The 115,343-nt window shown below is 44.1% G+C and carries 84 protein-coding genes and 1 tRNA gene (2 of these 85 running past the window's edge); 38 read left to right on the forward strand and 47 right to left on the reverse strand.

Annotation, left to right across the window (positions count from 1 at the left end; all coding sequences use genetic code 11):
* Both floA and OKW21_RS23250 read left to right on the forward strand, forming a co-directional pair.
* On the forward strand, nt 1–778 hold the 3' portion of the coding sequence (floA, locus tag OKW21_RS23245; protein ID WP_277484064.1) for a flotillin-like protein FloA. Its footprint begins 212 nt before the window's first position; the window shows 778 of its 990 coding nt (coding positions 213–990); its start codon lies off the left edge, out of view; its stop codon occupies nt 776–778.
* Between the two features lie 96 nt (nt 779–874).
* The gene (locus tag OKW21_RS23250; RefSeq protein ID WP_277484066.1) at nt 875–2,305 is read left to right on the forward strand and encodes a rubredoxin domain-containing protein; all 1,431 of its coding nucleotides are present in this window, start codon (nt 875–877) and stop codon (nt 2,303–2,305) included.
* A 6-nt stretch (nt 2,306–2,311) separates the two neighbouring features.
* On the opposite strand, the gene pdxA is transcribed toward OKW21_RS23250, so the two are convergent.
* Together pdxA and OKW21_RS23260 are read right to left on the reverse strand one after the other, a co-directional pair.
* Nucleotides 2,312–3,379 carry a 4-hydroxythreonine-4-phosphate dehydrogenase PdxA gene (pdxA, locus tag OKW21_RS23255; protein WP_277484070.1) on the reverse strand — a complete coding sequence of 356 codons (1,068 nt, stop codon included), beginning with the start codon at nt 3,377–3,379 and terminating at the stop codon, nt 2,312–2,314.
* A 5-nt stretch (nt 3,380–3,384) separates the two neighbouring features.
* Nucleotides 3,385–4,821, reverse strand: a complete 1,437-nt coding sequence (locus tag OKW21_RS23260; protein ID WP_277484073.1) for a leucyl aminopeptidase family protein — start codon at nt 4,819–4,821, stop codon at nt 3,385–3,387.
* 112 nt (nt 4,822–4,933) lie between these two features.
* On the opposite strand from OKW21_RS23260, the gene rsmA reads away from it, so the two are divergent.
* From rsmA to OKW21_RS23285, 5 genes are all read left to right on the forward strand, one after another.
* A complete protein-coding gene (gene rsmA / locus OKW21_RS23265; protein ID WP_277484075.1) occupies nt 4,934–5,719 on the forward strand; it encodes a 16S rRNA (adenine(1518)-N(6)/adenine(1519)-N(6))-dimethyltransferase RsmA in 786 nt (261 codons plus the stop codon).
* Nucleotides 5,719–7,074, forward strand: coding sequence for a magnesium transporter (mgtE, locus tag OKW21_RS23270; RefSeq protein WP_277484077.1), 1,356 nt, complete (start codon nt 5,719–5,721; stop codon nt 7,072–7,074). Before rsmA ends, mgtE begins: the two co-directional genes overlap by 1 nt.
* Before the next feature lie 153 nt (nt 7,075–7,227).
* Nucleotides 7,228–8,157, forward strand: a complete 930-nt coding sequence (locus tag OKW21_RS23275) for a 2-hydroxyacid dehydrogenase (protein WP_277484079.1) — start codon at nt 7,228–7,230, stop codon at nt 8,155–8,157.
* A gap of 102 nt (nt 8,158–8,259) precedes the next feature.
* A complete protein-coding gene (locus OKW21_RS23280; RefSeq protein ID WP_277484087.1) occupies nt 8,260–9,102 on the forward strand; it encodes a pentapeptide repeat-containing protein in 843 nt (280 codons plus the stop codon).
* 161 nt (nt 9,103–9,263) lie between these two features.
* Nucleotides 9,264–12,566 (forward strand): VPS10 domain-containing protein, encoded by a 3,303-nt coding sequence (locus tag OKW21_RS23285; RefSeq protein WP_277484088.1) that lies wholly within the window; start codon nt 9,264–9,266, stop codon nt 12,564–12,566.
* 89 nt (nt 12,567–12,655) lie between these two features.
* On the opposite strand, the gene OKW21_RS23290 is transcribed toward OKW21_RS23285, so the two are convergent.
* Both OKW21_RS23290 and OKW21_RS23295 read right to left on the reverse strand, forming a co-directional pair.
* Nucleotides 12,656–15,688 (reverse strand): DUF5107 domain-containing protein, encoded by a 3,033-nt coding sequence (locus OKW21_RS23290; protein ID WP_277484089.1) that lies wholly within the window; start codon nt 15,686–15,688, stop codon nt 12,656–12,658.
* 189 nt (nt 15,689–15,877) lie between these two features.
* A complete protein-coding gene (locus OKW21_RS23295; RefSeq protein WP_277484090.1) occupies nt 15,878–16,315 on the reverse strand; it encodes a Dabb family protein in 438 nt (145 codons plus the stop codon).
* 457 nt (nt 16,316–16,772) lie between these two features.
* Between OKW21_RS23295 and OKW21_RS23300 the strand changes: the two genes are divergently transcribed.
* Nucleotides 16,773–16,961 (forward strand): hypothetical protein, encoded by a 189-nt coding sequence (locus OKW21_RS23300; RefSeq protein ID WP_277484091.1) that lies wholly within the window; start codon nt 16,773–16,775, stop codon nt 16,959–16,961.
* Here OKW21_RS23300 and OKW21_RS23305 read toward each other — a convergent pair.
* Nucleotides 16,958–18,232 (reverse strand): AGE family epimerase/isomerase, encoded by a 1,275-nt coding sequence (locus OKW21_RS23305; RefSeq protein ID WP_277484092.1) that lies wholly within the window; start codon nt 18,230–18,232, stop codon nt 16,958–16,960. The genes OKW21_RS23300 and OKW21_RS23305 overlap by 4 nt on opposite strands.
* 135 nt (nt 18,233–18,367) lie before the next feature.
* Here OKW21_RS23305 and OKW21_RS23310 point away from each other — a divergent pair, with 135 nt between their 5' ends.
* The 5 genes from OKW21_RS23310 to OKW21_RS23330 all read left to right on the forward strand — a co-directional run bounded on the left by OKW21_RS23310 (nt 18,368) and on the right by OKW21_RS23330 (nt 29,447).
* Nucleotides 18,368–19,396: a DUF3500 domain-containing protein gene (locus OKW21_RS23310; protein ID WP_277484095.1), complete on the forward strand. Its 1,029-nt coding sequence runs from the start codon at nt 18,368–18,370 to the stop codon at nt 19,394–19,396.
* Nucleotides 19,397–19,509: 113 nt separating this feature from the next.
* On the forward strand, nt 19,510–21,756 hold the full coding sequence (locus OKW21_RS23315) for a hypothetical protein (RefSeq protein WP_277484097.1): 2,247 nt from the start codon (nt 19,510–19,512) through the stop codon (nt 21,754–21,756).
* Between the two features lie 7 nt (nt 21,757–21,763).
* Nucleotides 21,764–24,361 carry a Kelch repeat-containing protein gene (locus OKW21_RS23320; RefSeq protein ID WP_277484099.1) on the forward strand — a complete coding sequence of 866 codons (2,598 nt, stop codon included), beginning with the start codon at nt 21,764–21,766 and terminating at the stop codon, nt 24,359–24,361.
* 197 nt (nt 24,362–24,558) lie between these two features.
* Nucleotides 24,559–26,601 carry a Kelch repeat-containing protein gene (locus OKW21_RS23325; protein ID WP_277484101.1) on the forward strand — a complete coding sequence of 681 codons (2,043 nt, stop codon included), beginning with the start codon at nt 24,559–24,561 and terminating at the stop codon, nt 26,599–26,601.
* A 257-nt stretch (nt 26,602–26,858) separates the two neighbouring features.
* Complete coding sequence (locus tag OKW21_RS23330; RefSeq protein ID WP_277484103.1) at nt 26,859–29,447, forward strand: Kelch repeat-containing protein; 2,589 nt, start codon at nt 26,859–26,861, stop codon at nt 29,445–29,447.
* Between the two features lie 11 nt (nt 29,448–29,458).
* Here OKW21_RS23330 and der read toward each other — a convergent pair whose 3' ends face one another.
* Both der and era read right to left on the reverse strand, forming a co-directional pair.
* The gene (der, locus tag OKW21_RS23335; RefSeq protein WP_277484105.1) at nt 29,459–30,766 is read right to left on the reverse strand and encodes a ribosome biogenesis GTPase Der; all 1,308 of its coding nucleotides are present in this window, start codon (nt 30,764–30,766) and stop codon (nt 29,459–29,461) included.
* Between the two features lie 150 nt (nt 30,767–30,916).
* Complete coding sequence (gene era, locus OKW21_RS23340; protein WP_277484107.1) at nt 30,917–31,813, reverse strand: GTPase Era; 897 nt, start codon at nt 31,811–31,813, stop codon at nt 30,917–30,919.
* Nucleotides 31,814–31,905: 92 nt separating this feature from the next.
* Between era and OKW21_RS23345 the strand changes: the two genes are divergently transcribed.
* The 3 genes from OKW21_RS23345 (at nt 31,906) to OKW21_RS23355 (ending at nt 34,305) form a co-directional block, all read left to right on the forward strand.
* Nucleotides 31,906–31,978, forward strand: a tRNA-Met gene (locus tag OKW21_RS23345).
* A gap of 168 nt (nt 31,979–32,146) precedes the next feature.
* A complete protein-coding gene (locus OKW21_RS23350; RefSeq protein ID WP_277484109.1) occupies nt 32,147–33,520 on the forward strand; it encodes a deoxyguanosinetriphosphate triphosphohydrolase in 1,374 nt (457 codons plus the stop codon).
* A 116-nt stretch (nt 33,521–33,636) separates the two neighbouring features.
* Nucleotides 33,637–34,305, forward strand: coding sequence for an endonuclease III domain-containing protein (locus OKW21_RS23355; protein WP_277484114.1), 669 nt, complete (start codon nt 33,637–33,639; stop codon nt 34,303–34,305).
* A 61-nt stretch (nt 34,306–34,366) separates the two neighbouring features.
* Here the strand turns inward: OKW21_RS23355 and OKW21_RS23360 are convergent, their stop codons facing one another.
* Nucleotides 34,367–34,741: a hypothetical protein gene (locus OKW21_RS23360; protein ID WP_277484115.1), complete on the reverse strand. Its 375-nt coding sequence runs from the start codon at nt 34,739–34,741 to the stop codon at nt 34,367–34,369.
* Between the two features lie 155 nt (nt 34,742–34,896).
* Nucleotides 34,897–35,454, reverse strand: coding sequence for a hypothetical protein (locus OKW21_RS23365; RefSeq protein ID WP_277484118.1), 558 nt, complete (start codon nt 35,452–35,454; stop codon nt 34,897–34,899).
* Nucleotides 35,455–35,561: 107 nt separating this feature from the next.
* Here OKW21_RS23365 and OKW21_RS23370 point away from each other — a divergent pair, with 107 nt between their 5' ends.
* The 4 genes from OKW21_RS23370 to OKW21_RS23385 all read left to right on the forward strand — a co-directional run bounded on the left by OKW21_RS23370 (nt 35,562) and on the right by OKW21_RS23385 (nt 38,782).
* Entirely contained in the window at nt 35,562–36,047 is a 486-nt protein-coding gene (locus OKW21_RS23370) for a four helix bundle protein (RefSeq protein ID WP_277484121.1), read from the forward strand.
* A 96-nt stretch (nt 36,048–36,143) separates the two neighbouring features.
* On the forward strand, nt 36,144–37,343 hold the full coding sequence (mnmA, locus tag OKW21_RS23375) for a tRNA 2-thiouridine(34) synthase MnmA (protein ID WP_277484124.1): 1,200 nt from the start codon (nt 36,144–36,146) through the stop codon (nt 37,341–37,343).
* Between the two features lie 212 nt (nt 37,344–37,555).
* Nucleotides 37,556–38,308 (forward strand): hypothetical protein, encoded by a 753-nt coding sequence (locus OKW21_RS23380; RefSeq protein WP_277484129.1) that lies wholly within the window; start codon nt 37,556–37,558, stop codon nt 38,306–38,308.
* Nucleotides 38,309–38,407: 99 nt separating this feature from the next.
* A complete protein-coding gene (locus OKW21_RS23385) occupies nt 38,408–38,782 on the forward strand; it encodes a DUF1622 domain-containing protein (RefSeq protein WP_277484131.1) in 375 nt (124 codons plus the stop codon).
* 124 nt (nt 38,783–38,906) lie between these two features.
* Here the strand turns inward: OKW21_RS23385 and OKW21_RS23390 are convergent, their stop codons facing one another.
* The 4 genes from OKW21_RS23390 to OKW21_RS23400 all read right to left on the reverse strand — a co-directional run bounded on the left by OKW21_RS23390 (nt 38,907) and on the right by OKW21_RS23400 (nt 42,066).
* Nucleotides 38,907–39,110, reverse strand: coding sequence for a hypothetical protein (locus OKW21_RS23390; protein WP_277484133.1), 204 nt, complete (start codon nt 39,108–39,110; stop codon nt 38,907–38,909).
* Between the two features lie 47 nt (nt 39,111–39,157).
* On the reverse strand, nt 39,158–40,690 hold the full coding sequence (gene menD, locus OKW21_RS23395) for a 2-succinyl-5-enolpyruvyl-6-hydroxy-3-cyclohexene-1-carboxylic-acid synthase (protein WP_338130082.1): 1,533 nt from the start codon (nt 40,688–40,690) through the stop codon (nt 39,158–39,160).
* Nucleotides 40,659–40,898: a thiamine pyrophosphate-binding protein gene (locus OKW21_RS32625; RefSeq protein WP_338130083.1), complete on the reverse strand. Its 240-nt coding sequence runs from the start codon at nt 40,896–40,898 to the stop codon at nt 40,659–40,661. The genes menD and OKW21_RS32625 overlap by 32 nt, the downstream gene beginning before the upstream one ends.
* A 193-nt stretch (nt 40,899–41,091) precedes the next feature.
* Entirely contained in the window at nt 41,092–42,066 is a 975-nt protein-coding gene (locus tag OKW21_RS23400) for a M23 family metallopeptidase (RefSeq protein WP_277484138.1), read from the reverse strand.
* Between the two features lie 164 nt (nt 42,067–42,230).
* Here OKW21_RS23400 and alaS point away from each other — a divergent pair, with 164 nt between their 5' ends.
* Nucleotides 42,231–44,867, forward strand: coding sequence for an alanine--tRNA ligase (gene alaS / locus OKW21_RS23405; RefSeq protein WP_277484140.1), 2,637 nt, complete (start codon nt 42,231–42,233; stop codon nt 44,865–44,867).
* A 112-nt stretch (nt 44,868–44,979) separates the two neighbouring features.
* Here the strand turns inward: alaS and OKW21_RS23410 are convergent, their stop codons facing one another.
* On the reverse strand, nt 44,980–45,387 hold the full coding sequence (locus tag OKW21_RS23410; RefSeq protein ID WP_277484142.1) for a DUF4783 domain-containing protein: 408 nt from the start codon (nt 45,385–45,387) through the stop codon (nt 44,980–44,982).
* A gap of 401 nt (nt 45,388–45,788) precedes the next feature.
* On the opposite strand from OKW21_RS23410, the gene OKW21_RS23415 reads away from it, so the two are divergent.
* The 3 genes from OKW21_RS23415 (at nt 45,789) to OKW21_RS23425 (ending at nt 49,686) form a co-directional block, all read left to right on the forward strand.
* Nucleotides 45,789–46,829 carry a potassium channel family protein gene (locus tag OKW21_RS23415; protein ID WP_277484146.1) on the forward strand — a complete coding sequence of 347 codons (1,041 nt, stop codon included), beginning with the start codon at nt 45,789–45,791 and terminating at the stop codon, nt 46,827–46,829.
* A 295-nt stretch (nt 46,830–47,124) separates the two neighbouring features.
* Entirely contained in the window at nt 47,125–49,146 is a 2,022-nt protein-coding gene (ligA, locus tag OKW21_RS23420; RefSeq protein ID WP_277484148.1) for an NAD-dependent DNA ligase LigA, read from the forward strand.
* A 6-nt stretch (nt 49,147–49,152) separates the two neighbouring features.
* A complete protein-coding gene (locus OKW21_RS23425) occupies nt 49,153–49,686 on the forward strand; it encodes a DUF6913 domain-containing protein (RefSeq protein WP_277484150.1) in 534 nt (177 codons plus the stop codon).
* A 153-nt stretch (nt 49,687–49,839) separates the two neighbouring features.
* Here OKW21_RS23425 and OKW21_RS23430 read toward each other — a convergent pair whose 3' ends face one another.
* Both OKW21_RS23430 and OKW21_RS23435 read right to left on the reverse strand, forming a co-directional pair.
* Nucleotides 49,840–50,016, reverse strand: coding sequence for a histone H1 (locus OKW21_RS23430; protein WP_277484152.1), 177 nt, complete (start codon nt 50,014–50,016; stop codon nt 49,840–49,842).
* Between the two features lie 92 nt (nt 50,017–50,108).
* Nucleotides 50,109–51,356, reverse strand: coding sequence for an aminotransferase class I/II-fold pyridoxal phosphate-dependent enzyme (locus OKW21_RS23435; RefSeq protein WP_277484155.1), 1,248 nt, complete (start codon nt 51,354–51,356; stop codon nt 50,109–50,111).
* 175 nt (nt 51,357–51,531) lie between these two features.
* On the opposite strand from OKW21_RS23435, the gene accC reads away from it, so the two are divergent.
* From accC to OKW21_RS23450, 3 genes are read left to right on the forward strand one after another with little or no spacing between them, the layout of a single operon-like run.
* On the forward strand, nt 51,532–53,034 hold the full coding sequence (gene accC, locus OKW21_RS23440; protein ID WP_277484157.1) for an acetyl-CoA carboxylase biotin carboxylase subunit: 1,503 nt from the start codon (nt 51,532–51,534) through the stop codon (nt 53,032–53,034).
* A gap of 32 nt (nt 53,035–53,066) precedes the next feature.
* Nucleotides 53,067–54,347 (forward strand): DUF1015 domain-containing protein, encoded by a 1,281-nt coding sequence (locus OKW21_RS23445; RefSeq protein WP_277484159.1) that lies wholly within the window; start codon nt 53,067–53,069, stop codon nt 54,345–54,347.
* Nucleotides 54,331–54,903: a Maf family nucleotide pyrophosphatase gene (locus tag OKW21_RS23450; RefSeq protein WP_277484161.1), complete on the forward strand. Its 573-nt coding sequence runs from the start codon at nt 54,331–54,333 to the stop codon at nt 54,901–54,903. The genes OKW21_RS23445 and OKW21_RS23450 overlap by 17 nt, the downstream gene beginning before the upstream one ends.
* An 8-nt stretch (nt 54,904–54,911) precedes the next feature.
* Here OKW21_RS23450 and OKW21_RS23455 read toward each other — a convergent pair whose 3' ends face one another.
* The 3 genes from OKW21_RS23455 to OKW21_RS23465 all read right to left on the reverse strand — a co-directional run bounded on the left by OKW21_RS23455 (nt 54,912) and on the right by OKW21_RS23465 (nt 56,377).
* Nucleotides 54,912–55,064, reverse strand: a complete 153-nt coding sequence (locus OKW21_RS23455; protein WP_277484164.1) for a hypothetical protein — start codon at nt 55,062–55,064, stop codon at nt 54,912–54,914.
* Nucleotides 55,065–55,403: 339 nt separating this feature from the next.
* On the reverse strand, nt 55,404–55,820 hold the full coding sequence (locus OKW21_RS23460) for a hypothetical protein (RefSeq protein ID WP_277484167.1): 417 nt from the start codon (nt 55,818–55,820) through the stop codon (nt 55,404–55,406).
* Nucleotides 55,817–56,377 (reverse strand): RNA polymerase sigma factor, encoded by a 561-nt coding sequence (locus tag OKW21_RS23465; protein WP_277484170.1) that lies wholly within the window; start codon nt 56,375–56,377, stop codon nt 55,817–55,819. The genes OKW21_RS23460 and OKW21_RS23465 overlap by 4 nt, the downstream gene beginning before the upstream one ends.
* 114 nt (nt 56,378–56,491) lie before the next feature.
* Between OKW21_RS23465 and OKW21_RS23470 the strand changes: the two genes are divergently transcribed.
* Both OKW21_RS23470 and OKW21_RS23475 read left to right on the forward strand, forming a co-directional pair.
* Nucleotides 56,492–56,827: a DUF6249 domain-containing protein gene (locus OKW21_RS23470; RefSeq protein WP_277484172.1), complete on the forward strand. Its 336-nt coding sequence runs from the start codon at nt 56,492–56,494 to the stop codon at nt 56,825–56,827.
* Between the two features lie 217 nt (nt 56,828–57,044).
* Nucleotides 57,045–57,653: a hypothetical protein gene (locus tag OKW21_RS23475; RefSeq protein ID WP_277484174.1), complete on the forward strand. Its 609-nt coding sequence runs from the start codon at nt 57,045–57,047 to the stop codon at nt 57,651–57,653.
* Nucleotides 57,654–57,918: 265 nt separating this feature from the next.
* Here OKW21_RS23475 and OKW21_RS23480 read toward each other — a convergent pair whose 3' ends face one another.
* Nucleotides 57,919–58,305 (reverse strand): response regulator, encoded by a 387-nt coding sequence (locus OKW21_RS23480; RefSeq protein ID WP_277484177.1) that lies wholly within the window; start codon nt 58,303–58,305, stop codon nt 57,919–57,921.
* A 344-nt stretch (nt 58,306–58,649) separates the two neighbouring features.
* Between OKW21_RS23480 and OKW21_RS23485 the strand changes: the two genes are divergently transcribed.
* Both OKW21_RS23485 and OKW21_RS23490 read left to right on the forward strand, forming a co-directional pair.
* A complete protein-coding gene (locus OKW21_RS23485; protein ID WP_277484179.1) occupies nt 58,650–59,600 on the forward strand; it encodes an SMP-30/gluconolactonase/LRE family protein in 951 nt (316 codons plus the stop codon).
* Between the two features lie 12 nt (nt 59,601–59,612).
* Complete coding sequence (locus tag OKW21_RS23490) at nt 59,613–60,155, forward strand: DinB family protein (protein WP_277484181.1); 543 nt, start codon at nt 59,613–59,615, stop codon at nt 60,153–60,155.
* 149 nt (nt 60,156–60,304) lie between these two features.
* Here the strand turns inward: OKW21_RS23490 and pbpC are convergent, their stop codons facing one another.
* Nucleotides 60,305–62,680 (reverse strand): penicillin-binding protein 1C, encoded by a 2,376-nt coding sequence (gene pbpC / locus OKW21_RS23495; protein WP_277484184.1) that lies wholly within the window; start codon nt 62,678–62,680, stop codon nt 60,305–60,307.
* A 114-nt stretch (nt 62,681–62,794) separates the two neighbouring features.
* Here pbpC and OKW21_RS23500 point away from each other — a divergent pair, with 114 nt between their 5' ends.
* Both OKW21_RS23500 and OKW21_RS23505 read left to right on the forward strand, forming a co-directional pair.
* Nucleotides 62,795–63,925: a hypothetical protein gene (locus OKW21_RS23500; RefSeq protein ID WP_277484186.1), complete on the forward strand. Its 1,131-nt coding sequence runs from the start codon at nt 62,795–62,797 to the stop codon at nt 63,923–63,925.
* 86 nt (nt 63,926–64,011) lie between these two features.
* The gene (locus OKW21_RS23505) at nt 64,012–65,601 is read left to right on the forward strand and encodes an N-acyl-D-amino-acid deacylase family protein (protein WP_277484188.1); all 1,590 of its coding nucleotides are present in this window, start codon (nt 64,012–64,014) and stop codon (nt 65,599–65,601) included.
* Nucleotides 65,602–66,223: 622 nt separating this feature from the next.
* On the opposite strand, the gene OKW21_RS23510 is transcribed toward OKW21_RS23505, so the two are convergent.
* Both OKW21_RS23510 and OKW21_RS23515 read right to left on the reverse strand, forming a co-directional pair.
* A complete protein-coding gene (locus tag OKW21_RS23510; RefSeq protein ID WP_277484191.1) occupies nt 66,224–67,627 on the reverse strand; it encodes a M20/M25/M40 family metallo-hydrolase in 1,404 nt (467 codons plus the stop codon).
* Nucleotides 67,628–67,835: 208 nt separating this feature from the next.
* Entirely contained in the window at nt 67,836–68,279 is a 444-nt protein-coding gene (locus tag OKW21_RS23515) for a hypothetical protein (RefSeq protein ID WP_277484194.1), read from the reverse strand.
* A gap of 110 nt (nt 68,280–68,389) precedes the next feature.
* On the opposite strand from OKW21_RS23515, the gene OKW21_RS23520 reads away from it, so the two are divergent.
* Nucleotides 68,390–69,181 carry a glycoside hydrolase family 16 protein gene (locus OKW21_RS23520; RefSeq protein ID WP_277484197.1) on the forward strand — a complete coding sequence of 264 codons (792 nt, stop codon included), beginning with the start codon at nt 68,390–68,392 and terminating at the stop codon, nt 69,179–69,181.
* Nucleotides 69,182–69,196: 15 nt separating this feature from the next.
* On the opposite strand, the gene OKW21_RS23525 is transcribed toward OKW21_RS23520, so the two are convergent.
* The 3 genes from OKW21_RS23525 to OKW21_RS23535 all read right to left on the reverse strand — a co-directional run bounded on the left by OKW21_RS23525 (nt 69,197) and on the right by OKW21_RS23535 (nt 73,233).
* Entirely contained in the window at nt 69,197–69,694 is a 498-nt protein-coding gene (locus OKW21_RS23525; RefSeq protein ID WP_277484199.1) for a VOC family protein, read from the reverse strand.
* Between the two features lie 372 nt (nt 69,695–70,066).
* Nucleotides 70,067–72,673, reverse strand: coding sequence for a DUF5686 and carboxypeptidase regulatory-like domain-containing protein (locus OKW21_RS23530; protein WP_277484201.1), 2,607 nt, complete (start codon nt 72,671–72,673; stop codon nt 70,067–70,069).
* A 35-nt stretch (nt 72,674–72,708) separates the two neighbouring features.
* Nucleotides 72,709–73,233, reverse strand: coding sequence for a hypothetical protein (locus OKW21_RS23535; protein ID WP_277484203.1), 525 nt, complete (start codon nt 73,231–73,233; stop codon nt 72,709–72,711).
* A 235-nt stretch (nt 73,234–73,468) separates the two neighbouring features.
* On the opposite strand from OKW21_RS23535, the gene OKW21_RS23540 reads away from it, so the two are divergent.
* The 3 genes from OKW21_RS23540 to OKW21_RS23550 all read left to right on the forward strand — a co-directional run bounded on the left by OKW21_RS23540 (nt 73,469) and on the right by OKW21_RS23550 (nt 77,665).
* Nucleotides 73,469–73,882: a hypothetical protein gene (locus OKW21_RS23540; protein WP_277484205.1), complete on the forward strand. Its 414-nt coding sequence runs from the start codon at nt 73,469–73,471 to the stop codon at nt 73,880–73,882.
* Between the two features lie 137 nt (nt 73,883–74,019).
* A complete protein-coding gene (locus OKW21_RS23545; RefSeq protein WP_277484207.1) occupies nt 74,020–74,274 on the forward strand; it encodes a DUF7218 family protein in 255 nt (84 codons plus the stop codon).
* A gap of 235 nt (nt 74,275–74,509) precedes the next feature.
* Nucleotides 74,510–77,665, forward strand: a complete 3,156-nt coding sequence (locus tag OKW21_RS23550) for a hypothetical protein (RefSeq protein WP_277484208.1) — start codon at nt 74,510–74,512, stop codon at nt 77,663–77,665.
* 44 nt (nt 77,666–77,709) lie between these two features.
* On the opposite strand, the gene OKW21_RS23555 is transcribed toward OKW21_RS23550, so the two are convergent.
* From OKW21_RS23555 to OKW21_RS23655, 21 genes are all read right to left on the reverse strand, one after another.
* Entirely contained in the window at nt 77,710–79,146 is a 1,437-nt protein-coding gene (locus OKW21_RS23555) for a DUF1501 domain-containing protein (RefSeq protein ID WP_277484210.1), read from the reverse strand.
* A gap of 11 nt (nt 79,147–79,157) precedes the next feature.
* Nucleotides 79,158–82,022 (reverse strand): DUF1549 domain-containing protein, encoded by a 2,865-nt coding sequence (locus tag OKW21_RS23560; RefSeq protein ID WP_277484212.1) that lies wholly within the window; start codon nt 82,020–82,022, stop codon nt 79,158–79,160.
* Between the two features lie 239 nt (nt 82,023–82,261).
* Nucleotides 82,262–83,767 carry a RagB/SusD family nutrient uptake outer membrane protein gene (locus tag OKW21_RS23565; protein WP_277484213.1) on the reverse strand — a complete coding sequence of 502 codons (1,506 nt, stop codon included), beginning with the start codon at nt 83,765–83,767 and terminating at the stop codon, nt 82,262–82,264.
* Nucleotides 83,768–83,771: 4 nt separating this feature from the next.
* A complete protein-coding gene (locus tag OKW21_RS23570; RefSeq protein ID WP_277484216.1) occupies nt 83,772–87,155 on the reverse strand; it encodes a SusC/RagA family TonB-linked outer membrane protein in 3,384 nt (1,127 codons plus the stop codon).
* 66 nt (nt 87,156–87,221) lie between these two features.
* Complete coding sequence (locus tag OKW21_RS23575; RefSeq protein WP_277484218.1) at nt 87,222–88,268, reverse strand: FecR family protein; 1,047 nt, start codon at nt 88,266–88,268, stop codon at nt 87,222–87,224.
* A 306-nt stretch (nt 88,269–88,574) separates the two neighbouring features.
* Nucleotides 88,575–89,270 carry an RNA polymerase sigma factor gene (locus OKW21_RS23580; RefSeq protein WP_277484223.1) on the reverse strand — a complete coding sequence of 232 codons (696 nt, stop codon included), beginning with the start codon at nt 89,268–89,270 and terminating at the stop codon, nt 88,575–88,577.
* 52 nt (nt 89,271–89,322) lie between these two features.
* The gene (locus OKW21_RS23585; protein ID WP_277484225.1) at nt 89,323–89,976 is read right to left on the reverse strand and encodes an RNA polymerase sigma factor; all 654 of its coding nucleotides are present in this window, start codon (nt 89,974–89,976) and stop codon (nt 89,323–89,325) included.
* Nucleotides 89,977–90,279: 303 nt separating this feature from the next.
* Entirely contained in the window at nt 90,280–91,545 is a 1,266-nt protein-coding gene (locus OKW21_RS23590) for a mandelate racemase/muconate lactonizing enzyme family protein (protein ID WP_277484230.1), read from the reverse strand.
* Nucleotides 91,546–91,731: 186 nt separating this feature from the next.
* Entirely contained in the window at nt 91,732–94,818 is a 3,087-nt protein-coding gene (locus tag OKW21_RS23595; protein WP_277484234.1) for an efflux RND transporter permease subunit, read from the reverse strand.
* A gap of 18 nt (nt 94,819–94,836) precedes the next feature.
* A complete protein-coding gene (locus OKW21_RS23600; RefSeq protein WP_277484237.1) occupies nt 94,837–95,889 on the reverse strand; it encodes an efflux RND transporter periplasmic adaptor subunit in 1,053 nt (350 codons plus the stop codon).
* A 50-nt stretch (nt 95,890–95,939) separates the two neighbouring features.
* On the reverse strand, nt 95,940–97,313 hold the full coding sequence (locus OKW21_RS23605; RefSeq protein WP_277484239.1) for a TolC family protein: 1,374 nt from the start codon (nt 97,311–97,313) through the stop codon (nt 95,940–95,942).
* A 49-nt stretch (nt 97,314–97,362) separates the two neighbouring features.
* Nucleotides 97,363–97,977, reverse strand: coding sequence for a TetR/AcrR family transcriptional regulator (locus OKW21_RS23610; protein WP_277484241.1), 615 nt, complete (start codon nt 97,975–97,977; stop codon nt 97,363–97,365).
* 111 nt (nt 97,978–98,088) lie between these two features.
* Nucleotides 98,089–99,522: a sulfatase-like hydrolase/transferase gene (locus tag OKW21_RS23615; protein ID WP_277484243.1), complete on the reverse strand. Its 1,434-nt coding sequence runs from the start codon at nt 99,520–99,522 to the stop codon at nt 98,089–98,091.
* Between the two features lie 229 nt (nt 99,523–99,751).
* Nucleotides 99,752–101,116, reverse strand: coding sequence for a sulfatase family protein (locus OKW21_RS23620; RefSeq protein WP_277484245.1), 1,365 nt, complete (start codon nt 101,114–101,116; stop codon nt 99,752–99,754).
* Between the two features lie 28 nt (nt 101,117–101,144).
* Nucleotides 101,145–102,485 carry a sulfatase-like hydrolase/transferase gene (locus tag OKW21_RS23625; protein WP_277484248.1) on the reverse strand — a complete coding sequence of 447 codons (1,341 nt, stop codon included), beginning with the start codon at nt 102,483–102,485 and terminating at the stop codon, nt 101,145–101,147.
* 169 nt (nt 102,486–102,654) lie between these two features.
* On the reverse strand, nt 102,655–104,217 hold the full coding sequence (locus OKW21_RS23630; protein ID WP_277484250.1) for a RagB/SusD family nutrient uptake outer membrane protein: 1,563 nt from the start codon (nt 104,215–104,217) through the stop codon (nt 102,655–102,657).
* A 4-nt stretch (nt 104,218–104,221) separates the two neighbouring features.
* Nucleotides 104,222–107,605 carry a TonB-dependent receptor gene (locus OKW21_RS23635; protein ID WP_277484253.1) on the reverse strand — a complete coding sequence of 1,128 codons (3,384 nt, stop codon included), beginning with the start codon at nt 107,603–107,605 and terminating at the stop codon, nt 104,222–104,224.
* Between the two features lie 209 nt (nt 107,606–107,814).
* Nucleotides 107,815–108,804, reverse strand: coding sequence for a FecR family protein (locus OKW21_RS23640; protein WP_277484255.1), 990 nt, complete (start codon nt 108,802–108,804; stop codon nt 107,815–107,817).
* 192 nt (nt 108,805–108,996) lie between these two features.
* The gene (locus OKW21_RS23645) at nt 108,997–109,590 is read right to left on the reverse strand and encodes an RNA polymerase sigma factor (RefSeq protein ID WP_277484256.1); all 594 of its coding nucleotides are present in this window, start codon (nt 109,588–109,590) and stop codon (nt 108,997–108,999) included.
* Between the two features lie 235 nt (nt 109,591–109,825).
* Complete coding sequence (locus OKW21_RS23650) at nt 109,826–110,800, reverse strand: ribose-phosphate diphosphokinase (RefSeq protein WP_277484259.1); 975 nt, start codon at nt 110,798–110,800, stop codon at nt 109,826–109,828.
* A gap of 4 nt (nt 110,801–110,804) precedes the next feature.
* Nucleotides 110,805–112,520, reverse strand: coding sequence for an ABC-ATPase domain-containing protein (locus tag OKW21_RS23655; RefSeq protein ID WP_277484261.1), 1,716 nt, complete (start codon nt 112,518–112,520; stop codon nt 110,805–110,807).
* A gap of 1,014 nt (nt 112,521–113,534) precedes the next feature.
* Here OKW21_RS23655 and OKW21_RS23660 point away from each other — a divergent pair.
* On the forward strand, nt 113,535–115,343 hold the beginning of the coding sequence (locus OKW21_RS23660) for a PAS domain S-box protein (RefSeq protein WP_277484262.1). It continues 3,855 nt past the right edge of the window; only the first 1,809 of its 5,664 coding nucleotides appear in the window; the start codon lies at nt 113,535–113,537; its stop codon lies beyond the right edge, outside the window.

Genomic DNA, 115,343 nt, shown 5'->3' on the forward strand with positions numbered 1-115,343 from the left:
TACCTCTTCTGACCTGGAAACGCACTACCTTGCCGGAGGTAATGTGCCTTCAGTGATCAAAGCACTGATTTCAGCTGACAAAGCGAATATCAGGCTTACTTTTAAGCAAGCTACTGCCATTGACCTGGCTGGCCGGGATGTATTTGAAGCGGTGCAAATCTCGGTGAACCCCAAAGTAATCAATACGCCTGAAGTTGCTGCTGTCGCTGCCGATGGTATACAACTGATGGCCAAAGCCAGGGTAACGGTTCGTGCCAATATTGCTCAACTTGTGGGAGGTGCCGGTGAAGACACAATACTTGCCAGAGTTGGTGAAGGGATTGTAACCTCTATAGGCTCTGCCCGCAAGCATACTGATGTACTGGAAAACCCTGATAATATTTCCAAGCTCGTACTACAAAGAGGCCTGGATGCCGGCACAGCCTTTGAAATTCTTTCCATAGATATTGCTGACGTAAACGTAGGAGACAATATCGGAGCAAAGCTGCAAATTGACCAAGCCAATGCTGACCTGAAAGTCGCAGAAGCCAAAGCTGAAGAACGCAGGGCCATGGCGGTGGCTAATGAGCAGGAAATGAGGGCCAAGTCGCAAGAGGCAAGAGCAAAAGTAATTGAAGCTGAAGCTGAGGTGCCCAAAGCGCTGGCCGAATCATTTCGCTCCGGTAACTTAGGTGTGATGGATTATTATCGTATGCAGAACATTCAGGCTGATACCGATATGCGCTCCGCCATCTCCGGCGAGGATGATACGCGTGCTAAGAAGGATGATGAAGATTAACGCTTGATACATTATCACCCCGGCCTTTCATCTATCATTCAGCAGTAGAGAAAGCTTCAATCGCTGATTGCTTTTTACCCAACAAAACAAAAGATTATGCTGGCCAGAGTTTTTGCAAAAGGTGGAATTATCTCTCCCGGTGATTTTTCCAAAGTGCTGGAAATAGCACAAGAATTAGGTTCAGACTATGTGCACCTGGGGGCCAGACAAGATATTCTTTTTCCTATCCGCATAAGTAATATGGAGAAAGTGGGTGAGCTGCTGAAGCAGTTGCCTCTAAAGTATGAGTACCAGAGTAAGGACCGTGAAAACATCGTGAGCTCATATGTTACACTGGATGTGATGCCTTCTACCTCCTGGCTGGCACCACATATTTACCATTATATTCTGGATAGCTTTGACTACGAACCTTCCGATAAAATTAATATTACCGACCCTACGCAGGGCATGGTGCCGCTGTTTACCGGGAATATTAATTTTATAGCCTCCAATATTGACAATTACTGGTACATGTACATTCGCTACTCTGCCTTGGATGCCAAGCCCTGGTGTTGCCCTGATCTGATTTATGGATTTGACCTTGCCAAAGTTTCCCGGGCCATTGAAGCGCTTAAAGCCGTAGCGAACAAGATTTCACCGGCAGAGATTTACGCTCAGCTCAAGACTAAATTACACTTCAATGCTCGCACGCTAGCGCAACCTCTGGAATATCCGGAAATGATCTTTCCTTATTTTGAAGGTATCAACCGTGCAGAAAGTGATAAGTACTGGATGGGTCTTTACTGGCGTAATAACCGCTTTACCATCAAATTTCTGGAAGTTTTCTGTAATCAGTGTCTCAAAACCAATATCGGTATCATCTGCCTTACTCCCTGGAAATCCATTCTGATCAAAGGGGTGATGGAAAAAGATAAGCTGGAATGGGAGAAAATCCTGGGAAAATACGGCATCAATATGCGCCACTCTTCTCTGGAGCTTAACTGGCACCTCCCGGTAGCCGATCAGGATGCTTTAGAGCTAAAAAATTACCTGGTACGTGCGCTTGACCAGCAGGACATCAGCACCTACGGACTTTCATTTTCTATCAAGACACAGAAACATGTTGTGCTTTTTACTTCTATCGTTATAGAGAGAGAAGAAGCTGAAAATGAAGAAGACGCTTACCAGTACAACATCTTATATGCCAAAGATTTTAACCCTAACTTTTTTGAGTATTACTATTATGCCCGGGCAGTTAATCGTGATATCATCCCTTCCTTGCTTATTGAGCTAAGCAAGAAATATTACGAGCAGCTCAACACCAAAAAAACAGCTCCTCCTGATTCAGAAAAAAGCCAGACTCATCAGGAATCACATAAATTGGTTTTTCAGTGCAGCGAATGTCTGAGTGTTTACGATGAAGCTTATGGAGACACCTTGGCAAAAGTTCCTGCCGGCACGCCATTTTCCTTGTTGCCCGATAGCTTTAGATGCTCAGTTTGTGGAAGCCCTAAATCTAAATTCAGGCAGGCTGAACTTTCCAGGTAAACACTCTTATTCGTCAGGCATCTGCTCCTGTCGGGCTTTGATTACATCACATGCGAGGTAAAACGCTTCGCGCATGGATACTTCACTAGCTTCTCCTTTACCGGCAATATCATAAGCGGTACCATGATCGGGTGAGGTGCGTACTACAGGCAGGCCGGCAGTAAAATTTACGCCCTGCTCAAAAGCCATTGTCTTGAATGCAACCAATCCCTGATCATGATACATAGCCAGTATGCCATCAAATTTCTTGTGCATATTTACACCAAAGAAACCGTCGGCAGGAAAAGGGCCGAAGATCAGTTTACCTTCCTCTTTAAGTTCCTGAATCACTGGCTTGATAATCTCCTGCTCTTCTGAACCCAACAAACCATCTTCTCCGGCATGTGGATTGAGACCTAAAACCGCAATTTTGGGCTTAAGAATTCCAAAGTCCAGCTTCAAGGATTCTTCCATCACCTTCAGCTTACGGCGGACGAGATCGCGGGTCAGGTGGTTGCTCACCTGGTTGAGTGGAATATGACCGGTAGCGACACCCACACGCAATTGGTCATGCACCATCATCATGAGCATATCTTTAGCCTCAAAGGTTTGGGCAAAATATTCAGTATGTCCGGCAAATTTAAACTCCTCATTCTGTATGTTATGCTTGTTGATGGGCGCTGTTACGATAGCATCTGTATAGTCATCTTTAAGGGCCTGTGTAGCTTCTTTCAAAGAGAGCCAGGCTGCTTCACCTGCCTCATTCGTAACTTTACCAGCTTCTACCAGTACCTGCTGCCAGCAGTTGATCACATTGACTTTACCATACGCAATCTCATCCATTGACCTGATGGTCATAAAGTTGAAGCTGTCTTCCAGATTAAGGCTTTTACGGTAAAAAGATACTACTTTAGAAGAACCAAAAATGACAGGTGTCATCATGTTTAGCATACGCTTATCTGCCAGTGCTTTGATCACTACCTCCGGACCTATACCATTGAAATCCCCCAGACTGATTCCTATTACCGGAAGCTCGCCTTTCTTTTTCCGCTTGATTTTCTGTGGTTTACTTACTGAAATATCTGTCTTTTCCATGATCTCTATTTCGCCAGTGTTTTAAGAAACTGATACAAAAGTCTTACGCCAGCACCGCTACCATTTTTACCCTTATAAAAGTCGGGAGTTTCCAGAAAAGCTGAACCTGCGATATCCATATGTATCCAAGGGTAAGCTGTGAAGTGCTTCAAAAACACAGCTGCGGTGATCGCTCCTGCCATCCTACCTCCGATATTTTTAAGGTCAGCGATATCAGAATTGAGATACTCGCGGTACTCATCCCATAAAGGAAATTCAACGAGACGTTCGTAGGTTTCGTTTCCTGCGTTTTTTAATTGCTGCTTTGTTTTTTCATCTGCGGTGCCCATCATCACAATGCCTTCTTTACCCAGCGCCATCGCTGCAGCTCCGGTAAGGGTAGCCAGGTCAATGACCAGTTCGGGCTCGTATTTTTTGGCATATACCAGCGCATCGGCCAGTATCAGCCGTCCTTCAGCATCGGTGTTTAGTACTTCTACAGTAGAGCCATCAGAAATGCTAATCACATCACCGGGAGTGATGGCATTTCCGCCAGGGCGATTATCGGTAGAGGGAATCAGGCCTACCAGATGAATAGGTAATTTATTCTTGACCGTTGCCATAAATGCCCCCGCCACCGCAGCAGCACCTCCCATGTCCGACTTCATCATCATCATGGAGTTTGAAGGCTTCAGACTTAAGCCACCAGTATCGTAGGTTACACCTTTGCCCACCAGCACGTAAGGCTTTTTGTTGACTGCTTTATCCGGCTTGTATTCCAGTACAATAAAAGCAGGTGGATCTACACTCCCTGCATTTACCGCCAAAAGCCCCCCCATTTTCAAAGCCCTGATTTTATCTTTACCAAACACCTCTACTTTGAATCCAAGCTCTTTTCCGGCCTTCCGCAGAGATTTGCTCAATTGTTCAGCACTCAGTGTAACTACTGGTTCATTGACCAAGTCACGCGCGTAGAAAGTAGCATCTACAAGCTTACTGACTTCCTCCAGAGCCTTCTTTTTTAAATTAGGATGGATAATGGTAAGTGCTTCAAATACCCTTGCATCTTTCTCTTTAACAGCGGATTTATATTTGTCAAAGCTATAGCTTGAAAGCAGCAGTCCTTCGCTGAAATCAAGAAGGGGTTGTACATCTGAAGTAGTGGTAAGCTGAAGGTCTTCCAGTTGCTCACTCCGAATAATATTCGCCAGCTCAAAGCCTTTCTTGCGGTAATACTCACGCTTCAGATGACTTTCTTGCTCCTCGGCAGGCGCAATAAAAAACAGCATGCGCTCATACTGATTGACGGAAACAAGTCTTATTTTATCCTTCAGCTTCTTTTTCACATACTGCTTTTCCGCCTCATTTTGGCAGTAGCCTGAAGCCTCCTCCTGGCTGGCGAGCAAGACTGCCAGAGGTGCATTTTTTTTAACTTCTTTAGCCTGCTTTAGCATTACTGACATAAAAAATCTCTTATTTTACGACGCAATTTAACAATGCTTTTTTAATAAAGAGGATTATTGCTCACCTTTCTATTTTAAGCTTGACAAAGCATAAACCTGAGAAGCTAACACTGTGGTAAGACCAAAAAAACACCTGGGACAACATTTTTTGAAAGACAAGAACATCGCTTCCAAAATTGTTCAAAGCCTGACACTGCACCGAGGCTACCGGCAGGTATTGGAGATTGGTCCCGGCACTGGTGTGCTGACGCAGTTTTTGGTACAGGACAACCGCTTCACTACTTCCCTAATAGAGCTGGACACAGAATCTGTACATTATCTTCAGGAACATTATCCTGATCTGAAGCCGCGCATATTTTACAAAGACTTTCTCAAAACTGATCTGCTGGCACTGATGCAGGAACCTTTCGCGGTGATTGGCAATTTCCCTTACAATATTTCTTCACAGATATTCTTCAAAATCCTGGATATCAAAAATGAAGTACCGGAGGTTGTCTGTATGTTACAAAAGGAAGTAGCCGACCGACTTAAATCGCCTCCCGGAAGTAAGGCATATGGCATACTGAGCGTATTGTTACAGGCTTATTATGACATAGACTATCTCTTTACCGTGGAGCCGGGCGTCTTTAACCCGCCTCCCAGGGTACGCTCGGGCGTAATCCGGCTGAAGCGTAATGATACTCAGCAGCTTGCCTGCGACGAGCAGCTATTCCGAAAGGTGGTAAAGCAAAGTTTTCAAACCCGCCGCAAGACCTTGCGCAATGCATTGAAACCTCTAAATTTGCCCGAAACAATTAGGCAGCTTAATACCTTAGATTTACGAGCAGAGCAATTATCCGTCAATGATTTTGTAGAACTCACGCTAAAAATAGAAGAGTCTTGGAAACAGGAGCCATAATGCATTTTGAGGTATCGCAGGAGTATCTGGAGTGGCTGAGAGCAGCCATTCGCCAGGATGAAGCGCAGTCTGTGCAGGAGAGTATGGAAGATGCCAGCCCCCCTGATATCCTCACGGTACTTTATGAGCTGAATACCGAAGAGTCCAAGTACGTGATTAAGCTGTTGGATGAAGAACGGGCGGCTGATATTATTGTAGAGATTGAGGATGAGCAGCAAACTGCTTTTCTGAGAAACTTTACTTCTGAAGAAGTAGCTCGCTTCATCGACTACCTGGACTCAGATGATGGTGCTGATATTCTCAACCGCCTTCCTATACAAACCCGCGAGGAAGTCATTGATAAAATGGAGAATGCAGAAAAGGCACGCCATGTCAAAGACCTGATCCGTTATGAGGAAGACCGGGCCGGTGGCCTGATGGCCAAGGAGTTGATCAAAGTCAATATTGACTGGACAGTAAAGCAATGTATAGAGGAAATCCGCCGGCAGGCAGAAAATGTGGAGAAAGTCTATTCAGTTTATGTAGTAGATAAGCAAAATCACCTGACCGGTAAAGTATCCTTGAAGCGAATTGTACTATCTAATGATGATACTAAAGTCGCAGATATTTACGACGAAGAAGTAGTATCGGTAGAGACTTATCAGGAAGAGGAGGAAATAGCCGATATCATGCGTCGCTACGATTTGGAGGCTATTCCGGTGGTTGACATTATGAACCGGCTGGTAGGCCGCATCACCATTGATGACGTAGTGGACGTCATTACCGAGATGGCAGAGCAGGAGCGACAGATGATGTCCGGTATTTCTGAAGATGTGGAGGAACGCAGCGGAAGCGTATGGTTGCTCTCGCGTGCTCGCCTTCCCTGGCTGGTCATTGGTATGGTAGGAGGACTTTTAGGAGCACAGTTCATCGGTATTTTTGAAAAAGACATTGCACTGGTTCCGGCCATGGCCTTTTTTATTCCCCTGATTACAGCTACCGGAGGTAATGTAGGGATTCAGTCTTCCTCATTGGTAGTACAAAGTCTGGCAAACACTTCAGTGTTTAGTGATAACCTGGGGAAACGACTCTGGAAGGTACTCCTTGTCGCTCTTCTTAACGGATTAGCGCTAGCTGCTCTTGTATTTGCTTTCAACCTTTTGTTTGGAGAAAAATTAACCCTGGCTGCTGTTGTAGCCATAGCATTATTCAGTGTAGTCTTGCTGGCTTCGCTCATGGGTACGATTACGCCACTTATACTTAACAAACTCGGTGTCAATCCGGCCCTGGCTTCCGGTCCCTTCATTACTACTGCCAATGACCTTTTAGGCCTAGCCGTCTATTTCTCAGTAGCCCACATGCTTTACGGATTTTAACTATTTTTGGCATCATGTTTCTCGCTGCAATAGTGCTTGGTGTTATGGTTTTTAATGGTGTAGTACGATTGCTATTGTGTCATTAAACACACTAAGAACCACGAGTTATAACACCATGAACCAAGAACCACGAATTATAACCCCATAAAAAAAATGAAAACCTGTCTGATTATAGATTTAATGCATGAAAGTATCACCCCTCTTCTCCAACAGATTGGTTGGCAGGCAGACTACCGTCCGGAGATCAATCGCGAAGAAATCCTTCAGATCATTCACCAATACGAAGGATTGATTGTGAGGAGTAAGACTACCATTGACAAAGAAGTGATTGATCGTGCAGAAAAACTTCAGTGGATCGGCCGCGCCGGTGCCGGACTGGATCAATTGGATGTTGAAACACTGGAGGAAAGAAATATCAAGATTGTTAATGCTCCTGAAGGTAATCGTGATGCATTAGGTGAGCATGCCGTTGCCCTGCTGCTAAGCCTGTTTAATAAAATTCATGTGGCCGACCGTCAAATTCGTAAAGGGAGCTGGGACAGGGAAGGTAATCGGGGTGTGGAACTTATGAGTAAGACTGTCGGAATCATTGGTTACGGTTTCATGGGTCAGGCTTTCGCTCGTCGTCTTCAGGGATTTGGTGTAAAAGTACTGGCCTATGATAAATACAAGCAAAATTACGGCGATGAGTATGCCCGAGAAGCCAGCCTGGAAGATATATTTGCGCAAGCAGATGTACTGAGTTTACATGTGCCTTTGACTGAGGAAACCCGCTTTATGATTAACCATACATTTCTGCAAAAATTCAGTAAAGATATCTATCTTCTCAATACTGCACGCGGCAAGAACATAAGCTTCAAAACCCTGGTAGAGGCGTTGGATAGCGGAAAGCTCAAAGGGGCTGCACTGGATGTATTGGAAAATGAAAAAATCACACATTTTACTACTGAACAGCAGCATTATTTTAACTTAATCATCCATCATGACAATGTTATTTTTACTCCACACGTTGGTGGGTGGACATTTGAGTCTTATGAGAAGATTAACAAAACTCTGGTGGGCAAAATCAAATCTTTAAAGTAAAATACTTTGTTCAATGTGCGTTTTGCCCACATTTCCAAACTGAATTCATAAGCCAGATTGTTAAATTGCAAGACTATTGCATCAATCTATTGCGCCGCAGGCATGAAATACACAGTAAAATATAAGAAAATTATTGACTGGTATAAGTCCATTATGGAGCGCCCGGTTACAATTTCGCTTTTTGTACTATTATGCCTTTCTGTTTTAGTTCTTTCTTTAAGCTATGAGTATTATAAGTACGATTTTTATGAGTTTTGGGGTCAAGTACTGGCTGAAGCTCACGGTATGCTCTTTGACATTGCTGTCATCGGTATCCTGATCTACTGGCTCAATGAGCGAGGACAGAAAAGGCAGGCTATTCGTACCTACAAAGATGAAATTGAAGATTTCCGTACCTGGCAATCAGAAGAAGCGGCCTTTCGTACGGTAGGTAATATCAAAAGGTTAAACCGTGAGAAAATTTACAGTATTGATCTGGTAGACTGTTATCTTACCCGCACAAACCTCAGTCATGTAGTGCTCAAATCGGCTAACCTGAATAATGCCAATGTTACGCATGCTAACCTGATAGAGTGTAATCTGGAAGGCGCTCGTCTTAATCAAACTAACTTTGAAGGCTCCAATCTCAACCAAGCTTTTCTTAAGCATGCCTATGCCAGTGGAGCTTCTTTCAAAGATACGTATCTCATCAAAGCCACTCTTCAGGCATCTTTCCTTATCAGGTCTGATTTTGAAAACGCCTTTATGATGGAGGCTGATCTGCGAGATGCCTACGTAGTGGGTGCCAATTTCAAAAATGCTAATCTTTATAAGGCTGACCTGAGGGGAGCTGAAGGGCTTACAATAGAACAGCTTACCCAGGCCAACACGCTGCATCAGGCATTGCTGGATGACGACCTGATGAATCAGATTAAAGACAGGCATGCTACCCTTCTGGCTCGCTAGCACAAAAAATTATTCTTCATTTCTTAGAATTACTTTCTAAAGCAAGCTGACATTTTATCATCAGCCAAATAATTTATTATATTGACCTCATAAAGTTTAGCTAATAGGCTTACCTAAATTTCCATCATTTTTTTCCTAAACCTTAATCTATACTGCACTTTATGAGAACATTCTTTCATTACACAACAGCACTACTGCTGTGTCTGCTTTTGTTTCATCCACTTATTGGGCAGCGAAACAGGGCAAATTCTTCTTTCGAAACTCCCATGACAGCCTCAACCTTTGAGGGGCTGGAACTGCGTAACATTGGCCCGGCTTTTATGTCAGGACGTATTGCGGACCTGGCCATTCATCCTGAAGATCCGAGCACCTGGTACATTGCTGTAGGCTCAGGCGGCGTATGGAAAACCGTAAATGCCGGGACCACTTTTGAGCCTATTTTTGACGAACAAAATTTGTATTCTATTGGCTGCCTCAGCATAGATCCTTCCGATTCTGATATCATCTGGGTAGGCACTGGTGAAAATGTTGGAGGCCGCCATGTGGGCTATGGAGATGGCGTTTACCGCTCTGAGGACGGAGGCCAGAGCTGGCAAAATATGGGACTGCCAAATTCTGAGCATATTTCTAAAATTATTGTTCACCCTGAGAATTCAGATATTGTCTGGGTAGCTGCCCAGGGGCCCCTTTGGAATAAGGGAGGAGATCGTGGCCTCTACAAAACTACCGATGGCGGTAAGAGTTGGAAGAGAACATTAGGTGATGATGCATGGACAGGGGTTACTGACTTGCTCATTGACCCTCGGAACCCTGACCAACTGTATGCCGCGACCTGGCAACGGCATCGTACCGTAGCCGCTTATATGGGTGGTGGTCCGGGCACCGGCATTTACCGCTCCACCGACGGAGGCGAAAGCTGGGAAGAACTGGCTAACGGTCTGCCCGAATCGGATATGGGTAAGATCGGCCTGGCAATTTCCCCACAACAACCCGATATTGTCTATGCTGCCATAGAGCTTGATCGGGGCACAGGAGGAATTTTTCGCTCTGCCGACCGAGGAAGTAGTTGGGAGAAAAGATCTGATGTGGTTTCTGGTGGCACCGGCCCACATTATTATCAGGAACTCTATGCTTCTCCTCATCAGTTTGAACGGATTTACCTGGCTGATGCTACCATGCAGGTTTCAGACGATGGAGGAAAAACTTTTACCAATCTCAACACACAATTTCGTCACGGCGATAACCATGCCCTTACTTTCAAAAAAGATGATCCTGACTACCTCTTGATTGGCACCGATGGTGGGGTTTACGAAAGCTTTGACCTGGGCAAAACCTGGCGTTATATGCAGAATTTACCCCTCACTCAGTTTTATAAAATTGCGCTGGACGATACAGAGCCTTTCTACAAGATCTATGGTGGTACCCAGGACAACGGTTCTCAGGGTGGTCCATCACGTACCGATAATGTGCAGGGCATCCAGAATGCTGATTGGAAACTGGTACTCAACTGGGATGGCCACCAACCTGCCACTGAGCCTGGCAACCCCAATATTGTATATGCCGAACGGCAGCAGGGAGCACTTTCCCGCCTGGACATGAAAACCGGTGAAGTTATTGACATTCAGCCGCAACCTAGTGCCGATGAGGACTACGAACGCTTCAACTGGGATTCTCCCATCCTGGTAAGTTCGCATGATCCGGCCAGAATTTATTTTGCCTCACAGCGAGTTTGGAGGTCCAACAATCGGGGTGACGAATGGGAAGCCATTTCAGGTGATTTGACTAAGGATCAGGAACGCATAGAATTGCCTATTATGGACAAAACCCAAAGTTGGGATGCTGCCTGGGATGTTGGGGCCATGTCTAACTACAACACCATTACTTCTTTGGCAGAATCTCCTGTGCAGGAAGGAACTGTATACGCTGGTACGGATGATGGTATTGTACAAGTGACAGAAGATGGAGGTCAGAACTGGCGTAGAATAGATGTAGGGAGCATGCCCGGTGTGCCTGCGACAGCTTTTGTCAACGATATTAAAGCAGACCTACACGATGCCAATACCGTTTATGTGGCTCTGGACAATCACAAATATGGTGACTTTTCACCTTATCTGGTTAAAAGTACAGACCGGGGAAGAAGCTGGCAGTCCATCCGGGGAGACCTGCCCGACCGCACACTGGTATGGCGACTCGTACAGGATCATGTAAAACCTGAACTCATGTTTGCTGCTACTGAGTTTGGTGTCTACTTTACCGTAGATGGCGGGGAGCGCTGGATAAAACTGGAAGGTGGCGTACCTACTATTTCATTTAGAGATCTCGCGATTCATAAAAGAGAGAATGACCTGGTGGCGGCTTCTTTTGGCAGAGGTATTTATATTCTGGATGATTATACTGCCCTGCGTGGTGTATCTGAGCAGCAACTGATGGCCGAAGCTACCCTCTTTCCTGCCCGAAAAGCTTTGTGGTATATTCCTCGCTCCGACATTGACTTTGAGGACAAAAAAGGTTCTTTGGGTGATGCTCATTTCGTAGCGCCCAACCCTGACTTCGGAGCCACTTTCACTTATTATCTCAAAGATGGGCTTAAGACACGTGAAGATGTCCGCGTAGAAAATGAAAAAACACTGAAACAGGAAGAGCAGGCGATTCCTTTTCCCGGCTGGGATGCGGTAGAAGCTGAGCGGAGAGAGCAAGCTCCTCAGATTTTACTTAGCATTCAGGACAGCAATGGTAATACCATTCGTCGTATTGAAGGGCCTGTTACCTCTGGCTTCCATAGAGTCGCCTGGGATCTTCGCTACCCTGCTCCCGAGCCTTTACAAATGAATAGTGAAGCCGGAGAGAGCCAGGGAATGATGGCTGCTCCCGGTACTTATACGGCTTCGCTTTCAAAAAAAGTAGATGGTGAAGTTACAGCACTTTCTGAACCCATCACTTTCGAAGTAGAACCTCTGTATGATGGAACGCTTGAGGGCGCTCCTGCCAGTCAGGTGGCTGAGTTCTGGAGAGCGTACGAGGATACATACCGGGCAGTGAGTGCCATAGGGATTTCGCTAGACAATGCCCTGACCAAAGCTGAGCGTTTGCAGTTAGCGCTGGAACGCTCTACTACTGCCCCCGGTGAGTTTGATGCGCAAATGTATAGTCTGCGTCAGTCGCTGATGGACCTGGATGAAGAGCTAAACGGTAATCGTGCCAAGCAGGATATTGGAGAAAAAACCAAGCCTACCATTAGCGAACGACTTTTTGCTGTAGAAAGAGGGATCAGCCATTCTACTTATGGCCCGACGCCTACCCATCAGCAAAACCTGGCTATTGTTAAAGAGCAATTGCAGAACATTCAGAATAAGCTCAAATCAGCACAGAGCCAGATAGCGCAAATATCCGCTGAACTTATGGAGAATGGAGCTCCCTGGGTAGAAGGTGAAGCCCTCCCGCCAGTAGGGCCTGAGAAAAACTGATACTAAACTTAACTCTGCTAAAGTGCAATGCTTTGGCAGAGTTTTCCTTCCCCCTACCCTCCAGTTACTGATGCTACTACAAACGTTGGTTAATTGACTGTAGCTTGTATGATTTTGTCAATCATCTCATAACTATTGTTTCTGAGCTTAGGCTGAACAGTTGATTTAGCAGCTTCGTCATTGGTCCAGGTCGCTAATACCCATTTTGCTTCCGGGCTTTCAGCTTTTTCCAGCTCTGACAGTTTTTTAGAAAGCTCATCTGTTTTTCCTAGCTTTTTCAGTGCTCCCAGCAGCAAGAGACTATTTACCCCACCATTACTACTATTCTCATAACGTTGGACAATTTGTTGTAGGTGCTGATCAGCTTTCCGCGTCTGTCCCAGCCTTTGGTAAGCATGGGCCAGCAGAAAGTCCTGTTCACTCTCATCAGGATTATAGGGTTTTCCTACGCCCAGATTCTCCGGCCACTCCAAAGAAGCCTGAAGAATTTTGACAGCCTTTTTGTAATTATTTTTATCCATCTGAGCCATGGCAGCCTTCAGATGCGCGCGCTCATAAATTGCCCTTCCTTCCGACGCACCTTCATAGGGTAATACATGAATTTTATCTAGCAAAGTTAAGCTTTGCTCATATTGGTCATTGTGTAACAAGGCCTGGGCATAGTCCATCCCAATCACATAGTTGTCAGGAAACATGCGATAGGCTTGCACTGCCATCTTCAATTCTTCTTCATACTTTTCTTCCTTATTCAGGTATTGGAGCAGTAAATGCCAGCTATTCCACAGTTCCTCATTTAGAGTCAGGGCTTTACGCAAGTCATCTTCTTTATCTTTTCCTTCTGTCTTTTCCAGCAGTTCAGCCCTGCTCAGGTAGAAGGGCGGAAAGTCCGGCTGCTCTCCACAGGCCTTGAATTGCTCAACAGCTTTGTCCATTTGATTTTTAGCCCAATAGTTCAGCCCCAGATAGTAGTGTAGCTTCCACTGTTTTTGCTGACTGACTGCCCATTCCAGGACCTTTAAAGTTTCACTGCGAAAAGGTGCGACAAAAGCAGCTGATTGAGCAACTGCCTCATCCAAATATTTTTTTCCTTCTTCTGTATTCTCCTGATTTAAATAAGCCAGCCAAAGCGTAACTATAGTATTTTCAGGAGATTGCTGCAACACAGCCTGAGCATCTTCCTGCTGCCCCATTTTCAGATAATCCATCGCCACTTCCAGATAGGTCTGTGCCGGGAATTCGTTTTGGATATGGGATTTGAATTGCTCCAGATACTGTGAATTATTGTCCAATAGGTAAGCTTCAAAACGGGCAAAGTGATTCAGTGGGTCCAAGGCCAAAAGCCGGTCAAGCAACTCGCGGGCAGCAATCTCATTTTCGTTTTTTCTATGAATAACCATCAGGCTTTGCAGTCCACTGATGTTATAGCTGTTGAAGGCTAACGACTGCTGAGCATAATGCTTCGCCCGATCAAAACTTTGAGTCTGCATATAAATTTCAGCCATCTGGGCATAAGCGGCAGAACGATATTCCATAGAGCGGGCAGCCCACCCCAGCGCTTCCAAAGCATTTACCTTGTCTTCTAAAGCTTTGTAAATAATTCCCGCTACATAATTGGCATCAAAGTCATAGGTATCTGCTTTCAGGGCATGATTGGCCTGTTCCAGCGCATCTTCATATTGCGCATTTTGATAATGCAATTCTGCCAGAGCTACACGCGCCTCATAATGGGCGGGATCTTCCTGCAGACTAGCTTTCAGCTTTTCTTCCGCCTGTGCATAATTTCGGTTTTTCATTAAGGACTTGCCGGCTTCAAACAATTGATAGGCCGGGGTGGGTTGAATATCCTCATCACCTTCAAAAGGACGTTTCAGGTCATTTGTTTCTTTCTGAGTTGTAGAGAAAATGACTTGATCACCGATACTGACTACTAGCTCCTGAACTCCCTCATTTGTATTTACAGTTTGCTGAAAAACCTCCATGGGTTTTAGCGACACTGCTTCCCGGAAGAGAACATCATCGCCGGATTTTATTATGAACACATCGTCAATTTGCTGAAATGCGTTGAAACCGATAGCCAGCCCATTTTCTGTTTCTTCCACATTGACAGCTCCTAAGGGAGAGGCCGCACTGATACCTCCGATTTCTTTGACCGGAAACCACAGTTCACGCCACTGATCCGTTACATAAGGCCCAAAACCCACTTCACTGACAGGGTTGACCTGGCTGGAATAGGAATACTGATTCAGCAGACGGCCTGCCTGAAACTCAATGTACTGCCCATCGGAATCGGTGAGCAGGTCTTCCCAGATTGCCCCTGAGCGAGATAATGCCCATATCCATAGCTTCTGTCCCGGCATTTCTTCGTACAGTGACCAATGGCCGAAGCCGAAATCTTTTTCATGCCAGTATCCCCCAAAAAAGTCGTGATAGTTGCCTACCACATGATAAGATTTGCTTCCACCAAAAGCATTGTTTTTATACATGGCCAGATCTCTGCCCTCCTCATCTGTTGGCCAGGAGTATACATCACCGGGATGCCCCAAATAAGCATCACCGGGGTAAAATAACTCCAAATCCTGAGAGGCACGAGCAGCGGCGGTCATCCAATTGTAATAGGCCTGATGCGCAGGAGTGGGATTGTACCATAATGCTTCAGTTTCAAAATAGGCTTTGTCTGCCGGCAAGGTAATCTTAACGCGCCACTGCGTGCGTGAGGGAAGGTCAATGGTGCCAACGGTACAGCTTACGCTGCCATCTTCCTTTTCTTCAATAATATAATCTACCGGCGATGCCGTGGAAGGAGCATGACCGATAATTCCGAAGTTGAACTCTATACCCCCGGAGGTCCAGGGACCACGCATGGCAATATTGCGAAACTTCATGACCTCATTTCGGTAGATAAACTCCTCACCCGTTTCTTTCTCTATCGCTCCCCATACCTTACCACCTGACTCTGGTAATACAAAGACCTGGATGTAATCATTTTCCATGGTGACTACCTTCCACTCCTGTTCTTTCCCTTCATGGCTGTAACCGGTAAATTGATGGTAAGGATAGATTTTGGGGTTGAAAGTGAGGGCAGGAACAGGGTTAGGATCAGAATAAGGATAGGTTTTGATCATTCTGTTTTCCTCTTTGATGGTAGCTTTTTGAGCTTTAAGAGGAAGGTGACATAAGATAAGAGCACTGGTAAATATCAAATATTTGAAAAGAATAATTTGAGTGCATGAAAAAAAAGGGCAGCTAAGATGCATCTTAAAATGTATTAGGTAGATTGATAATGTAAAAGAGTTTTAAGAAGTACAGTTTGACTATTCTCTCACCTGCGAGTTCAGCACAATTACATTAGCCCAGCTATCTTTATTGACCTCAATAAAACGTTGATGTGCGGGATGGTTAAAGTACTCCTCAATGGCTTTTTCGCTTTCAAAAGTAGCATAATGCAGCACATCATAGTCACCGGTATTTTCATATGCTGCCGGGAAAGTCTCTCCTGCGCGATACGACAATATTTGTGGAATGCTATCCTGAAGAGATTCAAAGTATTTCATATGCGCTTGAATGGCCTCTTCAGAAGCATCTTCCTTAAACTTAAAAGCAACGACCCGCTGAATAGGCGGCGATTCTTCTGACAAAGCAGGGGTAACTTTAGGCTCTACATCAGGTTGGACCTGCTCACTTACCCGGCTTTCCTGGGGTTGACACGATAGGCATAATAGCATACTGCCAATTATCAGATATCTCTGCATGTATTCAGGTTTTAGATGAATGTAATGGTATTATTACTAATTTAAAGATTTGATTTGGCATGTACTCAAGTACAGACTGGTTAAATTAAAGCAGAGTTTTTTGTATAGCAACCCTCTTATCTTAATACCTGCTAATACCAAAAAAAGATTCTACTTCTATAATTTGCTGATGGCTTATTGCGCTTTTTAAGCACAGCAAAATTACCTGCCTACCTGTTACGTTTAGCATTTTTTTTGTTCCGCTACATAAAACTTACCAAGTTAGATTTTGACAGCTTTGGTAAACTTTAGTGTTAGAAAAACAGTATACAAACACTATGGTGAAAGATTGAGAAATATTTTTGTTATACTTTACATATTAAAAATGTAACTTTTTATTGTTTTGAATATTTTTTATCACTATTTTTATTAAATATTACATAAAAATACTTTTTCCTATTATAAAAAGTGAAGAGATATGAGTACAAGATCCGCTTTAGAACTGAAAGTTAGAATTACGATAGTATTACTTCTTTGGGCTGCCATATGCCTAACTACTTTCTCAGGACGTTCCACTATTCTAAACAGCAAACTCAAAAGTGATGCTGACCAGAAAGAGAAAAATTTGCCTGAGTATGTGATGAACTGGGGTAAACTGAACGACTAATTCAGTTTATCCCTCACATTTTTTAAGCGCTCAATAGACTGAACCATTGCCCTGACAGTGTGATAGTTTACTTTCCAGGAGTGGCTCATATGGGTCCAAACAGGTTCACCTTTACGGCTTAATAAAGGCCACCACTCTCCTACCGGATGATGAATCATCTTATCAAATACAAAGCGATGAACATTTTCATATACCTTCAGGTATTTTTCATCACCGAAGGTAAGGTAGGCCTGTAACATCCCAATCAGCACTTCTGCCTGCTGCCAGAACTCTTTTTCCCGATCATAGACCTCACCTGCATGCGAGCCTTCTACGTAGACCCCACCATGGGTTTCATCTATTCCGTAATTCACCGCATGCTCGTAGGAAGCTTTGAGCACTGAAACATAATCTTTAGTGTCTATCTTGAGTATCTTTAAGGCATGGGTGAAAAGCCAGGCAAATTCCACATTATGCCCGTAACTGGTATTATCATCAGCCTGCTTTTTAGCTCCATCTTCCGTAAAGCGGTCCCAGCCCCAGACAATATCAAATTTGATCTGAGGAGCTACTTCCCAGTTCGGATAAAACTGAGGAACGCCTGTACGATATTTAGGGTGCAATATCCTTTTTAGCATAATGTCAATCACTTCTAGGAGTTTGCGACGATGTACAGGAAGCTGGCTGCATTCATAAAGACTGGTGAAAGCTTCCATCAGGTGCATATGTACATCCAATGTCTTACGATCACCTCCCGCAGCTCCCGGCCCTTTAAGCTGCCAATCGCGAGTAAACATTTCAAAATAGCCCCCATACATGGTATCAGCACAATACTTCTGTATCAGATCAAAGACTTTGCAGGCATACTCCAGTCCAATATCATCACCAGAGGCCATCGTATATTCACAAAGGCTGTAGATGGCAAAACTATGACCATATAATATCTTTTCATCTATTTTGACATTAGCCTTGCGATCCAGTAGCCAATAAAAACCACCATATTCCCGATCCCACATGTGGTTAATCAGGAAATCTACTCCATGTCTTGCGTACTCAAGACACTTACCCTCACCATAACCTGCCCGATGGGCTGAGGAAAAAGTATATACGCAACGTGTCTGGGCAATGAGAGATTTTTCATCTGTTTCCGCATCTTTACCGTCTTTGTCAAAGTGGGTGATGAAGCCTCCGTGCTCCTCATCTTTACTGCGGTCCAGCCAGAAGGGAAGTAACTCTTGTTTTAAGTGCTGTTCTGCCTCTTGCAGAAAGTCTTGAATTTGCTGTGTATTCATATAAGTTTAGGTTGTTAGTATACTGCTAAAGCTAAATGAATGTAAAAAGAAAACCAATGAAGAAGCACCCAAAAGGTAGGGGATAGCAGAACATTTTTGTAAATTCAATATATACAGATGCCTAATACAACAAGCATGAAAAAGCTCACCTACACCAGCCTTATTATACTGATCAGTATTTTTATATTTCAAAATTTTGTCCCAAGGGCAAATGAAGACTCAGTCTTGCGAAGTGCACAGGCTTTCCTCAATTCACTCAATGAGAACCAACTGGATAAAGCTACCTTTTCACTGGCAGATGAAGAACGCTACAACTGGAACTTTACCCCTGTTCCCCGGCAAGGACTTCCTATCAAAGAAATGACGGATGCCCAGCAAGAAGCCGCTTTCTCCCTGATGAGGGCCTCACTCAGTGCTGAAGGCTACGAAAAGGCACAGCAGGTTAGAGAGCTGGAAGAAATACTGAGAGGAGTTGAAGGCCGTAGCCCCGATGATACTTACCGCGATCCCGACAACTATTATTTTACTGTTTTCGGAAAACCCGCGCATGATGAAGCCTGGGGGTGGCGCTTTGAAGGACACCATATTTCGCTCAATTTTTCCTCAGTCAGCGACGAAATTGTATCCGTTACACCTACTTTTTTCGGATCAAACCCTGCCAAAGTACCCTCAGGGCCTCGCAAAGGCTGGAGAATTCTGGAACCGGAAGAAGACCTGGGCAGAGCATTGGTAAAATCACTTAGTCAGGAACAGCAGAAAACAGCTTTGATCGCAGAGGAAGCTTACCCGGATATAGTAACCAGTAATGATAAGGTCGCAAACATATCAAAGATGGAAGGACTTGCTTACAGCCAGATGACGCAAGAACAGCAGGAGCAACTGATACAACTGATTGAGGTATATTATAGTGTACATAAACCTGAGATCGCGAAAGAAGCTATGTTACGTATAAAAAAAGCGGGTTTGGAGAATATTCGTTTTGCCTGGGCAGGAAGTTATGAGGTAGGTGACAAACATTATTACCGTATCCATGGGCCGGGCTTTGTAATAGAATATGATAACACCCAGAATGACGCCAATCATATTCACACCGTCATCCGTGATATGGAAAAAGACTTTGGAGAAGATATACTCAGTAAGCATTATGAGGAAGCACACAATTGATTTGCTGAAACTTAATTAATTTTCTGTGTAGTGTAAGGTATCAGGAAAGCCCATCAAATTCTCCTGAAGTCTATCGGTAATTTTAAGGCCAATTACCAACAGACTTTAGAAGGATGTTCAAAAATTTATTCTATACCATTCTCATTTTAGTTTCAATATTCTCCTGCCGCGAGGAGGAGGTCATCATCATACAACAGCCTGCTGACCCAGTAATAGAAGACTCTACCAGTAATAGCAAGGTAAATATCAATGGCTATGTACAGAAAGGACCCTTTATCAACGGAACTACGTTGATCATTACCGAACTGGATGACTCGCTGGCAGCCACCGGCAAAACTTTTACTACCCAGATCACTGATAATCGTGGTTCTTTCTTTATCAAAACCAGCCAGCTAGACTATACCAACCTTCAACTCATTGCGACTGGCTTTTATTTTGATGAAGTCAAAGGTAAAAAGTCTGCCGCACAGCTCACGCTCTTTGCGCTGGCCGATGTCTCTACGGATGCCAGAATTAATGTCAACATCCTTTCTCATCTGGAAAAAGACCGGGTGCTTTATCTTATCAATCAGGGCAAAGACTTTCTGGAAGCCAAAGCACAAGCCCAGGCTGAAATCCTGGCCATTTTCGGCATTGAAAAAGAAGATATGCAACATTCTGAGCTACTTGACATCTCACAGGCAGGTGAAGATAATGCTATTCTACTTGCCATTTCTGCCATTCTACAAGGAGAGAATTCCGTAGCCCAACTTTCTGAATTACTGGCAGATATCAGCACTGACCTTAGGGAAGATGGTATGGTGAACAGTGAGAAAATTCTAGAAGCCCTCAAACACAATGCCATCAATCTTGATCTTCCGGCTATCCGACAACATCTGGTAAAAAGATATGAAGAACTAAGCGTAGAGGCCAGCATCGCCAACTTTGAACAGTATGTAGACAGTGATGGGGATGGAATACTAAATAAAGATGATGATAATACGCCCGATGAATTTGTCTTCACTGCTGTAGAGAACGCTAAGCGTAATACTGTTTATCTCTCAGAAGTAGTTACTATAAGTGGATTACCCTATCCGGCAATCGCCCAGCTTAGTGAAGGTGAGCTGATTAAGAACGGAGAAAGCATAGGGCAAGATACTGCTTATGTCAGCGATGGAGATGAGCTGCAAATTAAAATGATTAGTCCTATAAGCTGGGGCGGACAGATTTCTTCTCTACTCACTGTAGGAGATTATCAGACATCTTTTGCGCTGAGCAATGAGGCTTATCCCTGGGCGACTGCTGTTTCTGGCTACCTGCAGGTAGGACCTTTTTCCAATGGAGCTTCATTTGCTTTAACACAACTGGATTCTAGCCTCAGTAAAACTGATAAAAGCTTCAACACCCAAACTACCAACAGCCAGGGCGCTTATCAAAAGGGAGAAATAGAAGTAGATTACCCCTGGGCAATAGTTGAGGGAAAAGGGTATTACTATGATTTTATCAATACACAAACTTCAGAAAGTGAGATGCAACTCAATGCTTATACTGATTTGTCTACCAATGATCAAATTAATGCTAATGTGCTCACGCACCTGGAAGTACCAAGAGTAAAATACCTGATGAATTCAGGACTAAGTTTCACTGAAGCCAAACAGCAGGCACAGAAGGAAGTGCTGGCAGTATTTGAAATTCAGGAAGACATTTCTACCCTCTCCGAGCATTTTGACATTACAAAGAACAATACAGAAGGAGCTATTCTGCTTGCCATATCTGCCATACTGCAAGGCTATGAAAGTACCGGAACTTTGCAGGAATTATTACGGAATATCAGCGAAGACCTGGAAACTGATGGTACGCTGGACAATCCGGTATTAGGTTCAGCTTTGATCAATAATGCCATGTATTTGAATCTGGCCTCCATTCGTACGACTGTAAATAACAAATACAAAGAATTAGGTAAAACCATTACTGTGGCTGATTTTGAGAAGTGTATAAAGGCTTTTATAAACACTACTGAATTTACGCTGACGAAGAAAATTGAATATCCTGCTTCTGGAATATATGGAGAGAATATCTTAAGTGGTAAAAAAACTAAATATCCAAAAGAAACTCGTGAAATAGGTGCTTATGTAAATTTACCTTCTCATTCAAAATTAGACATCAGAATTACAGCGATCAATCCGAAAAATTTTTCCTTTGGAACCTTGGTAAGAGAAGGATGGACTTACGTTGATTCAAAAAATGGATTAGTCATTTTGAGAGCAAACCAGACAGGGGAGATCAAGTTTCAGATAGACATTTTTGAAGATACCAAAATTGAAGTATTTGAAAATGGAGCTACTACACCCACACGTATAATAAATATTGATGCTTATTAATTTGGCTATGCGAAACTTTATAATATCGACCTTAATATTATCAATACTTGCTGTCATTAGTTGCCGCGAGGATGAGGAAGTCATTGATACTCCTCCGGTGGTTGTGGATTCAACTCTGACAGTGGATATTTCCGGATATGTGCAGAAAGGACCATTCATCAATGGGACAGCGATTACGGTATCCGAACTAGATAAAAAACTGGTCACTACCGGAAAGAACTTCACTACCCAGATTGCTGACAACAAAGGTTCATTCAGCCTGAAAGGCATCAAGCTCAAATCCAATTTTGTACAGCTACAAGCCGATGGTTTTTACTTTGATGAAGTGAAAGGAGAAAAGTCCGCTGCCCAACTCACGCTCTTTGCCCTTTCCGATCTAAAAGATATTACAAACATCAATGCCAACCTGCTCTCACACATGGAAAGAACGAGGGTCATCTACCTGATGCAGGAAGAAGAGAAAAGCTTTGTGGATGCTAAACAACAGGCTCAGCAGGAAATACTGACCGTCTTTGGGATTGAAAAAGAGGACATTCAACACTCTGAAGTTCTGGATATTTCTCAGGAAGGCGATGATAATGCTATCCTATTGGCAATTTCAGCCATACTACAGGCCGATAACTCTGTAGCCGAACTTTCAGAGTTGGTAGCCAATATCATCACTGACTTAAGAGAAGATGGCGTGCTTAATAGCGAAACCAGCAAAACCAAGCTTAGAGAGCAAGCCATGTCACTCAATTTGCCTCAGATCAGAGCTCATCTGGAGAAGCGCTATGCGGATATGGGTGTAGAAGCCAGCATCCCTAACTTTGAGCAGTATATTGACAGTGATGGAGATGGTATTCTGAATAAAGATGAAGATGATACTCCTGAGAACTTTGAATTTACCACGCAAAAAGATGTAGCCATTAATACCAAAGTTATTTCCAATGCTGTCAAGATAAGTGGGCTGAAAGAAGGAGGCACTGCCGATGCAGTCGTGCAGAATGGGCATATCCTTTTGAATGATAAGCTGCTAGAAGACTCGGTCGTCCAAATCAGGAACGGCGATCAGCTACAACTTCAGCTTACTTCCAGTAGTGGTTATATGGACACGGTAAGCACTAAAATTACGATTGGAACACTAGTCAAAAGCTTCACCGCCATTAGCGATGACTATACTCCTGATGCTTTCAGCTTTACTGCTCAAAAAGATGTAGCCATTGATTCTTTCTACACTTCCAATACCATTACCGTAAGTGGAATCCCTTTCGCTACACCGCTCAAAATTGAAGGTGGAACCATGATCAAAAACGGTGAAGAACTGGAAAGCGACACTACATCAGTGAAAAACGGAGATGAACTGGCTGTCAAACTACTTTCCAGCAGTGAGTTTGAGGCCAACACCTCAGCGCTGGTAGATATTAATGGCATAAGTGCCAGCTTCAGCATTATTACTGACGATTATACACCTGATCCATTCAGCTTTACCTCTATTGAAAATGCGGAAAGAGATTCAGTTTATACTTCTAATACCATTACTATCAGTGGACTTCCTCATGCTACGCCAATATTTCTAGACTCTGGATCTTTATTCATTAATGGAAAAGTTGTATCAAACGAAAGTGCTACGGTAAAGGATGGAGATAAGGTTATGATACAATTGACTTCTAAAAATGATTTTGATCATGTATCTAAAGCTTTATTGCAAATTAACACTTTTAATAGAACTTTTGAGGTTAGCACTCCCGACAATGTATGGCAACAAATTACTGTTCACCCGGGAGGAATAGGTAATATAGAAATATCTGGCTTTGTGATTGATAATAAGATTTATATCGGCCCCGGAGACATAAACCGTAGATACTTTTACGAATATAACCCTGGCACTAAACAGTGGACCCAAAAAGCCGATCTTCCAAAGATAATAGATGATCAAGGAGATGAAAATGAATTACGTGGAAGAGGCACAGGGTTTTCTGTCAATGGCAAAGGTTATCTATTTGGTCTTTATAATGGATGTGAATCCCACGCATTTTTTGAGTATGATCCGGATACCGATATATGGACGAAAAAGGCGGATTATCCGGCTATGGGGGTGTGTGATATGGTATCTTTTTCTATAGGTGATTACGGATATATGGAAGGTTGGCGGTACGACCCATCTCATGATCTTTGGACAGAAATTGCAAAGACACCTTTTCTAGAAGAGAAACGTGCAGAGCTTCGTGCAGGTTTTTCCACCAAAGAAAAAGGTTATACAATTTTAAATAACAATTTCTGGGAATATGATCCTGGTACTGATACCTGGAAACAACTTAGTGATTACCCAGGAGAGCCATCATCTCGTCACTTCGTTGACTTCGTTATTGGTGAATACGCTTATGTAGGCAGTAGTGTATCTGCATATGACCTTGACCCTGAGAGAGAAACTATATATGCAGGATCACATGAGAAAACAAGTTTCTGGAGATATGAATTTAAAACTGATACCTGGAAAAAGATTGATATTGGCTCATTCTATTTTCAGTATACTTTCAATTGCAGCGCTTCAGAAAAAGGCTATCATTGGAGAAATGATAACTGGTCTCCAAATATATACGAGTTCACCCCACCGCAGGAGTAGGCTGATATTGCCTACTTCTCTCTGAAGTGTATCCTGATACACATACATTCAAAACTAAAGTAAGAATGTATATTTCACATAGTGAGTTTCAGTTTTCATGCGTATAACTTATGTAAATAATCAAACAAATCACCCTTATATTTACATATAAATACTTAACATACTATATTTATGGCGTATTATCATTAATATTTATTATGAGCAAACACTTAATTTTACTAGCGCTTATATCAATTTCCCTGATTAGCTGCCATGAAGATGAAGTAAATGAGCCAGAAATAAAGGTCAACTTATCCGGTTATGTGCAGAAAGGCCCCTTTCTGAATGGCTCAACCGTTATGATCATTGAACTGGATGATGCGCTTCAGCCCAGCGGAAGAACTTTTAGTACTGAAGTTCAGGACAATCAGGGTACATTTTCTTTTAGCGATATCAGCCTGATTTCTCCTTACGTACAAGTGGTAGGTGAAGGATTTTACTATAATGAAGTAAAGGGTGAAGCGTCTTCTGCCCCCTTAACGCTTAAGGCATTGGTAGATATCACGGATAAGTCAACGGTCAATCTCAATGTATTGCTGCATCTGCAGAGAGAAAGGGTAAGCTATCTGATAGAACAAGGAAAGTCATTTGAGGAAGCCAAAACACAGGCGATGCAGGAAATTATACACGTTTTTGGGATAGAAAAAAATACTGTTGCTGATGCCGAAATGATGGACATTTCCAAAGAAGGAGATGATCATGCCATCCTGCTGGCCGTTTCTGCCACCTTACAGGGGAGGCTTACGGTAGCTGAGCTCTCCGAACTGCTGGCCGGTATCAGTACAGATGTAAAAGAAGATGGAAAACTGGACAGTGAAGCGATACAGGAAAAAATCCGTGCCGGTGCCACTTATGCCAGTGCAGGGGTTATCAGAGAAAATCTCACCGAACGCTACAAAGCGCTGGGAACAGATATTACCTTACCTGATTTTGAAAAGTATCTGGATAGTGATGGGGATGGAATCATCAACTCAGAAGATGACGAAATGCCGGAGGCATTTGCTTTTACCCCTGTCACCAAAGCTAAAATGGATACTTTTTATGTGTCCGAGACCATTATGCTGGAGGGGCTTCCCCATCCTGCAGAAAGCTGGCTGTCCGGAGCAGGCGCCCGCCTGATCGTCAACGGAGAAGAAAAAGAAAATGGAATTGCTCTTTCCGAAGGAGATGAGATAGCCATCAAACTGCCAACCGGTGATGAGTACTCCACCACCCATACTGCCGAACTGACGGTAGGAAAATTTACGACACAGTGGACAGTGACCACTGCTGCCAACCCGCTTCAGACGATAGGGTATCCCGGACATTCGGAATACTCCTTAACAACTTTTGTGTGGGGAAACAATCTGTTTGCAGGCCTGGGGGAGGACATTGGTTTTGCTGCCAGAAAAGAGTGGTATGCCTATGATACAAACGATGAGCAGTGGGGGCCAAAAGCTAACTTTCCTGGCAATGCTGATGTCAACATCAGGCTTTCTGCAAAGGATAAATTTTATGCCGGGCTGGGTGAAAATGGGCAGGCTATCTGGCAATATGATCCTGTTGCGGATACCTGGACAGCTATCGCCGACTTTCCTGGTCAGGCCACTACTTACTTTACCTATGCTAGTGGCAGTAAATGGTATGCCGGACTGGGAGATAATGGTAATGCCCTGTGGGAATATGACCCTGCTACCAACACCTGGTCGGCTATTGCTGATTTTCCGGCAGGAGCTTCAGCAATCCAAACTTTTACTATCCATGATAAAGTATTTGCCAGCCTTACTTTTCAGGAATCCGGAAAATCCGCTGAAATATGGCAATTTGATACAGTGAGCAAATCATGGAAATCCGTAGGAAATGCCGAAGCCTCAAACTTTCTTTTTGCCATAGATGAAAAGGGGTATTTCGCCAGAGAAAACTCCTCTGAGCTCCTCAGCTTTTCGCCTGCTACCGCTTCCTGGACCACTGTAACCACATTGCCCCAATCCAAACCCAAATTTGGTTTCTCAATGCAGGGCAAAGGCTATTTGTATTTTGATACTGACTTCAAAAATTCACTCTACGCCTATGACCTTGCCAGTAACACCATAACGCAAATCAAAGGGATTGAGCAGGAGTCCCGTATTTTTACTTTTGCCGTGACTGCTGAAAATTATGCTATTTTATGTACCAGCGTCAGCACTGCCATGGGAAGCTCATTTTATAGGTTTTCTCCTTAGCGCTATGCGGTTTCTACAATAAACATTCAAAGCCATAAGCCATGTTAATTCCTAGTAAAGCTCCTATCCTCATCAGGAGCTTTTTTCATTTACTCTAAAAGATCAAATTGCTGGGCGCATCTTTTCTCCAAAACCTGTGAGATTCTTCCAACTCCAATTCAAGGAAGCTTAGCATACTTATTGGTAAATTTAATTTTTTTACTATAAAAAATACATTTATGAGTATATTTACATAAAAAGGTAAATATAAACTTGTAATGAAAATATTTATAAGCTCCACCCTACTATTCATTTTTTGCTTTTTCATCTTATTGTCCTGCCGCGAGGATGATGAGGTCATCAGTACACCACCCATTGCAACAGATTCTACCCTCACCATTGACCTTTCCGGTTATGTGCAGAAAGGCCCATTTATTAATGGGACAGCTATCACTTTGGGTGAACTCAATGAAAACTTACTAGCTACCGGTAAGAATTTCACTACTCAAATCAATGACAATAAGGGAGCTTTCAATTTTAAGGAAGTACCGCTTAACTCCCCCTTTGTACAACTTCAGGCCAATGGCTTCTATTTTGATGAAGTGAAAGGGGAAAAGTCTGCTGCACAGCTCACCATCTTTGGCTTAGCTAAGGTTACTGATGCTACTTCGGTCAATGTCAACCTGCTTTCCTACCTTGAGTTTAGTAGGGTAGCCTACCTTATGCAGGAAGAAGAAAGTGCTTTTGAAGAGGCTAAGCAGAAAGCCCAAAAAGAAATTCTAACCATTTTCGGTATAGAAACTGACAGCATTGGCTATTCCGAAACGCTGGACATTTCACATGATGGCGATGATAATGCCATACTTCTGGCTATTTCAGCAATACTTCAAGCCAATAATACCGTAGCTGAGCTTTCTGAACTTCTGGCCAACCTGATCACTGACCTCAAAGAAGATGGTGTGCTCAATAGCGAGACTACCAAAACCAAGCTTAGAGAGCAAGCCATGTCACTCAATTTGCCTCAGATCAGAGCTCATCTGGAAAAGCGCTATGCGGATATGGGCGTAGAAGCCAGCATTCCTAACTTTGAGCAGTACATTGACAGTGATGGGGACGGTATCCTCAACAAAGATGAAGATGATACGCCGGAGGATTTTACTTTTACATTACAAAATGATGTAGCCATCAATACCAAAGTTATTTCCAATGCTGTCAAGATAAGTGGACTGAAAGAAGGAGGCACTGCCGATGCTGTTGTGCAGAATGGGCATATCCTTTTGAATGATAAGCTGGTAGAAGACTCAGTAACGCAAGTAAAAAACGGCGATCAGCTACAACTTCAGCTTACCTCCGGTAGCGATTATATGGACACGGTAAGCACTAAAATTACGATTGGAACTTTAGTCAAAAGCTTCACCGCCATTAGCGATAATTATATTCCTGAAGCTTTCAGTTTCACGGCGCAGAAAGATGTAGCCGTTGATTCTTTCTACACTTCCAATACCATTACCGTAAGTGGGATACCCTACGAAACACCGCTCAAAATTGAAGACGGAATCATCATCAAAAACGGTAAAGAACTGGAAAGCGACACTACATCAGTGAAAAACGGAGATGAACTGGCTGTCAAATTGCTTTCCAGCAGTGAGTTTGAGGCCAGCACCTCAGCGCTGGTAGATATTAATGGCATAAGTGCCAGCTTCAGCATTACTACCGATGACTACTCTCCTGATCCTTTCAGCTTCACGCCTATTGAAAATGCTAAGAGAGATTCGGTTTATACTTCTAATACGATTACTATCAGCGGACTGCCTCACCCCACTCCTATTGGAGTAGCACAGTTTTCTACAGATAATGGCATTATATATGTCAATGGAAATGAATACTTAGACAACACGTTCAGTCTGAAAAATGGTGATGAAGTATTTATAAAGATAAGTTCTTCTAAAGAGTTTTCCTCTATCACTAACGCTTCATTATCCATTAATAATATAATTAGCCTATTTCAAGTCACTACGGAGCAAAATCCTCTAAGAGTAATTGATAATAACATTCCTTTTAAATATCGCACTAATTATGATGGTATTTATCTAGATCGTTCTCTGTATATTATTACTGGAGATAAACTTTATGAATTTAGTTTGACTGACAAAACCTGGAATAAAAAAGCTAATTACCCTGGAGGATATGTTGATTGGCTCACATTTTTTTCCATTAATAACAAACTCTATGCTGGACTAGGGTGGGATGACCCTAAAGTAGCAATGGCCGATAAAAACTTTTGGGAATATGATCCCAATACCAATATTTGGAAAGAAGTCGCTTCGTTTCCTGGAAGAAAAAGGTACAGTGCAAAAAGTTTTGTAGTCGGTAAAAAAGCATATGTTGGCCTTGGAAACAGTGGTGATCCTAGTGATATATTAAAAGATATTTGGGAATATAACCCTGAAACAAACCTATGGACTCAAATCACAAATTATCCTGGTAACATAAACAGTAGTAACGACAGGATAATAGCACAAATATTAAACTCAAATATGTTTATAGGTTCACCCATCGTTAATGAATCTTCTAGTACTTTTGAGTTAGAGTATTGGCAATATGATATAAATAATAATGCTTGGAAAAAAAGAGCGAATAACCATCATATTAATACTACTGCTAATCAAGGTTTTGTTCTTTATGATAAAGGATATATCTTAAGTAAAAACTCCCTTTCATTTTATAATTACGATACCAATATTTGGAGTAAATCAATATATCTTCCTTTCTCAGATACTGATCTCAAAATAATCTTCACAAGCCCAAAAAGTATATATTTCATCAATGGCTATTCTCTATACGAATTCACCCCACCCCAGGAGTAGGCCGCATTTGCCTACTTCTGCCTGAAGAATATGTTCAAAGGCACGCCTTCAAAGTTAAAGTGTCCTCTTAGTTTATTCTCCAGGTAACGTTTATAGGCGTTCTTTACATATTTGGGATGGTTGCAGAAAAAGGCAAAAGAGGGTGTTCTGGTCGGTAATTGCGTAATATACTTGATCTTAATATGCTTACCTTTGACCGAAGGCGGTGGATAATGCTCAATATCTTTACCCAGCAGGTCATTTAGTTTGGAAGTACTGATACGTCGCTGGCGGTTTTCATAAATCTCAGAAGCTTTTTCTATCGCCTGAAACACTCTCTGTTTGGTGGCCATAGAGGTAAAGACAATGGGGATATAGTTAAATTCGCCCAAGCGCTCATCAATCTGCTTTTTGTATGCCAGCGCTGTTTTGGTATCTTTCTCTATCAAATCCCATTTATTAACCAAAATCAGTATGCCTTTCCTGTGTTTGTCGGCGAGCTGCACGATATTCATATCCTGCGCTTCCATCCCCCTTTGTGCATCCAGCATGATGATGCAGATGTCGCTGTCTTCCAGTGCCTGTACAGAGCGAATAGTGGAGTAAAATTCTATATTATCCGAAATCTTGGCTTTCTTCCGTAGCCCTGCGGTGTCAATCAGGATAAAATCCTTTCCGTACAGCTTATAACGAGAATGTAATGCATCGCGCGTAGTACCGGCAACATCAGTAACGATGCTACGCTCCTCTCCCAAAAGCACATTCAGAAAAGACGATTTGCCTACATTGGGCCGGCCCAAAATAGCCAGCCGGGGAATGCCCGCTTCCGGATCCTCATCATCATCGGCCGGAAAGTGGGAAACGACGGCATCCAGAAGATCACCGGTACCTGAGCCGCTTACGGATGAGATAGGAAAAACTTCTCCCAGACCTATGCCATAAAACTCAGAGGCCATAAACGAACGCTCATGGTTATCCGCCTTATTGGCGACGATATAAAGAGGCTTCTGGGTACCCCGCAGAATATTGGCAAAGCTCTCATCCAGATCTGTGATGCCGGTTTCACAGTCTACCATAAAAAGAATTACGCTAGCCTCATTGATCGCCAACTGCACCTGCGTACGTATTGCACCCTCAAAAATATCGTCAGAATTGGCTACATAACCTCCGGTATCAATTACTGTAAAGTGCAGTCCATTCCATTGTCCATAACCATAATGCCGGTCACGGGTCACGCCACTCACATCATCCATAATGGCCTTGCGTTGCTCAATTAAACGGTTGAACAGCGTTGACTTCCCTACATTGGGCCTACCTACGATCGCTACTATATTTGACACTTTATTTTTATCTTATGGTTCTTGGTTCTGAATGTTACGGTTTTTGGTTCTTAGTTCTGTGTCTAGTTGTGTTATAGTTAAAAAAGATGAAAATTAATAACCATAGCACCCTAATACCTTAAACTATAACGCTTAGAACCATAACACTATTTATCTATAGCCAAAATTATGAAGTTTCGGCTGCTTTTTACGCCAATCGGGAGAAACTTTCACAAATTGCTCTAAGTAAACCTGCTTGGCAAAAAACTTTTCCAGGTCAGCCCGGGCTTCTATACCCACTTTTTTGATAGCTTCTCCTCCTTTTCCAATCAGTATTCCCTTCTGACTTTTACGCTCCACGAAGATCTCAGAACGCATGCGGATGATACTTTCGTCTTCTTTAAACTCAGTAACTACTACCTCACAACTGTAGGGAACTTCTTTCTTATAATTTTTAAAAATCTTCTCCCGAATGATCTCAGCTGCAAAGAAACGCTCAGGCTTATCGGTAAGTTCATCTTTGGGGAAATATGGCGGGTGCTCAGGAAGCCGGCGTAAAATAGCTTCGAAAACCTCAGAAATATTTAAACCTTCCAGTGCGGAAACCAGCATGGCTTCTTCGGGCTTAAGAATTTCCTGCCAGTAAGCCATCTTATCTTCAGCTTGTGAGCCTTTGGCAAGATCAATTTTGTTCATGACCAGAATGACCGGCACCTCTGCTTCTTTAAGCCTTTCAATATGCTCCTCTTCCTGATATTTTTCGTAGAGGTCGGTTACAAAGAGGATGACATCCGCATCTTCCAGGGCTACACTTACAAAGCGCATCATAGACTGGTGTAGCTCATATTCCGGCTTCAGGATGCCCGGGGTATCGGAGTACACCACCTGAAAATCATCGCTCGGTGATGATCCATTGATGATGCCCATAATGCGATGTCGGGTGGTTTGGGCCTTGGAAGTGATGATAGAAAGCCGTTCACCCACCAGTTGGTTCATCAGGGTAGACTTCCCCACATTAGGCTTCCCTACGATACTCACAAATCCAGCTTTATGTTTTTTAGCTTCCATCTAGAAAAATTTTTACAAAGATATTTGATTAAAAAATAAAAAGCGCTACTTTTGTATCCTCTTAAGCGAAAAAGACGTTTAAAAATATACATCGCGGGGTGGAGCAGTTGGTAGCTCGTCGGGCTCATAACCCGAAGGTCACAGGTTCGAGTCCTGTCCCCGCTACTCATTAACCTGAAGTTCTCACTTCAGGTTTTTTTGTTTTTATTCCTTCTAAATGCTCAAGTTACAATTTTTATAATAATTCATTTGTCTGTTTCCATTTTGCAGATTCAGACATTCTGCCCATCTTGTTTGCTGTTCATTTGAGCTTGTAGTAATCGCAGAGACATCATGCACTGGAATCATCTTTTTTCTCCTGTCCGCTTAGGTGTGGAAGATCGCCCTACGCATACGGATATGATCCGTAATCCTTATCAGCAGGATTATGACCGGCTTATCTTTTCTTCTCCTTTCCGGCGTTTGCAAAATAAAACCCAGGTTTTTCCGCTGCCCGGTAGTGTATTTGTCCATAATCGCTTAACACATAGTCTAGAAGTAGCTTGTGTAGGAAGATCACTGGGCAATATCATCGGGCACCGTATCGCGGATGAGTACCCTGAGGAAGAAGCCCGGTTTGAGCACTTTTACCGCAACGAAATGGGTTCGGTGATCAGTGCGGCCTGCATCGCCCATGACATTGGCAATCCACCTTTTGGTCATTCAGGAGAAAAAGCGATTTCTACCTATTTTACCAATCTGGAAGGGGAAATCAGAAGCCTTTTAGAAGACAGTTTTAACCCCAGCCAGTGGAACGACCTGACCAATTTTGAAGGAAATGCCAACGGTTTACGGCTGCTGACGCATCAGTTTAAAGAGCGGAGCTATGGCGGCTTACGACTTACCTACACTACTTTGGCAGCTATGGTAAAGTATCCCTGTGAATCGTCTATAGGCCTGGATAAAAACCGCAAGAGCCGGAGCAAGTTTGGGTTCTTTCATTCAGAAATTGAGACTTTTAACAAAATTGCAGCCGAACTGAAAATCAAAGCTACTTCTGATGCTCCCCAGGCTTATGTACGCCACCCTTTTGTGTACCTGGTAGAAGCGGCTGATGACATCTGCTATCAGGTAATTGACTGGGAGGATGCCCACCGACTTAAGATCATTAGCACAGAGGAAGCGCAAAATCAGCTCTTACAGTTTTTTGCCGACTCCCCCGAGCATTATCAAAAGCATAAAACAAATGCGCTCAAAATTCAGGACCTGAATGAAAGAATGGGTTACCTGAGAGCAGTGACAATCAATAGCCTGGTGAATGAGTGCGCAGAAATTTTCTGGCAAAATCGTGATGCGATCCTGAAAGGTACTTATGAGAAAAGTTTGCTGGATGAATTGTCAGATACTTTGGGCAAAGCATTTCAAGCTTTACAAAGCAAATCTGTGGACCGCATTTACAATTATCGCCCGGTAGTAGAGATTGAGCTAGCCGGCTATAAGATTCTGGGAGGTTTACTGGAAGAGTTTGTACCGGCAGTACTGGATATGAAAGGCCATCAAAGTAAGAAACTACTTCGCTTACTTCCCCTCCAGTTTCAACCCGATGGAAATACCAGTCTGTATGAAAAAGTACAATCAGTTGTGGATTTCGTTTCTGGAATGACCGATCTCTACGCGGTTGATCTTTTCCGCCATATCAAAGGAATTTCTTTGCCGGAGTTACGCTAAGCAAAACATACAGGCAGCAATACTTATTTAGAAATAGAAAAGGGACAAAAGTTTAGAGATTCACAGATTAGTCATTATCTCTAAGAACCTTCAACTTTTAACCTTTAACTATTTCCATGTCTGGAAAAGAAGCATTTAATATTGATCTGGCAATAAGTCTGTTGCGAAAAGAAGTTGCAGGACTTCCCAAGGCTGCCCTTTTTGACCTCTACGATCAGGGCTATACTTCTTTATTTGAGCAGTTGGTCACCTGCATGATTTCCATACGCACTTATGATGAAGTTACCGTACCAACTGCTATTCAGCTTTTTGAGAAGGCACGAACCCCCAAAGCAATGGCAAAGCTATCGGTAGAAGAAATTGATACTGCCATTCAGGCTAGCACTTTTCATGCTGCTAAGGCCCAACAGATTCTTGATATTGCTGAAAAGATCATGGATGAACATAAAGGACAGCTAGCCTGTGATTTTGATACTTTACTCTCTTTCAGTGGAGTGGGTCCCAAGTGTGCAAACCTGGCATTAGGCATTGCCTGCCAGCAGATGCGCATTGGCGTAGATATTCATGTGCACAGAATAACTAACCGTTGGGGTTATGTACAAGGCAAAACACCTGAGAAGACCATGCTGGCGCTTGAAGAAAAACTGCCGGAACAATACCGGGTAGAAATAAATCGTCTGCTTGTACCTTTTGGCAAACACGTTTGTAAGGGTACTATTCCTCTGTGTTCTCATTGCCCGTTAGAATCTATGTGCCAGCAAGTGGGAGTAAGTAATCCCCGTTAGAAAACAGTTTGCCAGGTATTTCTTTTATTGAAAAAAGGGGAAGTATACTTTATATTTATTTCTATTTTAAAAACTCCTGAAAGCGTTGTTTCAGAGCTTTGTATCGTAAAGAAAACTCTTCCATCTCCCCTTTCACAATATGATGTTCTTCATCCGTAATCACATGATCTTTGGTACGGTTGGCAAGTTCCAGTTTACGGTAGAGCCGGGCTTCGTGAGCATATACTTTGTGACGGAAATCATCAATTTTGGAAAGTATTTCTATCCATTGACCCTTAAAATACAGCGCATCTTCTTTTAGATCACGCTCTTGCAGCTGAGGTACTTTTTTGGCTAGCAGGTGTTGAAAATATTTGATTTCATCCTGATAAAGGTCAAACTCATTGAGCCAGTGGCGATGCTCATTATGCAGGTGTACTAAATTCTTGTAAGCCATAGTTTTGAAGGGTATGTTGCAATTATTCCAATGTAACGAAAAGACAGAGAAAAATCAGGTTTAAAGCCATCTTGGTTCTAGGTGATATAGTGATTAAGAGAGGAGGTTTATGACTTTGTACTTTCTAAACTATAATACCTAGAACCATAACACCATCATATCGGTGCAGGCAAAAGCTGATTTTCTCTGAGCAAAGGTCTAAGCTTACGACGGAAGTTTAGCTGCTGACCGGAGTTGGGAAATTCAATTATATCATCATGGATCACATTAAAACCACTGGCTCGCAGAGATTCGCCTATAGCCCGGAAAACCACTGCCGAAATTAGTACGATTGGTGTACCAGGACGTGCTACCTGCAATATTTCTTTCATCAATACCGGCAGGTTCTCACGGTATAGGTTTGTCCTTGCAGCAGCCGTTTTTCCAGGTAAAGGCTTATCAACTGCGCCAATAAGGTAGTAGCCTTCTTCCTGTAATCGTTCCAAAAAATAAGTCTTTTCCCGCCTGATTGCTTTGACGGTTTCAAATGCTTCTACCTCTTCGGGGAATAATACCTTTATCGTTTCCAAAAACAAGCTATCCCCTCTTCGCACATGCTCATAATAGAAATACCGGTTTCGCTCTTCGACAGGGGGGGCTTCAGTGATAAAAAGAACTTTTATATTTGCAGGACGATATTTCTCTCTGGCTTGCTGAAACGCGCTGATACTCATGTAATATAGTGTTATTGTTCTTGTGATTTGGTTTAAAGCTGATGGGGAACGATATCATGGTGTAAAAACGCAGGAAGTTGATTTTGTGTTAACTGAAAAAAGGTAAAATGGCTAAAGTAGAACGTTTTGAGGACTTAAGATGCTGGCAAATGGCAAGGGTTCTGGTAAAAGAAGTCTATCAGTCTGGTTCATCCGGCGAGCTTGGCAGGGACTTTGGCGCCCGCGATCAAATCAGGCGGGCTTCTATTTCTGTGATGAACAATATAGCTGAAGGATTTGCCAGATATCATCCCAAGGACTTTGGGCGCTTCCTCAACTATGCTCAGAGTTCAGCTGCTGAAGTAAAAAGCATGCTTTACCTGTTTGAAGATCTGGCCTATATGGAGCAGGAGAAAATCCAAAAATTGCATACACAAACGGACAATACCAGAAAATCTATTTTAGCACTAATCAAATATTTGTCAGCAAGTGAAAAGAAACTTAGTGGCATGAGCGGCTCCCGAGTCAGAGAACCCCGAGAAAATTATCGTACAAATGTAGAATCGTATCAAATATCAGAAGAGCACCTCCAACCCTCAACCCAAAAACCATAACACACTAAGAACTATAACACCATAACACTCAAACACCATCGCACCCTAACACTAATTCTCCCGAACCTTTTTTCCTCACTTCCGGTATTACATATTATGAAACGCGTAGTAGTAGGTATGTCGGGCGGAGTAGACTCCAGTGTCGCCGCCTATTTATTGAAAGAACAAGGCTATGAAGTCATCGGCCTGTTCATGAAAAACTGGCATGACGATAGTGTAGTCATCAGCCGTGAGTGCCCCTGGCTGGAAGACAGCAATGATGCCCTCATCGTAGCGCAAAAGCTGGATATACCTTTCCAGACCATTGACCTCAGCAAAGAGTACAAAGAGCGTATCGTAGACTATATGTTTCATGAATATGAGCGTGGCCGTACGCCTAATCCTGATGTGCTCTGTAATCGGGAGATTAAATTTGACATCTTTCTAAAAACTGCGCTTAAGCTAGGTGCTGACTACGTAGCTACCGGACATTATTGCCGCAAAGCGGAAACCATTAGTGCTGATGGCAGTACTACCTATCATCTTTTGGCGGGAAAAGACGGTAACAAAGATCAAAGCTACTTTCTTTGCCAGTTAAACCAGGAGCAATTGAGCAAAGCTATGTTCCCTATTGGTGAATTGCAGAAAGCTGAAGTGAGACAAATTGCCCGCGAGCAGGACCTGGTTACTGCGGACAAAAAAGATTCCCAAGGGCTTTGCTTTGTAGGTAAGGTAAGACTTCCTGAGTTTTTGCAGCAAAAACTTCAGCCAAAACCCGGCAAGATCATTGAAATCCCTGCTGATGCGGCTGTGTATGAAAAGTTTTTAGCGGTAGCCGGAACATCAGACGCAGCGCCTGTAAGCCTGAGTGAATTGAGTACTCCCTACGAATATTCTGCGGACATAGGCAAAGAAGTTGGCTCTCATAATGGCGCGCATTATTATACCATAGGCCAGCGCAAAGGCCTGAATGTGGGAGGTACGCCCAAGCCTCTGTTTATTATTGCCATAGACACGGACGAAAATATTGTCTATACCGGACAAGGGGGTGATCATCCGGGGCTTTACCGTCCTGCGTTGTTCATCAGTCAGGCTGAGACCCATTGGGTAAGGGAAGATCTGAAGCTGAAAAACAGAGAATCTGCTTCATATCAGGTACGCATACGTTATCGCCAGCCTTTGGAAAAAGCCACCCTTTATCAGGAGCACGATGGATTATACATTATTTTTGATCGTCCACAGAAAAGTATTGCCAAAGGACAGTTTGCAGCCTGGTATCAGGCTGATGAGCTTATAGGTTCGGGAGTGATTGCTTAACTCCCGATACCTTTTCCCTTCTTGCCATACTGATTCAAATACCATTTTCATTCAGAATCACTTTTTGCCCTGTATGAGGGGAATTCTTTCTCTTTCGGTACATTTTAACTACTGCCCGTTTCTTTTCTCATAAACCAAGCGGGTATATTCTTGCTTATATTTAAGAAGTGACTTGACAATGTGAAAAGTTTCGCTTAATTAATAAGCAGTTTATGAAAGCAGTTATCCCCCTGATGCTCCTCTGCATCGTCCTTACTTCAGCATATTCTCAACCAGAATCCACTAATTCTGCTGTTTCTTCAGTAGAACATAATGGCTTTTCCTTTGCCCATTTTAATGAACTAACGATTCCCAAAAAAGCTTTTCATGCAGAAGACTGCATGTACTATCAGGAAGATTTGCTGGAAGCTTACCAGCGTAATAAAGATTTCCTGGATCAAGCATTACTACCCAGTCTGATTGCACTGGCTTATTACCCTGAGCTGAAAGACACTAAAATCCGCTTCGTATACTTAGATACTAAAACTTCACTGGCAGCCCGTCCACGTTTCTGGAGTTTGTTTCGTGGCAGGGACAAACGGAGCTATAATATCTTTATTGATAAGAAGGTAAAGGAGCGCGAAGGTGTTCTTTTTGAAGACTTTCCTTTTAATGCTCAACTGGGCGGAATTGGGCATGAATATGCGCATATTATAGACTACTCCAAACGGAGTGGATTAGATATTCTTTGGCTAGGTATCAAATACCTTTTTAGTAAGAAAGCCAAAGCCAAACTTGAACATAAAGTTGATAAAATCGCCATTGAAAGAGGGCTGGGCTGGCAGGCAATTGCCTGGGAAGAACACGTAATTCAGAACTCTAAAGCTTCCAAAAAATACAAGACGTATAAAAAAAGTGTTTATCTGAGTACAGAGGAAATTAAAGAACATATGCAAAACTGTGCTGTTTATGAGGAGGCGAGATAGAGTTAGCTTGTTTTCTATTTGAGTCTGGTTTTGCTTACTTTTAGTATCAGCAATTTCAAATAATAAATAATTATTTTTTCAACTTAAAGTCATCACATTTTGTCCGATTTAGTCAAACCAATCGCAGAGTGGTGTGCAGCAATCGTAGAAGTAATTGGTGTAGGCATACTCACTTTAACAGCTCTTTATATTTGCATTTATAGCTTAATAAAAGTTTTTGGCAAGGATAAAACTGAAAATACATTTCATAAAGCCCGTCAACAACTTGGAAGGGGTATCCTTATGGGACTTGAACTACTTGTAGCCGCTGATATTATCCATACGGTGGCGGTAGATTTATCATTCAGCACTGTGGGAGTACTGGCAATTATAGTTCTCATTCGTACTTTTCTTAGTTTCACGCTGGAACTGGAACTTACTGGTAAATGGCCCTGGCAACATAATAGTAGTGTGAAGCAGGGTCAGAATACTTAAGCACCAGTGCTATTTTACTCCAAGCCTAAAATGTTGTACGTCAACCTTTTATAACAAAAAACGCCTTATTATTTATGCTCAGCTACTTAAAACTGACTTTGCTAAACTTTAGGAAGCTGCTTCATTATCTTATTTCATAGATATCAAAATCGTTAGACTTACCGTATTTGATCAGGTCATTCAGGGTATAAATTTCTAAGGAGGTGAGGTCTTTTAGTTTGTAGTTATCTTCACCTAACCGCTCCATTACCTCAAACTCTGACTCTTCACCATAATTTGTTAAGAAGTATTTTTTTCCTATCCTGATATTGTCAAATGAAATGGGCATTCTTAGTTTATAGTTAAATGTTAGAAAGTTTAACACAAGCAGCTATTTCAGAATCCATAGTTCTGTTGAATTAGCTTTTTGTATTGCTTGAAAACTTCAGTATTCACAGGTGCGTCTGTGACGATTTCCAATAACCGAGCATGATCGGCTGAACGCTCATAAAAACCAGGCAACAACTGTTTTAGTTCTTGAATATCTGCTTCGCTTTTTAAATGAATGCGCATATACTGCAAACCAAAATCACGGGCAGTATTTTCACCTTCCAGTTGCTGACGGGTTTCAAAATATTCTTCCAGTTCGGGCTGACCTGCCGGCCCATCAATCATTCTGAAAATTCCTCCCGCATGATTATTTAGCAGTATTACCCGCAAATTGGGCAGCTTATAATTATGCCAGAAAGCATTACGATCATAAAAAAAGGCAAGGTCCCCGGTGATTAGTACAGTCAGGCGGTCAGAACTCAAGGCGGAACCCACTGCTGCGCTATTGCTCCCATCTATACCGCTGCTACCCCGATTGGCAAAAACCTCTACTCTCTTTTGTTTTTCGCTTAGACCAATCAGATTAGCATAACGTACTGCCATGCTGTTGGCCAGATGTAAATTACTTTGGTCAGGCAAAGAGTAGAGGACCTCCTTTACCGCCTGAAACTCACTTGGCTGATTGACCTTCCCTCTTTCAAACAGAGTCTTGATATAGTTTACTGCTTTGAGCTCTTCACTTTGCCAGACCTCCGCAAAATCACTTTGAGTAGAAGGTATACCTTTTGACTGCTGCATGCCTTGGAAAAACGCCAAAGGTGAAGCATGAATCACCTGAGTTAAAACCTGAAAAGTATCGGCTGCACTACCAGAAGGCTGTACATGCCAATGCTGGGCAGGGCTGTACTTCCGAAGGAAAAGCTTCAGATTTTTCGACATCACCGACAAGCCAAAAGTAATGAGCAGGGCCGGTTGAAGCCGTTTAAACAAGTCTTCGTCTTTTTGTGCCAGTAGTACATCAGCATGTTTGCCCCCTTCCGGTAAGGCATGCATATTAGAAATCACATCAGCTATTACTGGGACGTGCTGCTCACGACATATTCTTTCAAGAGCAGCTGACAGCTCCTCATTTAATACGCCCTGACCACAAACGATCAGCTTCTTTTCTGCTGCCCTCCACTGCTCCAGTAAAGCTGAAGTCTGTACCTCTGACAGACTATAGCTAGCAGGAATTTGTCGGATCACTTTTACCTTATGATCAAACTTAATTTCTTCATCAGGCTGCGGATAAAAGGGTTCTCTGATCGGTATATTGATATGCACTGGCCCCTGCGGATACGCTATGCTAAGATTATGAGCCTCAGAAACTATTCTACCCGCAAACCATTGGTCTTCTTCCTGCTGACCTACAGGAAACTCAAGACTGGCTTTGATGTGCTTTCCATATATCTCACGTTGCCGGATCGTCTGTCCATCCAATTGGTCTATCCATTCCGGTGGTCGGTCAGCGGTAAGTAAAAGTAAGGGTATCTGCTGAAAAAAAGCTTCGGCTACTGCCGGGGCATAGTTATAAGCGGCTGAGCCAGATGTACAAATCAAGACCACGCGGTTCATGTAGCTGGCGGGCTATGCCTAAAGCCACAAAAGCCGCAGAACGCTCATCACTTAGGGTATACGTTTTTATCTGAGGATGCCGTACAAAAGCAATAGAAAGTGGAGCACAGCGAGAGCCGGGAGAAAGCACCGCATGCTTTACACCCAATTGTGCACATATCTGTGCAGTATTTATGATTGAGGGAAGTATCAAACTATTAGGACTTGCTATTATGCTTCAACTTTTATTGACACAGCAAGTTTGCCAAACTTTCCTGAATTAGCAACAAGCTTTATGTTTCAGGGATAGTAAAAAAAAAAGGAGCCGAAGCTCCCTAATATCATTATACGCTTAGTTGTAAGTATCGTAACATTCAACTTTTAACCTAAAACTGTCAACTTATCTACTAGAGTGACTGGTTCTCTATAGACGCAAGCTGTACCAGCACTTCGTACTCCTCAGCCGTAATATCCTGGTAGAAAAAGTGGATAGGGTTTACTTTGTCATCGTCTTTCAAAATTTCATAATGTAAGTGGGGCGCAGTAGAAGTACCCGTATTTCCTACATAACCGATGCACTGCCCTCTTTCTATGGTTTGACCAACCTTTACGTTGAAGTCTGACAAATGCGCATACTTGGTAACATAACCAAAGCCGTGATCTATCTCAACCTGCTTTCCATAGCCCGTAAAGGAGCTCTTCACAGTAATCACCTTGCCTGCACCGGTTGCATAAATAGGGGTGCCCTGCGGAGCAGAAAAGTCTATACCGGGGTGCATCATTTTCACTTTATAAATAGGGTGCATGCGCATACCAAAGCCGGAGGCCAACCTTCTTAATTCCTTGTTAGAAACCGGCTGGATCGCCGGAATAGAAGCTAACATCTCTGTTTTATCTTCTGCCATACCCAGCAAATCATCATATGACTTCGTCTGTATGTACAGCTGACGCTTAAGTTTGTCTACTTTTTCTTTGGTATTGAGAATCAGCTCTTCTCTTTCTAAACCATCTTCCAGTAGCTCTTTATACCGCTCCACTCCTCCTACTCCTGCATTTCTCACAGAGAGTGGTATAGGCTCGGCTTCAAATATAGTACGGTAAACATGATTATCTCTTTCCTGCAAAGACTCTAGCATATCATCAGCACGCTCCATGTCTTTACTTAGCATATCATAATAAAACTGTAGCTCTTCATTTTCTTTTTTTAGCCGGGCTGCCTTGGGAGACTCAAAGTAGGTATCAAATACTATAATCAGACATATTCCTGCTACCAACACCAATGATATGAAGCCCAATACATTTAAAAAAACATCCCACTTGCTTACCCGGATGCGTTCGTATTTACAGGTTTCCGTATCGTAATAATATTTTATCTTAGACATTGTTAATGCTGGTTTCTAATCTTTAATTTTGTCCCTTTAAGCATTTGAAAATTAACAGTATCAGTCATATATACATGAAAGAGTGAGTTATATTATAAATGTGGTAATATCCTAAATTTTCTCTATTTCGTATTATGCGTTTACGCTGAAAAATTACGTATACAATGAATTCTCAGGAAATCAGAACAACATTCATACAATTTTTTGAAAGTAAAAAACATCAGTTTGTACCATCTGCCCCTATCGTAACAAAAAACGACCCAACTCTTATGTTTACGAATGCGGGCATGAACCAGTTTAAAGACTACTTTTTAGGCAACAAACCCGCACCAAACACTCGAGTTGCAAACAGTCAAAAGTGTTTAAGAGTTTCAGGTAAGCACAATGACCTGGAAGAGGTAGGCATAGATACTTACCATCATACCATGTTTGAGATGTTAGGAAACTGGTCTTTCGGAGACTATTTCAAGAAAGAAGCGATCTCATGGGCCTGGGAACTGCTGACAGAAGTCTATAAGCTCCCTAAAGACCGCTTATATGTCACTGTATTTGGTGGAGATAAAGGTGATAACTTACCCGTTGACCAGGAAGCTTATGACCACTGGAAGAATATCATTGAAGAGAGCCGTATTCTATATGGAAACAAGAAAGACAACTTCTGGGAGATGGGTGATACCGGACCCTGTGGTCCCTGCTCCGAAATTCATATTGACCTTCGCTCTCAAAAAGAAGTGGATCAAACTCCGGGTAAAGCGCTGGTCAATCAGGACCATCCGCTGGTAGTAGAGATATGGAACCTGGTATTTATGCAGTTCAACAGGCAGGCTTCGGGTGAACTCAAACCCCTGCCTGCCAAGCATGTAGATACCGGAATGGGCTTTGAACGTTTGGCTATGGCCATACAAAAAGCAGCTTCTACCTATGATACCGATATTTTTACGCCCCTGATTACGCAGGTGTCCGTTTGGGCAGGCGTAAAGTATGGAGAAAAGAAAGAAACAGATATCGCCCTCAGAGTGATCGTTGATCATATCCGCGCTATTTCTTTCGCTATCGCTGACGGGCAACTGCCTTCCAATAACAAAGCAGGCTATGTAATTCGTCGTATCTTGCGAAGAGCTGTCAGATACGGTTATACTTTTCTGAATTTCAAAGAGCCTTTTCTTTATCGCCTGCTTCCTACTCTTTCTGAACAGTTCGCAGATATTTTTCCCGAACTGCCCGCACAAAATGACTTTGTGGCCAAAGTAATACAAGAGGAAGAAGCTTCTTTCTTAAGAACACTGGAAATAGGTTTACGCAAGCTGGACCAGATCAAGCAGGAATATGGTGAGCAGAAAATAATTCCCGGAGCAGTAGCCTTTGAATTGTATGACACTTATGGCTTTCCGCTGGACCTTACGGCTCTGATTGCCAGAGAAAGTGGCCTTTCAGTTGATGAAAAGGGTTTCCAGCAGGAAATGGAGAAACAGAAAAAGCGTTCTAAAGGGGCCGCTACAGTAGACACTGGCGACTGGGTCACCCTCCTGGATGAAGACGAGATAACGTTTGTAGGCTATGATAGCTTGCTTACTGAAGCACAGATTGTTCGTTACCGTCAGCTTAAAGAAAAGAATAAGACTTATTACCAACTTGTCCTGAACCGTACACCTTTCTACCCTGAAGGCGGTGGACAGGTGGGAGATACTGGCTACTTAGAGGCAGATGGCAAAAAGACTTATATCATAGATACCAAAAAGGAAAATGACCTGATCATCCACTATGCCAAGGAACTGCCGGAAGATGTCAACGCTACTTTTCAATGTGTAGTCAACGAGGAAAAGCGCCTGCTTACTATGAATAACCACAGTGCTACGCACTTGCTGCATGCAGCGCTTAAACAGGTGCTGGGAGATCATGTACAACAGAAGGGATCACTGGTTAACGACCACCTGCTGAGATTTGATTTTTCTCACTTTGCCAGGATGAGTGAGGAGGAAATCAGAAGGGTAGAACATATTGTGAATCAAAAGATACGCGCTAACATTGCTTTGGAAGAAATGCGTAATGTCCCTATGGCCGAAGCCAAAGAGATGGGAGCGACAGCATTATTTGGTGAGAAATACGGTGATTTTGTACGTGTGATTGCTTTTGACAGAAACTATTCCCTTGAGCTCTGCGGAGGTACACATGTGCCCTCTACTGGAAATATAGGCTTGTTTAAGATTGTATCAGAAAGCTCTATATCAGCCGGTGTAAGGAGGCTTGAAGCAATATCCGCTGATGCCGCTGAGGCTTATGTATATGAGCAGGAAGATTTGATGAAAGAAATCAAAGAAACCCTGAAAAACCCTGCTAATCTTAAAAAGGCGGTTGAAACGCTGGTAAATGAACGCAACCAGTTACAGAAAGAGATAGAAAGCTTACAGCAAAAAGAAGCATTAAACGCTAAGGACAGCATTATCAATAAGGCTTACCAGCTTGGCGAGATAAAAGTGATTGTGGATAAAGTATCTTTACCTAATGCGGATATGCTCAAAAAGCTAAGCTTTGATATTAAGAATCAACTGAGTAATCTAATCCTCGTATTGGCTGCTGATGTTGATGGCAAGCCTCAGATCGCTATGTCTATTGATGAATCGCTTATTAAAGCGCACAATTTACATGCAGGAAATATGGTGCGGGAGCTAGCTAAGAATATCAAAGGGGGCGGCGGTGGTCAACCTTTCTTCGCAACAGCCGGGGGAAAAGATGTCAGTGGATTAGATAATGTACTGACGGAAGCTAAAAAAATGATTGAGGAAAAAATAAATAAACTTTAAGTAAACAATTTGATTGGTGAGCCAGCAGAGGAATTTACGGGTATGCTGGCTTATTAGTCCTTTTACGGTATACGAGATGTAGTGCTTTGAGCAGACTTTGCTGCTTTTCATTTTATTCTTCGTTGAAATCAATCTTATCTACCAGGTAGGCTCCTCCTATCTGCTTGATCAACATAAAAACTCTAAACTCACCCCGGTCGTAAGTGTAGGTGCCTACTGTATATTTCAAACCTTCTTTTGAAGAACCCTGATGCACATAACGAAAGCCTTGAGGGGGGTATTTATTGAAAAAATCTTTGAGAACAAACTCTGCCTGGTTACGACTATAACTTGCCTTCTCTCCATTTACACTGATCTCTACAGTATTATTGAGGTATTTGCTCAGTTCTCTTGAGCTCCCTGTTTTTAAAGCATCCCTTACGTTATTGATCACTTCGTTCTGGGCATTAGAAAGTACGCTTCCTAACATCAGCCAGCATACTAAAGTAATCGCAAACGTCCTAATGATCTTTACATTCATAAACTTACTGCAAAATTTACAGTTTTGGTTACCAAAACTGTGCCAACGACCGGACTATTGGAAAGATTCAAATCTATCATCTATAAAACTTACTTTACCGCTCTATAGCTCAACAGGATCCCCCTGTTAGCTATGGACAGCCTATGCGAACTGCATCATGTTAAAGATATCCACAAATTTAAACATACTGTAAAATCAGTAAAGACAAGTTACTCTTGTCTGGTAATTTAGCAATATAGAAAAAAAACACTCACTTATTTTTCATAATTCGTCAAATTACAGCTTTCCTTACTTAAATTTCCTTAACACCTACTCATACCATAATATTGGTAGTTTTCTTTCAAACTGTATCTTTGGATTTATAGTATTTCCTATTTAAAGCTGATTCGTTTACTTAAAACATGAGTGCCGGTAATATGATCCGAAAAATTGGGCTAAAAAAAATAAAGTTAGGCCGTATCACTCTTGGTTTATCATTACTTTTATTTAGTGTACTCATAGGCATGGTAGGCTTCATCACGCTTGAAGGATATTCAATGCTGGAAGCCTTCTATATGGCCATTATCACTTTATCTACAGTAGGTTTTACAGAAGTCCAGACCCTCTCAGACAATGGGCGTCTGTTTACCAGCTTTTATATCATATTTAACCTGGGAATATTTGCTTATGCCATTAGTATTATCACTACCTATATTGTAGAAGGTGAATTCAAAGACATTTTTCATCAATACATGATTAGTAAACGGGTTCAACGTATGCAGAATCATATCATCGTTTGTGGATTTGGCCGAAATGGTACCAAAACCTGTGCTGAGCTATTGAAAAGTCAGCGCTCATTTATTCTCATTGAAAAAGATGTGGATCTGGTAGACAGCTTTCCTTCCAATAATAATTTTGAATATATCATCGGTGATGCTACCAGTGACGAAATACTGCTCACTGCCGGTATAGAGCGGGCAGGGGCAATCATTACCACGCTACCCCGCGATGCCGACAATGTATTCATCACATTAACAGCCCGTGAACTTAACCCCAAAGTAAAGATCATTTCTAGGGCCACCGAAGAAAGAGCTTCTAAAAAACTGTACCGGGCTGGTGCTAACCAGGTGGTGATGCCGGACGCTATAGGAGGTATACACATGGCACAGCTCATTACCAAACCTGAAGTAATAGAATTCCTGAACCTGCTCACCGGAGTAAGTAGTGAGCATTTGAAGCTAGAGGATTTTTCTTACAATGAACTCAAAGACGAATTTAAAGACAAAACCATCATGGACCTTGATATCCGTAGAAGGACTGGCGCAACGGTTATTGGTTTCAAAAGCCAACGCCATGGCTTCACCATTACCCCTCCCGGAGATTTGAAAATCACCGAAGGTGATACGATGATCATCATTGGCAACGCACAAAACATTTCTGCCTTCAAGAAAACTTATGGCTGATTTTTGAACAATGATACCAAAAAGCTAATGGCAGCAGTCAGCTGCTGTTTTGCTTTTTTTCTTAAGCTGGTTTTGCCCGTCCATGACTTCAATTTTTACAGCACGCTTTGATTTCTACATTGACAAAACGCTAAAAAAGTAGGGTTTAGGTCTAAACTACATGACCTGCTTTTTTCAGACTGACAATAGCTTATAAAAGCTTGTCCGTACTTGTTATTCTGTACATAGCGGTGAATACTGAGCTTTTGAATTGTAGGTAAATCAAGTAGATTTGTAATACTTCAAAAATGCCCTTATGACTGCCGAGGAAGCCAAAATAAAGATAGAAGAGCTAACTAAAAAAGTTAATTATTATAATCATCAGTATTATCAGGAAAGCGCTTCTGAAATCTCTGATTATGAGTTTGATCAACTACTGGAGGAATTGATTACACTGGAAAATGAATTTCCTCAGTATCGCTACCCAGACTCGCCCTCCCAGCGAGTGGGAGGTACCATCACTAAAGATTTTGAGACCGTCGTTCATGACTACCCCATGCTCTCCCTGGGCAATACCTATAGCCGTGAAGAACTCGTTGAATTTGACAAAAGAGTGGCTAAGGGCTTAAATAACCAGCCTTACGAGTACTTTTGCGAACTTAAATTTGATGGCGTAGCCATTAGTCTGCTCTATGAAAATGGCTATCTGGTACGTGCCGCTACTCGTGGTGATGGTATCCGTGGAGATGATATTACTTATAATGCCAGAACTATCCGCACTATTCCTCTCAGCATTAAATCTGATGACTTACCCTCTCGCTTTGAAGTAAGAGGAGAAGCTTTTATGCCTCGTACTATATTTAACAAGCTGAACAGGCTTAGGGAAGAGGAAGGAGACGCCCTCATGGCTAACCCCAGAAATGCAGCTTCCGGTAGCCTCAAAATGCAGGACTCTGCCCTGGTGGCGCAACGCCAGTTGGATTGTTATCTCTACACACTGGTAGGCGATGACTTACCGGTTGCTACCCATGCTGAGGCGATTCAGAAGTTAGAAAGCTGGAACTTCCACATTTCTGATACTTACCGACGTTGCGAAAATATTGACGAGGTCTTCAAATACATTAATGAATGGGAAAAGAAACGCCTGGAACTTCCCGTAGATACTGACGGAATTGTAGTTAAGGTAAACAATCATGATCAACAAAGAGTACTAGGCAGTACTGCCAAAAGTCCTCGTTGGGCCATTGCTTACAAGTACAAAGCACAGAGCGCATCCACCGTATTATTGGACATTGATTACCAGGTAGGTCGTACCGGGGCCATTACACCTGTTGCTCACCTTGCTCCTGTCAAATTGGCTGGCACTACCGTAAAAAGAGCTTCTCTCCACAATGCTAACGAGATTGCGCGTCTGGACCTAAGGGTTGGTGACACAGTATTCGTAGAGAAAGGGGGTGAGATTATTCCTAAAGTAACGGGTGTAGATGTGAGCAAACGGCCACGCAACAGTCAGGCTGTACAATATGTAGAAAATTGCCCTGCCTGTGATACCCTTCTTATACGCAAAGAAGGAGAAGCGCAGCACTTTTGTCCCAATATCAAGGGATGCCCTCCACAGATTAAAGGCAGACTTGAACATTTCATCCAGCGGAAGGCCATGGACATTGATAGTATGGGTAAAGAGACGGTAGCCTTGCTTTATGAGAAAGGCCTCGTGCTTACACCCGCTGACTTGTATAGTCTAAGCTATGATGATGTATTTGAGCTGGAGGGCTTCAAAGATCTCTCTACCCAAAATTTGCTGAAAGGTATAGAAGATTCCAAAAAAGTGCCCTTTGAAAATGTTCTTTTTGCTTTAGGTATCCGTTATGTAGGTAAGACGGTAGCCGAAAAACTTGCTCGCCACTTTGGCAATATTACCAAACTGGAAAACGCCAGTTTTGATGAACTGGTGAACGTCCCTGAAATAGGCGAAAGAATTGCACAGAGCATCATCGACTTTTTTAAAGATCAGGATAATCGTGATATTGTAGATGAGTTAAAAGAGACAGGCTTACAATTTGAGATCTTAGAAGAAGAGGAGCAGAGGGAAAGTAATACATTAGCGGGAAAATCTTTTGTAGTATCCGGTGTATTTCAATCTTTTAGCAGAGAAGAGATCAAAGAGAAAGTACGGATTAATGGAGGACAAATCGTATCGGCAGTTTCGGGAAAAGTGGATTATTTATTGGCAGGAGAGAATATGGGGCCTGCCAAGCGTAAAAAGGCAGAAAATTTGAACATTTCAATTATTTCTGAACAAGATTTCTTAAATATGCTTAACACCCAAAAATTGTAGTGTGCTATGTTCATGTTCATCACCAGAAAAATCATCAAATTTCAGCTTCCCGGACTCTTGAAAAAGGCTCAGGCTAAGCACAAAACCGTTAACTACGACAAAGCTCAGAAAGTGGGCATACTGGTTACGTTTCATGATCATGAAAAGCAACACGCAATAGATGAGTTTATAGACCATCTGGTAGCTGATAAAAAGGAAGTACAGGTACTTTGTTATGATAAGCGTCGTGCCCGAAATAAGATTTTTGGTTATCTGCAATTTACCGATAAGAACATAACTTTGATGGGTAAATTTAAAGATGAGCATGTAATAGACTTTATCAATAATGATTTCGACTATCTATTTCACCTTGACCTGGAATCTAACGAAGTATTAGATAAAATTTTAGCTTTAAGCCATGCTAAATGTCGGATTGGAAATGATATGGAAGAACATCGGGCCTTTTATGAACTGATGATCAAGTCTGATACTTTAACCCAGCTATGCAATCTTATGCAGTACTACGTTAAGATTGTAAATGTAAAGGAAGAGCAGGTCTGAAAAATCGATAGCCGTTTTTCCTGAAGCTAGCAGAAGAAAAGCCAGTACTACTAACTATTTTATATTTTTTCTAATGCCTGGTCCGCCCCACAAAATAAAAAAGGCAGCTCAAAACTGAACTGCCTTATGTCTTTAAAATCAGTGTAAGTGATTCTAAGCTTTGTTTTTAATATCCTGTACCTCGATTCTAATTTCTTGCGCCAAATTTTTCAGTTCCTGCATCCCCTTTCTTACGCGGGTACCTGCGGCCTGATTTTCTTTGTCGTAAAACTTCTCGAAGTCTCCTTCTAGGGACATTACTAAATCTCTAAGTTGATCAAATCTTTTCATAGTTAAGTCTGGTTGTATGAAAAATGTTGTTTAGGCGGCAATATAGCTAATATGCTATACAATGAGCAAAAAAATCTACCAATAATTAAGATTTATTGGAAAGCTGCCGCCAGCTCACCTTTTTTGTAAACGCCGGATTCCAATTTATGTTTTACTGCTTCAAATGCTTTTATGGTTACTTCCACATCTTCTACTGTATGTGCGGAGGTAGGAATCAAGCGCAACATTATCACATCTTTAGGTACTACCGGGTAAATCACCACGGAGCAGAAAATAGCGAAATTTTCTCTTAGGTCATATGCCAATGCGGCAGCCTCTCCTACTCCACCACTCAGAATTACCGGGGTAACAGGAGTCTGCGTAGTTCCAATATTAAAACCACGTTCTTTTAGGCCATTTTGTAATGCATTGACGACTGTCCAAAGGTTTTCACGCAATTCCGGCATAGTCTTAAGCATTTCAAGACGCTTGAGGCCACCTTCTACCAGTACCATAGGCAATGACTTAGCAAATATCTGCGAACGTGTATTATAGCGCAAATAACGAATTACCTGCTCGTCGCCAGCTACAAAAGCACCAATGCTAGCCATAGCTTTTGCGAAGGTAGAGAAGTATAAGTCTATACCCTCCTGTACACCTTGCTCTTCTCCAGCTCCTGAGCCGTTGGGGCCCATCGTGCCGAACCCATGAGCATCATCTACCAAAAGGCGGAACTCATATTTTTCTTTCAGGTCTACAATTTCTTTCAGGGCTCCCATATTTCCCGACATACCGAATACACCTTCGGTAATCACGAGAATACCCCCACCGGTTTCCTTGGCAAGCTTAGTAGCACGCGCTAGTTGCTTTTCAAGGTTTTTGATATCGTTGTTAGGGTATACAAAGCGTTTACCCATGTGTAACCTCACTCCATCAATAATACAGGCATGAGATTCCGCATCATACACAATAATGTCTTTACGGTCTACCAAAGCATCTATAATAGATAAAATACCCTGATATCCATAATTGAGCAACATAGCACTTTCTTTCTTCACAAAAGTGGCCAGATTCCTCTCTAACTCATCATGTTTTTCTGTGTTTCCCGACATGATTCTGGCTCCCATCGGGTAGGCCATTCCCCACTTTTCAGCGGCTTCTCTGTCGACTTTTCTAACTTCGGGGTGGTTGGCTAGTCCTAGGTAACTGTTAAGACTCCAGGTCAAGACTTCGCGACCTCTGAACTTCATGTGGGGCGCAATATCCCCCTCTAATTTGGGGAACATAAAATAGCCCTCTTCTACTCCTGCATGTCTGCCCAAAGGCCCCATGTCAACCGTAAATTTCTTGAATAAATCCACGTTTGCTCAGTTATGTGTAAACAAAATTTTACTAGATTATCGGGCAAAGTTAACATTATAAAATTCCTCCACAATGAATCATATCATTAATTTTGAGCGTACGCTTAGCTGATTTTAAACGAAACGCATCATTTGTTAATAATAAATCAATAAATTATTAGAATACTCCTTTTTTATGCCTGAAATTAAAAAACTACTTGTAGCCAATCGGGGCGAGATTGCTTTAAGAATTATGCGTACTGCACGGGAAGAAGGGATTCCTACGGTAGCTATTTTTAGCGAAGCTGACCAGCACTCTCCTCACGTTCTCTATGCTGATGAAGCCGTCTGTGTAGGTCCTCCACAGTCTTCTCAATCTTATCTGAAAATAGACAACATCATTGATGCCTGTAAGCAGACTGGTGCCAATGCTATTCATCCTGGCTATGGTTTTCTCTCAGAGAATGCTGCTTTTGCCCAGCGTGTCGCGGATGAAGATCTTATCTTTGTAGGCCCTACACCCTATGCTATTGAGACGATGGGCAGCAAACTCGCTGCCAAAGCAGCAGTAAAAAAGTATGGCGTTCCCCTTGTTCCGGGTACTGACCAACCCGTTACTGATATCGATGAAGCTAAAGCTGCCGCTAAAGAAATAGGCTACCCTATTTTGATCAAAGCCAGTGCGGGCGGTGGTGGAAAAGGGATGCGCATCGTTGAAAAAGAAAAGGATTTTGAAGAGCAAATGGAAAGGGCTGTCAGTGAAGCTACTTCCGCTTTTGGAGATGGCTCTGTGTTTATTGAGAAGTTTATTGTAGGCCCAAAACATATTGAAATCCAGATACTTGGTGACCAGCATGGAAACATTCTTCACCTTTTTGAAAGAGAGTGCTCTATCCAAAGACGTTACCAAAAAGTAATAGAAGAAGCACCCTCTCCTATCATGACAGAAAGTGTACGCCAAGCTATGGGTAAAGCCGCGATTGGCGTAGCCAAAGCCTGTGATTATGTGGGTGCCGGTACTGTCGAGTTTGTCATGGGACAAGACATGCAGTTCTATTTTCTGGAGATGAACACCCGCCTTCAGGTGGAACATCCGGTTACCGAAATGATCAGTGGGATTGACCTGGTCAAACAACAGTTACTGATTGCCCAGGGAAAGGCTATCTCTTACCGGCAGGAAGATTTATCCATCAATGGCCATGCCATTGAAATAAGAGTGTATGCGGAAGACCCTGCCAATAACTTTTTACCTGATACAGGAAAACTACAAACTTACCGCCGCCCCCAGGGCCCAGGCATCCGGGTAGATGATGGGTTTGAGGAAGGCATGCAAATTCCTGTGTACTATGATCCGATGATCGCTAAGCTCATCGTCCATGCGGAAGATCGTGACACAGCTATCCGCAGAATGCTCAGGGCTATCCATGAGTATGAGATTACGGGCGTAGCAACTACCCTTGATTTTTGCCGCTTTGTGATGCAGCATGAAGCGTTTACCTCAGGGCGTTTTGATACTAAATTTGTAGACCAATATTTTGATGTAGAACAATTCACTGAACTGAAAAAGGATGAAACCTTAGAAAAAGTAGCAGCTTTTGTAGCTTCACATCTGTACCAGCAAAAAAATCATCAGCCGGTCAGGCCTACTCCCGCCTCTGGTAATAACCAGCACGCATGGAAACAAAGAAGGTTCTCCTAAACCTTTTTTGTCATCTTTTGTAGTTCACTAATATGACAGTAATTCGTCCGTTTAGAGCATGGAGATATAATGATAAGCTGACTCAGAATATTGGAGATCAACTTTCACCTCCGTTTGATGTTGTTTCTCCCAAACAAAGAACAGCACTCTATCAAAATCCACTCAATAGCATTCACCTTTCCGTGCCTTCAGGAGATCAACCGGCTCAGCAGGCGGCCAAAACCCTGGAAAAGTGGAAGATAGAAGGAGTTATTACGCAGGATGAGATTCCTGGTATTTATGTATACTACCAGTTTTTCCGCCTGCCCGGTGATCAGAAAGAATACTGTCGCAAAGGGTTCATCTGCATGATTGAAGCTTCGTTCTGGGAAGAAAATGTGGTTTTACGCCATGAAGACACCATCCCCAGTTCTGTAAATGACAGAACTCAACTGCTGGAAGCCACTCAACTTAACGCCAGCCCTACGCATGGTCTATATACCGACCCTGAACATCGTTTAGAAACACTAATGGATCAGAGTATGGAAAAGGCGCTATATGAAGCCGAAGATTTTCAGGGCGTTCGCGACGTGATGAGTGTCATTCGTGAGAAAGACAAAATTCAGCAGTTCTTATCACTACTCGCTGAAAAACAGATTATCCTTGCCGATGGGCATCATCGTTACGAAAGCTCTTTGATATACCGGAGAAAAATGATGCAGAATAACCCTCATCATCATGGGGAGGAAGGTTACAATTTTCACCTGATGTATATCACCAATACAGAATCCGAGGACTTGAAAGTACTACCTACGCATAGGTTGATAAAAAATATCTCTGCAATGGATACTAATGAGTTATTAAGCAAGTGTTCTGTATATTTTGAGCTTAAATCCCAGGAAAATAATTGTGATATTCCCGAAGTCATCGCCGGTAAGACCTGGACATTTGGGCTCCTTCTAGCAGATAATTGTTATAAAATACAACTGAAGCCTGAGCTGCATCATGAGTTGAATTTACCTCTGAGCGCATCATTGAAAAAGCTTGATATAGTAGTATTGCATTATTTCTTTCTGGAAAAAGTACTGGGAATTGCCTGGCAGGAACAACGAAAGTCTGATCAAATAGCTTATGAAAGGAGTTTTGCCAGTTGTTTATATCAGGTAAGCACTACTCGTGAAGCACAAATGGCACTCATTACAAATGGCGTAAGCATCGCCCAAATCAAAGAGGTCTGTTATGGAGGGCATCTGCTTCCTCAAAAATCTACTTACTTTTACCCCAAAGTTATTTGTGGCTTTCTATTCGGATCTATTCATGAAGAAAGATTATAAACTAATACTTGCCTCTAATTCTCCTCGCAGGCAGCAGCTACTTAGCGAACTGGGATTGAAATTCCAGCTACGGTCGCTGGAAGTAGAAGAAAGTTTCCCTGCCGAACTTGAAGTAGATAAAGTTGCTGAATACCTGGCCATTAAGAAAGGCAGAGCACATCAGAAAACGATGGAAGCGGATGAAATTATCATTACTGCTGATACTACCGTAGTCGTAGGTCAGTCTGTATTGAATAAACCTGCCGATGAAAAGGAAGCTTTTCAGATGCTACAGCAACTTTCTGATACCACCCACCAGGTCATTACGGGCGTGTGCCTTACATTGGCTGAACAGCACCAAAGTTTTCGCGATATTACCAGCGTCACCTTCAGAAAGCTGGACGAAGAAGAGATCAATCATTATATCAAACACTACCATCCATTTGACAAAGCAGGTGGTTATGCCATTCAGGAATGGATAGGCATGATTGGCATCACCCATATTGATGGCTCTTACTTCAACGTAGTGGGTTTACCTAGTGAAAAACTATACGGCAAACTTAAAAAAATCATCTAGCGTGTGTTTCAGGCATTATGAAATTTATATGCCCGCTTTGGTTTAAAATCTTTAACGTACTTATCAAAATTATCCACAGCTTTCAGCCACCCGTTATGGTAGCTACGATATACTGTGCCCTTATCTTTGTAAATGGAGGCTACTGTTTTCTCGGTTTTCATGATACTAAAATTTAGAGTTCAAGCTACCTGTTAACAAATATGAAAATGTTAACTTTTGTTAAAAATTTTTACTTATAACGCAACGTAAACAACAGAATGTTGTTGCTATCTTAATAATAATGAGCTATAAACATTTTGCTGTACTCCAATCATACCGACTACCAAATCACTAAAAATGACTTAGCCTAGTAAATTATAAGAAAAAACCATACCATTTATTACGCATGTAGAATCCCTGAACAAAAAAAATTTTTATTGTGAGCTTCGCACCTTTTCTGAACTTTGACCACACAATTTTTACGGGTATTTATAGAAAAAAAAATTGCAGGCGTAGTGCAATTATGAATCCTGAGAGAGTCTTTTTTTGTCCATGAGCCAGTAATCTGCAAACTGTATCAAGGCAAACATTGATACAGAAAATAACACGATCCAGCGCACTTCACTCACCCACTTGAATATAGCTATGGCTGATGGTAATTGATAAACAAAAAGGGATGCTGCACAAATACACAGGGTAAAAAGAATACTTGAACCTACCATAAGCCAATATCTTCTTATTTGTTTTTGCACACCCAATCGCATTGCTTTCCGGCTTACTTTTTCTGCAAAGTGTATTGGCAAGCCTTCATCAGGTTCTTGCGACAATGTATCAAAGAGCAATTGATAGGTTTTATAGGCATCCAAATCTTCATCAGACAGATATTGTTTTTTAGACTCCAATAAATCCTGAATTTCTTTATCGCTTAACTTTTTCATAAGAGCTCCTCCTTTTTGAATACTTTCTCTAGTCTTTCTTTCAATATCTTACGTGCTCTGAAAATATAGTTTTTTACAGTGCCTTCCGGCATGTCACTGATTTTACCAATCTCAGCATAAGACATTTCTTCCAAATGATAAAGTGTCAATACTGTACGGTATTGCAAAGGCAACTGCCTGATTAACCCATGTACATATTGATGAATATGCTGCCTATCTATACGTTGCTCAGCATTGAGTTGTATATCTTCCAGGCTAAATGAAACCTCCTCCAGATCAGTTTCTGTAAACCTTTTTTGCTTTTTCAGATAATTGATCGTCGTCCTGTACGCAATACTGGCTATCCAGGTAGAGAGTTGTGACTGAAATTTAAATTTGGATAAGTTTCGGAAGACTTTTAAAAAAATTTCCTGACATAAATCTTCTCTCTCTTCCTGCCTGTCTATAAGTCGGTTGACCATATGGAATACCAGCTTTTCGTGCGCCTTGACAAGCTCACGAAAAGCCCCCTGGTCTCCTGCCAATACGCTTCTGACTATTGTATGATCATCCTTCATTGTCGCGTTAGACAATAGATACTTATAAAGGTTGCAATTTTTTTTTCAGATTTCCTGCAACATAATCTAAGGAGTACTGTCTAATGCGGCAGAAACAACAAAATCATATTAATTATGGAATTCATCGGACCCGCGATTATCCTCGGAACTATCTTTTTTGGTACCGTAAGTATTATCAAAGCTTTCAGCGAGCATTTTCTAAGAAAGAAAATGATTGATAATAATGCCCTGGACGAAAAAACTATAAATGCACTTAAACTGGATAATAACCCTCACACTGCCTTGAAATGGGGGATGGTAGCCTTTTTTGGTGGTATTGGCCTGATCCTGTTGGAATTTATTCCTCATGCTTACGACTCACCTTTACCCTTCGGTGTGGAGGCGGTAATGATCTCTTTAGGTTTTCTGGTTTACTATTTTATGGTAAAAAAGCAATCAAAGCTGGTGTGACTTCACCATCTGCCGTGTATACCCCTTAGACTGGCCGCTTTTTTTCCGGTAAAATTTTCCTGCCAAAACTTGCATGTAAAATATAAAACCCACTACTTTGTATTACATTGTACCTAACATTAGTTAGTACTGTACGTAAATTTTAACACAGGCTGCAACCATTTGTCAAAAAAACGCATCCTGAAGTTAAGCCTATCAATTTTTTAAAGACCTAGCTATGAAAAAGCCTGCAATAGTAAACATAAAGATTCAACCCAAAGGAAAAATATCACAGCTCTGCCTGAAAAGGGGTATGCAGAATTTGCAGGATGTAATTACTCATCTGCGCGCCCTGCCTTACGGGCGTATCTCGGACAAAAGAAAGCCAGAACTGGTTTTGCATGAAGGAAGGGGCACCTGTAGTGCCAAGCATGCATTCTTGGTACAACTGGCTTTTGAAAACAACATCAAAGGAGTACGCCTGACACTTTGCACATACAATATGACAGAAACTTCGCATCCTGAAGTGAAGGCTGTACTGAATTATTATGGCTTAACATCCATACCTGAAGCCCGATGTTTTATCCAAATTAATAACTCTATATATAATCTGGTGGGGAGGCGAAATGCTTTCCATCCGGAAATTATTACAGAAATTGAGATCGCTCCGGTACAGATCGCGACTTTTAAGAAGAGGTACCATAAAAATTACATTGAGAACTGGCTTCAGATAGAAAGAATGCATAAACGCTGGAGCCCCGATCAGATATGGAGCATTCGGGAAGAATGCATTGATGCTGCTGAAGAAAACTGGGAAAGCTGCCCGCAGCTCCTTTGCTGCGCATAATGATCAACTGTCGTAAAAAAACTGTCAAAATAGCATGAAACGCTGACATCAAGACAGCATGTAATATCTAAAGCAAAAAAATTGGTTTTGGCATCCCTTTTGTTCAATTGATCATCTGATTGAAGCATGAGGAGGGGACACCAATCCAAAACCAGTCTACGGTAGGTAGACATACTGTTTTACAATAAGCAGTATCATAGATTCCACGGCCTTGACTTCTTCTTGAAACACGGGAGTCAAGGCTTTTTTATGTCCCTCCTGCTAACTAATGCTCCAATACAATCTTGGAAAGCTTTGCCCGGTTCAGGGGCTTGGTAATATACTCATAAATGCAACTGAAGCTAAGTGCACGCTCTTTATCTGCCTCACTAATTGAGCTGCTTAGCATATAAACCCGGGTGTCTTCGTGTTTTTTCCAAAACTTATGTTCATACCTTTCCAGAAACTCATAGCCATCCATTTCAGGCATATTGATGTCTACAAAAATCAGATCAGGGTATATTTCTTTTCCTTCCGCATCCTGTAAATATTCCAGTGCCGACCACCCTCCATCCTTGATTTCATATTCGTGAATAAAATCAGTCCGACTCAGGATCGCATCTACTGTGAAATTATTTATTTCGTCGTCGTCAATAACCAGCACTCGTGTCATAAAAAGTTAAAATAGATAGTAATTTATTATCAGGTGATTTCATCCCTATCAAAAGTCTGCAAAAAATGAGTATTTTCTCAAATTAAACATAATATATCCATAAATCAATACAACTGAACATATTAAAAAGCCTCAAAATACACCATGTTTTTATGAGTTTTTTCTAAGCACTGTCTATCATATGCCAAGATTTGAATGCTTATGGGCAAATGACGTATGTTAACCGCCCTTATTTATTTAAGCACATTATTTATTTACCCCTGCAAAAAGACGCGCTACTTTGTCAGAATAATTTATTTTCTATAACCTTGTAACTACTGTCAATAGTGAACATACCTATTCTTATGAGAAAACAAATCAGCTGGAGTCTATATGTACTCATTTGTATAATGAGCGCATGCTCACCTAATCATGAAACTACTACTATGGAGGCAACACTTTTATTTGAGAATACCGCCTTACTGGGAGAAGGGCCGATCTGGAACCATGAAACCCAGCAACTCTACTGGGTAGACATAGAAAAAAGACAGCTCCACTTATATACTCCTGAAATCAATAAAGACAACTTTTTTTCTACAGGAGAGCGTGTGGGAACAGTAGTCCCAATTGAAAGTGGAGGGGCATTGGTTGCTCTGGAAAACGGGATACATAGCATGGACCTTCAGGATGGCAAACTCACCTTCATTGCCAATCCACTGGAAGATAGCATTCGTTTTAATGATGGAAAATGTGATCCGCTCGGTCGTTTCTGGGTAGGCTCTATGCATCTAAAAGGTAAAAAAGGCGCCGCGTCCTTATATAGGATGGATCAAGATCAGCAAATCACGCAAAAACTGGATAGCGTTACCATCTCTAATGGCATCATCTGGTCGCTGGATAACACTACCATGTACTACATTGATACGCCTACCCGACAGGTAAAAGCATTTGACTACGATATTGAAAGCGGAGAAATTTCTTCTCCCCGGGTAGTGATCAACGTACCGCAGGAAAATGGGGCCCCTGACGGTATGACCATTGACGAAGAAGGCATGTTATGGATAGGACACTGGGGAGGCGGCATGGTAGGCCGCTATAATCCGGAAACGGGTGAAATGGTGCAAAAGATAGATGTCCCTGCCTTAAACGTAACTGCTTGTGCCTTTGGAGGAGAAAACTTAGACAAACTATATATCACTACTGCCAGCATTGGCATGAGCGAAGAACAAATGGAGGAATACCCTCAGGCAGGCGGATTGTTTGTGGCAGAGCCTGGTGTGAGAGGAGTACCTGCGGATTTCTATCGCGGACTATAATAATAAGTCAACATGAAAAGAACATTTTTAGTGGCCCTGATTTTAAGCGTGCTTTTTTTACCGGAAGGATTTGCCCAAACCGAAATTGCTTTGGAGAACGAGTTTGCTGATGACTTTTATCCGGTATGGCAACGTGCCGGTGAATACCTACTGGAAGTAGCAGAGGCCATGCCCGCTGAACTTTATGCTTATCAGCCTACTGAAGAGATTTTCACTTTTGCGGAACAACTGATGCACACTGCTGCAAATATCTATTTTCTGAATGCTACCTACATCCAGGATGAAGACATGGCAGATTTTGACCTGGAAGCAGAAGGAAAGAGCAAAGAGGAAATCATGCAGATCCTGAGAGAGGCTATTGCCACAGTGGACACTTCTTATCATGCATTGGCAGCAGGTGAAGAAAACGAGCCTGTCAACCTCTTCAACCGAATTGAAACCAATAAAAAAAGAGTGCTTATGCTTATGCGCGACCATATGACGCACCATCGGGGGCAGCTTGTGATTTACCTGCGCATGAATGGTATACAGCCTCCGGCTTACGTGGGTTGGTAAGCCCTCAAAAGATCGGGCAGATTTTTTCCTCCTGCCTACTCCTGGCCTGTGTCTTCACAGAATTCCTTAGAGAGCTTTGAAGGCTTATGATGATGCTCAGTGTTCTTACAGGAGACTTCAGGCATGTAAAAGCTGACAAAGCTACCTGCTTACCTGAGCTCAGGGCTGCTTTGCGCTTTCCCTAAGATGGTAAATGTACGCTCCAGCTTTTCGCCCTGCTCATCTACCAGTGTAAGGGTATGCTGCCCTGGCTCGGGACTTAAACCCATCTGATGTTGATCTTGTGTCATTCCTACATATTCACCATCCAGATGCCAGTAAATGCTGGCCTTCGGGTCACGGTGGGCTGCATCAAATATAGATTTACCTCGCTTGCCATTCAGTTCGGTAGGCACATAGATACGGGCATTCTCGTAGGGATAAATAAGCTGTAATGCCAAATGCTGATTCAGCGACTGGCAATCCGTTCGGAATGGTGGTAATTTGCGATAGGCAGGATGATGCCTGCGGTAATACCACTCCTGTACCGCCGGTAACACAAACCAGCTTTCGTGCTGCATCTCCCCTACCGTTGCGCATTCGCTATGTATACGATATTTACCCTCACCATCCAGGTGCACCAGTTGATGATAATCACATAGCGCTGACTTCAATCCTGCCCTAGGAATATCCATGCGAACGGTATCCCTACAGTTTCTGGCAGCACGATAACCACTTTGCCTACTAATCAACGTACTGGCCATATCGCTTCCCGGATAGTTAAACCAATCAGATTCTGGCAGGAGTTGCACTATGTCAAACAAGACTGGTGCTGCGGCAGATAAACCGGTAAGTCCAGGACGACCTTCCCCATCAGCATTGCCCACCCAAACGCCTACTACATAGCGAGAACTCAAACCTATCGCCCAGGCATCACGGAAGCCAAAGGAGGTTCCTGTCTTCCAGGCCAGTTTGGTAGAGGAATCAAAATACTCCCAGCCACTTTCGTTAGCGGGCCGCCTTACCTTGGCCATTGCTTCCAGGGTATACCATATGGCTCCTGCATCCAACAGTCCATGCTCCTGCCTTTTTACATCCGCCTCTATTGCTTCACTTAGTTGATAAGTGGGAGCATGATAGTCTGCCAGAGCATATCTCTTAGGCTCGGGATATTTGAAATAATGATTCATAGTACGAGCCATACTGGCATACATGCCGCTCAGATCCCAGAGGGTAGCTTCTGCTCCTCCCAGTATCAGGCTTAAGCCATAATAAGCGGGGGCTTGGTTTAATGTAGTCATGCCCATACGCCGGAGTTGAAAATGAAATTTCTCAATGCCATAATCCCTGAGCATATGTACTGCCGGTATGTTGAGTGATCGTGCCAATGCCTCATCGGCAGCTACGGCCCCATCATAGGTTTCATCAAAGTTTTTGGGAACAAAGCCATCAATATAGGTAGGCACATCGGGTACCAGCGCATAGGGCAGCAGGCTACCTTCGTGCAGCATGGCCGCGTATAAAAAGGGCTTGAGAATACTGCCGGTGCTGCGCTTAGCAGTAATAATATCTACCGAAGCAGCATGCTCGCCTCCATTTTCAGGCCTGGTATTCCCTACATAAGCGATAGCCTCTCCACTTTTGACATCCAGCACCACTGCCGCTGCATTGTAGATGCCATTACCTTTCAGCTTCTGATGATGCTGCGCAATGATCTGATTAATTTGCTGCTGTAGAGGAGGTGAAATACTGGAACGCACCCGCTTACCTTCAAAACCTTCCTGCCGGATGCGGGTCAGCAGATGGGGGGCTAGGGTGGGCAAGGCATTGGGTCTGCCTGGCAAAGGTTCACGCTTAGCCAGCACATTGCTCAAAGAATCTATTACCCCTTTACTGTAAAGCTTATCCAGCAGCCGGTTGCGCTTGCGCATCAGTTCAGGAGAATTTTTACCGGGATATACCAAAGAAGGACTGTTGGGAAGTACTGCCAGCGTAGCGGTTTCCCCCCAGGACAATTGCTCCGGATGCCTTCCGAAATAGCGCCAGGCCGCAGCTTCCAGTCCTACGATATTACCCCCAAAGGGAGCGTGAGCAGCATATAGTGCCAGAATTTCATTTTTGGAATATGCCAGTTCTAAACGCGTAGCCAGTATGATTTCTTTGAGCTTTTCCCATACGGTTCTGGCCTGCCCATTGCGGGACAAGCGGATCACCTGCATGGTTAAAGTACTGCCGCCACTGACTACCCTGCCTGTCTCTATATTTTGCCGGGCAGCACGTACTAAGGAAAAAGGGTTAATGCCGGGATGTAATTCAAAATAATCATCTTCAAAAGCGATGATCGCTTCTTTGAACTTAGGAGGCACTGTATCTGAAAGAGGAAAGCGCCACTGCCCGTCTGATGCGATGGCTGCACCCAGCAGTTGCCCGTTCCTGGCTTCCAAGACCGTAGAATATACCGGCCTGAAAAGCGGATCAGGCAAAGCCCAATAATAACCTAAAGCGGCTATCAGGAGTACAATAAAGCCAGATACTTTTAATCTCATTTGGATATGTATATTCCCCTATGCCAAATTTTTTAATAATAAACTGTAAGCTTGCCGCCCTATTGTCTATTTTCAGGGTTAAATTAATATATAAGCTTGATGCAAACTTAGCGTATGCATAAAGAAAAAGAAATAAAGGACACTACAGAACAAGATCAGCAGAAAGAAGAGGTCATCCGTCAGCTTAAGAAGATGGATAATCCTTTGCTGTTTCGCCGTGTCAAAGCGGTGCTGAATGAAGTAGATACACTTGATCGGATCCAGCATGTTCCTACCATACAACAACTTATAGAAGAAGAGCAGAATGAGGATTTTCAGATTCGCAACCATCAGCACATCAATAATGATAGTGCCTTAAAGACCTATGACGCACGCTCGGCTCAGCCCATGTTTTATCTGGGCGTACTGAGCCTGCTGCTGATTGGCGCGCTGGTGACTGCTTTTACTGAAGAGGAGCTCTCTCCTATCTTCCAGGCGTTTCTGCCCTGGCTTATCGGGCTGAGTGGCTTGGTGTACCTCCTCTTTGCCGTGGATCTGGGTCTTCTCTTTTATATGCGTCATAGAAGTAAAGAGCGCATGAACAGTCCGGAAAAAAGAAGGCGTCTGCTTACCCTGCTTTTTCCTCCTCTGCGTATCGGTTCGCGCGATATTAGCCGGGGCTGCTACATCTGGATTCCAGTTTGGCACTGGAGCAAAGTAAACGAAGGTTTATTTACAGAACTTAAAAGACGTTTTGTACTACCTATGATCGGCATTGCTCTGCTGATTGTACCGGTACTCATCATTGAATGGAAGTTTCTGGGAGAGATAAAGCAAGAGATGCCTGACCTCAAGATTGACCTCATCCTGGATTCGGTACAAACTTTTATCTGGTGTGCTTTTACCTTTGAGTTTATCCTGATGATCTCCATCAGCAATCGTAAGCTTCCCTATGTGAAAAAGAACTGGATTGACCTGCTCATCATACTGCTGCCTTTTGTTTCTTTCCTGCGTACACTTCGCATCTCCCAGATTGCCCGCCTCAAGTACGCCACCCGCTCCTTCAAGCTAAGAGGAGTGATCACCAAAGCCCGGCAGGGACTGATCTTCGTAGATTTCTTGCAAAGGCTCTTTCGCCTGCGGCCTGAAACAGAGCTTAAGCGCCTGTACCGCCTGCTCAGGGAAAACCAACGCGACCGCGAGGCCCTGCAGGAAAAACTTATCGAAGTCGTAAAGCTGATGGAAAAGAATCAGAAGAGGAAGTAAGGATTTACAAAAATGCGCTTAGAATTGTAGAAAAGCTCCAAAATAAATAAGTTAGGAAGCTCTATATCCTAATCAATAATCTGCAAATGCGTAATCTTTTTCCGCTGCTTTTCTCTTTGTTTATTCTTTTGTGTTGCTACTGCCAACCTGCTCCAGAATTTGATATCATCATCCGCAATGGGTTGGTATACGATGGCAGTCTTGCCCCTCCGTCCTCCATGGACCTTGCTATCAAAGGCGATAAAATCGTACAAATAGGTGATTTGCAGGGAGAAACTGCCCGACGTGAGATTGATGCTGAGGGACTGGCTGTAGCACCTGGTTTCATTGACCTGCATGTACACATGAATGCCCTGCTGGATGTACCGGAAAATGAAAGCACGCTCCGCCAGGGCGTAACCACCGCGCTGGGCGGCCCTGACGGACGAGGCCCCTGGCCTCTCAACCAATATCTGGATACGGTAGAGCGGGTAGGTACCGGCATTAATGTGGCGTACCTGCTGGGACATAATACCGTACGTCAAAATGTGATGGGCCTGGAAAACCGTGCCCCCAGTCCGGAAGAGCTGGAGAGTATGAAAGTACAGGTAGCTCAGGGAATGCAGGAAGGGGCTTTTGGCATATCTACAGGCTTAAAATATATACCGGGAGCCTTCTCTGAAGTAGAGGAGGTCATTGCCTTATCCCAGGTAGCTGGCCAATACGGAGGTTTTTATACCTCTCATCTCAGAGAAGAAGGATTGGGAGTAATAGAAGCCGTACAGGAAGCCATCACCATCTCCGAAAAGGCTGCTATTCCCGTAGTACTCACCCACCATAAGGTAATGGGACCTGCCATGTGGGGAGGCAGTGTACAAACCCTCGCACTGGTAGACTCTGCCAGGAAATCAGGTCTTGACATTATGATGGACCAATATCCTTATACAGCCAGCCAAACCGGACTCTCAGTGCTTTTTCCCGCATGGTGTATGTCGGGTGGCGGAGATGCTTTCCTGAAAACCATAGAAAACCCGGTGCTCCGCGATAGTGTAAAGCAGGGAATAATTTATAACATCGTAAAAAACCGTACCGGAGGAGATCTCAAACGTATCCAGTTTGCCAAAGTAAAATGGCAGCCCGATCTGGAAGGCAAAACTTTGCACGACTGGCTTTTGAGGCGCAAACTGAAACCTACGGTAGAAAATGCTGCCGAACTTGTCATTGAAGCACAGTCCCAAGGAGGCTGTACTGTTATTTACCATGTGATGGAACAGGAAGATGTAGACCGCATCATGCAGCATCCACAGACCATGATTGCCTCCGACGGTCAGCTGGCCAGCTTTGGAGAAGGTCACCCTCACCCCCGGTGGTACGGCACTTTTCCCAGAGTAATTGGTCATTATGCCAGGGAGCGGAACATCATCACGATGGAAGAGGCAATTCATAAGATGACGCAAATGCCTGCTGACCGCATGGGGCTGAAAGACAGAGGCCGTATACAGGAAAATGCTTTTGCCGATCTCGTAATTTTTGACCCTGCTACGATTAAAGATCAGGCTACTTTTGAAAAACCCCATCAGTACCCTGCAGGTATGCTTTATGTGATGGTCAATGGTCAGCTGGCAGTTGATGAAGGTGCATTTACCCGACAGAGAGCCGGAAAGGTACTTAGAGGTCCTGCCTATCAGCCTGAGTAAAAGCATAGTGGCCATGCGAAAAATGGTAAATGATGTCTTGGCTGCTTACTCTTCCAGTATCATTGCCCAGAAAGCTTATTGTATCGATAACCTTTACTAAACAATGAGTTAACCTGCATGCACTACCTTTAGCATACTTTCATCAGCCAATTAAAGTTATTTAAAATGCTATTTTAAAGGCAGCTTTCTCTGAGGGCTGCTTTTATTTTTTGGTAATGCTATGGTAACGCTGAGTTAACAATCCAGATATAACTTTGTACGCTTATAAGGAATATAATTTATGTGAAAGTATAAAGGCAGGTACAGTTATGTACCTGTTTTTTTACCTTTTCTTATACCTTATACCCTGAGTCTAGTTGAGACACAAACCACCTTCATTATTCGTTTTATACCCTTCTATATTCATTCATTTTTCCCGCTACATGCTATACCCCCTGATCCTAAAGCTTCCAGTTTTTGAGGATGGTTTTTGAGGGCCGCTCGTGCTGAGAAATGAAACTTTTTAAGCAGGGTTTTCAACTGTTGTATGGCATTAATAGCTCCTGGTAAGTAATGCCTAGAGCAGGCACGCGTTACACTGCGTTAAACGCGCGCTTGATTTATTCATAGCAACAGCTGTCAATTATTTCCCCCGCTGATCTTCGTACAAGCCCTGACTATCTATTAGGTAAACCAGAGAAGACATGGCAGCAGCACCCAGCAGCAATTCACGGCGGTTGACAATCTCAAATACATCCTGAGCAGAATGGTGCATGTCAAAATAGCGCTGAGAGTCAGGGCGTAAGCCTATCAGCTCTACTCCTTGTGGTTTGAGGGCGCTAATATCTGCTCCGCTCCCCCCTTTGTTAAACTTATGCAGATCATAGGGTGCTAACAGAGGAGCCCAGCTTTGTATGCGTTCGTAAGCTTCGTCGCTCACATCCATGCTAAAACCCCGGGGCGTAAAGCCTCCTGCATCTGACTCAATGGCGGCATAATGTTTTTCACTATTCTCTTCAGCCAGCTCAGCATATTTCTTACCTCCGGCAAGGCCATTCTCTTCATTGGCAAAGAGTACCGCTCTGATACTGCGCTTAGGTTCGTAGCCTATGGCTTTGAGGGTACGCAGTACTTCTATGGAGTGTACTACTCCGGCACCATCATCATGTGCGCCTTCCGCCAGATCCCAGGAGTCCAGGTGTCCCCCTACTACAATATATTCTTCAGGTTTTTCAGTGCCTGTAATTTCTCCTATCACATTGTAGGAGATTTCATCTTCCAGCATCTGGCAGTGGGTTTCAAAATAGAAGTCAAGCTCAGGGTCGTCTTTGAGCAGGTCACTCAACAGATCAGCATCATTGGTACTGATGGCGATGGCAGGGATTTTAGGTACATTAAAAGTATAGACGGTACTTCCGGTATGCGGATAATCATCAAAATCAGTAGAGAGTGATCGTACCATCGCGCCGACTGCGCCATATTTGGCGGCTTCAGAGGGGCCACCTCGTCGCTGATTCCCTGCCATACCGTAGGCGGTTCCGGTCTGTATCTGCGTCTGGTCCATAGGGCGGTTGAAGAACACAATTTTGCCTTCTACTTGCTCACGCCCCAAGGCTTTCAACTCTTCAAAGTTCTGTACTTCCACCACTTCGGCTACGATGCCTTCGGGGCCAGTGCCTACCGCATTGCCCAGGGCAGTGATATTCATTTCCTGAGTACCCAGTTTTTTGGAATTGACGATACGGGCAATCTCCTTCTCTCCTCTTACCCAGTGAGGAACGGTTACTTCCTGAAGAAAAACTTTATCAAAGCCATATGCTTCCATCAGTTGCTTACCCCACTCTACAGCAGCGGCATTTTGCGGAGAACCGGCAACTCGTCCTCCTATATTTTTGCAGAGGTAACGCAGGTTTTCATAGGCTTCGCCTTGTGTCAAAGTTTCATCATAGATGCTACGGATCATTTCAGATTCCTCTTCTTGCTGGGCGAATACAACTGAGGAACAGCAAAATAAAAAAAACAAAAGTACTAATCGGCTAGGTTTCATAGGATAGTGTTATGGTTCGTGGTGTTATAGTTTTTAGTGTTTTGGTGGTCAAAGTTCGTGGTGTTATATAATAATTAAGGTTCTGGGTGTAATAACCCCCGCGACGCGTTGCGATCGTATTATGGTTTAATGAAATTATAGTTTTAGATTGGCGTAGTCTTGGTTAACAGAGTCTTAATTTTCAATCTGTAATTTGCAATTTTCAAATTCAATCTACTAACTCAGCATCTTTCAGGATGTACATCATACGGTCGGGATCGTCGGGATTCAGTTCAAGCCGGCCTCTTACTTTGATGGTTTCATTGGTCAGTTCTACCGACTCCTGAGTAAACACCTCCATAACTGTCTCCGGTCCCGCTCCTCCGCAGAAGAAGCAGGCGGCGATAGGCAAAGATGAGAGGATAAAATACTTGGGTCCCAGGTAGACTTCATAAGGAATCATATATCCTTCTACTGTGATGGTCTTACCGTCCAGGCTTTTTGCTTTACCACCAAACACCGGATAAGATACTTCATAGCCCTCAGCTTCATCATAGCGGTCTTTGATCTCTACATCAGACAAAAGCTTCCAGGGATTTGCAGAAGATTGGGCATAGAGATCAATACTAATAATACAGAATAATAAGCAAAGGTATCGGCTGGCAATCAACATGATCTTCTTTTATATTCACTAAATGGCTAATTTAATAATAAAAACTATAGACTTGACAGTGAGACTGATACATTTTTTGTAGTTTTTCAGACAGATACAACCTAAATACAATGAACAGATTTTTGATTTTACATCTGATTGCTACACTATTTATTTTCCTGCAATGTGCCGAGGCACAGGAAAATATGCAGTTGGTTTGGTCGGACGAGTTTGAAGAAGATGGTAAGCCTGACCCACAGAAGTGGGTTTATGATACCGGTGGGCACGGCTGGGGTAACCACGAACTACAGTACTACACAGAAGCAGACCCTGACAATGTGCAGGTGAAAGATGGTCATCTGATCATTACGGCGCGGCAGGAAAACTTTCAGGATAACAGCTATACTTCCGCCAAGCTGGTAACTCGCGGCCGTGCTGACTGGCAGTATGGTAGGATAGAAGTAAGCGCTCGCCTTCCGGAAGGTAAAGGCACCTGGCCGGCCATCTGGATGCTGCCGGATGTGGAAAAGCTCAACTGGCCCCGCGATGGTGATATAGACATTATGGAACATGTGGGCTTTGATCCGGGAGTAGTGCATGGCACAGTGCATACCGAAGCTTATAATCATACCAAAGGAACACAGGTAGGCAAGCAGATAAAGGTGCCAGACTTCAATGAGTCTTTTCACAAATATGCTATTGAATGGACTCCCGAGAAGATTGAGTGGTTTCTGGATGGAGCGCTATACCACAGCTTTGAAAATAAAGGGAATGAAGCCGCCTGGCCATTTGATAAGCCATTCTACCTCATCCTCAATGTAGCGGTGGGCGGCGACTGGGGGGGAGCTGAGGGCGTAGACGAAGACATCTGGCCCCAAAGCATGGAAGTAGAGTATGTGCGGGTTTACCAAAAGCAGGAGTAAATTAAGCTTGCTCTGCTACTTCAATTCGCTAAGCAGACTTTCTACATCCAGACGGGCGGTATACATGTCCAGGGAGCCGTCAGGTTTCTTAGGCCACTCTTCCCTGGGCCTGTCCCAGTAGAGTTCCACACCGTTTTCGTCAGGGTCATCCAGATAAAGTGCTTCGGAGACTCCATGATCAGCAGCCCCAGTAAAGGGATAGTTAGCATCGCGCAACCTTTGAAATATAAGGGCCAAATCTTTCCGGCTGGGGTAGGCAATGGCGGTATGAAATAGTCCGGGAGCTCTCTTGGGAGCAGGGGGAGCATCTTTGCTGTACCACACATTCAAACCGATATGATGGTGGTATTTCCCGGCAGAGATAAAAGCAGCGTCTTTACCATACTTCATCATTAGTTCAAAACCAAGCAAGCCACAGTAGAAATCCAGAGAGCGTTGAAGAACGGCCACTTTGAGGTGTACATGACCAATACGAGTCTGATCGGGTATTTTATAGTCAGTATTGCGGTTCATGGATTATGAGAGGTTATGAGCGATGTGCTATTCAATCAGGTTTCTCTCTGCTTGCAGCAAGAAGATATAAAATAATAATAAAAGAACAGATTTCCTTTCATTGCAGCAAGCTTATCCACATTTAAGTGCTTGCACTTATAGTGAAAAAGAAATTCCACAGTTGAGCGCAGACAATTCCTCACCAATGTAGAAAACCTTCCCCCAATATTTAGAATTGAGCCTCTGATCTGGCATAAAAAGCGGGTTGGCAAGGTGCTTGTAAATTATCTAATAACTTTTTAAGCTGAATATCACTTTAAATTTTTTAAACTTTTTTCTCATAGATTAGGTAGTGTAGTTAGGGTTTGTCATTATTGGCAAACCTTTTTTTTGTCAGTTGAATAGGTCTTCCAGTGTAGTGGCGATGCCTATTCTCAGCCCGAAATTTTGATATGTGCCATCCTCAAAGTTCGCGACAGCTTCTACCCTTAAAAACCGCAGCACATTATCCAGGCTATAGCCAACTTCCATATAGTGAGGCGACTGATCTGTCTTCAGATAATTGAAAAGGATATTTTCTTTGATGCCTAACAAACGCACCTCAAAGATCTGTGTAAATAGAAATTTGCGGAATTGATAGTAAAAATGGCTTGCCAGATACCTTTCACTGCTACTGTATAAATAATAATCCATCAAGCGAAAGCTACCTACCGGATCACTCATTTGTATGATCGTTTGGTTACCATTAAAGTGCTGGAAATCCATAAAGTAGAGTGACTCATTATTTAGAAAACTGCCGGCATATATATTATAGTCCAGCCGCCCTCTTACGCCTATCTCAAACTGATGCTGTACGCCCACTTCCAGCATATCATAATCTACCTCACTGTTTAGCACATCTGGTATCCCTTTACGATAGCTCAGGCGAAACTCAGGAGAAGAAGGATTGATGACACTTTTCTTTCCGTTTCTGATCCTGTATTTCAGAAAAGGCTTATACTGTATCTGTAATGAAAAACTAGACGCATAATGGCTGGGGAAAGAGGTATCTTCCAGTGATATGTTCGCTGGTGCATTAGGGGTATACACCCTGGCTTCCAGATCTCTCCAGCTATGCGAGGTACTGTTGTAAAGTTGCCTTCGTTTCGCCCATTCCAGCTCCGCCTGCCAGCTCAGCTTATCGCTGATCTTACGCCTCAGTCCCAGTCGCACATAATCCTTTTCATAGATTTTCATGTAGTTCTGCTCATACCAAAGCGTAGTGAAGGTATTAAGGAAAGGATGAATAGGATCTTGGCTGTTAAACTGACTGACATAGCGCCCGCCTTCCAGCTGGAAGTGGGTTTCGCCTAACGAATAATTTACTGCTAACTTTCCGGTTACCTTATCTCTGGCAAAGGCATAACGAGCGGTGGGAGCTATTTGCAAAGACTTTTCAAACATACGAGTACGCAGCACTAAGGGTATGGTGAACTGATAGCCTTCTACTGCATTAAAGTTCAACTCACTCAAAGGGGATTTGTATTCCAGAGAAGTATGTTCACCCAGGTCAATGGTGGTACCGAAGATGACTTTGCCTATACCCAGATGTCTTCTGGGGCGGGAAGTACCACTTTCTTCAGCCTCTTTTTCTTCTTTCTCTACTACCGCCATGCTATCCAGCTTCTGATAGCTATTATTTTCCATGTCGGTAAGGGGCACCGGCCGGATGGAAGCCCAGTAGGTAGAATCCTGCTGGTACGCAGTTGAATCAACCGTCATGCTTCGGTTCTCTACCACATCCGGAGCTTCTTCCCGCTTTTCCAGTTCTTTCTCATAAGCTTTGAGGGTCTTGCGGAGTTCTTTGCGGGTGAAGCGCTTCTGTTCTTTAAATACGCTGGCCGAGTCACCCAGATTGACCTCCTTATCCAGCTTCTCTTCCTTTTCCAGAGCGGCAGCCAGTTCTTTCTCAATCTTCTCATCTACTACGACAAGATCTACCTGAAGATCAGGGTTGAGGGTAATGTCATAGTCGCTTACCGTAGCCAGGTATTTGTATTCCAGGTCAATGCCGAAGATTTTGCCTGTCACTTCAATGTTGTGACTCACCGGCATCCAGACAGCTTCCTGTATAGGCGCATACATTTGCTGCAAACTGATCCTGAAGCCTTGTTTGTAGGTAAACATGTTGACGCTGTGAATGCTCCACAGATCGTCTACAATATAAATATAGCCGTTAAACACATCATCGCCTCGGGAACGAGGTATCACCTGTATTTTATTGACCTCGTGCTTGCGATCCATGAAACTGCCGGCAAACCTGAATTTGTAATAGGCAAAGGCCCGGGGAGAAAGCGGAGAGATCACTCCGGCGAGCTCCGGTTCATACAAGCTGCCATTGATGAAGCCGTTGGGACTGGTATTATTTTCTTCGCCTATGGCTCTTATAGAAATAACTTTTTCTTTGATCGTATTGGGCTGCTCAAAAGTGAGCTCACTTACTGATTCAGTCAGAAAAACCGTTGAGGAATCTACGCCTTCTTTTTTCATGGCATTCTCCAGAAAGAAGGGGACATCTTTTACCCGTCCGGCCCCTTTGATGTAGACTTTAGCCTGATATTTCTGTACCTGCAGGCGATGAAACTTACTCTTGGCGACTGCCTTTCTGATGATGGTATAGGCAGGGTCTTCGGCCCGGGCATTCACCTCTACTTCCTTCAGTTGTATGGCCTGATCAGGCAAGGTGATGTCTAGTGTGACATAAGCGTCTCCAACCTCAATATGCTTTAATACTGAAGCATACCCCAGGTGCTGAAAAACCAGCTCATAGCTACCTGAAGGTAAAGATACTTCATACTTTCCCTGTTCATTGGTACTGGAGCCCGTCTCCAATGCTTTGATGTAAATGGTAGCATAGGGCAGCGGCTCTTCATCCGGGGAATATACTGTACCTTTGATGCCCTGAGCCAGCGTGCTGAAGTTTAACAGCAAGCAAAACCCTATCAGAAAGAAGTATCTCATCTCAGCAAAAATCTCTTAGTGAATCTTCAATTGCTTTATTGATTTTGAAGTTCTAATAAAGCCAATTCTTTCTGATATTCAGCTTCTATTTTATTTAATGCTAACTGTCTTTCTTGTTCAATAGCATGTAGTTTACGGCTGAAATAGGATTCCATAGCATTCAGCTTAGCTTCATATGCTGCTTCCAGTGCTGATAGCTTCAGCGCATACTTTGCTTCTAGTTCCTGATGCTTTTTCTCTAAGTTTGTCCTGAAAACACTTTTTTCTGCTTTACGCTGCAGTTCCCCCAACTCCACTCCTGCTTCCTGCTGCAGACTGTGGTACTCTTTTTCCCCTTCAGCCTGGATTTGATGAATAGAGTCCTCTGCATTTTTTTGCACCGAACTCAGCTTATTCTCATACACCAGCTTCAGAGAGTCTATGGAATACTGCGCCTGAACCTTTAGTTTTTCAAGCTCTAATTGTATAGCTTCACTATCCTTTGGGCTTTGCCCGTAAGATGAGATTGAAAAAGCCAGTAACAGGATGAAAGTAGTATTTGCCCTGATGAGTGTGCTCATAAATTTAAATAGTTTAGTAAACGCTATTGGCTAACCGCTATTTATCACAAGATGCAATAGGACAGCATTTCGTTGCATCTGCTGTTACAAATTATTCTTCCTGTTGACGTAGCCATAAACTTGATTAAAAAAAAATCCAGCTTTTTGAAAAATAATATGAATAGTGCTACTTTGTCCCTGTCGGAAATTTGTTTAGTTAACCGCTTAAAAGCATTATCTAATTTTAGCATCAGTTATGGATAAAAAGAGGATTGTAAAAGATTATGAAAACCTTCCTGAAGAAGTGACCAGCCAGGTCAAAATGACCTACCCCAATGGTTTTGCTGATAACCTGGTGAGTTTTACCAATAAAGATGGGAAACGGGTATCCGCACTTCCTTTTGAAACAGAAGAAATTTATTATCTCATCCGTATGACGGTAACCGAAGCTCACCAGATCATTGAGGATGATGAGGACTATGACGAGGGTACGCTGAGAGATGACTTCGCGGATGATGTCAAAGATGAGGATATCGCTGAGGCAGGAGAAGATGATGAAGATGACGCATCATTCAAGAAGAAAAAGTCTTACGACGATGCTTACGAAATGCATGATGAGGAGGAGGAGGAAGACGAAGACGAAGCTGATGATGACGACGATGACTACTAATTCTATCAGTCTGAGCTGCTTTTAGCAATGGCTTAACTTCCGACTGAAAGTCAGTTTTCTATTAAACTTCATACCCTCTTGCACGTTTATCATAATGTGCTTTTAAACTGATTTTTAACTTTTTAAACTGAACACTTATGACTAAGGATCACGGGCCACAAATCAAAGATGATAAAGTGTATGAAGATCTGAGAGAGAAGGGCTACAGCAAAGAGAAAGCTGCCCGTATCGCCAATTCTGACCGCCATGAAGCTGGTGTAAAAGGAGGTAAAGGCGAGAAATATGAAGAAAGAAGCAAAGAAGAACTTTATCAGAAAGCCAAAGAGGTAGGCATAGAGAACTATAGCAAAATGAATAAGGACGAATTGATAGACGCTTTGCGTAATCACTAGATACTTATTAAGTAATCATATACATACCTTAGTATTTGGATAAGGACGGCTGTACTGCCGTCCTTTTTTTTGGTCATGAGCAGAACATCAGGCGATACTTCTGCATTCAAAACATCCGTAAATATAACCAATTAACAAACTATCTCCTGCGAAAGACTGGCAGCATACACTTATATTTTATTTATTTGGGCACTCTATGGTATAATTAGACTACACTTACTTAATTCCTAAACTTATGAGAAAGCTTTTACTATGCCTGGCTTTAGGGCTTGGCCTGTGGCATATTGCTCCGGCACAGCAGCTGGATATGTCCAGAATAGAAGAGGGAATGGTTCCCCGCAGCATCGGTCCGGCAGGCATGAGCGGCCGGGTTACCGCCATTGATGTGGTAGAGAGTAACCCTGACATCATATACGTGGGTTCCGCTTCCGGTGGCCTCTGGAAGTCTGAAGGAGGCGGCATTGACTGGGAGCCTATTTTTGATGAAGAGTCCGTACTCTCTATTGGAGCCATCGCTATTTTCCAGAAAAACCCCAACATCATTTATGTAGGTACCGGAGAAGGCAATCCCCGTAACAGCCAGTCATCCGGCAAAGGGATGTACAAGTCTATGGATGGCGGCAAAAGCTGGAAACTCCTGGGTCTGGAAAATACCCGCAACATTCACCGCGTTTTTGTGCATCCTGACAATCCAGATATTGTATATGCCGGGGTACAGGGTCCGGCCTGGACCGATACCGAAGAACGTGGTGTCTACAAAAGTACCGACGGGGGAGCAAGCTGGGAAAAGATTCTTTACGTCAACCAACGCACCGGTGTGGGGGATATGGTCATGGACCCCAGCAACCCTGAAAAGCTAATTGTGGGGATGTGGGAATTTCGCCGCTGGCCCTGGTTTTTTAAGTCTGGTGGTGAAGGCTCGGGCATGTACATCACTTATGATGGAGGAGAGAACTGGGAAAAACGAAGCGATGAAGATGGCCTGCCCAAAGGAGAAATTGGCAAAATAGGACTGGCGATAGCTGCCAGCAACCCACAAATAGTTTATGCTTATGTAGAATCCAAAAAAAACGCGATCTATCGCTCCGAGGATGGCGGCTTTACATGGAAGCAAACCGCTACAGAAAATATCGGCAGCCGCCCTTTTTATTATGCTGACCTGGCCGTTGACCCTACCCATGAAAACCGCCTCTACAGTGTAGCTTCCAGCGTGCGTGTCAGTGAAGATGGTGGCAAAAACTTTGAAGTACTGCTGGGCTTTGACAAAATCCACGTAGACCATCATGCCTGGTACATTCATCCCAAAAACTCAGAGTTCATGATTGATGGTAATGACGGAGGGCTGGCGATTACCCGCAATCAGGGCAAAAGCTGGCGCTTTGTGGAGAACCTTCCGCTGGCACAGTTCTACCACATCAACTATGACATGGAAACGCCATACAATGTGATGGGTGGCATGCAGGACAATGGCTCCTGGAGAGGTCCCGCTTATATCTGGCGTGCTGGTGGTATCCGTAATGCCTACTGGGAAGAGGTGGCCTTTGGTGATGGTTTTGATGTAATGCCCGACTCCAGCGATTCCCGCTATCTGTATGCCATGTGGCAGGGCGGAAATCTGCAACGCAGGGATTTAGAGAGCGGTAATGCCAAATACATCAAACCGGCTCACCCTGACGAAGATGTATTCCTGCGCTTCAACTGGGATGCTGCCATCGCGCATGATCCCTTTGAGACACAGACCATCTACTACGGCAGCCAGTTTGTACATAAAAGCACCGACCGTGGTGAGACCTGGGAAGTGATTTCGCCTGACCTGACCACCAATGATACCACCAAACAGAAACAGCTGGAAAGTGGTGGGTTAACCCTGGATGCCACCCAGGCCGAAAATCATACGACCATTACGGCTATCGCTCCCAGCCTGGCACAGCCCGATATCATCTGGGTAGGTACTGATGATGGTAATGTGCAGCTTACGCAGGATGGTGGAGAAAACTGGGAGAACCTGATCGGACGCATCAAAGACTTACCGGAGAATACCTGGGTGCATCAGATTCACGCATCTCAGTACAATGCGGGTGAGGCTTTTGTCGTGTTTGACGACCACAGACGCAACAACTGGACGCCTTATGTGTACCATACGGACGACTTTGGTAAATCATGGACAAGGCTGGTGGATGAAAATGATGCTGATGCTTTCGCGCTTTCTATTGTACAGGACCCGGTAGAACCCAACCTGCTCTTTCTGGGTACGGAAACCGGCTTGTATGTGAGCCTTGACAAAGGGGAGACCTGGACTAAGTGGGGTAAAAACTATCCGCATGCGTCTACTATGGATTTGAAAATTCATCCCCGGGAGCATGACCTCATCATCGGTACATTTGGTAGAGCAGCTTTCATTCTGGATGACATCCGTCCCTTACGGGAAATGGCGCAGCAAGGCAGCAGCATCCTGGATGAGCCTTTGTATGTGTATGAAGCTCCGCTTTCCTATCTGGCTAACTACAAACAAGCTGCCGGAACACGTTTTCAGGGAGATGCTATTTATGATGGGGAAAACCGTCCCTATGGTGCGATGATTACCTACTCTGTAAAGGAAATCCTGAAAAAAGAAGCCGATAGTACTGCCGCGGAAAAAGACAGTGTGCTGGTAGAAGTGCGGGACAGTCAGGATGAGGTGATTCGTACCTTCAAAGCTGAAGTACAGCAAGGGATGAACCGTCTGAGTTGGGACCTCACCCAAAAGGGCGTGCGCGATCCGGATACACCCATGCCTGAAAAGGAGGACGCTCCTGAACCTTCAGGTCTACCGGTATTGCCGGGAGAGTACACTGTGCAGATCACCTATGGCGACTGGCAGAAATCTACACCGGTCAAAGTGTTGCTTGATCCCCGCATAGAACTCAGTCAGGCAGATATGCTTGCCCGCCAGGAAATGGGTGAGCAGTTGATGGAGTACATGCAAAAAGCTACTAAGGCCGTAGATCAGTTGAACGAGGCCAATGCCACAATAGAGCTTATCAATTCGCAGCTTAAAGAGCGGGAAGGCGAAGATGAAAAGCATTTGAAAGAGATGGCTAGAAGCTTGCAGGATACCATCAAGCTATACAAAGAGCGGATTGCACAGAAAGAAGATGTGCAAGGCATTCTGAGAGATCCCCATATCGTAAGTGGAAAGCTGGGAGCAGCCGGCAGCTATTTTGAGTCATTCTGGCACTCTCCCAATGAGACACAAAACATCGTGCTAAGTCATGTGAAAGACAGTCTGGAAGAACCGCTGGCCAAAGTCAATGCCTTCTTTGCCGGTCCATGGGAAGATTATCAACAGGCCGTTAAGCGAGCCGAGATCACTTTCTTCAAAGAATTTGAAAACATAGGCATGGAAGATTAAGCAAAGAAAGACGGCTGTGATGGTCGTCCTTCTTTATTTGTGGCTTAAGCCAGCAGATCCAAAACCGCTTCTCCGCTGCCATCCGGGGTAGTGTAGAAAGGCCTGCCTTCTATGGTGTAATGCGTTTCCGGCGGTATGCCCAGCATATGATAGATGGTCTGGTGAATCTGGTTGATCACCACCGTTTTTTCCGTAGAGGAGCAGGGGCGCTCATCAGCGGTTTTTCCGTACACCAGGCCTTTTTTGATACCTCCCCCCCACATCAGTATGGAGCAGCCATCAGTAAAATGGCGGTGCATGCCGTAGTACTTCATGTCGTTGATCTGGTCGGGCTGGTCTACCTGATCTTTTACTTTCTCACCCGGGCGGCCTTCCAGAATAGCATCTCTACTGAATTCACTGGCCAGCACTACCAAAGTTCTGTCCAGATGACCACTTTCATCTAAGTCTCTGATGAGCTGCGCAATGGGACGGTCAATCGCTGCTTTCATATTCTTAGCACGGGTATGGCCGTTTTCATGGGTATCCCAACCCAGAAAAGGCTCATATTCAGTAGAGACACTGATGAAGCGTGCGCCCTCCTGTGCCAGCCTTCGGGCCAGCAGACAGCCCTGACCAAACCTGCCGGTATTGTAGGTGTCATACACTTCTTTAGGCTCCTGGCTGAGGTCAAAGGCTTTGGCTTCGGGAGAATTTAACAAGCGGTATGCCTGCTCCATAGAGCGCTTGAGCGACTCTTTCTGGTAGCCGCTGCCATGCTCTTCCAGCGGGCTTCGCTTCACCAGTTCTTCGTATAGTTTGTTTCTACTTTCAAAACGCTGGGGGGTCATGCCCTGCGGAGGGCGAACACTATCCAAACCGGTAGAAGGGTCGGGAATTAGAAAGGGACCGAACTCAGTGCCCAGAAATCCGGCGGAATGAAAAGCTTTCAGCTCTTCTCCTTCCCCTACGGTAAAGCGTTGCCCCATGCTGATGAAAGGGGGAATCACCGGATTGACCGGCCCTAACTCTTTCGCTATCCAGGCTCCGATATGAGGCGGCTGCACCGACTGAGGAGGCTCGTAGCAGGTATGCCAGTGGTACTGATGGCGGGTATGCAGGATGTGCCCTAAATCCGCCGCACGATAAGATCGAATGATGGCACCTTTGTCCATCACACTGCCGATATTCTCCAGACCTTCTGAAAAAAAGAGATCATCCACCGCGGTAGGAATCTTGGGAAAGGTGCTTAGCACTTTCTTGCTATCCATTCCTTTTTCATAGGGCGCATAGGCTTTAGGATCAAAGGTCTCGGTATGCGCCATGCCTCCCGCCATCCAGAGTAAGATCACTGTATCTATGGAAGAGGGCATTTTTTCGGATGGACTACAGGAACTCAGGAAACTGCTGGTGGGCAGGCCTACCGACATGGCGGACAAGGTCGCCGCGCCCATCTTCTTGAGAAAATCTCTGCGTATTTGATCTGTATGATGAGGATGCATAACGTTTTTTTTTAATAGATAAACTGAAATTCAGGTAAAAGCACGGTAGCCCAGAGCAGGTCCTGTACTTCTTTGACTCCCGGCTGCTGGCCTAAGACTTCTGTTATCAGGCTCTTTTCTTCTCCGTTGGGTCGGCGCCCAAATGATTGCAGGTAAAGCTGATTGACCATAGCTTCGCGGTCATTGCCGTATTTATCTAACCATGACACTGCCCCCTCTTCCATCACATGATTGAAAAACTCTCCATTGGTCAGTTCCAAAGCCTGCAATAAGGTAGCCTGATCATCACGAGAGGTAGTTACATTTTCACGGGTAGGGCGTCCCAGTGCTTTCAAAAAGGGATCCAGTTTGACCATAGAAGCCCGGGCAAAGTTTTGCTCTCCTTCTCTGTCATAAGCAAAATTGATAAGGTTACCCCACTGCTCCGCCTTGTAAACTTTGACAGGCTCCCAGGCGATGTCGTCAAAGCCCAGCGCTGTCCACTCACCTTCAGGCTCCTGGCTGCTCACTTTCCAGTCTTTGTTAGAAGCGATAAAATCCTGGCTGCCATCATCATAAGTAAGCCTCATGTTAAACAACAGGCCCGCGGGATTAGGCACTCTTCCTTCATTCTCACCTTCCACAGCAATGACATTGGCACCATTCCGTAATAATTCTTCTACCTTCATTTTTTGCACTTTACGCCAATCCTTGCCTTCCACAGCCTCCTTTCCGTTGATGAAAAGCTTGAAAGAATGGTCAGCGGTAATCAGCACTTCGGCCTGTGCTACAGATTTTGCTGAAGGCAAGTTGAAATCGTAGCGGAAGTATCTTTTGCCGGGCTTGGGCAGAATGTCTCTTTCTACTTCTACCTCTTTATTCCATATCCACTGACTTTCCAGAGGTTCAGCTTCAGGTACATAGGCAGTGGCGTAGTAAACCGGCGCGACCACCTGGCTTACGGCATCGGCAAACTGCTCCGCACTCAGCCTTCTTCTGATGGGGCCTTCAAACACATAGTCATCAGATTTCAGATCTGCTACTTCAGCATAATTGACAGAAGGTAGCTGATAAGCCCTGGAGGTCATAATTCTTTTCATCAGATGCTTCAGGTCATAATTATGATCAATAAAGTCAGAAGCCAGCCAGTCCAGCAGATCTGCGCTCCAGGGGGTGTTGTCCATCTCATCCAGCGGTTCTATGATGCCCCTGCCGATAAGCCTGTCCCAGATGCGGTTCGTAATGGTTCGGTACAGGCGTCCGTTTTCGGGCTTCACCATGACTTCGGATAATTTTTTCAGCTTCTCTTTGATGGTTTCCGCCTCTACCGAACCCAGTTCAGGATAGAGAAACTGTACTTCAGACATTCGGCCGGTAGGTTTGTCACAGCGGTAAATTTCCAAAGTAGAGTCAGAAAACACGTTGGCAAAGCCATAAGACTGTTCAAGCGTCAGGTTACTCACAAAGCTATTGTGGCAGGAAGCACATTTCAGATTGATGCCCATCAAAGACTGAGAAATATTCTGGGCAGCCTGCATTTCGGTACGCTGACTGGCATTCACTACGCCCCGCCATTCTATGCCTTTGATAAAACCTTCCGACTCCTCTGAAGGATTGGTAAGCTCCTTGACCATCACATCATAGGGTTTGTTGTCCTTAAGAGAGTGATACAGCCAATCGGTGATCTGTTTGCGGCCTCCGGTGATAAAACCTGTGCCTGAGTAATCATTTCTCAACAGATCGTTCCAGAAGCTTAGCCAGTGCTGCGTATAGTGCTTATCATCTTCTAAAAGTTCTTCAATCAACTGCTCACGCTTGTTGGAAGATGTATTCTGCTCAAAAGCCTGAATGGCTTCCGGCTCGGGTAACAAGCCAATGACATCCAGGTAGGCACGACGAATAAAGGTCCTGTCACTGACCAGCTCAGGCATATCAGCACCCTGCTCTTCAAAGTAAGCATTTATGAGCTTATTTACCGGATGACTGATTTCATCCATGCCTTCCGGCAAATCAGGCTTGGAAAGTGCCAGTTCGGCTTCGGGGAATATTTTCAGTGATTCATCTGCCCAGTGCGCGCCTTCATCTATCCACAGGCTTATCAGCTTGATTTCTTCTTTGCTCAGCGCCTTTCCCTTACCCGGCATAGACTCCTCATGGTCTCTGGGCAGTTTTAAGCGACGGATGACCTCACTGTTTTCCGCATCTCCTTTGATAAATATCTTGCCGGACTCTCCCCCTTTCATTACGCCTTCTTCATTTTCCAGCACCAACTCTCCTTTTTGTTTGAGTTCGCTATGGCACTGGTAGCAGTTATGGGCAAAAATAGCCCTTACCTCCAGGTTAAGCCTGTCCAGTTGATTTTGAGATAAGTCTGATCGTGCGGAAACAGCCGCGAACTCAGTAAGCAGCTCTTTCGCTTTTCCCTCTTCATAGCCATCATCATTCCAGGGGAGGGTACTGGTCAGGAAGTCTTCGCCGTGGGTAAGGCTGGCACCTAAATGACCGGCCACTGTCAGGGTAAGCACTGTCAGAAAGAGGCTGGAACGGTAGTAGAGCAGATGTTGCCCCCCTTTTTTTTGCATAAACCTCATCATCCAGACGGTAAGCAGGCTCAGTATCGCTGTCATTACACCCAGCAAAAGGTGATTCTGTACCAGCTCACCCTGATAATCATCTACCTGATAAAGTACATAACCCAGGATGGCTGCCAGCACGGCACTAAAAGCGCCCAGATAAACCAACCATTCTATTCCTTCCCTCAGCCCCGGCCTTTTCCCATTCAGACTAAGCAGCTCTAAAAAGAGCGCTACTACCAGTAAGCCAATAGGAAAGTGGACTATCAGCGGATGTAACCTGCCAAAAAAATCAGCAATCCATGTAAATGAGCTTCCTTCCATATATCTCTACTTTTCTTGAATCAGAACACATTTGAGAAAGTAAATATTCAAAGCTTAAATGAAAATATATACTACGGTACATTTCCGGTTTGTGGAGACCGGGCCCCGGCGGCACAAACCTGGGCATACCGCCGTGGGCTTGTGTCCCACAGCCCACTTACCGTAGTATAGTGAAAATGATAAGCTCAGAAATATTTACCTCCAAATTTAGTTTAATCAAATTTTTACAATTATTCACCTTAATAGCCCGGGTTCTGCGTCAGCTTGCTATTGATCAGCCTTTCATCAGCAGGGATCGGGAATAAAGCCTCATAGGGTTCAAAGACAAAATCGGCATCCGAGAAAGGGATTCCTCCCCTGTCGGTAGTCGGATTACTCTTTTCAAGCTCCCCATAGGCATTCATAAAATCTGCCAGTTCCTGAGGAGTGTTAGTCCTTTTCAGATCAAACCAGCGGTGATTTTCAAAAGCCAGTTCAATTCTTCTTTCACGTAAAACCGCTTCACGAAACGCATCTTTACCTAAGCCATCCAGAGGCTCCAGCCCTGCTCTTCTCCGTACCGCGTTCAGGTATTCGTAGGCTTGTGAGGTGGGCCCTGAAACTTCGTTGATGGCCTCAGCCAGCATCAATAATACATCAGCATAGCGGAGTATTGGCCAGTTGTCATCAGTACGTCCACGTATGGAATGCGGATGGTTGTATTTATTGATGTAAGGCACCTCTATCCAATCCCCTTCCAGGCTGGTATAACCTTCTTTCAGAGAGACTTCTTTACGCAAATCTCCTTCTTCATAAGCGTTGATGATGTCTAGCGAAGGGGTATTCCACCCACCACCATTCTGACCGGAAAAATCTATGACCGCTCCTACAGATTCACGGGGTGCAAAAGTGTAGATAAAACTGCTATGCTCACCCAGTTCATTGCCTCCCTGAAACTGAACTTCAAAAATAGACTCCGCATGATTTTTATTGGCGGGGTCAAACACATCCGCATAGTTGTCCAACAGTTCATAATTAAGGTTGGTTACTTCTGTCAGTGTGCTGATGGCCTTGTCATACTCTTGCCTGGTAAGGTATACCTTCCCTAGCAAAGCCAGCGCTGCCCCCTTAGTCACTCTCCCGACTTCTTCGGCAGGATAGCTTTCAGGCAGCATATTGATGGCATCATCCAGGTCATTTTCCACCAGTTCGTAAACGGCGCTTACCGGCTGACGCTCATATTCCCAGGCTTCTGAAGGTGAAGAAAGAGGTTCCGTAATAATGATCACTTCACCAAAATACTGTACCAGGTGAAAATAGTAGTAGGCCCGGAGAAACTTAAGCTGGCCTTCAAACTCACTTCTTGCCGCTTCATCAAAGGTGGCTTCTTCCAGCTTGGCCAGGGTAGTATTGATGTTTACCATGGCGCTGTAAATACTGTTATACAAATTGGCGATGTTTCCGGTGGAAGAATTAATCTGCCAGAATTCAATCGCTTCAAGAGCCGGTCCCTGTCCCCGGTTACCTACATTAAAATGAAGCGTAGTATTGTCAGTGATAAATTCATTGTACTGCCACTGGTCAGAGATAATACCTTGCAACTGTGAATATACGCCATTTAAGGCTTGCTCTACCTGTGTTTCTGTCTTGTAAAAATTATCTGATACCAGCCGGTTCGGATCCGTTTTCTCCAGGTAATCTTCACCGCAAGAGAGCAAAGTCAGTATAAGCAGTAAACTTGGAATAGTAAATTTATATCTATGCATGGGTTTAGAAGTTTATTTTGGCACCTAAAGAATAAGTGGTAGGAACAGGGTAGGTTTCATCATCAAAGCCCGGATTGATGCCTCCTCTCTGGTTTACATCAGGATTGTTGCCCGGATACTGGCTGATCAACAAAAGGTTGTCAGCGCTGAAAAACACCCTGCTGTTGTTGAAGCTGGGAATGGTATAGCCCAAACTCACATTTCTGATCCAGGCGTGGCTTCCGTCGTACACATAGCGGGAGTTGGATTCGCGCTGCCACTTCCAGGTGTTGGTGGTAGGTATCCATCCATTGCCGGGATTTTCCGCTGACCTCCAGCGATTTTTACCTTCTTTCAAAATATTGAATACCCCATCCATGTTGAGGGTAGTCGCCTCTATGTTTCTGAACAGATCATAATCCTGGGCACCGGTTACGAGAATATTGATATCAAACCTTCTGTAATCCGCGCCCAGCGTAAGTCCCCATACAAATTTAGGGTGAGGGTTTCCGATCTCTACCATATCTTCAGTATCGTAAGAAATTACGCCGTCACCATTGGTATCTTCATAAATATAGACACCGGGTATAGCTCCATCCTGGGTAGGAGCATTGTCAATTTCTTCTTCGGTATTAAAGATGCCCAACATCCTGAAGCCATGGAACATGCCGATGGGCCTGCCGGGTACCGACACATTATAGGTGCTATAAAAGCCCCCATTTCTGATCTCATCATTTTCACCCAGAATTTCCAGCACCTTATTGCGGTTAAATGAGATGTTAAAATCCGCACGGAGGTTAAGTTCATTGATTGCTGTTCTGTAACCAAGTGCCATCTCTATCCCTTTATTCTCTACTTTACCAATGTTGGAAAAGGTAGTCTGAAAGCCTGAGATAGAAGGAATCTCTATAGGCAATAGCATGTCATTCGTAATTTTGTTATAGTACTCAGCAGTAAAGAACAACTGATTTTCAAAAAGCGCCAGATCCAATCCTACATTCAACTGATTTGACTGCTCCCATCCCAGGTCAGCATTGGCAAAGGCTGCCAGTACCTGTCCACTGGCAAAGCTGTTGCCCAGTATGTAATTGGCAGGGTTCATGGTAGACAGGCTGGTGTAGTTTCCTATGTTATTGTTTCCGGTCACTCCCCAGCTTGCCCTCAGCTTCAAGTCGTCTATCAGGATGCTATTCTGCAGAAAGGGTTCTTCAGAGATTCTCCAGCCCACGGATACCGCGGGAAAATCACCCCATTTGTTATTGGCACCAAAGCGCGAGCTTCCTTCGCGGCGATAGGTAGCTGACATCAGGTATTTGTCTCTGAATGAATAATTAATCCTTGCAATATATGCCAACAGGCTCCAGCCCTCTTCAAATGAACCGGCATCTACCCGGGCGGCCGCATCCAGAGAACGCACTATATCATCGGGGTACTCATCACCGGAAGCTGAAATATTTCTAGCGGTTTCTTCCTGTGCTGAATACCCCAGCATAGCACTCAGGCTGTGGTCGCCCAGATTTTTGGAATAGCTAAGTACCTGATCAGTAGACACATTGATCAACTCAGAATAGAATTCATTCAGGTAAGCTTCGCGTGGCGGAGGGTTGTTAAAGCCACGGCCTGCCAGAAAGGAGGGCCTGAACTCCTTTTGTCTCAAATTGGTGATTCCTACATTGACCGAAGATCTGAAGCTGAAATCGTTCAGAAAAGAAAATTCCACATAGCCATTGGAGATCACATTGGTCTTATTGCGGTCCCGCTGCATTTCTTTGAGCTCCTGTACGGGATTGGGCGTACCGAAAACACCATCTACTCCTCCAATATAGGCGTTGAAGGTACCATCTTCATTATATACCGGGTACCTTGGATCGGCCCATAATGCTGAGCCGATGATGGCATCCCTACCCGTGGTATTGGCATATGCCTCATCGGTGAAAGAGCCGGCGATATTCCATCCCAGTGAGATATTTTTGTTGATGTCTCCCATCAGGTTTGCCCTCACATTGTAGCGCTCAAAGCCAGTTTCAATTACTGCCCCTTCCTGATTGAGATAACCCACAGAAAGTAAAGATTTCACAGCACCTTTGCCTGCTGCAAGGGTAACATTGTAATTCTGGAAGCTGGCATTCTGGTTGAGTATCTCATCTACCCAATCGGTGGAGTATGCTGTCTCCTCAGGATAACGATAGTTGATAGGCACTTCTTCTATGCTGGGCTCTCTCCCCTCATAGTAGCGTATTTTATCCATAAAAGCCTCCTTCTTCAACTGGGCGAACTCCGGTCCGTTCATCATTTCTGTCCTTCTGGAATCCGGAATGTTCTGGACACCATAGGTGGCATTGAAAGACAAATTCACCTGATCTTCCTGGGCAGACTTGGTCGTAATCAGCACCACACCATTAGAACCTCTGGCACCGTAAATCGCGGTAGAGGCAGCATCTTTCAGCACAGTGATGGTTTCTATATCCGCCGGGTTGAGGTACTGGCCAACGGAATTGCCTACGGCAAAGCCGTCAATCACATAGAGGGGGTCGCTGCCTGCACCCAGAGAGCTAATCCCCCGCACATTTACTTCCAGTTCCTCCCCGGGGGTTCCGGTATTTTGCTTAACCACCACGCCCGGAGCCTGCCCCTGCATCAGACTGGTCATATTGGAGGCTGGCCTCTCGCCTATCTTATCCAGGTCAATGACTGACACCGCATTGGTGATATCCTGTTTCCGCATACTGCCGTAGCCTACCACCACAACTTCGCTCAGGCTCTGTATGTCTTCGGTAAGGGTAATATCAATCACCGACCTGCCATTTACGGGCACTTCCTGAGCAGCATAGCCAATAGAGGAAAATATCAGCGTATCATTGTCATTGGGCACATTGATACTATACTTTCCTTCTATATCGGTTACCGTACCGGTACTACTGCCTTTTACCAGCACGTTGACACCCGGCAGACCATCATTATCCGAAGATGAACTTACTTTTCCTGAAACGATCAGCATGGGTTGTATGATGATCGCCTGCTCCAGTATAGCGTCCTCAGCATCAATTTTTCTGGAGATATGAATATTTCGCCCTATCCTTTTGAACTTGATACTTTCCAGCTTGGATAATTCCATCAGAATTTCACCCAGAGAACCTTGCTTTATTCCCAACAATACACTGCTTGCCAGATTTACTTTTGAGTCATCGTAGGTGAAGGAAAAATCTGTTTTTTCTTCAAGCTCCCTGAGTACGTCTTCCAACTTATAAGTATCTTTTTTAAGTGATACCTGTATGTCATACACACTCTTGTCATCCTGTCCATGGCTATCAGTGGCATGCAGTACATCTATCACAAAGAACTGAAATAGTGCACTGTAGAGCATGAGCCTGGACATCCATAGCAATGTCTTCTTAGATTTTTGTTTCATAGTCTTAGGTTGTTAGTATGAGAATAGGTTTAAGTAGTATTAGTATAAGGTCGTATATCAGTCAGTCTAGCTTGCTTTCTTGTTTTTCATAGGCAGTACTTTGATGATTACATTTTTATTTTCCTGTATCTCATAAGAAAACTCCGAGGCGTAGCTGATTCCATCCAGCACCCTTTCCAGAGACTCGTTATGATACCTCCCGCTGTAGTTTCCCTGGATTACCTGTGTTTTAGGCACTATGATATTGACTCCGTACCAGTCTTCCAGTTTTTTCCACACTTCCTCTGCCGGATCTTCATGAAAAATCAGAATATTTTTAGTCCAGGCGATTAGGTCACTCACATCCTGTTTTTTCGCCATCAGGCTCGCATCCGCTTTGTGATAGTAGCTCACTTCGTTCGGTGAGAGCTGCACTTGCTCTGTTCCACTGCCTTTCACACTTACCTTGCCGCTGACTACTGCTACTGCCACTTCTGACTCATCCTCATAAGCTCTTATATTAAATGAAGTGCCCAGTACCCGGGTTTCTACCCCACCACTTGTGATAATGAAGGGCCTTGCTGCATCTCTGGCAACCTCAAAGAGGGCCTCTCCCTCCAGCTTTATATATCTTGTTTTATGGGCAAATACCTCAGGAAACACCAAAATGCTGTTGGCATTCAGTTTTACCGTACTGCCATCAGGTAGTCTAACGGTCAGCTTTTCGCCTTTCTGGGTACGTTTTACCACCAGGGGCACCGGTTGGGTCTCCTTCACCTGACTCTCCTGAGAGAATTGCCAGACACCCATCCCACCTAATATTGCGATCAGGACACTGGCGGCGATGCGAACGTACCAGCTTGCCTTCTTTGGCTTATCATATTTGCTGAGAACCTGCTTTGTTCGTAGCCTATTCAGCATATTGTCATGCGTATCCTGAGGCAGGCGGTAGCTATGCTGATAACGAAAGCTGGAGATCATCTCTCTGGCGAGCCTCACTTCTTTTAGCTTTTCCGGATTTTCTCTGATCCACGCTTTCCAGTAAGCATCTGTTTTTTTATCGGGACGAAGTACCCACTGAACGAAGTGCTCATCTTTCAAAAAATCCTGTATTTCGTCCCTTTTTTGTCGCATACTTTCTCTTGGTTCTACTTATATATAGGCAGCAGCAGAAGAAATGACCATAGTATTGCTCAACTTTTTTGAAAAAAATTGTCAGAGTACCTTCAAAAAACCCTGATAGCGTATGACTTAGAAATTAGTCTTAGGGTAATGAATATACTATGGTACATTTCCGGTTTGTGGAGACACAAACCAGGGCATAAAAGCTTTACCGGACTACTTATCAGATGGAATGATTGCCCTCTATGAATCAGAAATAAGACTCAGAACAGAGCAGGAAAGTCTATAATTAGTAAGGTGAGTAGGAAGGCCAAGCAGCTAAAGAAGCTGAGCCGCTACCAGGAGCGGCCATAGAGGATAGAGAATGTCTTTGTATTTCTGTAGACGCCGGGTCATTGAATCTACAGCACGGTAGATCAGGGCCCGGGCGGATTTGGTCCGGCTCATGCCGATGGTATCGGCTATTTCTTTATAGCTCATCCCTTCATAAAAGTACAATAAAAGCGCTTCTTTTTGCCGGACAGGCAACTGGTTGCACTCACTGGAAATGATACTTTTCTGGTGATTGGTGAACTCCTGATTGATAAATTTTACACTTGTATCTTCCAGGATGTTAAACCCTTGATAGGTACTTGTTTCGTGTTGATGCTGGTATTTTTTCTCTTTCTTTAGCTCACGTACTAACTTTCGCCGCAGTGCCTTGAACAAATAATGCTTTATAGAGTCCGTGCTTCCCAGTTTATGTCTTTTACTGATGATTTCTGTAAATAACTCCTGTATACAATCGCTTACCAATTCCTTTTGGGCAGTAAATTGACAGCCATAATTATACATTTTATTTACATATTCAGTATAAATGAACACCAGTGCTTCTTCATCGCCCCTTCTGAAATCACGCCATATTTCAGCGTCAGACTTACTTACTTTTTGCGCAGCACGCTCATACTGTACCGGGCTACAGTTTTCCTTTGGCTGATCTTCATACTGCGAAAAATGTAAGCGTTTTTCGTTCATGTTATTAGCGAACTATTTCATTTTTTGAGCAGTGCATTAAAACAGGTGAACTTTACAACAAGTAAACAAGAAAGCTCAACAGAAAAATAGTGCTCATATTACAACTTGATATACTGAAAGTTCGGTTTACGTGTAAGCTCTCCCTCAAATCGTCTAATGAACGGTATACCAGTTGGCGGGCATACTTAGGGTCCCTGAGTTCCATCACTTCACTGATTTCCGCATAGCTCAGATTCTCATAAAACTTCAGCAGTATCGCTTCTCTCTTGCGAGAAGATAAGTACTCCACTGCTTTTCTCATTTTCTTTATGGCGATATAAGAGTCATCGTCTTCCGTAGCAAATTGGCTGGGAAGAAAAGATATTAGATTATCTTCCTGCTCCTTGCCAAGGCCTGAGTTAAACAGCTTGAAATAGTCTTCTTTTTTACTTTTTAAGGCTCTAAATACCTTCCGCCTCATAATTTTGAGAAAGTAGTGCTTGAGAGAATATACTTCTTTTATCTGATCACGCTTCTGCCATATCTCTATAAATATATTCTGTATGCAATCCTTCACCTGCTCTTCATCCTGACATATACGAAAGCCATAATTGAACAATACCGGAAACATTTTTCCATATATCAGATCAAAGGCATTTTCACTACCCTCTCTGAAAGCCGACCATAAGTCTTCATCAGTTGTTTTCTGTATTTGTTCTTTCATCATGAGAACAGGTAATTATTGAAATGGAAAGTATATGGCACTATTCAGGCAACATGCTATCATACATCTTTATATTTTTCAAAAAGCTGGATCTCGCTAAGAAAAGCACAACACATTATCTATTTCACTAAGAATATGGCAATCCATTATGATTATTTGAAAAATAACGCTTTATCAGATATTGATATTAACACAAAATAAAGTCAAATTCCAAACAGCTGTCATCCTGTACTGTGCTGTACAAAGCTCTCTACATCCAAAAGGCAGGGAATACATTATGTTAACCTCAAGGGATGAACAGAAAATTTACCAGTTATGTATTGAGCCGTCAGGGCTGGTAAGAATAGGATGCGGAAATTCTGTATTGGCCGCCACTTCCATGATAAAATCAGCCTTTTCAGGATCAAATTGCACGCCCAGCCCAGCATTAGAGTTCAGGTACAATTTACCATTCCTGAAATTGAGCAGGTCTTCATTAAAATAAGCTGGCTTTTCAGGCTCTCCCCCCACCAGTTCAATCATGCAGCGTGTAGGACTGCTGGAGCCCAGTACATGCACCAAAGCGGCGGTAGAGAGGGGACCGGTAAAATGTGGAATCATGCCCAGGTAATGGGTTTCACAAAGCGCTGCGATTTTCTTAAGCTCAGAGATTCCTCCCGTGTTAGGGAGTGTTACTCTTGTATAATCAATCAGATGATTCTCTATCAGCTCATTGATATCCCAGCGATCACCAAACTGCTCGCCTACCGCTATGGGTACATGCGTCATCTGCCGGATAGTCTGGTACAGCTCAGGGTTTTCTGACCTGACGATATCCTCTATAAAGTAAGGTTCCAGATTTTCCAGGGCTTTACAGATCTTTAAGGCTTCGGTAGTATCAAAGCGGGTGTGCAGGTCAATGGCCCAGTTACCGTTTCCTCCCACGGCTTCATTGATTCTTTGGCAGCGTTCAATAGTCTTGTTGGCATGTTCATAAAAGTCAAACCTCTCATCTCCATTACCACCGGTGGGACCTATGCGGTATGCTCTCAAGCCCGCTTCTATGCAGTCTCTTGCCCTCTCCTCTTCTGTACTGGCATTGGAAGCTCTGAAGCCGGTGGCATAGCATTCTACATACTCCCGGGTTGACCCACCCAGCAGCTCATAGACCGGCACGCCCAGTGCTTTACCTTTGATATCCCATAATGCCATTTCTATGGCTCCCAATGCATGGAGCTTCTCTCTCCCGGGAGGATAAAACATACCCCGGTAGACATACTGCCAGAGATGCTCAATCCGGAACGGATCTCTGCCAATCAGCATTTGCGCGCATTGCTCAATGGTATCTTTCGTGCCTCCCTCTCCTATGCCAATGATACCCCCATCCGTCTCAACCTCTACAATGCCCCGGGCCTGGTTAAAAAGAGGTTTGTTATAACCGGGAGCACTGTAGTACCTGATCTTAGTAATTTTAAGATCTGAAGTTTCATTCGCGATGTGTTCAAAAGTTTTGGCGTGTGTGTGATAAAGAGGCAAAGCCGTAAAGGCAGCCGAACCCAAAAAGGCGGTTTTCAGAAAATTTCTTCTTTGCATAAATTCAGTTGTAGGTTGTTGTCCTGCTTATATAATTCACTTGATGCAATAAGATAATAAAAAGCGATGATAAAGGACTCATGGTAGATTGTTTAACGCTAAGCCTTTATGCTTTTTCATAAAAAAAGTGAGTAGTGATTGATTATCGCTCACTACTCACTTATCATTAAATTATCCGCATGCAATTTAAGCCTGCGCCACCAGTCTCTTCTTTTCCACCTGCTCTACCCTGGGAGGGATCAGCTTATACACCACAGGAGTAACGATACGAGATAGGAGTGTAGAACTGATCAGCCCCCCGATGAGCACAATCGCCAGTGGTGAAATCAGGGGATTGCTGGAGATGGCAATGGGAATCAGTCCGCCAATGGCGGTCAAGGTGGTGAGTACGATGGGTAGAAAGCGCAGCTCACCGGCTTCACGAATGGCCTCTTCCAGGCTTCTACCCTCTTCTCTCAGCTGATTGGTAAAGTCTACCAACAAAATGGAGTTTTTGACTTCAATTCCTGCCAGGGCGATAAGTCCGATAATGGCTACAAAAGAGAGCGAATTGCCGGTCATCCACAGCGCCAGCAGGGCTCCTACCATGCCCAGAGGAATGACAGACAGTACAATCAGCGTACTCTTAAAAGTCTTGAACTCCAGAATCAGTACAGCGATAAACAGGAATACCGTTACGATGATCACTGTACCAAAGCCTCCAAATGAATCCTGTCGTGTCTCATATTCTCCGCCCATCATATAGGTATAAGCTGCCGGGAAAGAAAATTCCTCCATCTGATTCATCACATCCTGCAAAACATCATCAGTGAGAAAATCTTTACCCACAAAGGAGCTGACTGCCACCATCCGGGTCTTGTTGTAGTGATCAATGGTAAGCGGAGAGGCTTCCAGGCTCAGGTCAGCAATCTGGCGGATAGGAATGGCATCACCCCGCATATTGTTGACATACATATGATCAAAAGCAGAGAGCGAAGCCCGCTCACTGCGGCTTTGCATCAGTGGCGTGGTCAGCAGCACCTCTCTGTCTTCTCCCTCATTGTCAGAAAAGCTTCCCACCGGAAGCCCGGCAATGGCTAATCTTACAGTACGGGCTACATCTAGGGTATTTACGCCCAGCATGCGCGCCTTTTCTTTGTTGACATCTACTTTGATATCAGACTTCAGGTGGCTCACCGGATTATCAACATAGAGTGTACCTTCACTCTTTTTCAGCATATTTTCTACACGTCCCGCCAGCATGCGTAAGGTATCCAGATTGTTGCCTAATAATCTCACTTCTAGGGGCGCGGTGACCGGAGGCCCCTGCTCAAAGTTTTTCACTTCAAGACGCGCACCCGGATATTGATTGAATTTATTACGCAATGCTTCCGTGATTTCCAGCTTTCTCTCTATACTAGTGCCTTCTTTCAGTTGCACAAACAGCTGCGCAAAATCTGTTCGCTCATTTTCAGGAATTTCATTGTAGTAAATTCTGGGATTACCTTTGCCCACATTGGTAGCGAAGTAAGTCACATCCGGAATATTGGCCAGCTCCTTCTCAACCTCTTTGGCTACTTCTTCGGTATAGCCTATGTTAGACTGCAAAGGGGCAATTACATTGACCAGAAACTGAGGTTTCTCTGACATAGGAAAGAGACTAAAACCTATCACCGGAAACAGTTGTAAAGAAGCAAAAAAGATGACTGCCGCAATGATTACTGTCACTACAGGTCTTTTCAAGGCTCTGTCCAGCAGAGGAGCATAGCTACCGTGAATGACTTTCTGCAATGACCTCAAAAACAAATTACCTCCGGGATGTGCGGCATTTTCTTTCAGCATACGGCTGGCAAGGAAAGGAATGATGGTAAGCGATACCAGCATGGATGCCAGCACCGATGTGATCACCGCCATAGGCAGGCTGCGGATAAAATCCCCTGAACCTTCGGGAAGAAAGACCAGCGGCATGAAGGCGATGATCAGGGTTACGGTACAACCCACCACCGCCAAACCTATCTCTTTGGTAGCCAGTAGGGTTGCCTGCATCCGGCTATGTCCTTCTCTCAGCCACCTTTCTATGTTTTCCACCACTACGATACTGTCGTCTACCAACAGTCCCAGCGCCACTACCAGCCCGACTATGCTGAGCTGATTCAGGTTATAGCCCAGGGCGTTGAGCAGTAGCAGTCCGATAGCCAGCGAAAGAGGGATGGAAATCATCACAATGAGGGCGGCACGGCCACCCAGCGGCAGCAGGGTAATAGACACCAGCAAAATGGCAATCATAAAATCAATGCCCAGGCTGCCCAGACGATGGTTGACATTATCGGCCTGATCAAAATGCTGTACCATGTCAATGTTGGAAGGTAAATTTTTGGCAAAAGCTTCCAGCACCAGCTTGTATTTTTCCTGCGTCTGGGAGATGTTATAACCTTCCTTTTGCGCTGCGGTGACAAAGATACTCCGATGCCCGTTGAGCCGGGTGATATGCTTATTTACTTCATGGTCCAGGCGTATATCTGCTATGTCTTTCAGTAAAATATTTTTGCCATTCAGCGAGAAGACAATCGTATTGGCAATCTCTTCCACCTTTTCAAAATCTCCACTGGTTTTGACGTTGAAAGATTTGAGTCCGGCTTCCACACTTCCTCCGGGGATATTGGTCATCTCATTCTGCAGACTGCCAATCACGGCATCAAGAGGCACGTTCATGCTCGCCAATTTTTCCAGGCGAAGGTCTATCCGTACTATTTCTTCCGGCAGGCCATGAATGTCCACATCTTTGAGTTCAGCCAATTTTTCCAGTTCTTCCTGCAGGCGTTCCGCCTCAAATTTCAGGTTTCTCAGTGCAGCGTTTTCTGAGATCAGTGCAATCTGCATGATGTTTACCCCTGAAGGCGTTACCTTATCCACCTCTATGCTATAAATATCTTTTGGAAGCTCATCTCTCAGGCCATTGACCTCACGGATCAGCTCCTGGTACTTATCGTCTACATCGCTTTCGTACTTATAGTAAACCTGCATCACGGCTACTCCGTCGCTGATCGTTGTAGTGATCTTTTTGATGTCTTCCAGCTCAGATATTTTCTTTTCCAGCGGGTCCACTACCAACTCTTCCATATCGAGAGGACTGGTGCCGGGATAGATGATGACTACCGGAAACTGTGGCGCGTTGATCTCCGGGTCTTCACTGCGAGGCATGGTCAACAGGGTGGTCACCCCCAGGGCCACCACCATCAGGAAGATCACCAGCGTAAACTGATAGTTTTTTACGGCATATTCAGATATCTTCATGGTATTAATTTTTGAGGTTTACTCAACAATACTGATGGTTGACTCATCTTTCAGATAGGCGCTTCCTCGGGTAATAAGCGCTGTGGCATCTTCCAACCCTCCGCTGATATGCACAAACTCATTATCTATAGCAGCTATGCTCACTTCCACTTTCTGCGCGGTTTTTTTGTCAGAAGTAACAAATACAAAACCCTGATCTCCATGACCATCCAGCAGCGCCTCGTAAGGGATACGCCATACATTTACTTTTTGCTGCGGTACAATAGTAGCGGTACCAAAGAGACCACTGGCTAGCTTTTTCTGTGAATCTGCATCCGCACGCAGTTCAATTGTGAAGGCACCATTCACAGGGTCCGCTCCTTCTGACTTTCTGATGACCCGGGCAGCAACAGGCTTTTCAGGCATGGCATCGGTAATGATACTGGCAGCGTCTCCTTCCTGAATGATCACCCACTCTTTATCGCTTACTCCCGCTTTAAAAATCCAGTGTGCTTTTCCCGCACCATTTACCCTGATTACAGGATCCCCGGCGCTGATCATCTGTCCGGCATTGGCAAATTTTTTAAGCACATAACCATCCGCAGCCGCACGGATTTCAGAATAGTTGAGGTTAAATTTTGCGGACTTCAACTGTTCTTCTGTCAGTGCCAAAGCAGTTTGTGCATTCTGAAACTGCTCCAGTGTAGCTACGCTGTCCTGATAGAGATTTTTAGCTCTTTGAAAATCTCTTTGTGCTTTTTGCAAAGCCAGTTCAGCCTGTTTTACTCCTGTCCTGATCTCTGTCAGATTAAGCCTGGCCAGCAGCTCACCTCGGTGCACATAATCTCCTTCTCTAACATGAATGTCCCTGATGATTCCACCGGTTTTGAAGGAAAGGGTAGTTTCGTCATCGGTACTGAACTGACCAGAGGTAGTGATAGCCCTGCTCACTGCTTCTTTTTCAAGTTTCATGAGTTGCACCGGAATAGGGGCGTCATTTTCGGGCATGGCTTTGGCGCTTTCTGCCGGGCTACAAGCCTGCCACGATAGTCCCCCCAGCACAATGAAGATGAAGGTATGTATGGTTTTCATAACATTAGTTTTTATCGTTCTTAAGATTTGAGAGTAACAATTTATATTGCCTATTCAGGCAAAGGATAAGTACCACTTTCCCTTTCATACGCTGCCATAGCCTCCAGCACTTTATAGGTACTGATGCTCTGGTGAAGCTGGGCCGAGGTGAGCTGATTGCGAGCGTCTATGAATTCAATGAGTGAGTTGGTGCCTTCCTGATAGCCTCTTTCTACCAGGCGGAAATAGCTTTCTGCTGACTTCATGCGTTTTTGCGCAGCCAGGTGGTTTTGATACGCTGTATTCAGGTTATTCAGTGCTATATCTACTGCCAATTGCAATTGCTGTGTAGTATGGTCTAAGTTGAACCGGTTGGTCTGAAGGTCCAGTTCTGCCTGTTTGATCTGATAGTGGTTTCGTCTACCCTGGTACAGTGGAATATCCACAGAAAGTCCTACCAAAAGATAAGGGGAACGGCTCGTCCAGTCCATATTTTCGGACTGAGCCCCGAGGTCTGCAAAAGCATTGAGCTTGGGAAACCAGAAATTCTGCTTCATGTTAATGAGGGTGTGGTTTATTAAGTCCACAGTCCTGAGCATTTCCACCTCCCCTCTTGCCTGTACTGCTGCAGAATCTACTTTCACTATAAGTTCATCTGTCCGATTGCGCACTTCCGCATCCGCCCTGATGTCCATTGCCTGCTCCCGGTTGAGTAGAAAGTTGAAATACTTGCGGGCGTTTTTTTTGATATTTTGCGCATCATGCAACTGAGCTTTCACGGTCTCCAGCTCACTTTCTGCCCGCAGCACGGATGCAGGAAGCCCTCTGCCATTCCTCAGAAGTGCTTCGTTGACTTCCACATTTTTTTTGACCAACGAAAGGGCACTTTCATAGATTTTTACAGCTTCCGCTGCGCTCAGATATCTGAAATAGGCAGTCTTAATATCTTTGACCAGTTCTCTTGCGTAGATTTTCACTTCGTACTCCTGAAGCGCCACCTCATGCTGCTGTATAGTATGGTTATAATACAGATCACGATTATACAGCGGTACGGAAGCCCGGACATGGGCATCTACAAAATTTTGGGGAAAGAACTGTTGATTGACATTCTCTATCTGCGGAAAATCGTTTTCCTGTAGCAGTTCATTGAGGGTGGCATAGACCGGGTTAAGCAGATCACCCACCGGCAACGCAATTGCGCGACCACCTTCGCCATGATTAAAACTGGCGTTAAAATCCAGTGAGGGCTGAAAATAGCTGCTGGCTATCTTCAGTGAATACATGGCTTTCTCCAGGCCGACATGCTTCTGCTGTAGCACAAGATTGTTTTTCAGCCCTTCCTGAATGTACGCATCCAGTGCTTCCTGAGCTTTGCTCTTAGGGATCGCTGTGAGCAAAAAACATAGCAAGCTGACAGCTACCAATGGTTTGTTTTTAAGCGACATATACATTGTATTTTTTATGAACAGTGTTTAGTAAAATGGCAAAAAAATTTTAGCTTTTCTCCAGTAACATGATCAGGGTTTCAAAACCCATAGAAGCAATATGATCTCTTTTTTCTTCGCTAATCACCATGCAACGACCGCGGATATTGATGGTAACCATACCATGCAGGGTAGACCACACCGTATAAGCCAGGTTTTCCGCATCATGTCCTTTAAAATGTCCTTGCTGAATGCACGCATCCACTACATTTACCAATATGTCAAAGGCAGTCTGCCCTTCCATCCAGCACTCTTTATCCTCCAATGCTTCCATTGGATTAGTGATGACAAACATCAGGTCATAATAGTCAGGGTTCTCATGAGCAAATTCCAGATAGCCTTTGCCCATGGCAATCAGCCTTTCAAAAGGGTCTTTGATATCCTGCAAGACCTGCATTTTACTTTGTTTCAACAGTTGAAAACCCTCTTTGTGCAGCTCATGGAAAATCGCATCTTTGTCTTTAAAGTAAAGGTAGATGGTCCCGGGGCTATACTCTATCTGGTCGGCTATGTTCCGAATGCTGGTATTGTGAAATCCTTTTTCAAAAAAGATTTCCCGCGCTGCCTTCAAAATAAGCCCTTTGAGTTGCTCTCTCTCTCTTTGCTTTCTGTCTTTGGTTCCCATATGAGCTATACAACGTAAATGTAATGAACAGTGTTCAGTAAATGTAAAGCTTTTTTTGACCAAAGCAAAAAAATTACCTCTTCGGCTACTTTTTCTTATGACGAAACTGCCTTACTTATACCAATCTCCCCCTTCCCTGACCATTTCATTACGAAGCTGAAGCATTTTTGCTTTCATCTGTTTCACCCGTTCGGGATGTGCTTTTGCCAAATTATGTTGCTGCTCCTTGTCAGTGCGTAAATTGTATAGTTCAAAGTGCTCAGGCTCCAGCCCGTCCAGGTATTCCATATGGTTTTCCTGAAAATGCCAGGGACGGATGTTGGCTAGCTCTCCCTCGTTCAGGCTTTCCGCATAGGGAATCAGGTTTTTGTAGCCTAAAAGACACCAGTCACCTTCTCTTAGCATACAAATGGGGTCATGGAAATAGCGGTAGAAAAAGATGGGATCTTCCCGCTCTTCCTGTGGTGCGGCTCCGGTAAACACAGGAACCAGGCTAACTCCATCAATCGTACATCCGGTGGGTAGAGAAGCAGCGGTAAATTCAGCCAGGGAAGGAAGTACATCGGTAAAGCTACCGGCTACATCACTTGAACTGCCATCGGGAACGTTAGCAGGCCACCTGATGATAAAAGGAACCCGTATGCCTCCTTCAAAGTTAAAGCACTTTTCTCCCCGCAAAGGATCATTGGAGTGGTCCCAGCGAGAGCCATTATCAGAAGTAAAGATCACGATAGTTTCCTCTTCCAGATTATTCTGCTTCAGGTATTCCATCAATCTGCCTACTGCCAGGTCCATATTTTCTATAGCACCGTAATATTCCTGATTGTAAGCATGTCTCTTCGTCAATTCTTCCGGGGCGGCCACTTTCAGATGGGGCTCATTGAACCATACATTAAGATAAAAGGGTTCACTACCAGCATTATTATCTTTTTTTCTTTCCAGCCATTCAATAGTTTCATCTACTACGAGCTGACAGGCATAGCCTTCCAGCTTACCTACGGCTTCGCCATTTCGGAAATAATTTTCAGGATTTCTGTGAGAAGGTATCGCGTTATTGTAAGCATAGAAGCTGTAATCAAAACCCTGCTCATTGGGGAGAGGTTGATCTGTGCCCTGAGAAGTCAGATGCCATTTTCCAAAGTGTCCGGTAGCATATCCCTCTTCTTTTAGCATTTCCGCAATGGTGACTTCCTCTGCTCTCAGATGCATGGGCGAATTTTCAGGTATCCAGTTATAAATGCCCACACGGCTAGCGTTTCGTCCGGTGATGAGGGCAGAGCGGGAGGGCGAACAGACTGCTGCTCCGGCATAAAAGTTAGTAAACATCATCCCCTGCTCAGCCAGTTTATCAATGTTGGGCGTCTGACTGGTGGGAGCGAGTTCTACCTGTGCGGGATGCATTTTTCGGTACACCGACACATCATTATAACCCAGATCATCAGCAAGGATGAGGATGACGTTAGGCTTTTCAGAAGTTCGTGTTTGTGCATTGCTGAAGGTGAAGCCGCAGCAAAACAGTAAGCTCACTTTTAATATAAGTTTCATGGAATTGCTATTAAGTAAGTTGACACTATTAGTTTATATCATTGCTTTGTAGCAAGATACTCACTTCAGTTAGAAACTGAAGTGACCAAATGAAGCAAAGTCTCAGACTTTGCCTTCATTCATGATTTCAGTCTTGAAGACTGAAACCAGTTTTAGTTTAATGTAAATAAGTCTTCATACTTAGTAGTATTTAGTAAAAATCAGTAGTTTGTTTTTGGGGGTTTTACCATTATTCAGGCTTTTGCCAGGGCACCTGCCCTCCCTTTTGGATATGCTGCATGAGCAGTTTGTTGAGTTCTTCGTACTTCTCCGGTTCTTCTTCCATCAGGTTATTCTGCTCCTGCGGATCATCCTTCAAATTATAAAGTTCATAGGCCTCATAAGGACTGTTTTGCAGCAGTTTCCAGTCGCCCTGGCGTACGGCATAAATACTCTGCCCGCCATAACGAGTGCCTCCTTCCCGGCGGGTAAAGTAGACCGGACGTTCAAAATCTGATTGTGAGCCATTCAGCAATTCAGGAAGGAAGTTCTGTCCCTCAATTTTATCTTTGGGCTCCATACCGGCCAGCGCCAGTAATGTAGGGTACAGGTCCATAGACAGATATCTGTTGTCAGACACACTGCCCTTTGCTATTTTGCCCGGCCAGCTGATAGCCGTGGGTACTTTTAGCCCTCCTTCGTACATGCTTTGCTTACCATCGCGCAAAGGTCCGTTATTAGCTTTGCTGGGTAGGTGCCCCCCATTGTCGCTGGAAAAAACAATGATGGTGTTCTCATACTGACCGCTCTCTTTCAGGGCATTGATCACTTTTCCAATGCCTTCGTCCATATGTTCAATAAAGGCTACCAGTTTGGCGCGGGTATCATCTATTCCTTTTTCTCTTTGCTTCACCTTATCCAGCCACTCCTGGGGAGGCTGCACCGGAAAGTGAGGCGCGTTATAGGCCAGATAAAGGAAGAAGGGGCGGGCATCATCTGCCTGGCTTTTAATATAATCCACGGACCAGTCAGAAAACAAATCGGTGGCATGTCCCTCGGGGTCTATCTCTTTTCCATTGAGGCGCATATAGTTGATATCGTGGCGGCGATGGGTCCAGTAGTCGTCCATCATATCCCCCAGCCAGCCATGAAAGTAGTCAAAGCCCCGTTCTACCGGTGTATTGGGTGATTCAAGTCCCAGATGCCATTTGCCAATGATGGCAGTATGGTAACCTGCCATTTTCAGCTCCTGAGGCAGCAAGGTGGCTGTAGGGTCCAGATAACCCCAGTTGTTATCCGCATGGGTACGGATAACGCCCGGTACCCCTACATAATCCTGGTAGCGACCAGTGAGTAGTGCGGCCCTTGTAGGCGAGCAGACCGGGCAGTTGGCATAAAAATTATCAAAGCGCATACCTTCCGCAGCGATCTGGTCAATGTTAGGCGTTTGAAGATCTTCCGTGCCGTAATAAGAAACATCATGGTAGCCCTGATCGTCAGTAAGGATGAGCAGGATATTCGGTGGAGTTTCTTCAGGAGGGTTTTGTTCTGTATGAAGAGGAAAAAAAATTAGCGATAAGCAAAAGGCTAAGGGCGTAATCCAATGATATAGCATAGTGTGTTTAGGTTATGTAAAAGCTCATTTAAATTGTTTTCATCTCATCAAGCTGACCTGCTTCTTTTTCCCAGTCTTCAAGCTGATTGAGTAAATTTTTTAAAATGTCCGGATGCTGTTCGGACAGGTCGGTGGTTTCGCGGAGATCTGCCTCCAGATTATAGAGCGCTGTATCGGATTTGGTGATGAGCAGCTTCCATTCGTTTTCTCGGGCGGCTTTTTGTCCACGGTACCGCCAGAAGAGTGTACGCTCGGGCATCTCGCCTTCTCCGAATAACACTGGCGAAAAATCCTTCCCATCAAAATCTCTACCTTCGGAGGTTTCAGTTCCGCTAACGGAAAGTATGGTGGGCAGCAAGTCCATGCTCATGAGCTGCTCTGACGACTGGCCGGCTTTAATTCGTCCATTCCAGTAGGCGATGGCGGGTACACGATGTCCTCCTTCCAGCAGCCCGCCTTTATGACCATTGAGTATTCCGTTATGACCAAACTCCTCCGCGCCATTGTCGGACAGGAAGAATACCAGCGTATTCTCTTCCAGACCGTTTTCTCTGAGTGCTTCCATGATCCTGCCAATGCCTTCATCCATCACTTCCACCATTTCTTTATAGGCTCTATCCTGATCTTCTACCGGTCCGTAATAGGTAAACTCTTTGTCTGGAAATCGGTAGGCGGGGTCGTTTCTACCCTGAAAAGGCACATGAGGAGCCTCATGCGGTACATAAAGGAAAAAGGGCTCCTCTTTATGCTGCTTGATAAAGTCTACCGAATGTTCGGTAATCAGGTCGGTTACATAGCCTTCTTCCTGAATAGAGTCCAGGTTATGCCACCAGTCGTAGATGCCCGCATTATCGTAGTGTGAGTGGAAATCTACATTTCCGCTGACGTAGCCGTAGAATTCGTCAAAGCCATGATGCACCGGGTTAAACTCTTTTTTATAACCCAGATGCCACTTACCCATGATGCCGGTGGCATATCCATTGTCGTTCATCAACTCAGCAATGGTCAGCGCTGTGGTATCCAGCCCCACCTCACGGGTTTCACCCCTTACATAAATCACACCTTCCAGCCCGACCTTCTGCTGGTACTTGCCGGTAAGCAGTGCCGCGCGGGTAGGGGTGCAAACCGGAGCATTGGAATGAAAATCCGTAAACTTGATTCCCTGCTTCGCCAGTGCATCCAGGTGGGGGGTATTTATTTCTTCATTTCCATAGCAACTGATACCGCCATAGCCCAGGTCATCTGCCATAATGAGCACGATATTGGGTTTGGAAGAAGCTGAAGCATTTGATTTCTGGGAAGGCTGATTTTCACAGGCTGCTAAAAAAAGTAAAGAGGCAAAAAGAATACTGAATAAGGTTGTGTGCATCGTGAAGTGTTAGTTCTTATAAAAATATCTAAGCCAAATGTAACAAGGATTTCACAAAAGGTATGAAATCCTTATCTAGTAGCTTACAGTGTTCCGCCTTGAATTTGTTCTCCCAAGGCTATGAGCACTTAAATAGAGCTATCCAGCCCGGAGCTATCCAGCCCGGAGCTTACCAGCCCGGATTCTGCTCAAGCATATCGTTCAGTGAAAGCTCGCTGTCGGGAATAGGCAGCAAATCGTAATATTCCAGGTAGCCATTCGGAAATTTGGTCTCAATAACATCACCATTATGGTCTTTCACTTCTATCGGATAAATCTCATTGCCAATACCCCACCTTCTGATATCAGACCAATACAGGCCTTCCAGCGCGAACTCTATTCTTCTCTCATGCCGTAACTTTTCGCGGGCTTCGGCCTGTGACAAGCCCATAGGAAGAGGCGTAATCCTGACATCATCCCGCTCTGTTCTGATTCTATTGATCAGGGCCACTGCCTCGTCTATGCTACCATTGGTTTCTATAATTGCCTCTGCCTTGGATAAGAGTACGTCGGCATAGCGCATTACAATGTTGTTCAGAGAAGACTGCCCGGAAGGAGGCAATTCAGACATGGATCCTATGCGGTATTTTCTGCTGCTCAGGTGTTTTAGCCGGTTGCCGGGATGGTTAAACGCTCCGCCCGGATAGATATAATTAGGAAACTGGTGGCCCAGGATAAAGGAGCCGGGCAGCACCACAGTAAATCCAAGCCGGGGGTCACGTCCTTCATAAGGGTTCTCCGGGTCTACCTCGGAGCCATCTATCATTTCGTAGGCACTTACCAGGTCGTCGGTAGGCACGTATCGGCTACCACGGGTCCAGCTGCCGGTACCGGTACCGCAGTACTGATCATGCAAAGAACCCTGCGAGTTTTCTCCGGAGATGTACTGCACATCAAAGATTACTTCTTTGTTATTTTCGTTTTCTTCGCTGAACAGCCCCTCATAGCTGGGAAAAAGATTGTATTTTCCTAAAGCCTCTATCTGCTCAATCACGCCCAGCACCTGCTCATACTTGTTCTGATACAGATAAGCCCTCATTTTCAAACCCAGCGCGGCTCCTTTGGTGGCCCTGCCTACTTCCGGAGCGTCAACATCCAGATTAGCGATAGCAATGTCATAATCAGAAATTGCCTGGTTCCAGGTTTCTTCCAGACTAGCCCGGCTGATGTTTCTGGCCTCTTCGGTACTGAGAGCAGATTCTACAATGGGTACTCCGCCATAGCTGTCAGCCAGCAGCGCGTAAGCCAGCCCTCTCAAAAAATGAGCTTCACCAGTGTAAGTGGTCTTTAGGGCTTCGCCCAGCTCAACTTCTTCCAGAGATTTCAGCAGATAGTTTGCCCTGAAAATGATGGCGTAACAACGGGTCCACCGGAAAGTCACGATATGTCCGTCGCTGGCAGAAAGCTGTCCGTTACCTGCTTTGGCAATGGGGGTATTGCCCCAGTTATGCGCATTGGGTGTAGCCCCATCCAGTACACCAAAGCCAAACAAGCCTTCATTGTAGATTGAGTTTTCCCGCAATAAGGCATAGACACCGTTTAACAGCAATTTGATATCTCCTTCATTTTCAGGAAAGTTGGCCGAAGTAATTTTGTCTTCAGGGTAAAACTCCAGAAACTCCTCATCGCAGGCGGCAATGGGCAGCAGCAGAAAAGATGAAAGTATATATATGATAAGTTTATTGATTTTCATTGCTCTAAAAGTTTAGGTTAACGCCAAAAGAAACTATCCTGGGTACAGGGTAGATGTTATAGCCTGAATTGAATGTACTTCTCTCCGGATCATAGCCTTCGTAATCGTCACTGACGAGGGTAAACACATTCTGCCCATTGGCATAAAAATAGATTTTCTCCAGGCCCAGACGTGAAGTAAGCTCTTCAGGGAAGGTATATCCGAGCTGGACATTTTTGAGCTTAAGGAAATTGAGGTCCTGTACCCAGTAAGAAGAAGGCTGAGTGTCCCAGGAGTTATTAAATTTGATACTGGGCACATCCGTATCGGTATTTTCGGGAGTCCAGGCATCTCTCCACCGGGTTGAGAGCACCCTGTTTTCCCAGGTAACTGTGGTAAAATTGTTCTGGGTATACATATTGACCCCTCCTATCCCCTGAAACAGTAGATTTAGATCAAAGCCCCGGTACCTAAAGCTGGGTGAAAAACCAAGGGTAAGCTTAGGTAAGGTGTTGCCCAGCGCCTGTCTGTCTTCAAAGGTCAGGCGGCCATCGTTGTTCAAATCTTCATATTTCAGGTTACCGGCTACGGGCGTAAAGCTGTTGGAATGCATATGTTCCAGCGCTTCGTCATCGGTTTGGTAAATGCCTGTCGCATTGAATCCATACAAAGTTCTGTAAGAATAACCTTCCCTGATCAGGTAAAGCTGGTCGGGAGAATCCCCTCCTCTGAATTTGGTCACTTCATTGTTGATGTAAGTAAGGTTAAATCCTACATTAAAGCCCAGCTGATCTTTCTCCAACCTGAGGTTGCTGTAGTTGATGATAAACTCAAACCCATCGTTGGACATTTCCCCTACGTTTTCATAGGGAGCAGCCAGGCCTCCCAAAATTTGGGGGATAGGTAGTTGCACAATGATGTCTTCAGTTGTCTTCTGGAAATAATCCGCTTCTATGTTGATTCTGTCTTCCAGTAATCCTATATCAATTCCGATATCCAGGGTAGAGGTAGTTTCCCAGCTTATGTTTTGGTCTACCAATGAGGTTACTGCTGCTCCCGGGGCAAAACTTCCGTTGTAGTTGTAACTCAAATTATTGTTCTGCTCAATTACAGTGAGATAGGGCCAGAAACCTGATATGTTCTGGTTTCCTAACTGCCCCCATGAGGCCCGCAGTTTCAGGTTAGAAAAAACATCCATATTCTGTATAAATTCTTCTTCAGAAAGTCTCCATCCGGCAGAGAAGCCGGGAAACACACCCCATCGGTTACCATCCCTAAAACGGGAAGATGCATCTGCTCGCAGGTTTACTTCAAATAGATATTTGTTCAGCAAGGCGTAGTTTACCCTTCCGAAGTAGGAAAATATTCTGAGTCCTTCCATATTTCCAGTACCCTGAATGCCGGAGGTACCGGCATCTACCTGTGTCAAACCTTCTTTGGGAGGAGCCGATCTTCGGGCAAAAACATCCTGTATCTTGTTGGTTTCCAGCTGGATACCCACAATTGCTGAGACATCATGTGTTTCAGCGATATTTTTATTGTAATTGAGCGTGGTAAACAGGTTGTTGTTTGTCATGGAAACATGATCTCTGTTGATCTCCAGCCCTTCCCTGTTATAGTTTTTGGTGATCGTCTCTATGCCGGTATCGGTGTAGCCAAAAACGCTGGTATTGTGCTTGTCTATCAATCGCCACTCGTTATTGGAAGCAAAAGTGGTTTTGAGCATAAAGTCATCGTTTAACCTGATGTCGGCCGTCGCATTCAGCGTCAGAATGTTTTCTTCGGTTTTCGTCAGGCCGTTGGCTGCGTCAATCAGAGGGTTACGGTTGTCGTACAGCAGGTTACCATCCTGGTCAATGGCCTGCACCGAGCCAAACCGGCCATCCCTGGTAAAGGGGGCAATGTAAGGAGTAGCTCCTCCCAGCATTTCAAACACACGTCCCAAGGAACCGTAGGTAACATCCGCATAGGGTTCGTTGGAATCTCTTCTGATATAATTGATACGGCCTCCCAATGTCAGCCAGTCATTGACGCTGGATTCCAGATTTGCCCTCAAACCATACCTTCTGGAACTGGTATTGGGGACCATGCCTTCCTGATCCAGATAGTTAAAAGAGAGAAAAGAAGATAACTGTGACGAGCCCCCCCTTACCGAAATGTTATGCTCATGAATAGGCGAAGTCTGAAATAACTCATTAAACCAGTCGGTATTCGGGTATTTATAAGGGTCACCACCATTTCTGAAGGCTGTAATCAGTTCGTCAGAAAAAAGCGGGCTTGCCCCCTCATTGATCAAAGCCTGATTGCTCAACTCCATGTGCTCGGCACTGTTGCTGACTACATCATATCTTCTCCCCAGAGATTGCACACCCGCATAAGAGTTGATATTGACCTGCATCTTCTCGTTGAGTTTACCCATTTTGGTAGTCACCAGGATAACGCCATTGGCAGCTTTAGAACCATAGATAGCGGCACTCGCTGCATCTTTCAGCACCGAGATGCTCTCGATGTCGTTGGGGTTGAGCTGGTCAAAAGAGCCTTCCACCCCATCTACAATGACCAGGGGGTTGGAGTTGTTCAATGTCCCCCAGCCTCTCACTCTCAGTTGTGCTCCATCATCACCGGGCTTACCTGAATTCTGACTTACCCAGATGCCTGAAGCCGTACCTCCCAGCGCCTGGGAGGCATTGGTGATGGGGCGGTTTTCCAGTTCTTCATCAAAATTTACCGTTGAGATAGCGCCCGTCAGGTTCACTTTCTGCTGTACGCCATAACCCACCACCACGATTTCTTCCAGCGATTGTACATCAGCATTCATGCTAATGTCTATGCTGGCCCTGCCGTTGATCTGTATCTCCTGAGAGAGGTAGCCGATGGAAGAAAAAACCAAAGTGGTGACCTCATCACTAACGGTAAGGCGGTAGTTTCCATCCACGCCGGTCACGGTGCCAGTAGTGGTGCCTTTGGCCAGCACATTGACCCCCGGAAGCGGCTCACCGGATTCACTGTCGCTCACCTTTCCGCTGATGGTCTGCTCTATAATCACTTCTATGGGCTTATCCGTTCTTTTATTTTTCAACCTCCTGACATTAATGGTATTGTTGACCTGTTTAAAACTGAGGCGGCTTATCCGGGATACTTCAACCAGCACATCTGCCAATGACTGATTAGTCAGGGTGAAGCTTACTTTATCTTGCAGCGGGATATCCTGCTGGTCGTAGACAAACTTAAACTCAGTTTTAGACTCTATACCCCGGAACACTTCGTTGAGGGTAGTTTCCTGATAATCTACAGAGATCATCACCTCTTTTACGTTCCTGATATTCTGCGCTTCACCATCAGCGGCGATGAGTAACTGAAAGCAGAGCAGCTGTAGCAGCACGCCATAAGCCACGAATCTCGTACTCATGATGAATAGTTTTAGTAGCGGAATTTTCATACTTTAGGTTGTTTTATATAAGACTTTGGTTTTGCAAAGGCAATAGAATACTTGTAGACAAAGTGACATCTATTTGCTGAGCTGCCTTTGTCATAAAGAATTTTAAGAGATGGACTGGTAGTGCTATTAGCGCTACGGGCTTTTTTATGTGCTATTGAAGTAGGTCATAGAATAGTAGTTTAGGGTGTTATCACAATAGATTGATCGTTGATTTGATACTCAAAACTTTTTACATAGCTGATACTAAGCAGTACATTTTCCAGGCTTTCGCCTTTGAACTCACCTGCAAAGCTCCATTCATCAGCCGGCATTGCTTCAGAAAAGGATATATCAACGCCGTACCATCTTTCCAGTGTAGTAAAAACTTGCTTAGCAGACGCTTGATTGAACACCATCAGGTTGTCTTTCCAGGCCAGGGAGGTATATAAGTCCGCCTCCTGTTTATGCATAGCTCTGGTCTTCTTCTGCACCCATGCTTCTTCTCCCGGGCTCAGAAAAACCTCAGCATCATCATTCCATCCGGATTGTGACACTTTTACCTTTCCACTGGCCAGCACTACCTGTACATGCTGATCTTCGGCATAGGCTTTTACATTAAAAGAAGTTCCTAAAGCACGGGTATCCACGCCGGCCACTGATACGATAAAGGGTTTAGATTTATCTTCAGCGACTTCAAAAAATGCTTCTCCTACCAGCGCTACGCTACGGATAGAATCGCTAAAACCTTCCGGATAAGTAATGTTGCTTGCTGCATTCAGGTGTACCACTGTGCCATCAGGTAAATGAATGACGGATTTACGCCCGGCAGGATTTTCTTTGGTTACATAATGAATCGCGCTAGTGAGCGTATCCGGATTCAGCTCATTTTCTGTGATCAAAAATGAGAGAGAAAAAGCAAATATCAAGATCGCGGCTATTTTTGCCCACTCTTTATGCAGTATAAGGTATTGGGTACGTCTCTCAGTGATGCCTGTCCGCTGGTGAATGGTTTTTAATATTTGCTGAGAATTGTGGGTTGCAGAAGGCTCTCTCTTTTCATATGAATGCCACAAAGCTTTGATATACTTTTCTCCTGTGTGCTGATCATCAAACCAACTCAGTACCTTCTGTACTTCTGCATCAGTACATTCACCTTTGTAAAACTTATTAATGAGGTCTTTGTCTATCATTATTCTTGTACCACATGTATTCTATATACAGTTGGGAGACCTCCACTACCTAAGAGCTTCCAGAAATTTACAGACTATGTAAAGAAGTGTAATAATTATTAGACAGGTGGGCAGAGAAACAAGGTTTAGGTTGGAAAATACATAACTACCTGCGTGACAAAAGACTGATCTCTGCTTGAGGGACGGGATGCTTTATTGTAGCATTTCCAACATCCACAAGGCGAAATAAAGATGCTCTTTGACCAGATGCTTTTTCAGGGTTTTCAGGGCAAGATGGATATGATTTTCAACTGTGCTGATGGATAATTGCAGGTGATTGGCAATTTCCTGATTGCTCAAGCCCTGAAACCTGCTCAGGGTAAAGACCTTTTTTTGCATAAAAGGCAAGCTGTCAATCAGCTGCGTGATAATCTTCTCTGTTGACCAATGGTTTAGCTCTTCCTGAGTAGAGTTATCAAAAGCTGATTGGGTATGTGTGTAGTAAGTCTGAAAAGCATGCTCTCTTAACCTCCGGCTGGCCTTATTATAAATATGGTTTTTTGCAATCTGAATCAGGTAAGCTGAAAACGACAGCTCGGGATCAAGGCGGTGGCGGGTTTCCCAGATTTTGACAAATACTTCCTGCACTACTTCTTCGGCATCAGAGGGCGAGTGGGTAAGGTACAGGCATATATGATATAGCTTTGCTTCGTATTGATGAAACAGAAAGTTAAAACTTGAAGCATTGCCTTTTTTCAGTTGGTTTACATGGAAAGAGTCATCATCCTCTTTTGCATTTGCCTGCATATATGCCGTATATTTTCAATAAAAAAACGTTTACATTAAATATACAACTTTTTGTAATGATGTGAATTAATTCGGGCTTTTGCCTGAATTATACGTTTTGACATAAACAACATTGGAAAGCAATGCGGAAAACTTCGGTTTGTGCATCACAAACCAAAAATCTTTTGCCACAGGATAAGTTTACCTTTTTGACTTGGCCGATATCAGAAGAACATAAAATACGGAAGCCCGAATCCTACATCATTTCCAGTTCGCCCCCTTCACTCAGGGTTTGTATGGCATCGGCAAGCAAAGGTGAAATGTCCAGCACTTTCAGTTTTCTGCTTACTTCGGTATTTTGGAGGCGAAAAGGAGGAATGGTATTGCAAATGATCAGTTCCTCAATTTCCGGTGCTGACAGTAGTTCTCCGGCAGTATTGACAAACAGTCCGTGGGTTGCCACAGCTTTTACTGACTTTGCTCCCGCTTTTTTACAGGCAGCAGCAGCACGACTAAGCGTAGTGCCGGTACTGATCATATCGTCAAAGATGATGACGTTTCTACCTGCCACCTCACCTACCAGGGCTTCACCGCTGACTTCGCCCCTGCTTCTTTCTTTTTCCATGAAAATGAGTGGAATCTTCTGGCCCGTTTTTTCCTGCATCAACCCACGAAAAGCACTGGCCCGCTTTACTCCCCCGGCATCAGGTGACATTATCGCCACTGGTCCGCGCTGCTGCTTAGTTTCAAGGTAGACCGCAAAAAGCCTTTGGGCTTCCAGATGTTCATTCTTACAGCGAAAAGCGTTTTGGTAAGCTTGCAGATTATGTACGTCAACCGTTAGCACCCTGTCTGTACCTACTGATTCTAGCATACGGGCAAGGTAATGGGTATTAAGGGGATCACGGCTTTTGGTCTTACGATCTTTGCGAGCGTAGGCGAGATAAGGGATAATGGCAGTCACTCTTTTGGCCCCGGCATCTTTGAGAGAGCCCAGCAGGAAGATCAACCTCACCACTTTGTCATTTACACTATGGTTCAGGTCACCGTAGAGTGAGTGGATGACATATACATCTTTCCCGTTCACCCCTTCCAAAGCTCTGAGCTTATGCTCTCCATCCTCAAAGCTTCTCTCTTCCAATTCAGCCAGGGCTATGCCTAGTTGTTCAGCTACTTTTCCTCCCAGGTCCTCATCGGGTTTTAGGGCAAATAATTTAATATCATTTTTCATAAGCTTATATGATTTTCAAATTTCTAAAGCGGTTGATGGCGGCTGCCAACTCTACTTTTCTGAACCTCACCAGATCGCCTCTCAGTTTGGGAGACAAAGCATCCAGCCCTTTTTCGTTTAGCAGCTGCTCACAACGCGACAGATCGTCTGCCAGTTTAGCCTTTCCGTTGGCATTATGGTACAGATAAACCATTGCCTCCCCAATGGCCTTGAGTTGCCCCTGGTCAATGAGTTGTTCTATCTGACTCACATCTATTTTTTCCTCTCCGTAAAGTATTTGGTCTATAGCATGTACTTTGATACTCACCGACTTTTTGCCTTTTTCGGGATTCAGACATTGATGGTCAACCTGCCTGTGGCTGAGCCTTCCAAATTGCTGCCCACCTTCACGGGCCCGCTGCGTCTGGTATTTTTCAGCAATCGCTTTGGCCTGCTCACTCACATCTTTTATCCTGAATTCTTCAAGGGCAATCACAGTATTGGCAACTTCAAAATAGTCACCACTTCCTCCCATCACGAGGATAGTAGATACACCCTGCTCATGGTACATCTGCTTCACCTTGTCCAGAAAGGGAGTGATAGGCTCTTTCTCCTTGCTGATCAGTTGCTGCATCCGATGGTCGCGGATCATAAAATTGGTAGCCGAAGTATCCTCATCAATCAGCAGTAGTTTTGAACCTGCTTCAAGGGCTTCCATAATATTGGCGGCCTGTGAGGTACTACCGCTGGCACTGGGCGTAGAAAAAGCCTCAGTAGATTGCTGTAGGGGGAGCTTATTGATAAAAGCAGAGATGTTTACTTTTTGAATACTTCTCTCATCTTCTGCCCTTATCTTCATCGCGCTGGCATCCGTGGCAACGTACTCACGACCATCGCCGGGGATATGATTATAAACGCCCATGCTGATGGCGCGTAGTAATGTAGACTTGCCATGGTACCCTCCGCCTACAATGAGGTTAATCCCTTTATACAGCCCCATGCCCCTAACTTTTCCTCTGTTCGGGAGGTCTACCGTGACTTCTAAAGAGGATGGCGACTGGAAAGGAACGGCCTGTCCGCTCATAGGCCGATCGTCTACACCGCTTCGGCGGGGAAGTATGGCTCCATTGGCTATGAAAGCCACCAGGTTCATTTGTCTGAGCTGTGTTCTCAGAAAGTCAGCATCCTCGGCCACTTCAATGTGTGCCTGCAACCTCCTCTTATCCAGCGCATCATAATATAAGCTTTCCTGTACAATTTGAGGCAGGTCTTTAATGAGCATTTCTACTGCCTGCCTGCCCAATACACTTCTGCCTCTGGCTGGTAAGCCGGCATTGAATCTTACCTCTAAAGAAGTATCAGCAAGCACAGTAGCGTTTCTTTCCAGTATCTCCTGACCTATGGAGGGCATAAACATTTTCCCGCTGTGGCCGGCACCCCGGTGTCCGGCACTCCGGTGGTCAGAATGCTTTCTGCAATTTTGGGCAAACACCCTACTGATATAGTCACATAAAGCTGTTTGCCGGCTGCTGTTTTTGTAGCTATCCCGGGGAAGGCCGGTTTCTTCCAAAGGCATGCGTATTGCCAGTTGACTGGGGCTGGCGAAAGGATCACCTTGCACATAATCAATGTGTAAGCTAAAATTGCCAAAGTCGTAATGCCCTCTGATCTGCTTGTATGCTTTGTAGTTTTTGCGGTCAATGGCAAGAAGCTGCCTGCCTAGATCCTCCTGTTTTTTCATAAATAATTGCTATTCATTTATGGATAAAACTTTCTGCATTAACTATGAGGGCTACGGAAGGTTACTTATACAAGTTTGGTAAAAGTACTATTAGTCCACTCGGAAGCATATATCAAGCTATATAAGCTATATCTTATGCATTAGTAGCTACGGATGACTGGTAGTATTCACCTAATAAAAAGGAAGGCAAGTGACTATTTTATAGCAGCGTTATGCTTTATAGCTTTGCATTACTGGATGAATTGAAAACAACAATTTTTTAACGATTGGGTAAGCCTAAATATGTAGGCTTATTTTTCACCCACCTCAGATATAAGCCTTACCTAATCATATTGATACCCCCTTAATGTCTGGCAGAAGTGATATGCTGTTTCCTGCAAGTGATGCAGGTCTCCCTTATCGGCTATAAGCACTCAAGTGTAATGTATTAGCACGACAGCGGGAAAGCAGCCCGCATAAATGTAAAAGCGAAAGCAAGTTCTCTTAAACAAATTGTCACTATGACATGATAATATGCTTTTTTTACCCGGACAACTATCATAAAACTTCCACAAACCCCTTCACTGCCGCTTAGTACATTAGCGCACATCAACTGGCTATTGTCTTTATCCAAAACAAAGGGCTACCCCCGAAGTTAACTAGTCAGTATGTTGGTGGCAGTCCGTATAAAACAGTCAATCAGTTTCAGTATTCTCCACCTATACTCAGGCTTGAGATTTGATAGGAGGTAACATAAGTTTTAGAATCAAATCTTGATCTCATGCGTGAAACTAAAGTCAGATACAGCGGCTACATTGGCACTTTTCTTAATTCCCTCCACTTTACTAGCCCTAAGGTTTCTGTAAGCTAAGATAGTTGCTGATCATGGTACTCTTCTTAGAAGTAAAGCTGGGAGCTTGCACAGGAAACTTAAACTCATTTTGAGTAGGTAATTATATATATTCTCATGGAGTTGCTCGTACAATTTGTAAATTATCTTTTTTACCTACATTTTACCTATTGGCATTTTTTTATATGAAAACAAATACACAAGCACAACCCAATACAGAAGCCTCACCTCTTACTATTGTAGGTATAGGAGCATCGGCAGGAGGCCTGGCTGCCCTGAAAAGTTTTTTCTCTCTTATTCCCCCGGACAGTGGGCTGGCCTATGTCATTGTAGTGCATCTCTCTCCGGAGCATAAAAGCGCGCTGGCGGAACTGCTCCAACCCCATGTAAGGATGCCGGTACAGCAGGTCACCAAAACAATTCCTCTGAAAGCTGACCATGTCTATGTAATTCCCCCCAATGCTAATCTGAATACCATAGATACCCATCTGCGTCTTTCGGATCTGGAAGAAAGGCGCAGGGAACGTGCGCCTATTGACCACTTCTTCCGTACGCTGGCCGCTACCCATGATGGTAATTCGGTAGGCATTATTCTTACCGGCACCGGCTCCGATGGCACACTGGGTATCAGAGAGATCAAAGTGCAGGGAGGCTTAACTATCGTACAGGACCCACAAGAAGCTGAATTTGATGGTATGCCCCAGAGTGCTATCTTCTCCGGTCAGGTAGATAAGGTGATGCCTTTAAAAGAAATCCCCCCTTTCCTGCTTAAATATGTTTCTACCCGACCCAAACTCAAAATTCTGGACCCTGCTGAAGAGCCGGAAGGGGAAGGCAGACAGCTCATCCATAAAATCTACGCGCAGGTAAGAGCCCGCACCGGACGTGACTTTAGCCGTTATAAGCACTCTACTATACTACGCCGCCTGCAACGCCGTATGCAGCTACACCAGATAGAGCATCTGGAAGATTATATTACTTTGCTTCGCAAAAATACAGAAGAAGTTCACTTGCTTTCGGATGACTTTCTGATCAATGTCACCAGCTTTTTCCGGGATGCGGAGGTATACCAGAACCTTGAAGATAAGATCATCCCTCAAATCTTTGAGCGCAAGAAGCTGGACGAACAGGTCAGGGTATGGTCGGTAGGCTGCGCTACTGGTGAGGAAGCTTACTCACTGGGTATGCTGCTCATTGAAGAAGCCAGCCGCAGGGAGACTGCCCCTTCCATTCAGGTATTTGCCTCTGACCTGCACGAGCACTCCCTTAAGCGAGCAAGGGATGGCTTTTATCCGGGAGACATTAAGGTAGACGTGAGCGAGGAGCGGCTGCACCGCTTTTTCACCAAAGAAGACGGCGGTTATCGCATCCGTAAGGAGCTGCGTGAGCTGGTGATCTTTACCCCGCACAACCTGCTGGGTGATCCGCCCTTCTCCCGCATTGACCTGATCGTCTGCCGTAATCTGCTTATTTACCTACAGCGGGATGTACAGCGCGATGTGTTTGAGCTTTTTCACTATTCTCTGCGCCCCGATGGCACGCTCGTACTGGGCAGCTCCGAACACCTGGAAAGTACTGACCTCTTCCGGGCGGAGAACAAAGAGCTTTCCATATATGCCAAACGCAATGTAGCCGGCCCTGAGCCTCGCCTGCCGGTTTTCCCTACTGTACATACGCGCTTTCCCCCGGAACCATCGGGAGAAAGGGAGCAGACGAGCCTGCCCTACGGAGCGCTCCACCAGAAGATGGTAGAGCGCTACGGGCCGCCCAGTATCCTGCTCAGCCCGGATTATCAGGTGATGCATGTTTCTGAAAATGCCGGGCGCTACCTACAGATTTCGGGAGGGGAACTCAGCCGCGACGGTTTTAAGCTGATACGCCCTGAGTTGCAAATGGAATTACGCTCTACTATCTACGCTGCCCGGGAAGGCAGGACGTTGACGCGCTCCAATCCGGTAAATATTACTCTGGACGGACAGCCACATCAGATTATT

The organism is Catalinimonas alkaloidigena (assembly GCF_029504655.1).
Taxonomy (GTDB): domain Bacteria; phylum Bacteroidota; class Bacteroidia; order Cytophagales; family Cyclobacteriaceae; genus Catalinimonas; species Catalinimonas alkaloidigena.

What these genes read in the sequence shown, in the direction of transcription:
- OKW21_RS23250 (WP_277484066.1), top strand. Translation starts at nt 875, where the DNA reads ATGCTGGCCAGAGTTTTTGCAAAAGGTGGAATTATCTCTCCCGGTGAT.
- pdxA (WP_277484070.1), bottom strand. Translation starts at nt 3,379, where the DNA reads ATGGAAAAGACAGATATTTCAGTAAGTAAACCACAGAAAATCAAGCGG.
- OKW21_RS23260 (WP_277484073.1), bottom strand. Translation starts at nt 4,821, where the DNA reads ATGTCAGTAATGCTAAAGCAGGCTAAAGAAGTTAAAAAAAATGCACCT.
- mgtE (WP_277484077.1), top strand. Translation starts at nt 5,719, where the DNA reads ATGCATTTTGAGGTATCGCAGGAGTATCTGGAGTGGCTGAGAGCAGCC.
- OKW21_RS23275 (WP_277484079.1), top strand. Translation starts at nt 7,228, where the DNA reads ATGAAAACCTGTCTGATTATAGATTTAATGCATGAAAGTATCACCCCT.
- OKW21_RS23280 (WP_277484087.1), top strand. Translation starts at nt 8,260, where the DNA reads ATGAAATACACAGTAAAATATAAGAAAATTATTGACTGGTATAAGTCC.
- OKW21_RS23285 (WP_277484088.1), top strand. Translation starts at nt 9,264, where the DNA reads ATGAGAACATTCTTTCATTACACAACAGCACTACTGCTGTGTCTGCTT.
- OKW21_RS23290 (WP_277484089.1), bottom strand. Translation starts at nt 15,688, where the DNA reads ATGATCAAAACCTATCCTTATTCTGATCCTAACCCTGTTCCTGCCCTC.
- OKW21_RS23295 (WP_277484090.1), bottom strand. Translation starts at nt 16,315, where the DNA reads ATGCAGAGATATCTGATAATTGGCAGTATGCTATTATGCCTATCGTGT.
- OKW21_RS23300 (WP_277484091.1), top strand. Translation starts at nt 16,773, where the DNA reads ATGAGTACAAGATCCGCTTTAGAACTGAAAGTTAGAATTACGATAGTA.
- OKW21_RS23305 (WP_277484092.1), bottom strand. Translation starts at nt 18,232, where the DNA reads ATGAATACACAGCAAATTCAAGACTTTCTGCAAGAGGCAGAACAGCAC.
- OKW21_RS23310 (WP_277484095.1), top strand. Translation starts at nt 18,368, where the DNA reads ATGAAAAAGCTCACCTACACCAGCCTTATTATACTGATCAGTATTTTT.
- OKW21_RS23315 (WP_277484097.1), top strand. Translation starts at nt 19,510, where the DNA reads ATGTTCAAAAATTTATTCTATACCATTCTCATTTTAGTTTCAATATTC.
- OKW21_RS23320 (WP_277484099.1), top strand. Translation starts at nt 21,764, where the DNA reads ATGCGAAACTTTATAATATCGACCTTAATATTATCAATACTTGCTGTC.
- OKW21_RS23325 (WP_277484101.1), top strand. Translation starts at nt 24,559, where the DNA reads ATGAGCAAACACTTAATTTTACTAGCGCTTATATCAATTTCCCTGATT.
- OKW21_RS23330 (WP_277484103.1), top strand. Translation starts at nt 26,859, where the DNA reads ATGAAAATATTTATAAGCTCCACCCTACTATTCATTTTTTGCTTTTTC.
- era (WP_277484107.1), bottom strand. Translation starts at nt 31,813, where the DNA reads ATGGAAGCTAAAAAACATAAAGCTGGATTTGTGAGTATCGTAGGGAAG.
- OKW21_RS23350 (WP_277484109.1), top strand. Translation starts at nt 32,147, where the DNA reads ATGCACTGGAATCATCTTTTTTCTCCTGTCCGCTTAGGTGTGGAAGAT.
- OKW21_RS23355 (WP_277484114.1), top strand. Translation starts at nt 33,637, where the DNA reads ATGTCTGGAAAAGAAGCATTTAATATTGATCTGGCAATAAGTCTGTTG.
- OKW21_RS23360 (WP_277484115.1), bottom strand. Translation starts at nt 34,741, where the DNA reads ATGGCTTACAAGAATTTAGTACACCTGCATAATGAGCATCGCCACTGG.
- OKW21_RS23365 (WP_277484118.1), bottom strand. Translation starts at nt 35,454, where the DNA reads ATGAGTATCAGCGCGTTTCAGCAAGCCAGAGAGAAATATCGTCCTGCA.
- OKW21_RS23370 (WP_277484121.1), top strand. Translation starts at nt 35,562, where the DNA reads ATGGCTAAAGTAGAACGTTTTGAGGACTTAAGATGCTGGCAAATGGCA.
- mnmA (WP_277484124.1), top strand. Translation starts at nt 36,144, where the DNA reads ATGAAACGCGTAGTAGTAGGTATGTCGGGCGGAGTAGACTCCAGTGTC.
- OKW21_RS23380 (WP_277484129.1), top strand. Translation starts at nt 37,556, where the DNA reads ATGAAAGCAGTTATCCCCCTGATGCTCCTCTGCATCGTCCTTACTTCA.
- OKW21_RS23390 (WP_277484133.1), bottom strand. Translation starts at nt 39,110, where the DNA reads ATGCCCATTTCATTTGACAATATCAGGATAGGAAAAAAATACTTCTTA.
- OKW21_RS23400 (WP_277484138.1), bottom strand. Translation starts at nt 42,066, where the DNA reads ATGTCTAAGATAAAATATTATTACGATACGGAAACCTGTAAATACGAA.
- alaS (WP_277484140.1), top strand. Translation starts at nt 42,231, where the DNA reads ATGAATTCTCAGGAAATCAGAACAACATTCATACAATTTTTTGAAAGT.
- OKW21_RS23410 (WP_277484142.1), bottom strand. Translation starts at nt 45,387, where the DNA reads ATGAATGTAAAGATCATTAGGACGTTTGCGATTACTTTAGTATGCTGG.
- OKW21_RS23415 (WP_277484146.1), top strand. Translation starts at nt 45,789, where the DNA reads ATGAGTGCCGGTAATATGATCCGAAAAATTGGGCTAAAAAAAATAAAG.
- ligA (WP_277484148.1), top strand. Translation starts at nt 47,125, where the DNA reads ATGACTGCCGAGGAAGCCAAAATAAAGATAGAAGAGCTAACTAAAAAA.
- OKW21_RS23425 (WP_277484150.1), top strand. Translation starts at nt 49,153, where the DNA reads ATGTTCATGTTCATCACCAGAAAAATCATCAAATTTCAGCTTCCCGGA.
- OKW21_RS23430 (WP_277484152.1), bottom strand. Translation starts at nt 50,016, where the DNA reads ATGAAAAGATTTGATCAACTTAGAGATTTAGTAATGTCCCTAGAAGGA.
- accC (WP_277484157.1), top strand. Translation starts at nt 51,532, where the DNA reads ATGCCTGAAATTAAAAAACTACTTGTAGCCAATCGGGGCGAGATTGCT.
- OKW21_RS23445 (WP_277484159.1), top strand. Translation starts at nt 53,067, where the DNA reads ATGACAGTAATTCGTCCGTTTAGAGCATGGAGATATAATGATAAGCTG.
- OKW21_RS23450 (WP_277484161.1), top strand. Translation starts at nt 54,331, where the DNA reads ATGAAGAAAGATTATAAACTAATACTTGCCTCTAATTCTCCTCGCAGG.
- OKW21_RS23455 (WP_277484164.1), bottom strand. Translation starts at nt 55,064, where the DNA reads ATGAAAACCGAGAAAACAGTAGCCTCCATTTACAAAGATAAGGGCACA.
- OKW21_RS23460 (WP_277484167.1), bottom strand. Translation starts at nt 55,820, where the DNA reads ATGAAAAAGTTAAGCGATAAAGAAATTCAGGATTTATTGGAGTCTAAA.
- OKW21_RS23465 (WP_277484170.1), bottom strand. Translation starts at nt 56,377, where the DNA reads ATGAAGGATGATCATACAATAGTCAGAAGCGTATTGGCAGGAGACCAG.
- OKW21_RS23470 (WP_277484172.1), top strand. Translation starts at nt 56,492, where the DNA reads ATGGAATTCATCGGACCCGCGATTATCCTCGGAACTATCTTTTTTGGT.
- OKW21_RS23475 (WP_277484174.1), top strand. Translation starts at nt 57,045, where the DNA reads ATGAAAAAGCCTGCAATAGTAAACATAAAGATTCAACCCAAAGGAAAA.
- OKW21_RS23480 (WP_277484177.1), bottom strand. Translation starts at nt 58,305, where the DNA reads ATGACACGAGTGCTGGTTATTGACGACGACGAAATAAATAATTTCACA.
- OKW21_RS23485 (WP_277484179.1), top strand. Translation starts at nt 58,650, where the DNA reads ATGAGAAAACAAATCAGCTGGAGTCTATATGTACTCATTTGTATAATG.
- OKW21_RS23490 (WP_277484181.1), top strand. Translation starts at nt 59,613, where the DNA reads ATGAAAAGAACATTTTTAGTGGCCCTGATTTTAAGCGTGCTTTTTTTA.
- pbpC (WP_277484184.1), bottom strand. Translation starts at nt 62,680, where the DNA reads ATGAGATTAAAAGTATCTGGCTTTATTGTACTCCTGATAGCCGCTTTA.
- OKW21_RS23500 (WP_277484186.1), top strand. Translation starts at nt 62,795, where the DNA reads ATGCATAAAGAAAAAGAAATAAAGGACACTACAGAACAAGATCAGCAG.
- OKW21_RS23505 (WP_277484188.1), top strand. Translation starts at nt 64,012, where the DNA reads ATGCGTAATCTTTTTCCGCTGCTTTTCTCTTTGTTTATTCTTTTGTGT.
- OKW21_RS23510 (WP_277484191.1), bottom strand. Translation starts at nt 67,627, where the DNA reads ATGAAACCTAGCCGATTAGTACTTTTGTTTTTTTTATTTTGCTGTTCC.
- OKW21_RS23515 (WP_277484194.1), bottom strand. Translation starts at nt 68,279, where the DNA reads ATGTTGATTGCCAGCCGATACCTTTGCTTATTATTCTGTATTATTAGT.
- OKW21_RS23520 (WP_277484197.1), top strand. Translation starts at nt 68,390, where the DNA reads ATGAACAGATTTTTGATTTTACATCTGATTGCTACACTATTTATTTTC.
- OKW21_RS23525 (WP_277484199.1), bottom strand. Translation starts at nt 69,694, where the DNA reads ATGAACCGCAATACTGACTATAAAATACCCGATCAGACTCGTATTGGT.
- OKW21_RS23530 (WP_277484201.1), bottom strand. Translation starts at nt 72,673, where the DNA reads ATGAGATACTTCTTTCTGATAGGGTTTTGCTTGCTGTTAAACTTCAGC.
- OKW21_RS23535 (WP_277484203.1), bottom strand. Translation starts at nt 73,233, where the DNA reads ATGAGCACACTCATCAGGGCAAATACTACTTTCATCCTGTTACTGGCT.
- OKW21_RS23540 (WP_277484205.1), top strand. Translation starts at nt 73,469, where the DNA reads ATGGATAAAAAGAGGATTGTAAAAGATTATGAAAACCTTCCTGAAGAA.
- OKW21_RS23545 (WP_277484207.1), top strand. Translation starts at nt 74,020, where the DNA reads ATGACTAAGGATCACGGGCCACAAATCAAAGATGATAAAGTGTATGAA.
- OKW21_RS23550 (WP_277484208.1), top strand. Translation starts at nt 74,510, where the DNA reads ATGAGAAAGCTTTTACTATGCCTGGCTTTAGGGCTTGGCCTGTGGCAT.
- OKW21_RS23555 (WP_277484210.1), bottom strand. Translation starts at nt 79,146, where the DNA reads ATGCATCCTCATCATACAGATCAAATACGCAGAGATTTTCTCAAGAAG.
- OKW21_RS23560 (WP_277484212.1), bottom strand. Translation starts at nt 82,022, where the DNA reads ATGGAAGGAAGCTCATTTACATGGATTGCTGATTTTTTTGGCAGGTTA.
- OKW21_RS23565 (WP_277484213.1), bottom strand. Translation starts at nt 83,767, where the DNA reads ATGCATAGATATAAATTTACTATTCCAAGTTTACTGCTTATACTGACT.
- OKW21_RS23570 (WP_277484216.1), bottom strand. Translation starts at nt 87,155, where the DNA reads ATGAAACAAAAATCTAAGAAGACATTGCTATGGATGTCCAGGCTCATG.
- OKW21_RS23575 (WP_277484218.1), bottom strand. Translation starts at nt 88,268, where the DNA reads ATGCGACAAAAAAGGGACGAAATACAGGATTTTTTGAAAGATGAGCAC.
- OKW21_RS23580 (WP_277484223.1), bottom strand. Translation starts at nt 89,270, where the DNA reads ATGAACGAAAAACGCTTACATTTTTCGCAGTATGAAGATCAGCCAAAG.
- OKW21_RS23585 (WP_277484225.1), bottom strand. Translation starts at nt 89,976, where the DNA reads ATGATGAAAGAACAAATACAGAAAACAACTGATGAAGACTTATGGTCG.
- OKW21_RS23590 (WP_277484230.1), bottom strand. Translation starts at nt 91,545, where the DNA reads ATGCAAAGAAGAAATTTTCTGAAAACCGCCTTTTTGGGTTCGGCTGCC.
- OKW21_RS23595 (WP_277484234.1), bottom strand. Translation starts at nt 94,818, where the DNA reads ATGAAGATATCTGAATATGCCGTAAAAAACTATCAGTTTACGCTGGTG.
- OKW21_RS23600 (WP_277484237.1), bottom strand. Translation starts at nt 95,889, where the DNA reads ATGAAAACCATACATACCTTCATCTTCATTGTGCTGGGGGGACTATCG.
- OKW21_RS23605 (WP_277484239.1), bottom strand. Translation starts at nt 97,313, where the DNA reads ATGTCGCTTAAAAACAAACCATTGGTAGCTGTCAGCTTGCTATGTTTT.
- OKW21_RS23610 (WP_277484241.1), bottom strand. Translation starts at nt 97,977, where the DNA reads ATGGGAACCAAAGACAGAAAGCAAAGAGAGAGAGAGCAACTCAAAGGG.
- OKW21_RS23615 (WP_277484243.1), bottom strand. Translation starts at nt 99,522, where the DNA reads ATGAAACTTATATTAAAAGTGAGCTTACTGTTTTGCTGCGGCTTCACC.
- OKW21_RS23620 (WP_277484245.1), bottom strand. Translation starts at nt 101,116, where the DNA reads ATGCTATATCATTGGATTACGCCCTTAGCCTTTTGCTTATCGCTAATT.
- OKW21_RS23625 (WP_277484248.1), bottom strand. Translation starts at nt 102,485, where the DNA reads ATGCACACAACCTTATTCAGTATTCTTTTTGCCTCTTTACTTTTTTTA.
- OKW21_RS23630 (WP_277484250.1), bottom strand. Translation starts at nt 104,217, where the DNA reads ATGAAAATCAATAAACTTATCATATATATACTTTCATCTTTTCTGCTG.
- OKW21_RS23635 (WP_277484253.1), bottom strand. Translation starts at nt 107,605, where the DNA reads ATGAGTACGAGATTCGTGGCTTATGGCGTGCTGCTACAGCTGCTCTGC.
- OKW21_RS23640 (WP_277484255.1), bottom strand. Translation starts at nt 108,804, where the DNA reads ATGATAGACAAAGACCTCATTAATAAGTTTTACAAAGGTGAATGTACT.
- OKW21_RS23645 (WP_277484256.1), bottom strand. Translation starts at nt 109,590, where the DNA reads ATGCAGGCAAATGCAAAAGAGGATGATGACTCTTTCCATGTAAACCAA.
- OKW21_RS23650 (WP_277484259.1), bottom strand. Translation starts at nt 110,800, where the DNA reads ATGAAAAATGATATTAAATTATTTGCCCTAAAACCCGATGAGGACCTG.
- OKW21_RS23655 (WP_277484261.1), bottom strand. Translation starts at nt 112,520, where the DNA reads ATGAAAAAACAGGAGGATCTAGGCAGGCAGCTTCTTGCCATTGACCGC.